Genomic DNA, 115,343 nt, shown 5'->3' with positions numbered 1-115,343 from the left:
ACCTGTGGTCCCAGCTCCTTCGTATTAATCTCATCCATCACGACTTCATAGTCGGGCAACGCGATCATTGTCGAAGTCTTCCGCTGCTCTTCTTTGATATTGAAATCGCCGATACGCTCGACCAGGTCGCTCGTTTTGATCGACGCGCCAAATTCGATTTCGTCCGCACTCAAAACCACTTCATATTTTGGCCGGGTGAAAAAGAAGAGCAGCAATCCGGCGACAAGAAAAACGCCAGCCGCAATCCCGGCAATCCGGGCATATCGTAAAAGGTTTTCCCGTATTTCCTCTCTAAGCTCCATCGCCTTCACTCCTTCCTACTAACGAAAATAGCCCGGGAGAGTAATCTCCTGGGCTATTTTTTCTTCATTTTGTATATTTCTATCTATTTCCTTCTTTTCAGCCGGAACAGCGCTTTGTGGATCTTGTGGGCCTTGTGGCGGCAGCTGGTCGATCCAGGAAACCATCGAAAGAACGCGCAGCGCATCCGCTTTTTCAAATTGCTCAAAGACTTTTTTCTGCACTCCTTCCGGAATCGCATCCATTTCATCAGCCATCATCAATCCGAGTCCGGTCCCGAAAATGACGGCAGCCAGCTCGGTACGAAACGCCGTCTGCGCCACCTTTGGCTTTTTGACCTCCCATAGTCCATGCTCATTTTGATAAATCAGGGCAGCTTCTTTTTTATGCTTCGCATCTGCAAAAAACAGGACAGGATCCAGCTTTTTCTCCGCTACCCTTTTTACAAGCCGCCCATAGATTTCGCATACTGACTTTTTCGTTTCTTCCGATACCTCCACCAGTGCTTCGCTCTTTTTGATCCAGCCGGGAATTTCTTCGACTTCCTGTACCTCGATCAGCTTTTGACAATGGATCCGCACCCCTGATTTTTCGTAAGTAAATCCGGCCCGGTATACCTTCTGATTTTGGATGTAGTACAACCACAAATTCGTTGCTAGGATAAACGGTTTCTCCTCGATGTCTTTTAAAGTAAATTCCGTATCTTCGAAGTTTACAAGGTCATCGGTGAATTTCAATTCAAACATCAGTATTCGTCCGGATCAAAAGCAGCCGGCTGGATCTGCACCGGCGCTTTGATCTCTTCCTGCTGATAATACGGAATCTTTTGCGTTTTTGGCGGCTGGACCTCTACCACTCGATCTTCTCCAACCGGGTCGATCTTTTCAACGTGGAGCGCGGCTGCCTCCTTGCGCAGTTCTTCTATCTTTTGTTCTTTGATTTTTTCTCTCTGCTTCACCTTTTCCTGGAGCTGCTTTTGCTTTTCCTTCTCGATCCGGATCTTTTCCTTCGGATCCGTATTCCAGATTTCGTACAGTTTTGTGTTTTTCGGGAACACATTCTTGAAAGGAATGATCGTCGACCCATATTTGATCAATCCCGTTCCGATACCGGCGCTTAACAGCGATCGTACCTGCTCATCCGATAAATTGAATAGCTGCTGCAAGGCCACGAGATCGGCTTGTCCCTGGGCAAGCATTAAACAGAACTCACTATTCGAGAGTAAGGACGTCGCCTGGGTGCTGGCCAAAAGCTCGGAAACGTTTTGTGTAATACCGGTCACGACGCCGCCGAATTTTCGGCACCATTTCCAGAATTCGTTCAAAAACTGTTCCGAATACGCATCTTTCAAAAGCAGATAAATCTCGTCAATGTACACGTACGTCGGTTTTTTCAGGATGTTATTGACCCGAATCCGCTGCTCGAGCGTTTCGAGGATTACTTTCATACTCAATGTCCGGATCGAGTCCCCCAACTCGGAAATATCAAAAACAATGAAGCGACTGCTCATATCGACATTCGACTCCTGCGCGAAAAGGTCAATCGAGCCATTGACATAGATCCATAAAGATTCCGCAATATCCGCTGCGATTGGATCCTGATGAGCCTGCGCGAACTCGTTCAGTTTAATGTAGAAGTCTTTCAAGGTTGGCTGCCGCACGTGTGGATCCATCTCATATGCTTGCGTATATTCCAGATAAACCGTCGAAATGATCCGGTCAATGCGAGATTTTTGCGCCGCCGACAAATCGCCCTGGCCAATCATTTCTGCGATCACAAATAGCAAAAACTCGGCCTTGCGCTTCCGCCACTCCTGATCCGTCATATCGACTTCGAAAGGATTAAAATGCATGTTCGAAGTCGTATCAACTTTCAGGACTGTGAATTTTTCGCGCGCGGAAATCTTATTCAGCTCTTCCGCCATGTGGCGATACTCGCCCTGCGGATCAATAAAAAAGACGTCCGCATCCGGATCCTGCAAAAGCACGGCCATCGCCTCCTGTTTGGCCGTCATGGACTTACCAAATCCTGGCTTACCAAGAATCCATCCTGAAGGGTTGGCCAGCTCGCGCCGGTTGGCCAAAATCATGTTCCGGCTGATCGGATTCGACCCGTAATAAATCGGCTTATCCTTTGCCCGAATCTCCTTTGTCGTGAAAGGAACCATGATTGCGCATACTTTAGATACGGTTTTCCGGCCAAGATTCTTCTTAGGCTGGCCAATCGGTAGCACCGCACTGAATCCGTCCTCCTGCTCATAAGTCATCGGTAGGAACTCGAATCCTCGTTTTGACGCCTCGGACTGCACATCTTTTGTAATGAACTCCATTTCGTCTTTTGTCGGCGCGTTTACGAATACGAGGAGCTGCACCGTGAAAAGACGTTGATTTCGTTGCTGCACATCCTGTAGCAATTCCATCGCCTGCTCGTATTCAAACTCGATCTGATCGGGCACGTCACCATCGCCGCCTTCGCGTCGATCCCGGCGGATGATCTTGCTTCGATTGGCCCGCATGTCGTCGATCTGACGCTGGATATGCTTAATGTCTTCACCGCGCGGCACGACCGACATGTGCAAAGTCACCATGACATTGTGCTCGAGCGAAATCAAGTTTTCAAAGAAGGCCTCTGTCATTTCCGTCGCCCAGCTCGATAAATAGAGCACCCGGCAATACCGATCATCCATCCGAAAATACGATGCATCCTCCCCGAAATCCATCGCATATGGAGCGATGAAATCTTTGGTGGAATCCCCTACGCTCAAATTCGCGTAGTCGAAGTTTAATTCCTTGCCGGGCTTTACAACTGAATAAATCGTTTCCAAGCGCTTTTTCCCATTTAAGACTTCACAATCCGCCCCCAGCGCACGAAAGCTGCCGTCCAGGTCATAGGCCGCTTTATCCAGCTCACGCTTGGCGTCCAGGATATTGTCCGCTTTGACCGTGATCGTCATCATTTTATCCGTGACGATCTTGTTGTTGCCGCGCGCCAGATCGTCAAGACGTTGCTGGTTCAGCTCCTGGCGCAAGTCATCCAGACCATCGCCACAGTACGGCATGATCATTTTTTTCTTAAACATTTGCTCGTCGGACAATCTGTTGTTGATCGTCAATGAGATACCGGCTTTGTCCGTAGCCAGGGCATTCAGAATCTCCATATAATGCGTGAAGATTTCGACCTTCCCATCTTTTGGAGCCATCGCGAAATTCGTATCTGTAAATTGGATCGTCGATGAATACAAATCATCATCTAAAACGCAAATCCCGTTTTTCAGCATTTGCTCATATCCGAAAGCGTTCTGGACGCTCCGGATTCTTACCAACTCTTTTTTCTTTTCTTTTCGAGTGAGCTTCTTATTCGCTCCACTCGCTACATTCTCTGGCATATTGTCGGTTGATTTTTCGATCACTTCTTTTTTTCTTTGTCTGAACATTTTTTTCTCCTTTCTCAAATTCGGTTTTATAAAAGAATATTTTTTGCTTTGTCCGATGGTATCGAATCACGGCTTTTACAAATTCAGGATACGGACGACCATGCCACTTTTGGAAGCCGCCAATCGAAAAAACCCCCAGTCCGCATAAGAAGCAGAGGAGGAATCCAAAGTCATAAAGATGGGCCAAAGCGCACAGCGCATAAATCAAAAGACTCACGATTGCGGCGACCACGATCCACTTTAGCTGACGAACAGTGATCCCAAGATAATTTTTCTTTTCATACTCGTCGATGTCCTTCGGGACGGCGATATACAGGTATTCCATTTTTTCTCCTTTCTTTCCCGGTAGCAATATTGCTACCAAATATGTGATTTTTGTGTTAACGCGCTCTCTCTGCGCTTTTCTTCTCCGGCGCTTTTTCAACTTTCTCTTTCTGCTGATCTTGCACAAGGTCTTTTTCGCGGCGCACGAAGCACTTTTTCAAGTCATCCAATCCAATCTTTATTGGCTTCGGGGTAATGAATTTCCCTGTCTCATCCCGCATACCTTGGAAGTAAACCGTGAACCGTGTGTACTCGGATGGATTGGTTACAATCAAAAAAGATTGGAGGGTTTTCTTTCCATCCCGTTTGATATTAAAAACGCTATCATAAGGCGCCTGGATGTAGCAGGAGCACCCATTTCTTTCCACGCCAAAGTCATCCGGCGGAAAAGAAAAGTCCCGGTGATCTTTATCCGGGACTCGAATACGGCAGTACCTTTTCGGGCTTCCATCCTTGTTTTTACGAGTGGAGTGATACATCGGGACGTACTCCGTTTTTCCTGTCGCACGATCAATATGACGTACACGCCGCACGACCTGCCGTTCAGAAAAATAAATCTTATCTTCTTCCATGTTTCACCTCTAATTGACTTGCAGAAGCGATTTCGCCCAACCACCCGTTTGGAAAATCGCGATAATCAACAGCAACGCAAATCCCGCCTTCGTCCATACTATATCCATCGGATTTGTAATGGATTGCAAATCTATACCTCCCACGATCGTAACAAAGAAATACACCGCCACCATGATGAAGACTCCTTGCAAGGCTAAAGCCAGCATTCGCTTCACAAAGGAAACACCGATTTGCTTATATTCTGACGAGAAAAAAGTGCAGAATGGCACAGGTGCCAACGCAACAAATATATAGATTTCAATAAATCGTAATTGACAGACTAATTCAGCTAATACAAACGCTACACTTGAAAGCATATTAGCAATCCATGACGTAATTAACGGCAATATCAAATCCCAAAATTGACCGTTTTCATCATAAAAATCTTTAATAAGTTCCTTTGCTTCAAATTGTTCTGCTGTTGTGAATTGAAGCAAATCTTTTGAATTGGCAACAATTCCCGATGAGATAGAAAAGCATAGCGCAATGATTCCACTCATGTTTTTTATCAACACAATACAGCCAGCCATCTTGATTGTCGTCATTACCAATGAGAACATGAAATCGACACCGTTTGCGGTTTGATTTCGCTCTAATAACCGGAAAAGCTCAATCGCAAAAAAGATCCCGCAAAACGTCACCGCGATAGGCGCGACGGCGTTTTCCGAAAAACTTTTCGCCGCTTGCCAAAGAGTCGCAGCCGGAAAATTAATCGTATCCGTCGCATTGCTTCCATCAGGACTTAAACTGGCCAAATCAAAAATGCCTTGAATTTGGTCATAGTTTATTGTCAAAAAATCAGCAATTAAATCTATAACCCCTTTCAATAAGTCTTTCACGAGATATTCTCCTTTCTAAAAATCAACCGAAATTCATGTTGATTCCACCAATAATTCCAGCAATCGCATAGGCGGCAACACCTCCCACGATCAATCCAATATTGCTGGACATTTGATTCGTATCGTGGCTCATCAAGGAAAACACAAGTTTATAGCCACCAATGCATGCAATCAAAATTGCCCCTGCCTTTGCTAAAAGTTCCAAAATATTCATAATCCTTACAATTTCTGCCATAGTTTTTTCCTCCTGTTTTTAATCCGAGAACAGGGCAACCTGTTCTCCTTCTTTCTTGTCAATATTCGTTAAATAATCCGCAACCGCATCTTCCAGCTGGTCGCTGAATGCGTAAAAAGTAGAAGCCGACATAAAAAGGGATCCATCAATGAATCCCTCTTCGTACCGCGATGGATCCTTGATCCATTGCTCTGTATTCGTATTTCGTTTTTCTTTGATGTCGTCCATCCACTTTTTATATTCGCCAATATCAAACCGGTTCGATTCATCGGCGTGCACGGTATTCTTCAAGTTGGGATGATCGAAAAGATTGTACTTTTCGTCTTCGTAAATTTGATGACCACGAATGTGAATCAAGCAATGATTTGTCGGGATCCGGTTGATCTCGTCGGGACCATATAAAGGGCGCTGATAGATTTGATCCGTCGTGGAATAGCCGCCACCTTTGCCTTTTGAAATCGTCGCCGATTTGTAAATGACCGTTTCGTTTCCAATCAGCTTTGAAAGCACGTCGGTCGTTGTCGGTCCTTTCCCGCCCAAAAACAGCGTGGTCGAACAGTTTTCGAAAATGGCCTCCCACTTCTTGTCATACACTTCCTGAAGCTGCGATAAGCCCTGGATGATAAAGGACGCGGAGATATTTCGCGATCGAATCGTCGCCGCTTTGATGTCAATATCCATCTGCTTTCCGGTCGTCGTGAACTCGTCATTGATGATCCGGGCGTGGATCGGCAGCGCTTTGTCTGCTCGTGCATCGGCCGCTCGATACAGCTGGTCATACACCTGCTGCAAAATGATCGACGCGAGAAAGCTGAACGTTCGATCCGAGTCTGAGATAATGACAAAAAGCGCGGTTTTTCTCAACTGCGCCTGATCCAACTCTTCATACTTTCTTCCGGTCAACTTTTCCCACGATTCCCGAGATAAATCTTTCGTCCGATCTTCCGGACTTTTTTTCGATTTCACCAATGGCGTCCCGAGCCTTTCCAAATGCAGCTCGTCTTTGGCCAGAATCGCTTTCAAGGCCGGCAAATTAAATACTGATAAGCGGACACCGACGGACACGAGAATCGACTTAGCGGTCTTCCCGGCCGATAGTTTAAAGAGCTTATAGTTTGTGATGGCCAGCTGGCCAAATTGATATTGTTCCCAGGACTCATCCTTTTTTCGAATCTGAATTTCTTCCGCTAATGCGTCAAAAAGCTGATCCAGCATACTTTTAAATGTATCCGCTCCTTCTTCCTCTTTGGCTTCTGCCAGAAGCAATAGATCCATTACCGTATTGAAATTGCGTTCTTTCATACCGGCAAACGTATGCTGTACAAAGAAGCAAAGCGCCGTAATCAGCGTCATTTCCGCTTTTTCAAAAAATGGATCGCCGCCAGTCTTTTCCGAGCCAGTGGTATTCGAAATCAAGTTATTTACAAAAACCTGGATGTCCTCCGGCTTTTCAAAATAATGAAATGGGTTATAGCCCATCGACTTTTCCATGTTGACCAGGTTGAGATAGCGAATGTCATATCCACCCTCATGGAGCGCTGTACCGACCTCTTCTATGACGCCACCTTTCGGGTCGATCGTCATGTAGTTGCTGTGCATTTGCAACAGATTCGGCTTTACGTAACTCATCGTTTTCCAGGATCCCGAGTCACCAATGACAAGCACGTTGTCATTTAGATTGGTATTTCGGGTATTCATATCCAGCCGGATATTTTTTGACAGGATGATGTCGCGCATTGGCTCTGTACTGGCGATCTTTTGCGCATCGGCAATCTCACCTTTTTTGGCTGATCCATGTTCGACCTTTGGGCGCACATTCTTTTGCTGGTTTTCCAGTTCGATCCAGACAAAATAGCCCAGACATCCTACAATTAGGAAAGCAATCATAAAAGCATTGCTGTCCCATTGCGAAAGCGTAAATAAAGGGGCAAGGCCTGGCCAAAATTTCATTTGACCGGTTGCTTTATAAATGTCCAGGATTGCCGCAATGTAGCGATAGACAATAAAGAAACCAAACAAAAGTACCGGTCCCAAAAGTATTTTTGAATAGCTTTTCTTTTCGCCCTTGGAAACCGTGGACTGCGTAGACTCCGATTTAGAAAGTGGTGTATACTCTTTTTGATTTCTTTGTGCTTCATCCTGACTCATAGACTCACCTCTTTCTCTTTCTTCGAGTGTGATCGTTCCGGAGTCTTCTCTTTTGGTTTTTCCTGACCTTTTTCCTGGCGTCTCAACGCGGCTACTTTTAAATTTTGTAGCTTCGTTTTTAAAGGCTGGTGCGCACGTCCTCGGGCTTCAAGCTTCCGGCAAATATACTCCCATTTCGGAATATCCGATTCGGAAATTTGCAAAATGTAATCGCCTTCGATTTTTTGCGGCTTACCGTCGCGACCCATTTTATACGCCATCTTTTCGATTCCTCTCTGATCGCGTACGGGCTGCCCTTTTTCGTCCAAAATCGGCTCTCTCCGGAGAAACATATCCAGAATTTGTTCTTCTTTTTTTGTTAGTTCTTCGCCCAGATTGAATTTCCGATCATATAGCTTGTCAAAGTTTTTCGGCTTTTTGGCCAAACAATAATTGACATCCATGCGCTTGCATTCCTCGGCGATAAAATCACGATCCTTCTTTTCCATCGCGAAGGATCCGGTTCGCGCATTTTTTTCTAAGAGATTGTACTCCTCGAATTTTTCCGCGCTTTTAAATTCCTTGCCGTAGTGGCGTTTACTGTTGACCACGTTGTCGTAAACTTTATCGCCATGCGATAAATGCGCTAAATAATAGGCATTCAGGAAATCACGCAGCGCGGCCAATACCGAGGTGCCTGTGCGCACAACGATGGAAATCGTAGGGCCAATGGCCTGCTTCGCTTCATTTTCGATTGCCATTTTGCTCCTCCTTCTTTTGCTGCTCCTGGAATCGAATCTTATCCAGGACATTTGCCACAAAAAGCAAGACTGCAATGAACACGATCCAGAAGCTGTTAGCCACGATAATCGACGTCAAAAGATTGATCTGGTAAATGTCAATCGCATCAGTCAATCGCAGCAGGATCGCAACCCCCAAAGTCACAAGCATCACACTGGCAATCTTGGCGTACCGGCTGTTATAGCGCGCGATAATGGTTGTAGTTTTCTTGGTCATATTCGCCTCCCACATTTTTCACATAATCAGTAGCAATATTGCTACCGGCATCCATTTCCTTTTCTGGATCCTCCGGATCCTTGGAAAAAAGCTGATCCTGCTCTGCGTAAAGCGCGTCGATTTTCTTCTGGATCTTCTCATACGACCGGATTTTCCCATCCATCTCTTTGATCTCTTCATCCAGTTTCAGGATTCTTTCCGCACACTTCACTCGCTCTTTGCAAAGCGCGTCATGGCGTTTTCGAAAATCGTTAATCGTTTTCAAAACTGTTTTTTGCTTTGGCATTTCACCCCTCCTTTCTTTGCGAACACATCCGATTGGATCTGTTCTTTGGAAAGACAAAATCTCTTCGTCTTCCCAAAGAAAAAAGAGAGCCAATTCGACTCTCTGTGTTCATTACGATTTTTTCTTTTTCCACTTCATCATCAACAGCACCGATCCGCCGGCTACTCCCAGCAATGACAAATACAAGACCGCATTCGTCCGTGCACTGGTCGGCACCTTTTTCATGAATGTCGGCATCATGCTGTTTTCATAGACAATGCTATAAAGTAGTTTATCCTCTTCCGTGATTTCCTCGTCATTGACAAAAACGCCCTGATCATTGACCTCAATCTTAACCACTTCATCAGACAAAACGTACCCTTCCGGGGCCGCCGTTTCCTTAATGTAGGTAACGCCGTAGTCGACCATAAAAAGGGCTGTTCCTTCGGCGGTATCACCTTTGACCGTCTCGATTTTTTCTCTGCATTCCGGATCTGCGTAGGAGGTAAATTCGAAATCTTTCGACGTGATGTTTTTATTCGTCGCCTTGTCGACCTTGTTTACCTCGATCTTTGGCAACTGGTTGTGCTTCGGAAACACATCCAAATCGTACAAGAAAAGTTCATCGGTTTCGTCCCACGTCGGGATGGCCAGCATAAAAGGCTCGATAAACTCATACTCATTTACATCAATCACATAGAAAAGATAAACGCCAACAGGAACATCGGCGTACATGGCTTTTCCTTCTGCATCGGTCACCAACTCTGTGACTTCTAGATCATCTGGAATGAGCTTCGAAAGCTCGTTTGCTTTTTTCTCCATCTCATTTGCCGTTTTAATGGCGTTGAGATCAATTCCGGATTCTGCGAACACATCATTTAGGATATATTCACCATTCTCGATCGACGCGATCGGCACGACGCCGAGCTTCACCCCTTCTTTTGAGCGGCCGTCGGCCGAATCCTCTAAAGTGATGGCGATCGACCCCAACCCGTTTTCCGGCACTTTGGTCAAGTCTTTTTCCGGTACAATCGTGACGGAACTTGTCGCTCCGCCCGCCGGATCCTCGACCTCTTGTGCAAAAATCGAAGCTGTCGGCATCGTCAAAAGGATGCCGGTTGCAAGTGCAACTTTTTGTAAATTACTTCGCATTAAATTCATTCTCCTCTCTTATTTCTCGTGTTCGTGCAATGAAATATAAAACCATATACTTCACGATCCCGCTTATCATGAACGCTACGATAGTACAATTCATCGCCGTTTCTTTATCAAAGAATAAAAAGAAAAATGGTGCCACTATGGCAGTGATTAAAATATCACTCAAAAAATCTTTCATTTTATTTCTTTCTCCTTATAAATTTTTTTAAATTTGGCCAGGCCGCGACGCCGATAAACGCGAACGGCAGGACTGCAAAGACGATCTCGCGCAAGCTCATCGTACCAGGGACAATCGCATCCTTTTCCAATGCCTGATACGGTACACGCTCCCCGGTGACAAGCAAGCGATGGGTATTGAGTCCATACGGCGTGCACGTAATTAGGGTTACTAAATCCTTGCCGGCTTGCGTGTCCAGCGTATCCATCTCTTCCGGCTCGATGACTTCGATCTTACTTACTTTGTAAGCAAGCGTTTCATCGCCAGTCGTGATATAAAAGAGATCACCTTTTACCAGCTCGTCCAGCCGTGTAAACAGCTTACTGTTCGGCAACCCTCGGTGGCCAGTCAGAATCGACCTGGAAGACTCGCCGCCCACTGGCAAGGATGTCCCCTGCAGATGACCAACGCCGATTTTCAAAATCTCTTCGGACGTGCCATGATAGATTGGTAAATCGACATTGATCTTTGGAATTTCGATCCTGGCCATGACGTCCGAATCGCCAAACTTAAGTTGATCATTGTAATTTTGGTCACTGTAAAAGTCCGCATCGACGCGCCCTACAATGGCTCCTCGAGCTTGCCAGAGCAGATCATTGTATTCTCTGGCTTCCTTCATGATCGTATCGACGTCGACCGGGTCTGCGGATTCGACCGCCCGCGAAAAAGTCGAAATCGTGTCCTTTTGGATGTACGATTCATAGATCGACGCCACGAGCGGATACGAGCAGCAAATGATCCCTACGATCCATACGACCGTCCAGAAGTGGTTCTTCTTTCCAGATTTCTTCATCGTTTAAAGGGAAACGCTATTTAATCAGCGTTTTCATCCTTTCTGTTTTTTCTCGATTTAATAAATCCGAGGCCCGCTAATCCGGCGCCAGTGCCAATCAGCATGATCGTCGCGCTCGATCCGGTCACCGGCAGGCGCGATCCAACCTGGTTCACGACTGTTAGCTGCGCGGAGCCGGAAGTCACGTCTGTCGCCAATGCGTCCGTCGACTCATTTGCGCTACCATTCAAGAACGTCTTCACGTGTGCGGCTGCTTTGAGATCTTTCAAAATCTTATCCGTCGCACCCTCTCCGGCAACGTAGCTGTCGCGGTCCGTCGTAAAACTCGGCGTGACCGTGATTTCGATTGGATCGAGCAGCGGCCGGTATCCGTCCGGCGCCTGCGTCTCTTTCAGCCAGTACGTGCCCTGGTCAAGCCCCAAGATGTTAAATACGCCATCGGTGTTAGAAACCATTTCCACGGCTTCATCCGGCGCCGTACCGCCTGTATGATCATCGCCGCCCACCGCATCACGGTTGATGACGATGTATCCGTCTTTCGACTCTTTCAAATAAACTTCGTTTTTACATTCTGCGTCCGAATAAAGGCGGAAATGTGCACCCTCGAGCGTCTTGTCGTAGTTATTGACTTTTAATCCCTCTACCTTGTACGTAAAGCATACAGTCGGATCCCACGGCGTGAAGCCGGTTTCGCCGGTACCGTTGCTGTCCGGGTTGTTCGAGAACTCAAGACGGACCTGGTTTTCGAATCCAGGACGGCCCGTCTGCGTCGCTGCGTTGTCATTCAGTTTGGCATCGTAGCGCACAAGGATGTCCTGGCCATATACGTTGTGGCCATTTCCATCCAAGCCTTCCGGGAACTCGCGGTCGACGATTGCCTTTAGATCAGCAATATTGATCTGGAACGTGTTGCCGTTCAGGCCTTCCTGGATCACAAACTCACCCGATTTCAGCGTGTACGTCTTTTTGCCACTTGTAATTTGAATCTGCACGCTTTCCGGTTTGAAAGTCAATGCCGAATCCATCTTGTCATGGAAAGCGAAGAAGTACGAGTGGTAGCCGTTCATGTTTGGCACGCGCGTTTCATACTTATATGGTACTGTTTGGCCTATTTCGAAATCGCCGATGTCGTTCCATCCGGTTTGATTGTCGTCCTCGTCAATCTTTTTCGTGATCTCCGGATAGTCGGATTTGATGTTTACAGCTGCACCCGGATTAGCTGTCGTTACCATGATCAGCGACGCTGCGGAGTGGCCGTTGTTGTTTGGTACGTTGTGTTCGTCGATGATGTAGTAGCCATAGTCGAGGCCATCAATGGTGATCCCGCCATCGCTCCGGGTGTCCGTCACGCTTACAACGGTTCCCGTCATGGTTTGTTTTTCCATCTCGTTCCGCAGCTCTTCAATAAAATACCGGAAGTCCGAATAATGGCCTTCGATCACTTGGTCGGCATCTGCTCCCTCTACAACGTTGTTGTTGAGAGACTGGATATAGTCGATGACCTGGTACTCTTTCACGTCAGCTGCTGCCACGTTGATTTTCGGCCCTACAACGGCTTGCAATGCGGCCTTGTAAGCCGGATTCCACTTGTAGTCGATTGATTCCCCACCGGCCGCGTTTTGCGCGTCAAAGAGCTTGTAAACACTGAATTCTTTTCCTTTCAGCGTTTGGCCAGAATTGGCATTGATCTGGATCGACGCCGATCCGGATCCAAGACGGGCCACACCAGCAGGAGTAGGTGTCTTGGTTGCAGCCAGCTGGACTTCCTGGGCCATGACAGGCGATGAGGCGACGATACCACTGCCAAGCAGTGCAGATAGAGTTAAGCTCGACATTGCAAACGTTCGATAAATTCTTTTTCTGATATTCATGTTTTTCCTTTCAATATATGTAAAAAAGCCAAAGAGCTATTTCTCCTTGGCTTTCATTAAAAATGTTTAGTCAGTATTCTTTGCGAAACGTTTCCGCAGCGCAAAGAGGCAAAGCAACGATGCTCCAACAAGCATCAAGATAAGCGTTGTGTTCGATCCGGTCTCCGGAAGTTTTCCGGAAATATAGTTGATCACCGTGATCGCCACGACTTTCGTTCCATTCTCGTCTTCGAGGTGGACCGATCCCTCCGTGTTGGTCACCGTGTATTTTTGACCATCTACAAAGAAATCATAAATCCCTTCGGTTGGCGTAAACTCGGTGCGCAGCTCGTACACGTGCACGTTCCCTTTCGAATCGACCGGGATTCGGTATCCAGCTGGCGCTTTTGTTTCTTTGAAGTAGTACGTTTGTCTATCTTTCAAATTATCGAAAACCAGGATACCCGTTTCGTTTGTCGTCAGTGTTTCGATTGCTTTCGTGCATTCTTTATCCTCATAAATCGTAAATTCCGCACCCGGCAAAATAGCGTCTTTGTCGTTGATCTTAATCAATTTCAGTTTGTAGTCGTCCAATTCTTCATTCACCTGCAAAGTAAAGGACGGGCTTTTGCTGCGGCCAGGCTTCCACTCGATGTTTTTGTCCGCGAGGTCCGTATTCATTTCGATACCATTTTCAAAAACGGTAAAAGTGATCTCATGCGGGTTTTCAATGTATCCATCGCTGGCCACTTTTTCTTTGATCTTGTGCGTACCATGCGCCAATCCGACAAATTTAATGTTTCCGTCTTTGTCCGTCGTCACGTCCTCTGTCGATCCATCCGGCAAAGTATGAGTAAAGATCGTTCCCTCGATTGGCTTATCTGTACCAATTTGGACTTTATTCAAGATCAGCTCGTTTGGCTGCTCTTTAACCGTTGGCTCGTTGTAAGTATGCACATCTTCCACGCCCCCACTAGCCGTAATGGTCCTTACAAAAATTTCATTGTTGATATAGTATCCATGCGGAGCTTTCGTCTCCTGGATGGTTAAAGTTCCGAGTGGTAAAGTAGGAACATCTTTACTATTAAGATAGAATGGATCTCCTGATACTTTATAAGCATCAGTCAATCGAATTTTTCCGCTTTTATCAGTTCTCATAACCCATGTCCGAGTTGCTTTTCCTGATGTGTTTGGATTGGATCCAGCAAAGAATTTAATAGTAAATTCTGCTCCTTCTAATGTTCCTGATCCTTGTGGCTTATTTTGGTTAGTCAAACGATCGACTTTTCCAAGTAAAATGTTGATTGGATCCGATTGCGGAATATCAACCAATTCATTTTTAGAGCCGTAGGTTGTCGTCTCCCCAGCTTTGATTTGAATCGTATGCACTTTCGGATCTAGCGCGTATCCCTTCGGCGCTTTCAGCTCTTTGAGGTAGTACGTCCCCGCGTCAAATCCGTCTTTATCAGCCCAGCCATTGTCGTCCGTGCTGAATTTGTATACGAGGTTCGTGCATTTTGCATCGCTATATAGACCGTACTCGGCACCTTCCAAGCTATAACAATCATTACCGTTTGTGATTGTCGTATTCGCCGATTTTTTGCGCAAATGCAGGTTTCCTTGCGGCTTCCAATTTCCATATACAAGCGGCTGCTTATCTGTCCATTGCCCAGCCCAGTTCGTTCCCTGCCCAGGAACATCAACCATATAGGCAACATACCCTTGAGGGTCTGGTTTGGATTGAACTTCATTGTAAAGATTCCCGATCCATCCATTCCAATGATAGCCACCAACGGCTGCTTTACCGACTGAATTACCAGTTAAAGCTACCGAAACAAAATCGTTTGTCGCTACGATTTGTTGTTCCAACGTCAATCCTTTGGAGTCTAAGATATTTTGCGGACCACCATAGGCATAATAAAGCGCCTTTCTTAGAGCGGCATTATCCACAATTCTTGGATCCGATGTACCGTTTCCAACTGCTGGCGATGCTAGCATACCATTTCCACAGAATGCTAGATGATTATTGGATAATCGCCATAACCCGTTATCAATGTATCCGACACCCCATTTTGCCGAGAAAAGTGCATAGTCGATTACCGACATAGCTTTCGGGTTTATGGACTCCACTTCAACTGTGGCCATTTCTTGAGATTTTAACTTGTATTCTTTTGTCTTCGTACGATCTACAAGCCACCCTCGATCAAAGTTCAGCATTTGAGATGAATGATTCGCATAGAAATCTTCATTCATAAAATAATCGCCAGTTGCGTAAGCCCCTAGCCCTAATTTCTCAACGATTTCTTTACGCAGTTCTTTGTAAGGATCTACGATTCCTTTTGCATAATCATCAAGGATTTTTTCATCCTCTTCAGATACTTTCCAATTCTCATAATTGATTGTAATTTCTTTGCTGATTACAACTTCTTCCGTCGATGCATTTTCACCATCAATCTGTTCTTGTTTTGGTTGTTCTACGGGTTTTTCTTCTCCCTGATCTGGTGATTCATCTTTGGAATCTTGCGTTTCCGCATCACGTTTTGCGATTTCTTCATTGGCCGCTTTGTCAAAAGTTACTTTGATTTCTGTATCTTCTTCGAGTTTGATTTCAAAATCGAATTCTGCCTTTGCTTCTTCAATCTTTTTGTCTTCATCATTGATTTGCACACTCGATACCACCGTATCAGTACCTACGCAGTCAATAACCAGTTTTTTGCCCTTAGTGTATGTCGCTTCTAATGGCTCTTCTTGCAAAGCAAATTCGATTTTTTCACCTTCGATATCTTTTACCGCGACCGATCCGTCTCCCACTACCGATACTTTTAATGTTGTATTCGATTCTTCATTGGCGAGCAGTGGCAAGGTCGATGTCGGCATGATCGTGCCGAGTACGACGGCAAAAGTCATTGCGACCGATGATACTTTTTTTAATAATGAATTCATCCTTTTCTCCTTTCAAAAAAAGCGGATCAGTTTGATCCGCAAATGGTTATTCAATTTTTAGTTTATCCCTCCTTCAGCACGGACTTACATGAACTGTTTTAGCTCAATGCCATGAGATAGAAAAAAGAGCGAAAATCATAGATTTATTTGATTTTCGCTCTTTGTGGTTTTTGATTTATTATTTACGCAAAAGTTAGTTTCGATAACCTTAACTACACTTTCGCAAGTATGAGAATATCACACCCCCAAAAGGGGGCGCAAGTTTTTATTTATCTTTGGTAGCGCCGCAGCTGCACTTATATCCAGTTAGAACCTTTTCGGTCCATGCAGGTTTATCAATGACATAACGTGTTCCGTACTCGGCTGGATGCTGAATGGTTTGAGTCCCAACTTGTACTTGAACTGGAGAATCAGTATAACTTCCTTTTCCTCCATTTTCCATTTCTTCAAAAATATGATCCCAAATCATTTCATAAGGAAATTCTTGGTGACAATCATTACAGATATATTTTGTCTGCCACTCATAAATCGGTACATACTCCGTCCAGGCTTCACGGATCACGTACTGCTCATTATGGCCAATCTCCGCGTGCTGGACTGTCTTGTACTGTGCTTCCCAATTATGCGTGTGGGCTGCTGGTTTGTTCGGTGTTGTATTCGGCTTAGTCGTTGTGCCGGCATTCGTTGTTGGTTTTGAATCGGTAGTACCATTGTTTGTATCCGGTTTTGTGGACGTACTCGGTTTCGATTCCCCTGTATCCGGTTTAGTTTCGGGCTTTTTATCCTCGTCCGCCGGTTTCGACTCTTCCTCTTTTTTGTCTTCTTCCGGTTTGGCCACTTCGCTTTGCTCCGGCTTTTTTGTTTCTTCCTCGGTCTTGTCTTCTTCGAAGTCTTCTTTGCTGATGGCGTCGCCGCCGGCCTTCTTATCTTCCTCGACCTCTTCCGGCGTCATAATTTGTACTGGGACTTTTTCGGTGATCTCAACGCTGGTTTGCTCTTGATCCTTTTTATCTTCTTGTGGAAGGTTTGCCTGGATCGTATAGATTGCCTCATACGTGCCTGGTTTATTCCACTCTACTTTCGAATCGTTTACTTTTACTTCTTTGATAATTTCCTTGTCGTATTCCAGATAGTGCGTAAGGACTTCCGGATCAATTCCCTGCTCGACTTTGAATTTTTCCCTCATGCCTTTGATTGCACTCAAGACGGCCTTTTTTGACGTCTCTGTGCTCTCTTTGACCATCGGAGTAGTATTTATAGCACCCGGCGTATTTTGCGCCGCAGCGCACCCGGAAAAGAGGAGGACGGCCGCCATTGCGGCCATCCAGTAATTTGTTTTCTTCATACAATTTCCCTTTTTCTTCTTTATGGTATTTCTAGACTATCTATTCTTCGTTGCGCCGCAACTGCACTTATATCCAGTTAGAACCTTTTCGGTCCATGCAGGTTTGTCCACAACGTAACGCGTTCCGTATTCGGCTGGATGTTCCACCGAAATCGTTCCAATTTGAATCTGGATAAAATCTGAATACCATCCACTTTTCTCTCCAGCAAATAAATGTTGTTCTGCATGACTATCTCTTTGATCTTCAGACCAATCTGTAATATCCGCCCCACAACCACTACAAATCATTCGTTCATCCAATCCATAGTTTGGTACGTACTCCGTCCAGGCTTCACGGATCACGTACTGCTCATTATGACCAATTTCCGCATGCTGTACTGTCTTGTACTGTGCTTCCCAATTATGCGTGTGGGCTGCTGGTTTATTTGGCGTCGTATTCGGCTTAGTCGTTGTGCCGGCATTCGTTGTTGGTTTTGAATCGGTAGTACCATTGTTTGTATCCGGTTTTGTGGACGTACTCGGTTTCGATTCCCCTGTATCCGGTTTAGTTTCGGGCTTTTTATCCTCGTCCGCCGGTTTCGACTCTTCCTCTTTTTTGTCTTCTTCCGGTTTGGCCACTTCGCTTTGCTCCGGCTTTTTTGTTTCTTCCTCGGTCTTGTCTTCTTCGAAGTCTTCTTTGCTGATGGCGTCGCCGCCGGTCTTCTTATCCTCTTCGACCTCTTCCGGTGTCATGATCTGTACCGGGACTTTTTCGGTGATTTCAACACTGGCTTGTTCTCGATCCTTTTTATCTTCTTGTGGAAAGTTTGCCTGGATCGTATAGATTGCCTCATACGTGCCTGGCTTATCCCACTGCACTTTCGAGTCATCAACTTTTACTTCTTTAATGATTTCCTTATCGTACTCTAGATAATGCGTAAGGACTTCCGGATCAATTCCCTGCTCGACTTTGAATTTTTCCTTCATTCCTTTGATTGCGCTCAAGACGGCCTTTTTAGACGTCTCTGCGCTCTCTTTGACCATCGGAGTAGTCTTTATAGCACCCGGCGTATTTTGCGCCGCAGCGCATCCGGAAAAGAGGAGGACGGCTGCCATTGCGGCCGTCCAGTAATTTGTTTTCTTCATACAATTTCCCTTTCTTCTTTATGAATTGATTATATATTTTATATAACATTTTGTCATTACAAAAGTTTAGATGTGCGGGAGATTATCTCCGGCATAGTATAGATCTTGTGGGGCTTGCGACTTTTTATCTTCCTGTTGCGGCGTGGTGTTACTGCGAGCTGGTACAAATTCGAATTTTTCCACATTCAAATTCATCGTCTGGATTTTCTTTTCGCGAATTTCACCCGTCTTTGGATCGACGGCTTTGATTGGATATTGGGATGACGCCATCCATCCGGATAAGATCAATGGATCGCCCTTTTTAACGTATTTGGCCAGCTGCTCCGCCGCAGCGCCGTACACGGTGAACGGGATATAATCGTATCCGTATTTCCCGTCTGTTCCCTTGAACGTTCGGCGAACGTTCAAAGAATTTTGCAAATACACTTTCCCGTACTGGGTTTGCTTTACTTCCATTTCGAAGGCTACATAGCCTAAATATGTTGCTTGATTCATGTCTTTTCCCTCCCTATTTCTGATTCAAAACTTCATACACAAATCTTTGATAATCCTGCGCGACCGGCGTGTTTGGATAACGATCCAGAACGGTCTGTTGATTCAAACTGGCGTCGGCGATCGGCTTCGCCTGGTACCGGATCACGGTATCGAATACGGCGTCCTGGAACGTATCTTTGAGCGCCTGTACCCATGCGCAGTCGATCCCGTTCCGGTTCTTCATCGTCACGAGCAGCTTCACGTCAAAATCCAGTTCTTCCTCATTCAGGATCGAGTAGCAACTGTTCAATGTGCTGTACGTTCCTTCCAGTCCGCCACGGTCAATCTTCGTCGGAATGATGACCAAATCCCCTTCTTTATAGCAAGCTGTCAAGCTATTGAGCGTGAGGCTGTTTTCAAAAGGCTGGTTGTCGATAATGATGTAGTCGTATTCGTTTTCGATTTGTTTGAATGCTTTTCTTAAGACGCTTAGCGCGCCGGCCAGCTTGCTTTTCAGCTTCAAATCGGATGTGGCCAGCTTGTGGGATGCCGGCAGAAGATCCAAGTTTTCATATTTCGTCGACCGGATTGCTTCTTTGATTCCCGTCGTACCCTCGATCACGTCGTGCACATCCGCTTCAAAATCGTTTTTATTCACGTATTCCTCAAGCGCTTTAAAAGCGGCCAGGAAAGAGTCGATCCCTTCGTCTAAGTAGCGGGCATAGGCCTCTTTATATTGTTCGGCGCTTTTGGCCGTCAAATCTTTCGAAAGACCCATTAAAATCGAAGTGCTGTTGGACTGCGGGTCCATGTCGGCGAGTAAAACTTTTTTGCCGGCGACTGCTAATCCGTAGGCTAAATTCAAGCAAGACGTGGTCTTGCCGTCTCCGCCCTTATTGGAGACCATCGCGATAATCTTTGCCATAGTTATTCATTCCCTTTCTCATTTTCATTCAAATACTCTTGGATTTGTTGCACTTGTTGGGTAAAGCCGAGCTGGTCGAAAGCGGTCATCACTTCTTGGAGCGATCCGCACTTGATGGAGATCGTCATCTTTTTGTTGATCGAGATCATGCCACCGCTTTGCTCTTTTACCTCACGACTCAAATCTTTCAGGAAGGCTTGCAGCTGCTCGTCGTCTTTGGACTCGACCGGCGCCGCTTCGGGATCTTGACCTTTCGCTTCTTCGGCCTTGACCATATCCATCTGCGCCAATGTGAGATAATTTTGAATCTGCCGAGCGCTGACACCGATATTTTTTCCGGCCCATTCGACGAATCGGCCTTGCGCCGTCCCGTTGCGTTTCATCTCTTCCCAAACCTTTTGCAAAGCTTTGACTTCCAGGCAGCGAATCTCTTTGGATTTGGTCCGCTGCGCGTTTCCTCGAATCAGTCGAAGCATTTCATCCTCTGGCGATTCCGGCGCCTCTTCGATTTTCGCCTGGATCATCCCGTCCGATTTGCCAAGATCAAGGAGCTTTTTCATCGCTTTAAAACGACGTTCGCCCGAAAGAAGTGTATACTCTTTTCCATCTTCTTCGCGAGGATCGAGATACACCAGGATGTTGGCATCCTGACCGTTTTCTTCCAGCAAATCAGCCATTTGGTCAATGGCTTCCTCTTCAAAATCGGTTTGCGCGTAAAAGTTGTTCGCGTTGATCCGGATTTTTTCGATTGGAATTTTCCGGAACCCCCGGCTCATCGCGTCCTGTACTGAATTTCTAAATCCCATATCTTCTTTTCCTCCTGCTCTTCTTTCATGGCGTCCAAGAATTTAATCAATTCCTGATCGTTTGCATTGATGAATACGCCTGATTCTTCATCTTCGCAATTCTTTCTTTTTATCATATCATTCTCCCTTTTCTTTTGCCCTCGGCTCACTTTCTTCAAGGCACAGCTTGCTGTGCAACATAAACCATAAAATCAAAAATTACCATAGCCCCTGCTTTTGCAGGGGCCGGGCCTCCCAATTTTGGCTAAAAACCTGTCAAGCACTTTCTTCATTTTTTTCGTCAATTTGGTGAATTTCCTGCATCAAAATTTGACGAAGCATTTCCAGTTCTTCGATCTCTTTTTTCAATTTTTTGCTTTTCGAATTACGTCCCATCGAATATCCCAGCAATACAGCCACAATCACCATGACTAGAATCATCGTACCACTTCCTTTCTTTCTGCTTTTCTTTTTTCATATTTTTCAAATCGGTCCAAATCCATAAGCGACTTATTGATGTATCCCATTTCCTGGATCAAATGATTTCTCGTCTGGATCAATGGATCTAAATTTTCTTTGATGTATCTCTCGACAAATTCCGGTTCAGTTCCTTCGGTATGTTCGATTAAATCGACTTCCATTTTGGCCACTTTCTTTTCTAGCTGCTCGATCAAATCTGAAACTGTTTTGATTTCCTTTTGCAATTTCTCCTTGCTTTCCATCAATCCTGGACGGCTCTTCATTTCTTTGCGCATCGCTCTTTCCCATTCGATCATTTGCCAGGACGTTTCCGCGCGATCTCGAATATAGCTTAAATACCAGTCGCGATCCTGCCACGGATCCCGATGCCATTTTGCAAATTTGACATCCGCGTTTTTATAGATTGCTTTACGGCCGTTCTCGATTTTTTCCAAATCATCCGTCTGCAAAAAATCCAGCATTTCCGGATCCGTTTCCTGGTTTTCCTCGATTCTTTTTTTCACATTTTCCAGACTGCATTCGCCCCCTATGACATCAGAGCGTATATACTGTGTTTTCAAAAACCGCCGTCCATACGGCAGTTTCATACGCAGTCCTTGTCTTGTCCTTTTTTGATAATTGTTTTCCTGGAAATGTTCCTGGATCTCTTTGATACCGACCGTCCCCTTTACAATGGATCCGTCTTTTTCAAATCGCAGAGTCTGAAACTCTTGTTCGATTGGAAGCGTGATTGCCGCTACCTGGTCATGATAGATCCAGCGAATGCATTCCTTCGGAATCTGGATATAATTTTGGGTCCTCGGCATCCTGATCGAGTAACAACCAACCACTTTTTCCGGGCCAAATAAGACACGATTCGCCGTAAAAGAAAAAGCCGACAAATGCTCATTGGCTTCTGCCGGCAAAGTGCCATCTTCGATTCGAATGTTCATTCTTGCGAAGACTTCTTTAAATTGTTCATAGGTTGTTACCCTAGGTGCCACATAATCAATCAATTTACGGATACGCGTCTGCTGTCCATCGCCCGCATCCTCGAGCCACTCGTTATACGTGCGTGCCTTGGATTTTGGTTGAATCACTGTCAATCCATTTTCTTTACAGATCCGATCGGATACAGCTCGAAATTTTCCTAAATCGTTGCGCCAAAAAATATCCCACATCTTTCCCGTTCCCTTCTCAAAAGGATGGACGACGATATGGGCGTGTAAATGTTTCTTGTCGGTATGAACCGCTAGGACATAGGGATATTTTCCCTGGGTGATTTCATCCGCCCATTGTTTGGAGATGTCAAAAACCTGTTCTGGTACAACCGTTCCTGGTTCGAATGATTGAATGAAATGGTAAGCCTGGATCTTTGGATCTTGACCGGTTTGCGAAATACGATCTTCTCGCCATCGCTTCCAGGTTTCCGATGCGAACTCAGGCGGTCCAGATCTAGGATCACTTGAATGCGTAAGATAGCCACCTGTTGTTTTTTCCAAATCATGTTTTAGATCGAGCACATAAGCGATGGCTGTCGTCGCACTCGCCCGGATTGCCCATCCCTTTACGGTTGCCATTGATTCATTACCTGCCTTTTTAAATCCGGATCCTGATCCATCATGGCTTTGACATCCGGATAATATTCTTTTTTAGGCATTGCGCGCAGCATATCATTGAGCCGCGGGATGTATTCCTTTGAAAAGTTTTTAAATTCATTTAAGATATTGGCCGCCGTCATCGCAAGCTCTGCGTACTGCGGATTGTTTACATATAAGTTGATATCATGATGTCGTTTTGACTCCAAATTGATCTCATTCATTGCTTTGACCAGCTGGTTTAAGTTAACGCCGATCCGAGTCAACTCCATTTGCATGTCCTCGGCACTTCCCGGCACTTCATATTTGATGAAGTACGGACACAAAAGAGCGTCCTGGATCAAGGACGTCATGGGTATTCCAAAAAATTCGGCGCGCCGCCGAATCAAATTTTTCAGTTCACTTGTGCAGCGTACTTGAAAATAATCGTCTTTCATTCCATTCCCTCCTTTACACGAAAAAAGAGCGAATCTTTTCGGAATCGCTCTTACGTTTACACTTTCTGGATGATAGCATTTTAGCACGTTTCAAAAAACGACACAATACCTTTATAACATTTTTGAGATTTTTTTATTGGGGGATCGGGGTGAAACCCCGAAAATATATCGTGTCATGTAATGACACGACCCGGTCTTAAATGTAATGACACGACCCTTGCTTGCGTTTTTTAATTGGGTCTGATTGTGGGGAAATATGTGAGGCGCGTAGCGCCTCCTAAAAAAAATCATATGAACAATCAGACCCGCGCAAATTTGGGCCATTGTCAACCCGAAATGCAGACTTCTTCCCTTCCTCCTACCACCTCTTTCAAAAACAAAAAAGAAACGGCATTTTCAACTTTCTGCCGTTCCTTTTTTACATCATTTCTTTTTTTACTTTTTCAACTTCTTCGATGGGGACCTCTGCTATCTGCGCAATCGTGTCCGTTGTAAAATTTTTATTTAGCATTCTCCGGATCGTTTCCATCTTTTCTTCTTGTCGCCCCTCTTGTCGTCCTTCTTGTCGTCCTTCTTGACGTCCAGCCATCTTTTGCTCATAGCTTAATCTTTGCAAGTCCGCATTCAGATACATAAGTCCTTCCTCCTTTTCCTTTAAAAATTTTGTTCGGTTTTTTAATACATCATACTTTATTTTATTCGGGTCCTTGGCTTTAAAATCATTCATCAAGTCTTTTAATCTCCAATCCCCCTTATAATTTGCGTTGATAAAAACGATATGATGTCCGTCATCGAGTGGGATACCATCCTCATCTCTCATCATGAAATGCTGGATTGGTTTTCCATCTCCTGTCGCATCTCCTTCGCAAATAAAGATGACATAAGCCTCGACCAGTTTTTCATAATCCTCTCCACGATTTAACATGTCCGTGTCCATATTGCTCAAATAATAACGACTTCTTTTCCGAAGGTTTTCTTCTGGAACGACTTGAAATTCGATATCGTATTTGTTTCCTTCCAAATCCGTCGCTACGACATCCATTCGGGTAGTTTTCGAAACTACGTGAAATCTGATAACTTTTTGCACATCTACTTCTTCAACAATCAAGTCAGGAATGTCTAAAATCATCCGTAAAACGAATTGAGCGCCTTCCGTAAAATGCTGGAAAAAGCAGTTCATATAAAGGTCGTCAAACAAATTATAATTCTCAATGATCCGTAAGTTTTTTTCTGATATGTTTAGCATTTTTACCCCTTTTTCTAATTTCAGTATACTCAAATAGCAATCATAATTCCAATCATAAAGAAGAGAATCCGGACGCTTTTGCGTCCGGATCGCGTCGATCAAACGCGAAGTTCTACAAACTCGTATGGGAGCCGATGATTAAACCAGAAAATCGCGTTCCGTAAATCTTCACATTTCTTTGTCGCCTCTTCTTCGTCAAACGCCTCCAGGATTTCAATTCTTTTATCTAGATCGTCGATTTTTTTTTGAATCGCTTTTTTGACACTCGCAATATCAATGCACTTTCCGGATTCATCCAAAAACCCAAGGCATCCCAAATCATTTCCATGCATGGTATAAAGCGAAACGGTGGTATACCTTGCCATTGGTCCTTCGAGTATCAATAATACTTGTTTGATTTCTTTCCATGCGCGAACCTGTGTTGTGAAAGTGTAATGCTGTGGCGCCTCAAACGATTCTTCCATGAATTTTGGAAAGCGTTTATTGTAAACTTTTCCATCCCACGCATCCAATCGACTATCGTTTTTCATCGCTGTCCAGAAATCCCGCATTTCTTTGTATGCCTGTAAATAAGATTCTTTTTTTGTTGCCATTTCTATGTCCTCCCGCCGGTTTGTCGCCGGCCTCACTTTCTTCACGGACGTGGAGACTTCTTTTGTCAATGGCGGCCGCTTTTGCCGTACACTTTACCATTGATAAAAGAAGGAGCCGCGTCAAACCATAAAACATAAAAATTTTTTCTTGCCATTTTTCTTCGCGCACTTCATTTCATTTTTAACCGCCCTCTCCATAAGCCATAAAGATTATTTTTTTCCGTTTTTCATTTTCACCCATCAAAAAAGCGTGGCATCATTGCCACGTCTTCGCCATCCGTTTTGCGGTTTGATAGAGCTGATAAAATGCAGGATTTGCCTGATAAAATTCGTTTTCCGTCCCAAAAAGATTCACTAAATCGGGCAATTCATCTTCCATTTCATCAAGGAAATTTTCCACCTCTTCCTGCTCCCACTCTTCGGGTTCGATATTGAAAATCGTTTCATGATAACAATCCATCAAGCTGTTTAAATCCTCGGTCTCCAGGTCGATACGATTTGCCCATGTCCAATCAAATCCTTCCTGATACTCAATCTGAAATCTCGTATCTTCCAATCCTGTTCCGGCTCGGTGTGTAAGCGTATCTTCTTCTTTATAAAGAACCATATACCCATTTTCCGCATCCGTATAGTTTATGGTTATGCAGAACTCTTCTTGCTCTAAAGCTACTACCAAAGCGTTCTCTTTTTTCAAATAACGCTTTAAGTTAGCCATCAAGAATTCAACCGTATCCGAAAAAGTATTTCTTCCGCATCCTGAAAAATCTGCCCTTGCAATGCAGTCTTTTTCATCCTGGCGAATAGAAATATCATCATCTAAAATCAAACCATAATCCCCATAATTCCAATCTCCGGATGCATTAAACAAAGAAATTAAATTGTCGATTGTCTCTTTTTTTTCGGCTTGCATTATCACGCTTCCGAATGCATTTGATAGATTTGCCATTGTTATTTCCTCCTATGCCGGTTTATCGCCGACCCCACTTTCTTCACGGTCACAGGGACAATCAATGTCAATGGCGGCCGCTTTAGCCGTACACTTTACCATTGACATTGATTGTCCCTGTGGCAACCCATAAGGCATAAAAAAAGAGAATCAACTATATTTCGTCAACCCTCTTCTTGTTCGGTGCATACGCAGATTTTCTTACTTTTCAAGTTCCATTTCTTGCTCGGCAATCAATTCCATAAGCTGATCCAAATCTTTTTTGGATGAGATAGACCGAATGAGTTTGGTAGCCAGTGAAATAACTTGCTTATCTGTAACAAGCGATGCCATATAATCGGTTTCATTGATACACATGGTGTATGTCCGTGTACCGTTTTTCCCATTATCCTCCAGACCAAACCGCTTGATAAACCCTGTGTTTTTCAACTTTCTCAATACAACCTGCATCGTGGTGAACTACCCATTGTCTAAAGCCAATGGGCTTCCTGCTTCGCAGACCTCGCAACCTACTATCTCCACAGGCGTTAATTCGGGCTGAACCGTCCCTATTTGTATTTTATTACCTTATGCTATTTGTCTTAATCCTTCTGCTAAAATATTCTTTGCAGCATTAATATCTCTGTCATGTTTTGCTCTGCAAACAGGACATACCCATTCCCTTACTGATAAATCTTTTGTATTAGTATTTTGATATCCACAACTGGAACATATCTGGCTGCTTGCATAGAAGGTATCTATCCTGACATATTCCCTGCCATTCCATTTTGCCTTATACTCCAGCTGCCTTGTTAATTCGTACCACGACACATCTGATATTGATTTTGCCAAATGATGGTTCTTTACCATATTTCTTATCTGTAAATTTTCCGAAACTATCACTTGGTTTTCGCTGATAATTTTATGGGAAATCTTATGCAGATAATTTTTTCTGGTATTTGTTATTTTTTCATGGCATAATGCTATCTTTTTCCTGGTTTTGTAGTAATTTTGGCTTCGCTTTTCTTTATGTGCCAGCTTCCTTTGCAGCTTTGCCAGTTTCTTCTCATATTTCCTGATAATTTTTGGATTTTCGTATTTCTTCCCATCAGATGTAATACATAAATCCTTTATGCCTAAATCCAGCCCTGTATTATGACTGGTATGCTGTAGTTTCTCATGTTCCGTTTCCACAAGGATGGAAACATAATATTTTCCACTTGGAACTTGCGAAACTGTCGCTGACTTTATCTGTCCCTCAAATTCCCTATGGAGTTTTGCCTTTACTTGCTTTAACTTTGGAAGTTTTATTTTCCCATGCCCAAAATCTGCCTTTATATTTCCATTTGTGAAATTTGTAGTATAAGACTTATGGTTATCATGTTTGCTCTTGAATTTCGGATATCCTGCATGTTCCTTAAAAAATTTCTGGTATGCTGCATCCATATTGTAAATGGCATTTGTAAGGGCGAATTTGTCCACTTCCTTCAGCCACTCATATTCCTTCTTTAACTCTCTGTTGCAGAAATTATTGCAGTCTGTTTTGCTGACAGTTTTTTTCTCTTTTTCGTAAGCTTCTTTCCGGTATGACAGTGTCTGATTATAGACAAAACGGCAGCAGCCAAATGTTTTTGCTATCTGTATTTTCTGCTCATTACTCGGATAAATTCTGTATTTATATGCTTTTAACACCGGCTTTCACCGCCTTTCTAACCTTGGTTTTCTATATATGTTCTAAGCATTTCTTCTGAAACATTACCTACGCTGCATGCAAAATATCCATCAGTCCAAAAAGTATGCTCCTTCCAGAATTGTTTTCGTAAATAATTTGGATACCTTTCCCATATATGATATGTTGTGTAGCTTTTTACCAGATTTACTATTTTGCTAACAGACATCGTTGGCTCTGTTTCTATCATATAATGAATATGGTCTTTGTCTGTTTCCATATATCTGATAGTTACATTGTGTTTTTGGCATATCTCATACGAAAACTGTTTTATATCATCTGATATTTGACTTTGGCTACCTTAACCCACCGTCTAAAGCCAGTGGGATTGCGGTAGCCTTTCTTTCAAATTGTATTCTGGAAGAATTTCCGATAAGCAGTCTAGCCCTAACGGCCTAGACTGCTCCCAGAATACTCGCATAATTTCTTCTTCTTTTTTCGTCAAAGGTTTCATTTTCATGACTGTTTTTCTCCCATTTTTTTCTGATTTTAATCCTCAAATATCTTAAATTCACTAAATTCAACCGGGATAGTTTTATCCCATATTTTAATTTCATTTTGAATCTGCGCATAAATTTCAGCCACTTTTTTCGGATCAAAGTTTTTTAAAATTCCAATCCTTTTATCGAGATAGTCAATCTTTTTCTGGATCTCTTTTTTTATGCTTACAACGTCAATTCTCCCCTTTTCGTTTAAAATACATGGCCAATTCGAATCATTTTCTGTGAAAGAAAATGAAATCGAAGACGAAATATCTAAACCATCCTCCAATGATTTATCATGGCTAATACTCAAAAAAATGTGCTCGCTCTCGTAAATCGAAGTCCTAAATCTGCACCCCTCCGGCACCGAATTTTCAAAATATTTTTCAATGTATGTTAGAAAATGGTCACTATAAGGCGATTCATTCCATTCACTGAAAAATTTACTTCTTTCCATTTTTTCCCAAAAGTATCTCATATCCTCATAGGCATTTATATACGCTTCTCGTTTTGTCATTTTCTCTCTCCTCAACTCTCTTTACTCGTTGCTTTCTTCATCAACATGTTTCAAATAATATTCTTTCGAAATTTTCTGGACATCCTCTTTTGATGCACAAAACATTTTTGCGATGCGCTTTTTAAAAGTTTCAATCACTTCCGGCTCAACGTGGTCAACTACAATTTCTTCGCCGGCCTCGTCTTGCGGAACAACGGAAATATACATGCTGCCTTCTACCTCAAAATATAAAGCCATCTTTTATCCCTCCTTCTAGATTCCTTTATATATATATGCAACGAATGATATATCTCTATTCATCGCTTTTCGACCACCTGGCCCTAAATAAGGGGTTGGATCTTCCATTCCACCATTGAATATCGGGAGAATTTGAACCTTTTTATCGTACTTCAAAAATTCTTTTTCAATAGCGGAAATACCGAAGTCCTTGATCCTGGCATTGCCGATCAAGCAATTACCATTTCGATTCAAGCATTGCAACATCCAAAGCTCAACTATAGTCTTAAAACGCTTACTCTTCATAAGATTCTTGCTCATTTTTCACTCTCCAAACTACACTCTCATACAACTCCAGCGCATACTCTTCATCAATCGACTTCTTTCTTTCTTCATAATCCCGAACAATTTCTCCAATGAGCCTTGGCGTAAATCCATACGCTTCCAAACTCGCGATAAAAGCACCCATTTCTTTTCTATTTTTCAAAATCATATAAGTCTTCCTCTCTTTCTTCTATCAAATAAACGACATTACCAGTCGGACTAAACCACACTCTTCCAAACGCAAAATCGACCTCAAAAATCTCCGGCTTCTCTTCTGCCACCATGTATTTCCAAAGCTCGTTTTGTAATTTTAAAAGCTCGATCGGTTCCCGCCGAAAACAATGTTCCAAAAAATCACTCATTACGACTTCCATCTTTTGCTGCCCTCCTGCTTTCTACACAGCAAAAAAGACAGGAACTGTCAAAAAGCATATTTGACAGGGCATGGATTTTTTGGAACATAAGACATTAAAAACATTTTTTCGCCCGTGGCCGGGACATAGATAACATTAGTGTGACAAAAAATTTCCCGAGGCTCCGTCTAGGTCAGAAAACCCCAAATCGGCTGCCTCACCCCCTTTGTTCCCTCATCCCGGCTATCATTTTGATTTTGGCCAAAACGATTGGCCAGACTCCTTTTCAGTGTCTCAATCAAATGTATAAACTCCTGGATATGCGTTGAGATATACTTGCAGTCAGCCAATATCGTCTTTTTAGTGACTCCTAACTCTTTGGCCAGCGCGGCGGCTGTCATACCCTGGGCAAATCCGATCAGTATCGACTTACGGCGCTCATGGCGTGCCTGGGCGGCCTTTGTACGTCCCCGTACCAGTCCTTTCTTCCTACTCTTCTTTTTCCGCATCGACGCGCTGCGCTGCGCGCCTACCAAAAAAGATAGGTGAGCTTGTTCCTCTGCTGTAATCTCGAGCTTTTGCAGCGCTTTGGATCGGCTCGTAACGAATTGATATACCCTCGCCGGTCGACACCTTTTCAAGGCTTCTTTCTGACGCAAAGGTACACTGAAAAGACTATTCAGCCACAGTATTTTTTTGCGAATAGCTTCTTCGTCTATTTCGATTTTCTGCGCACGTTCCCAATACAGATAAAGTAAAGTTTCCCGGTACCCGGACTGGATCCCGACCTCATTGCGCAGCTGAATCAATGCAATCAGGTCTTTTTCGAAAGTGGCCAAATTCGATTTCAGTCTATTTCCTTTTCTGGCCACTTTTACTTTTTTCACACTCTGAAGCTTTTTACGCTTGTGCTCGAGCACTTGTGATCGCGTATATGGCAAAAAGATCGACGCCAAATACGGAATCGTATAGCGTACGTCTTTATGCTCAATCACCTTTACAATCCGACCGCTACGGCTATTTAAAGAACCAGGCACGCGAATCACTTGCGTCGATAGACTTGCCTTGGCATCGGCGCCAAATTCCTTTTGGGACTCTACCATGTAGCTGTAAATGGCTTTGTAAACGTCGGTACACTGATACGGCGTGTGCTCAATACAAAAAACGCAATACAGCCCCCGACCGGAGTCAATCACAAATGTTGGCTCGATCGGCAACGATGGTTGAATATGTTGCACGTACATCTCGGCCGGCGTCAAATCCGCGTACTTTTTGATCTTGTAAAAGTCGTAATCAATCGCAAAGGCGTTGAGGTGGCGAATATCCTCTTCCGTACGCTTTACAGACCAAAAACTATTGAGCGAAAAATAGACGTCTTCCTCTTCGTCTTGCTCTGCTTTTTCTACGTAATCCAGGAACCGGCTTTCGATAAAGTTCAAATCATGGAATCCGCCCATCGTGTCATCGTATTTAAGCCGCAGCACATCGACTTCATGCGTCGGTAAAAGGGCATCATTTCTTGACCACTCCTTTAAAATGGAGGCATGGCATTCCACCGTATCTTCCGGCCGGAAGGTCAGCTGCATGTTTTGGTGAATATAGCTGACAATTTCTCTAGCCTTCATGGTTAAAGCCTCCCTTCTCAATAAAGGCTTTAACCTTTTTCATGAAATTCTGGCCAAAATCAAATTTGGCCAAAAACCGCTCGATCACCTCTGCCGGCGTATCCGGATTTTGGATGCAATAGAGAGCAAAGGCAAGTAAGGACCGTCGTTTATAATCGCGTCGATCCGATCCAGGACGTTGCTGAAAAAAGTGCTCATTCGGGACATCATTGGAAAGAAGAGGAATTTTTTTCAAATGATGGTGATGGTACCCATCGACTAGTTGACGTTTCAACCGATCGACATCTTCAAGAATAACATTCAGCTTCTCATCGACTCTTTTTTGATGCCGTTTACACTTGTCCTCAAAGATTGCGGACTCCTTTCTGGAAAAATCCAGATCCGGATCCAAAGTGGCCAGATCAAGCAGCGAAAAATACAAGGCGCCCTTCACATCCTTGATTTTATATTTTCTGACCAAAAAGGACTTCGACTTTTTCAGCACGAAAAAATCATAGAGTAATTTTCTTTTTTCTTCCGGCAAAGCATTCAGCATCGCCATAGTTTCGATCAGAAAAAGTTTTTCCTGTTGCTCTCTTGTGATTCTTTCACAAATCTTACTGCCTGGATTTGTGAAAGAACGCGTGCTTTTATCATTCTCCACGCAAATAAAAGAGCTGCTATTCATTTTATGAGATAAATTATTATTCGATTCTTGTAAGATAGCGGACATTCTAGTCATCCTCCGATCCATTTTCCACACAAGCCGGTGGATCTCAAGATTTTCCATAAGAAAAGACCTCCCGGCGAACCTTTGTTTAAAGTTCGTTGGAAGGCCTTCCTTATGGAGTAGAAAATAACCGAAGTTCTTTATCTATCCAATTTTATTTTCAAATCGTATGTTATCTTTACGATTGACCTATCAATGGCGCAGTCGGTGGGATTCGAACCCACGTGCCGGTTAAGGCAACTCGATTTCGAGTCGAGCTCGTTATGGCCACTTCGATACGACTGCACTGAATTATAAGCTCATTCATTTTAGCAGATATCAAAGATCCACGCAACAAAAAAAAGAAAAACCGTAAAAGTTTTCCTCTTCCCGCCTTCAATCGCTTTTCTTTTCCAGCAAAAAGATCGGTTCGATGTGCTTCCGGTTGCGCACCAGCAAGAGTGCATACACCCCGACCAGGCCGACCGACGTCCCCGCGATCAGCAGCCGGATCGGCACGATTTCCCCCAGCGCCCCAATCGCAAGCTGGAACACCATCGTCGCCAGCGCGTATACGAACGCCACAAACGCGTTGAGCTTCGCCCGCATCGAATCAGGAATGTACGTCTGCACGCTGCTCGAACGAATCGTAATCGACGTGATCCCCAGCATCCCCACAACAAACCGGTTGACGCACATGAGCGCGAACGGCAGCCACAACAAGCAGCCGTCAAACAGGGCGTACGTCATCATGACAAAAATATAGATCGCGAACCGATAGCGCTTTTGCGGCGGAAACTTGTAGTTAAGAAGCCCGCTCAACGTCCTTCCCGCAAACTCGATTCCCGAAAACAACGAATACTTCACCATGCCAAGTCCCGGCGTTTTTGAAAAGTAGGCGATCATCAGGTTTTGCTCCCCTGACCCCGTTCCTTGCGAAATCGCGATCGACACATACATCGCCAGCAATCCTTTTTCCTGTCGCAAATAAGAAAAGCCGTTTTTTAAATCCTGCACATACGCCTTGAAATCGAACCGGCCTTCGCCGCGCCGCTCCTCCAGCCGGATCTTTTGCTCGAACATCGCCGCAATCGTCAACAAAACCGCGTACACAATGGCGATCCAGCCCACCCCAAAGCGCGTATACAACAACGAGGCGATAGGCGTCATAACCATCGTGATCGTCGGATAAATCATGGACGACACCGTATAGCCCTGCTCGTAAAAACCCTCCGGAATCAAATTCGGATACACGCTCTCGTACGCGACCTCGTACACCGACCCCGTCGTCGCGATCAGCAAGGAAAAGACGGCGTACACGCCAAACGAGAACGAAAACGACAGGCAGTACAAGCCAAACAAGGCGTACAGCGCGCCATTGAGAAAGTCGAGCCCGACGATCCACGGCATCCGCGGAAACCGGTCGAGCACGCTCGATAAAAAGACAGGCAGCACGAAGCGCGGCACAAACGAGATCGCCGCGAACAGGCCTGCCAGAAACGTCGACTGCGTCTGGTCGAACACGACAAAGGAAAGCACAAAGTTCATCGCCACCGAGCCGATGCTCGAAATGATCGTCCCCAGCGTGATAATCGTAAAATTTTTCGTCCAAAGCGTTTGTTTTTGCATGGTAATGGTCCCCCTTTTTGTCTTGGTTTTCACACCTACAGCATAAAAAATCCCAAACAAAAAGCCAATCTTTCGTCCGTGATAAAAAAAGCCCGGAAAATCGGCTTAAAGAAACCTTAATCCCATTGTTTGATAAAATGCCGTTTCAGCAGCCCGTACGCCTCCTTGTACTGCCGGTTGGCTTCAAGCACATCCAAATAGTACGGCAAATGAAAGAGAAAGTAGCCGTAATGGTAGTTCTCGCTCGCCTCGTCCAGACACCGTTTCATCATGCGCGCGTACGCTTCCTCGCGCAAATAGTTTGGATGCTCCAAACGATACCGGACGACATCGAAAAACACCGACGACGCGCGTTGTTGTTCTTTCACGATCCACGCTTTCGCCAGCTCGTATTCGCCAAGTCCTTCGTAGCACAGCGCGATCTTATGCGCCGCCAGCGGACGATGGGCACAACCAAGCAGCAGTTCCAACGCTTTCGCGTACTCGCGACGCTCCAGCCGCGACGCCCCGACATTGTAGCGGGCGTTGTCCAGCATTTGCCTGGCCGAATCCGTCGCCGTCATCGTCGCCACCTTCTCGATTTGCGCGAACACCCGCTCCATCGACGGAATGTCCGAAAGAATGCTGAAAGCGACCAGCCGCCCGAGCAGGGCGTCCAAAATGCGCTCGACATCCATCTCCTTTTGCGCGATCGACAACGCCTCGCTCCAGTACGCCAGACAATCGAGCATCCGCTCGTGACGGCAGCTCGTCTCCGCCGCGAACGCGTACGCGAAAAAGTCATGATACGTCGCCAGAAACGCCTCCTCGCTCCACGCTCCCTGCAAAAGACGGAGCTCGTCGTACTTGCGACGCTGCCGCGCGTCGAAAAACGGCTCGTAGCTTCGCAATGTTTCGACCGCCTCCCTGTTTTGACAGCGAATGAGCATCGCGTCCAGCGCGAAGACGGAACCAAGCATGCGTTCAAGCTCTTCGGCTTCAAAGACCGGCGCCCCGTCCTCCTGCTCGTAGTGGCTGGCGTAAAACGCGTCCAGCTTCGCCTCGATGGGCGTCAGACTGGCATCCTCCAGCGTCAAGCCAAGCCGTTTGGCGAGCGCTTCGACAATGTCGGGCGCCGGCACGATCTTCCCGTTTTCGATTTTGGACAAATACGACACCGCGCAAATCCCGTTGGCCACGCTCTCCTGCGACCAGTCGCGTGCAAGGCGCGCCTGGCGCAGCAACACCGGCAAATACAAGCTATCGTACTTCACAAAAATCCTCGACAGCCGCCCGGTCCAAATATGGCTCGGTCTCCGTTTTCATCCCGATCCCCGTGATACCCAGCCTATCGGCCGTTTCCAGCGCGTAGCGGCTGTCCTCAAAGTAGAGCGTTCGTTGGGCAGAGATCCCCAGCGCGTCTAGCGTCCGCGTAAAAATTTCCGGTTCGCGCTTGCTCAGCTTTTGATCCTCGGCGCTCGCGATTCCGTCAAAGTCATCCCATATTCCTAACCGCTTCAAGACCGGCTCGACCAAAACCATCGGACTCGACGTGACGACGGCCAGTTTCTTTCCTTTTTCCCGACACGTTTTCACAAACGAGATCGCGCCAGGCACCGGCTGGATATGATACGTGTACTGCTCCAGCAAAATCGAGTCGGCGATTTTCTGCATCGCGTCTTCGTCCATTGCGGTTTGCCAGCGCTTTCGAATGTACGTGAACACTTCCGACACCTTCATCGCGTGATAGCGTTTCATGTCTTCCGGTACGGACGAGTCGATGCCGCTGGCTTCGTAGATCGCGCGCACGACTTGCTCCCACACGTGCATGGAGTCGACGAGCGTGCCATCCAAATCAAAAAGGACGCCATCATATTTCGTCCAGTCGATCCCCATCATACGTTCCAGCTCCACACATCGCCTGCGGCGAGTTGTTCCTTCAGCGCTGGCGTCTCGACCAGATCCGCCAGCAAGCCAAGAGCCGGTTCGGTTTCCCCGTGGAAATCGTCGAGCGCGAACTCGTTTTCCGCGACGACAAACACGTTTTCCGGTTTGATCCGGTCGTGGCCACATTCCGCCTTTTTGCCTTCACGCAGCGCCTGGCACAGCTGGTCGACGAGCGTTTTCTCCTCCGCCTCCGTCAACGTGTGCACTTTTTTCAGTTCCGCCAGCGACATCCGATACGGCTTCAGGATCTCGATTTGCCAGCCGGTGCCGCCCGGGATCTTTTTCACCTCGTATTCCTCGAACACGGCGATATGGGCTTTGGGATCCGCCTTGGCCAGCAAGTCGAGCCGGCGCTGGGCGTCCTTGCACTGTCTCAAGTATTCGTCCTCCGCCTCTTTCATCGTCATTCCCCGCGTCAGCAAGTCGAACACGTCGCCCTGCCGTTCGGGAAAACGCAGCACCTGCACGATTTTGCGGGTGTTGTTGTGGACAACCTCCATCGTCTTACCGCTGCGATCGAGCACTTTCGTATATTTCATAAACTTCTCGCTCCATTTCTTTTCGTCCATTGTATCACGAAAAAGGAGGAGCTTTATCCTCCTCCTGTTATCGTTTTATCTTTCATTTTTTCGAATCTTCTCGATTTCCTCTACTGTCATGTCCAGCAGCTCGGCGATTTTCTTTGCCGGCATGTGGTCGGCCAGCATTTTTTGCGCGATCTTCGCTTGTTTTTCATATTGTTCCCGCTGTGCTGTCTCATAGGCCATTTCGTAGCCCGCAAGCTGCGCCGCCTGCTCCCTTTTGCTCACCAGATCGCGTAAACTCTCGTTCATATACATGATGCCAACCTCCTCCTTTTTTAAGCGTTCGGCTCTTTTCTTAAGTATATCATACCGCATTTTGTCCGGATCCGCTTCCTTGAAGTCCTCCATCAAGTCTTTCAGACGCCAGTCGCCCGCATAATCCGCGTTGATGAAAATCAAGTGTTGTCCATCGCCCAGTTCCAGCCCGTTTTCGTCTTTCATCGTAAAGTGGTGCATCGGCGCGCCATCCCCGATCACGTCGCCACGACAAATGAAAATCACATACGAGTCCGCCAGGGTGTCATAGTTTTCTCCACGTGGAAGCATGTCCATATCCTCGTTGCTCAAGTAAAACCGGCCCCGCTTTTTCAAATCCGGATACAAAACGGTTTGAAACTCGGTGTCGTAGTGATTCGCTTTTTTATCCGTCGCCGCAATGTCGAACCGCGATGTTTTCGACGTCAAATTCAACACGACTTCCTGCACGCGCACCGATTCGATCTCGATTTGCGGATCGTCTAAAATGAGCCGCAGCATCCATTGCGCGCCTTCCTCGAAATCCTTGAAAAACACGTTCATATACAAATCGTCAAACAACGTGAATTCCTGAATGAGTCGCAGGTTTTCTTCCGGAATCTTCTTCATTCTTTCTCTTTGGCCGAAAACGAAAGCTTCTCCAGCACCGTACGCACGGCTTGTTCCTCGGCGCGGGAGCTCAAAATCATGCCTACCCGTCCTGGATCAATAGGAAACAACAGCGTGACCTCGCCATCGCGCACCATCCAGTCCAGCGAAAACGGTGTCGTTTCATGGGTGAATTCGTATTCTTCCTTCAGCCGTTCGACAAAGCGTTCGTACCCGTCGCCACTGAGCAAAACGCCTTCCATCACCTTCGTGTCCCGGAAGCCAATCGTCAAAACGTTGTCCCGGTACGCCCAATCGTGTCCATCGGTCGTATCCAGCGTGAGCTTCACCAAATCGCCGCTATCCGTCAGCAGCGTGAGGCTTTTCGCCGTCGTGCAGCCGCAAAACAAAACCGTCAGCGCAAGCAAGCCAATACCAGCCAGCCGTTTCATCGCCGGGTGCTCCATTTCAGCAGTAGCGCGATCGCTCCCGCGCTACACACCGCCAGCGAGGCGTACAACCCCGGATTCGTCATCAAACCCGTCGGAACGAACAAGCGGACCTTCTCGTTTTCATAGTCGATCTCGACTCGTTTGTCCTGCACGTTGGCCATGCGGCCATTGATCGTCACGACCCCGTTGCGCTCCTCCACCTTCACTACTTCGTCGCTCAGCCGATAGCCTTGGGGCGCCTTCGTTTCCTTTATATACATGACATCGTAAGCGAGCCAAAACGAAGCCGTTCCGGTTTTTGAATCGCCCGCCACGGTTTCGATGCGCCGCGTGCACGCCGCGTCCTCGTAGCTCGTAAACGCGAACTCGCTTCCCAAAACCGGCTCTTTCGTCTGCGCGTCGATCTTGCGGATCCGCAACTCGTCCAACTCGTTTCGCTTCGGCTCGACAACTACCGAAAACACCATCGTCTTCGCCTCCTCGTCCCAAACCGGAATCGAAACGATCAGCGGCGCCATCGTCCGGTCGTCGCTCCACATCAAATACGCGCCCGGCTCCATTTCACGAAACTCGATTTGGTTGCGCGCGTCGGCGACTCCCTCGATCAAGTCCGGACGATATCCGTCCAAATGATCAACCACCTCTTTTTTCAACACGGCCGCCAGCTCGTCCAGCTCGCGCGCCGATTTGATCTCGTTCAAATCGCAAGGCGTCCAGGGCGGACGCATCACGAACCGTCCCTGGTCGTAATCCGCGATCGGCAGCGCCGACACCTTCGTGCTTTCTTTCACCAGCACCGTCATCTCCCCTTTCTTCTCACTGGCATACGCCGGCCTGCACATGCCAAGCAAAGCCAGACCGACACAAAGCGCCATCAATAGTTTTTTCCACATATCCTTTTTTCCTTTCCTCGTCTGCATACCGCCCCAAGCAGCGCGAACGGAAGCAAGCCAAACGCCAGTTCCCGCCACGAAGGCAGCTTTCTTTTTTGCGGCGGCTCCTCCACGGAAGCCGATCCGTCGCGCTCGCCCGTCACCACAAGCCGGTGCGTGTTCAATCCATACGGCGTGCACGTCACAAGCGACAACAAGTCTTTCCCTTCCCGGGGCGCCAGCCGTTCCAGCGCCGAGGGCTCGATCACCTCGATCGTTTCCACCCGATACGCCAGCGACTCGTCATACACATCCAGCCAAATGCGGTCGCCCGGCTTCAACTCGTCCAGCCGGGTAAAGAGCCGGTGGCTCGACAAGCCCCGATGCCCCGTTAAAACCATCCGGGCCCCCGGTCCGCCAGGCGGCACATCCGAAGACGGCCAGTGTCCGACGCCTTTTTGCAGCGTTTCCTCCCCGGTTCCGGCATAAACCGGCAAATCCACGTCAATGATTGGAATGCGAACCCGGGCGATGATGCCCTCGGCTTCGATCGACGCGTACAGCGCCTCTCGCTCTTCGCCTTCGCTTTCGTTCAGCAACGCGCGCCGTTCTTTTTTTCGCGCCAGACTGCGGGCGTCCAGCGTCGCGTTCGCGCTTTGAAACGTCGACAACGCCTGACGCATCCGCCAGCTGCTCGCGCATCCCGCCGCCAGCGGATAAAACGCGCACAGCAAGCCGAGCCCAATCAACACGCCGCTTTTACTTCGCTTCTTCATCGCGGTCTTTGCGGCGCGCCTTACGCCCCGCCCAAATAAGCAGCGAGCCAGCCGAAAGCAGCACGATCGTCAACGCGGAGCCCGTTTTCGGCAGCGCGGCCTCGGTCTGGTTGACGACCTCCAGCAAAGCCGACCCAGCCGCCGAATCAGTATCCAGCTCGGTTTTCCCGTTCCAGTCCTGCGGAAACGACACCTCGGCTTCCAGCTTCGTCAAAATCCGGTCGGTCGCTCCTTCCCCTTGGCGGTACGCATCGCGCTCAGCCGGAAAGGTTGGTGTCAGCGTCAGACGGATCGGGCCGGGCAGCGGGCGGTATCCGTCCGGCGCTTTCGTTTCCTTCAAATAGTACGTGCCTTGATCCAGCCCGAAAACCGAAAACCGGCCCTCGGCGTCGGACACCATTTCCTCGCCCTCTTGCGACGTCGCCACATAGCCGTTTTCTATCTTTTTCAAGCGCACTTCATCCGCGCATGCCTCGTCACGATACAAACGGAACCGCGCGCCTTCCAGACGCGTGCCCGCCTCGTTGACTTTGGCGCCCTCCAGCCGGTACGTAAAACACACGACCGTGTCCCACGGCGTGAACCCGGTTTCACCTTTGCCATCGGAATCCGGATTGTTCGAAAATTCGAGCCGCACCGCGTTCTCGAAACCGGGCCGGCCGGTTTGATCGGCCGCCGTCTCGTTCAGGCGCGCGTCATAGCGCACCACGATCGTTTGCCCGCGCGCGTCCTGGCCAAACACCTCGTCCACGAACGCTTTCAAATCCGGCACGACGACTTGAAACGTTTCCCCTTCGACGCCGGTTTCGACCCGAAACGCGCTTTCCGGCATCGGCACGCTTCGCTCCCCGTCCATCACGGCGATCCGCACCGAATCCAAATCGGCATCCAGCGCGGGATCCATCTTGTCGTGGAACACGAGCGAGTACGTATCGTAGCCCGCCATCGCCGGCACCTTCGTTTCATAGCGAAACGGAATCGTCTGCCCGATCTCGAAGTCGCCTATATCGTTCCAGCCGATTCCCTGGTCGTCCTCTTCGATTTTTTTAATCAAATCCGGATAGTCGGACTTGATTTGAATACGAATGTCCGCGTTCGCGCTTGCCGCCAGGCAAAGCGAGGCCGCCGAATGCATGTCGTTGTTGTAGACATTGTGCTCGTCCACCAAATACCAGCCCGGCGCCAGATCCCGAATGACGACGCTGCCATCCGGCTCCAGCTCGTCCACCTCGATCCGGGTGCCGCTCTCGCTTTCCAGCTGGTCGCGCAGCGCCTCCACAAAAAAGCGCAAGGAAGAATCGGGCCCCTGGGCGTCCAGACCGGCAATGTAGTCGACCGCCTCCCATTCGCGCACCGTGTCGGGGGACTGGTTTTTGGCCGCGCCGACGGCGGCTTGAATCGCGGGCCGGTACGCCTCGTTCCACGTATAGTGGACCGAGCTTTGATCCGCGGACGTCACGACATCAAACAGCCGATGCGCGACAAATGTCTTGCCACGCAGCGTCTGGCCGGCGTTAGGCACCAAGGTAATCGAAACCGGCTCGGCCGTTTCCTGGGCCAGAGCGGGCGAAAGCACGCACGCCAGCGTGATCGTGCCGGCCGCAATCGCTTTAAAAAGTGGGAGAATGCTTGTTTTCTTTCGTTTCATATGTTGTTCCTTTTCTATTGTTTTTGACGCCGCAAGGCGATCCAAACCGTCATCGCGCCCAACGCGCTCATCCAACCATGCATGGCGCTACCCGTGACCGGAAGCGCGGTCTGGGTGTGGTTGACAAGCGCAATCGTAATGGTCGGCGCGCCATCCTCCTGTTCGATGGCGACCGCGTCATGACTCGTTTCCCCGTCAAAATGGACAAGCAGCTTGTCCTGGGCGGGAACGGCTTCGATTTTCAACGTGTGGGCTTCGGTTTGCGGAAGCCGGTAGCCATCCGGCGCCTTCGTTTCCTTCAGGAAATACGTCGTATCCACCTCGATGGGCGCAAACGCGGCCTCGCCGTTTTCATCGGTTTCGATCGTCTCGACTACGGTTTGGCACGCGGCGTCGGCATACAGTGTAAATTCGGCGCCAGCCAGCGGCGTGCCGTGCTCGTTGCGCTTCAAAAGCCGGATTGGAAACGGCTGGACATCGTTGTAGACCGTTAACGTGCCGGTTTCCGGATCGTAAGGGAACGTCTCGGCGTCGTGCACGACAAGACCGTTTTCATCGACTTCCACCCGGATCGGCTGCTGGATTTTCCCGTAGCCAAAAGACGGCTCGATTTCCTCAAGGGTGTGGACGCCAAACGCCAGACCGCGCCACACGATGACGCCGTTTTCATCGGTTCGCACTTGGTTCTGGGTTCCATCGGGCGCGGTATGCAAAAACGTGGTGCCCGGAATCGGGGTGTTTGTGCCGGTTTGCCGTTTTTCCAGCCGCAGCTCGATGGCGCGGTTTGGGATGGTCGTCGTTTGAACGAGGGAGAGCGCCGGTTCGGTCGTGCCGGTGTCGGCAATCGTCACCGTGTGGATCGTCGGGTCGATTTGGTAGCCGGATGGCGCTTTCGTTTCCTGGATCGTCAGCTGGCCAAGCGGTACGACCGGCCGGTTTTGATGGTCTTTGTACAACGGATCACCGTCGATTTGATACGCTTCGTCGAACCGCACCCGGCCTTGGGCGTCGGTGCGAAACACCCATGTCCGCGCGGGTTCCTTGGCGTCCTTTGGAAAATGACGGACAGTGAATTGCGCGTTTTCCAGGGTGGCGCCGGCAACCGGCTCGCCTAACTGCGTATCGGCGTCCACTTTTTGAATGAGAAGGTCGACGGGCGCCGCTTTTGGCGTGTCGGCGCATGTGACGACCGCGCGTTCATTGGCAGAAACGGAAACCGGATGGATGGCCGGATCCAGGGCGTAGCCTTGCGGGGCTTTCGTTTCCCGAATGTAGTATGTGCCCGGTGCCAAATCCGTGATGCGGTTGGAGGAGAGATCTTCTTGAATGGTGAAGGTTCCGATTTGCGTCGTGGCTTGCGCGTCCTGGTACAGCCCGTATTGCGCGCCGGTCAAATCGTAGGCGGGATTTTGGAAGGAAAGATCGGTGTTGGAGGATGTCTTTCGAATTTGCAGCTCGCCTTTGGGCGCGTATTGCCCGTAGGCAAGCGGCTGGAACGGCGCGGTTTGGCCGGCCCAGTTGACGCCTTCCCCCTTTGTGTCGACCATGTAGACGACGTACCCTTTTTCTTTGGGGTCGGGGCGGCTTTGCACTTCGTCGTAAAGCGGGCCGATCCAGTTGTTCCAGTGGTAGCCGTTGGCTGCATTCGTGCCAACGCTGGCGCCCGTATGGGCGAAGGAGACAAAGTCGTTGGTCGCCACGATCATTTGCTCGAGCGAATAGCCTTTGGCTTCCAATATGTTTTCCGGTCCGTTGTATCCATAGTAGAGCGCTTTGCGCAAGGCGGGGTTGTCGACTTCAAACGGGTCGCTTGTCGACTGGCCAATCGTCGGCGAGGCGTGCATGCCGTTGGCGCAAAACGCGAGCTGCTGATTGGACAGCCGCCACAGGCCGTTGACAATGTACCCGGCGCCCCATGACGCGCTCACTTGCGTGAAATCCGCGACTTGCATCGCTTTGGGCGTTTTCCATGTTTGATCGGCGCCCACCATCGCTTGCAGCTTGTTTTGGTAGGCCGGCGTTTGATACCGGTCTAAAAGCGGCAGGCGCCCGCGCATGACGGAAAACGGCGGAAACGTCGTGTAAAACGCGTCGCTGAGAAAATAGTCGGCGTCCACGTAGTCTTCAAGTCCGTACAACGCGCATACTTCTTTGCGCACATCGAGGTGCGCGGCAAAATTTCCATTTCGCTGATCGGCGAGAACTTCCTGGTCGGCGGTCGTCAGCAGCGCGTCTTCTTGCGCCTGGACCGGCGATTGAAGCAGGGCGAACGCCATCACGAGGATGGACGCGAAAATGGAAAAACAATAAATCGTTCGTTTCATACTGGTTTTTTTCCTTTCTGAAGGGCATCTGTGTGCCATTGGTGGATAAAAAGATTTAGAATAGAAAATACAAAAGGAGTTGAATTGTTATGGATATAATGAAACAAATGGAAGACCGTCACTCCGTCCGCAAATACCAGGATCTTCCGATTTCGAAGCCGGTTTTGGAGCGGCTGCAAGAGGAAATCGCAGCCTGCAACAAAGAAAGCGGACTGGATATCCAGCTGGTGCTGGACGAGCCCAAGGCGTTCGATCCAAAATACGGACATTTTGAAGGGGTGGAAAACTATATCGCGCTCATTGGTCGAAAAGGAGAAGATCTGGATGAGAAATGCGGATACTATGGCGAAAAAATCGTTCTGTTCGCGCAATCGCTCGGACTGAATACTTGCTGGGTTGGTGTCACATACAAACAAATCGAGGGAACGCTGCAAATCGGAAAAGACGAACGTCTGGTGGCGATGATCACGATTGGATACGGTGTCAACCACGGGCAGCCTCATGAATTGAAGGAAGTGTCGAAATTTAGCAATGAAAATCCAAATTCGCCGGAATGGTTCAAACGCGGCCTGCAAGGTGTCCGTCTGGCGCCATCGGCCTACAACGAGCAAAAATGGCATTTTTTCTACGACGAGGAAAACGGTGAAGGAAAAGTGGACGCGCGTCCGGGAGTCGGCGAATTCGCCAAAGTGGATCTTGGAATCGCGAAATACCAGTTTGAACAAGCATCCGGAAAGGATTCTTCAATCTGGATCAAATAAATTCAATAACGGAAAAGCCCGGAGGGGCTTTTTTTTACTCCTCCGTTATTCTTACACGACAAGACAGGATTTGAACAGCCTTTTTTCCATTTCAACAAGATTTCACATGTTTTTCCTCTTTTCGCAATCAAAAAAAGACCCGATCGGGTCAAAAAAGCAGAACGGCGGCTTCTCGTTTCCAATATGCGTAAAAACACGCGTAAATTCAATCGCAAAAAAAGACCATAGCGACATGGCCATCGTCTTTTGATGAATTGGCTTGCTTATCCGACGATTTCCTCAGCGGATTTAAGCGCCTTTGTGAGCAGCTTTTTCAGCGCTTCCTTGTCGTGTTTTTCCATGTTGTAGAAGAGGCGGTCGTTGATGATGTCGTCTTCTTTCGCGTCGTGGATCTTATGCGCGATCTGCATGAAATATCCCGTGATGCTGTCCTTATCCACTTTGTCCCGTAAGCACTTGCATTGTTTTTCTGCCATATTCCTATACCTCCCATATGTGGTTTTATTATAAGTCATTAAAAAAACGGAACAAACTCATGTGCTCCGTTTCATTTTTTTCGAACGAGAAGAATCCAGTATCCTTTGTCGCGTGTCACGCGCTCCACCCGACATCCGGCTTCTTCGAAGTGCTTCACGGCGCTTGGCGCGCCATGTTGTTTGCGCATCACCAGCCACAGCCGTCCGTGCTCGCTCAAATGCTCGACACACGAATCCAGCAGCGCGTACATCGCGGGCTTGCCGATTCGAATGGGCGGATTGAATACGATGCAGTCGAACACGCCGGTTTGGATGCCGTCCTGCGCCTCGACGCGCGCCTTGAGTCCGTACTTCTCCATGTTCGCCTTCGCGAGCTGTACGGCCCGCGCGTTGATGTCGATCATCGTCATGTCCGTATGGTAGCGGCTCTGCAAAACGACACCGACCACGCCGATCCCGCAGCCAAGATCCAAAATCGACCGGGGATCCGTTTCATGGTCCAGCACGGTTTCCAGCAGCAGACGCGTGCCTTCATCCAGCTTGTCCTTGGAAAATACGCCCTGGTTGGAATGCAAAGTGAACGATCGTCCGTCGATCTCGAATCCGATATCGAACGGCCGGTCTTTGACGTCGTCGTTGGTGAAATAGTGGGCCATCAGGCGTTTTCCACCGCGTTTTTAATGGCTTCGGCGTCAAATCCGAATTTATGATACAGCTCGTCCGGCTTTCCGCTTTCGCCAAAAACGTTTGGCACGCCCAAACGAACAAGTCTGGCGCCGCCTTCGGCGCTGGCCATGACTTCCGCCACCGCCGAGCCTAAACCGCCGGTAATTAAATGGTCTTCCACCGTGATGATCGTATCGCAGGTTTTCTTCAGCTCCTCGATCATTCCGGCGTCGATTGGAGAAATCGTATGCATGTTGACGACTTTCGGCTTCACATCGAGCATGTCGTACGCTTTCAGGCACTCCTGCACCGAGCTGCCCGAGCCAATGAGCGCGATCCGGCTGTTTGGGTCGCCTTCCTTGAGCACGACGCCCTTGCCAAACGTGAACACGTAGTTTTCGTCGTTGACCTGCTCGACGCCGCTGCGCCCGAGCCGCACGTAAAACGGCCCGTCCTGGTAGGCGATATATTTAATGGCCTGCAGCGCCTCGTTGTAGTCGCACGGAACGATGACGCGCATGCCCGGAATCGTGCGCATCAAGGAAACGTCCTCGATGCACTGGTGGCTCGCTCCGTCCTCGCCCACGCTCACACCCGCGTGCGAGGCGCACACTTTGACATTCAGCGCCGGATACACGATCGAGTTGCGGATTTGCTCGTACGCCCGTCCGGTCGCGAACATCGCGAACGTGCTGGCGAAAGCGATCTTTCCGCTGGCGGCCAGACCGGCGGCCACAGCCATCATGTTTCCTTCCGCGATTCCCATATCAAAATGGCGTTCCGGCGCGATTTTTTTCGCTTCCGCGCCTTTCGTGCTGCCGGCCAGATCGGCATCCAGCGCCACGATGTTGCGGTCCTCGGCCATCAGTTGTTTCAATGCGTCGCCATAAGCGACCCGTGTTGCGATTTTTGCCATGGATTATTTCGCCTCCAGTTCTTTGAGTGCGGCTTCTTTTTCGTCACTGTTTGGCGCCACACCGTGCCAGTTGACTTTGTTTTCCATAAACGACACGCCTTTTCCTTTGACTGTCTTGGCGATAATGACCGTCGGCTTGCCTTTGTTTTGGCGCGCTTTGGCGAACGCGTCGCGAATCTGATCGAAGTCGTGGCCGTCGATGCACTCCACATAGCATCCGAACGCCTTGAATTTCTCATCGAGCGGATACACGCTCATGACGTCGTGCACATGGCCGTCGATCTGCAAATCGTTGTTGTCGACGATCATGCACAAGTTGTCCAGTCCATAATGGGAGGCCGACATCGTCGCTTCCCACACTTCGCCCTCCTGGCACTCGCCATCGCCTAACAGCGCGTAGACGCGGTGCCCGTTTTGATCGAGCTTGTTGGCCAGCGCCATGCCGACCGCCGTCGAGATGCCCTGTCCCAGCGAACCCGTGGACATGTCCACGCCTTTCAGGTAGCGCATGCTTGGATGGCCCTGGAGCGGGGAACCAAGATGACGGAACGTGGGGAGCAGTTCCTTATCGAGAAAACCTTTTTCGGCAAGTACGCCGTATAACGCCGGGCTGGCGTGCCCTTTACTTAAAACGAATCGGTCGCGATCAGTCGTGTCCAGATTATCCTTTGTGATATCCATTTCTTCAAAGTAGAGACTTGTGATCAGGTCTGTGGCACCGAGACTCCCTCCCGGATGTCCACTCTGGGCAGAATGCGTTTCAATAATAATATCCTGACGGATATTGTTTGCATGCTTTTCCAGTTGTGCGTTTTGCATAGTCATATTTCTCCTTTTAGCCCATACATTATATCAAACTTCTTTCTCGTTTGTGAGGAATTCACCAAAAAATAGAAAAAGAAGCGCAATTTCCGAAAGGTTTGCACTTCTTTGTTTTTGTGGAATCGTTTACTTTTTCGCGGCTTCCGGCTCGTTGTCCACTTCGAAGATCTGCGCGCCAAGCGCCGGCACGTCGACCTCGATCATAAACGGCTGGTTGTTGCGTTTGAGCCGCACCGCCTTCACGCGCTGCGCCGTGTCGGTATTCAGCGATCCGTTGTATTTGGCCCACTGCGTGTTCATGACTTCCGTGTAAACCCCTTTGTGCGGCGCGCCAAACTGCGCCCGGTACGGGTTGGTCGAGAAGTTGAGAATCGTGATAAACGTCTTGTCCGTCGCCTTGCGCATGAAAACATACAAGTTGCGTCCCGCGTCGTCCGCGTCGATCCATTGGAAGTTGAGCGGATCATAGCCGTAGTAGTAGGCGTCGTTGTCCGCGTACAGCGCCGTCAAATCCGCGAAGAACTTGGCGAACGCGTCGTGCATCGGGTACTCGAGCAGGAACCAGTCCGTGCTCTTTTGCTCGTCCCATTCCCGCAGCATGCCGATCTCGTTACCCATGAAGTTGAGCTTCTTGCCCGGATGCGTGAACATGTACGTGTACAACGCCCGGCACTGGGCGAACTTGTCCTCGTAGCTTCCCCACATCTTGTCGACGATCGTTGCCTTGCCATGCACGACCTCGTCGTGCGAGAACGGCAGGATAAAGCGTTCCGAATAGAAATACGCCATCGAGAACGTGATGTCATTGTGGTGGTACTGGCGGTAGATCGGATCGCGCTTCAAATACTTGAGCGTGTCGTTCATCCAGCCCAGATCCCACTTGTAGTCGAAGCCCAGACCGCCATCCAGCGTCGATTTCGTCACGTTTGGAAAATCGGTCGAGTCCTCCGCGATGAGCATGACTTTGCCATGGTATTTCTCGTTGATCATGAAGTTGGCGCGCTTCATGAAGTCGCAGGCGCCCTCGTTGACGCCGCGCTCTTTGTTTCCCTTCCAGAAAATCGCGTTCGAGATCGCGTCCCAGCGCAATCCATCCATGTGGTAGACATCGAGCCAGTAGTTGGCGGCCGACATCAAAAAGGAACGGACTTCCTCTTTCCACAAGTCAAAGTTCGCGGTTCCCCACTCGGAATTGGCGTCGTCCGGATTTTGATATTCGTAAAGCGGCGTGCCGTCAAAGCGCGCCAGCGCGAAGTTGTCCTTCACAAAATGCACCGGCACGAAATCCATAATGATGCCGATGCCCGCGTCGTGCAGCTTGTTGACAAATTCCATCAGCTCGACGTTCGTGCCATAGCGCGATGTCGTCGAGAAATAGCCCGTGTCCTGATAACCCCACGAACCGTCGAACGGATGCTCGCAAAGCGGCATGACTTCGACGTGTGTGAAGTGGTATTTTTTGCAGTGGGCGATCAAATCGTCGACGATATCCAAATATTTCGGGAAATCGTTGGGTCCCATGTCCTCGGTGCGCTTCCACGATCCCAGATGCACCTCGTAAATACTAATTGGATCGTCGTATCCCTTCGTTCTTTCCTTCATCCACTTTTGGTCGGTCCAGCCGTCGAAGCTTAGATCCGCGATAATGGACGCCGTCTGCGGACGCAGCTCGGAATAAAACGCGAACGGGTCGATCTTGTCGACGATGTCCCCGCCCGCCTGAACCACGTGGTATTTATACGAGTGGCCCGGTTTCGCTCCTTTGATGCGGGCCGTCCAGATTCCCTGGTCGTCTTTTGTCATCGGCGCGTCTTCAACGTCCCAATCGTTGAAGGTTCCGATCACGGACACGCTTTGGGCATGCGGCGCCCACACAGCGAAATCCGTGTATGTTTTTTTCGGATGCGCGCCGAATAAGTTATATGCTTCAAGCTCCCGGCCTTCAAAAAAGGCTTGCGTCTTTTTCTTCTCCATAAAAGTTCCTCCTAAAACCATTTTATACTTTATGGTACAAAATAAAAAGCGCAAAAAGTGAAAAACTGTATGCGCTTAATTTCTTTGCGTTTTGCGAAAATCTTCTAAGATTTTCTCTAAATCCGCCAGCGTTTCCATGCGCGAAAACGCGTCCTTCGTGCCATGGGAGTTGGGCAGTCCCTTCAAATACCACGAAGCGATTCCCCGCATTTCGCGAATGCCGGCCAACTCGCCCTTCATGGCGCACAAGTCGCGGGCGTGCGCTAGACATACGCCGATCCGGTCCTCGATCGTCACCTCGTGGGTTTGGCCGTGCAGCGAATCCACGATGTCCCGAATCAAAAACGGATTGCCGATGATGCCGCGGCCGATCATGACAGCGTCGCAGCCGGTTTGCTCGCGCATCGCGTAAAAATCCTCGACGGTTTTGACGTCGCCGTTGCCAATGACGGGAATCGAAACGGCGTCCTTGACTTTTTTGATCCACGTCCAGTCGGCTTTCCCGTCGTACATTTGCGTTTTCGTGCGGCCATGGACGCAAATCGCGGCCGCCCCGGCTTCTTCCATCGCCTTGGCCATTTCCACGCAGTTGATGTGCTCGCAATCGTAGCCGATTCGCATCTTGACGGTGACCGGCTTGTTGACGGCGTCCACGATCGCCTTGACGATTTTTTTGGCGTACTCCACGTCCTTCATCAAATAGCTACCCGCCTTCGCTTTGATGACCTTCGTCACCGGACAGCCCATGTTGAAGTCGATGATGTCGCAATCCGTCTGCTGGTCCAAAAAGCGGGCCGCGTACACCAAGGTATCCTCGTCGTGACCGAACAGCTGAAAGCTGACCGGATGGTCGCCCGGCTCGCTTTGGCACATTTTCAGCGTTTTGTCCGAGTCGTAGTACAGCGCCTTGTCGGACACCATTTCGTTGCACATCAAACCTGCCCCGAACTGGCGGGCGATCTTGCGGAACGCGAGATTGCTCACGCCAGCCAGCGGGGCGGTGATGACCGGTTCGGCAATTTCCACAGAACCGATTTTAAGCATTCATCTCCTCCAGGATGGCTTCCAGCTCGTCTTTGGTGAACTGGTAGTGCTCGTTGCAGAAGTTGCACGTCACTTCGCAGCCGGCATCATCGTCGATCATTTGCTGGATCTCGTCTTTGGACAGCGTCATCAAAATGCCTTTGGTGCGCTCTTTGGAGCACGGGCACGAGAAATGAATATCGGTTGTTTCCAGAACTTGCGCGTCCTCGAACAGGTCCCTGGCCAGCTGGCTCATGTCGGTATCGCCATACTCCTTGATGATGGTCGACATTGGCTTGAGGCCTTCCACGACGTGTTCGACGATCCGGATGTCGGTGTCGGTGGCGTCAGGCATCATTTGCAGCACGAGGGCACCGGCCGCTTCCACTTTGCCGTTGGCGTCCGTGGACACCCCGACGGAAACCGCGCTTGGCGTCTGTTCGGAAAGCGTGAAGTAATACGTGAAGTCCTCTCCGATTTGACCGGACTGGAGCTCCACCGTTCCGGTAAAGTTTTCCACCATGTTCAAATCCTTGATGACGGTCAGCGTGCCCTCCGTGCCGACGGCTTGCGCCACGCTTGGCGCGTCGACGTGCGGATCCGAGACAAAGCCACGGACGTTGCCGTTGGAGTAGGCGTCCACCGTGATGCTGCCAATCGGCCCGTGGCCGTTGATAGAGATCGTGAGCATCTCCTTGTCGGATTTAAGCATGCCGCCCATGATGGAGGCGACAGAGAGCGTCCGGCCTAAAGCGTCCGTGGCGATCGGCCCCATATCGAACCGGTCCCGGGCTTCCTGCACCATGTCGGTGGTGCGGGCGATATAAATGCGCACATGCCCGTCCAGGGCGAGTGCTTTTACGAGTTCATCTTTCATCGTTTGAACCTCCTTGTTTCCATTATCCTCTTTTCTTTTCCATTTTACCTATTTATATGCTTTTGGCAAAGAAAAGGAGCGATGGCTTTTCGTTTCGCTCCTTTGGCTTCTTAGTCTTTTTTCTTGGTGAGTTCGCTCAAAGCCTGGTCGAGATCTTCCTCGCTGGCTTTTTTCGGTACCGGCGGCACGTCTTCCTTGACTTCGACGGTTTCCGTTTCCACGATGGTCGCCTCGATTGGCGCGTTCGGATCTTTGAGCTGTCCGTATTTCATAAGATTCGTGATTTCCTCGTTGGTGAGCGTCTCGTTTTCATACAGGTTTTTCGCGATCAAATCGAGCAGGTCGCGGTTTTCCGTCAGGATGCGGCGGCATGCCGTATGGCACTCGTCCACGATCTTGCGCACTTCCTTGTCGATTTCCTCGGCGACACCCACAGAGTAGTTTCCGCCTTGCGTGTAGTCGCGGCCCAGGAACACGTTGCCTTGCGGATTGGCGTACTGGATCGGTCCAAGCGACGACATACCGAAGACACGCACCATGTTTTTGGCGATGTCGGTTAGTTTTTCAATGTCGTTGACCGCGCCGGCACTGATTTCGCCAAACACGATTTCCTCGGCGGTACGTCCGCCCAGCAATCCGGTGATTTGCGCCAAATATTCCGAGCGGCGGTGGAAGTATTTTTCCTCGCGCGGCGTCATCAGGTTGTATCCGCCCGCTTCCCCGCGTGGAATGATTGTGACTTTTTGCACCATGTCGGCGTCTTCGACTTTGAGTCCGATCACGGCGTGTCCCGCTTCATGGTACGAAACGAGCCACTTGTCCTTATCGCCGTATTTCTTGCTTTTTTTCGCCGGTCCCATCATGACACGGTCGATGGCTTCGTCCAGGTCGTCCATCGTGATGACGGTTTCCTTGTTGCGCACGGCCAGGATCGCGCCTTCGTTGAGCACGTTGGCCAGATCCGCGCCGGAGAAGCCCGGCGTGCGCTTGGCGAGGTTTTCCAGTTCGACGCCTGGCGCCAAATGCTTGTTACGGGCGTGCACTTTCAAGATTTCCTGACGGCCTTTGATGTCCGGCAGGTTGACCGTGACCTGACGGTCGAACCGTCCGCTTCGCAGCAGGGCCGGGTCGAGGACGTCAGGCCGGTTGGTGGCCGCGATGATGACGATGCCGTTGTTGTCGATCATACCGTCCATTTCCACGAGCAGCTGGTTGAGTGTCTGCTCGCGCTCGTCGTTTCCGCCGCCCATGCCGGCGCCGCGCTGGCGTCCGACGGCGTCGATTTCGTCGATAAAGATAATGCAGGGCGCCGCTTTGGCTGCCGTTTTAAACATGTCGCGCACGCGGCTCGCGCCGGTTCCGACAAACATTTCCACGAAGTCGGAGCCGGAAATCGAGAAGAACGGCACACCCGCCTCGCCGGCGACGGCTTTAGCGAGCAACGTCTTTCCGGTGCCCGGAGGACCGACCATCAGGATACCCTTTGGAATGTGGGCGCCCATGTCGGTGAATTTTTTCGGCGCGCGCAAGTAGTCGATGATTTCCTTGACTTCCTCTTTTTCCTCCTCGCAGCCGGCGACGTCCTTGAACCGCGTTTTCACGTTGGATTCGATGCGGGCTTTCGATTTGGAAAATTCGAAGGCTTTGTTGTTGCCTCCGCCGCCCATGCGGGCGAACATGAAATAAAAGAACACGCCGACCAGGATGAATGGAATGAGCTGTCCAAGCACATTGAGCCAGACGCTTCCCTGGTTTGGATCGACGATGGAAATTTGTCCGCCGTCGCCGGTCAGCGTTTTGTTGAGCCATTCCAGATTGGCTTCGGTGTTGGGAACGAGGACGTTGAAGCTTGTCGCGTTCGCGCCCGGTTTGGAAGGATCGGTGTACGTTCCTTCCACATCAATGACCGTGGACGAGATGGTCATTGAGGAGTTTCCGAATTTCGCGTCCTGCGCGAGCTTCTGGAATTCGGTATAGTTCATATGGCGCATCGTGCCCTGGGCGCTGTACGCGATCAAGGAAACGATGATACAAACTATGAAAATCGTGGGAAGATAGTTGAGCCACTTCTTCATTAATTGATCCCCCTATTCGTAGATTTCAGGTTTGAGAACGCCGATGAATGGCAGATTTCGGTATTTCTGGTTGTAGTCGAGTCCATAGCCCACCACAAATTCATTCGGCACGGTAAATCCGACATAATCCGCTTCGATATCGACAACGCGTCGTTCCGGCTTGTCAAGCAGCGAAACGATTTTGACGTTGGTCGCGCCTTTGTTCAGGAACATCTTGCGTACTTCCGAAAGCGTGCGGCCGGTATCGACGATGTCCTCGACCACAAGAATCGCCCGGTCCTTGCTGGAAAGATCCATGTCTTTTTCGATGCGCACGTCGCCGATCGACTCGGTTCCATCGTACGAGCTGACCGACATGAAGTCGATTTCGCAAGGGAACGTGAATCGCTTGATCAGTTCCGCCATGAATGGAACGCTTCCGCGCAGCAGGCCGACGATGATCGGCACGGTGTTTTCCTGTTCGTAATCGTGTTCGATCTGCGCCGCCAGCTCTTTGCAGCGTTGTTCTATTTGTTCTTCTGTAAGCAATACTTTTTCAATATCTTTGCTGATCATTTTTGATTTCTCCTCTAGTAAACCTATCGCGCTAATTGTAACATAAAGGCCGTGGGTTGGATAGAAAAATGTGTGCGGTCGCAGCCGATTCCAGGCACGAAAACGACGTGTCCCTGGCTGTTTTCGAGCACGTACCACTGCTCGCGCCACAGGCGCGGAATCTTGCGGTCGATCCAAAACCGGCGCAGCGTCTTGGTGCCGCAGCGCAAGGCGATTCGGTCCGTTCCTCTGGCGGGACGGAGCGTGAGAGGAAAATCCTGGTCGGTCAAAGTCACGCCTTCCTTGACTTCCCCTTTATTATTAAACGAATATGTAAAATTTCCCAACTCTAATGATTGAAAATTTTTCACGCTTTCCCTATCGCCCAGTAAAAAGGTAGGATATTGCGTTTTTTGCGCCAGCAAAACCTTGTCGTCGTGGCGTTCCAGCTTGTAGTCGCGCAAGTCGACTACGCAATTCGTTTGCAGCTGCCGGCACAACGATTCAAGATGGCTTTGCGACAAATGGCGTTTCATGGATTCCGCCAAAAACAAGTCGAGATAAAACGGGGCGTCCGGATCGGCGAGCAGGGCCGCCATGCCTTGCCTGGCCAAACGCTGCCGGCCCGCTTTTTTTTCGGCCTCCCACGCCGCGTTTTTTTGGTCGATTTCCTGCTGAAGCGCAAGTTTTTGCGCGCGGGTCATCGCGTCGATGGTTTCATGCCGGATCTGATTGCGGGTGTAGTAGTCGGCAAGATTCGTTTCGTCGACGCCGTAAGGCACATCGTGACCGACACAATACGCTTCGAGCTCTTTTTTCTCGTAAGCGAGCAAAGGGCGGTGGACGCGCAACCCATGGTATGTCGTTTCAAGGACAAGACCGTAGTGGTCGCAGCGCATATGGCGCCGCATTTGGAACAAATACGTTTCAAGGCTGTCGTCGAGATGGTGGGCGACGTACAAGTCGTCGATGCCTTCTTGATGGGCGATCTGAATGAAAAACGCGTACCGCGCGTCCCGGGCCCACGCCTGAAAGTTGCCTTCGCCGGGATATTTTGGATAGAGCACGTGGCATGGAATGGAGCGCTCTTGGCAATACGAGCGGACGATTCGCTCATCGCGGTTGGCGCTGGGGCGCTTGGCGTAGTTGACGTGGGCGACGACCAGGGAATGGCCCTGCCGATAAAGCTGGTCGAGCAAGGCCATCGAGTCGGGCCCGCCCGAACAGGCGATCAAAGCTTTCATTCTTTCCACTCTCCTTTCTGTTTTTTCCTCCACAAGCATACCATACCCCATCCGGATGAAAACGATTTATAATCGAAATATGAACGGAACTCCTTATTTTGGCATCGCGCTTCTTATCCCGCTGTTGATCACGGGCATTGGCGTCTGGTGCTCGCATTACCCGCCAAAAACGCGGCAGGCGTTGTTTGGCTACCGGTCCCCGCTTTCGATGCGGTCCGAGCGCAACTGGATAGCGGCGCAAAAGGCGCTAGGTCATTTGTGGTCGTGGCTTGGGCTGGCGGATCTGGCGGTCGTCTTTTTCGTGGAACTCGCGTTGACGGCGTCCAAAAACGTCGTGTGGATGGTGTATGGGTCGCTCGGCATGGTGGCGGCGCAAGTGTTCGTGCTTGTCGCCACCTATCTCATCATAGAAAGGAAACTGAAAAAACTGGATGCCTCTAATGAAAACACCTGAATCGAATACGCGTATTTCCAACGCCCGCATGGCAAGCGAGCTGAAACGTTTGCCGGTTTTGCTTATGCAGTCGGCCAGGCAAAAGATCGTTCTGGAAGGCAAGCGCGTGTACATCGTCGCGGCTACCCTGTCCAGAGAGATCACGGAGCCCTGGCGCAATCGAAGAGGATAGCTTCCTCTTTTTTTCATGGCGTCCGGTTCCGTTCTTATCCCATTCGTCAAAAGAGCCTGTCCGCAAGAAAAGCCCGCTAATTCAAACGGGCTCTCATGACTTATTTTAAGTTTTGTCTTCCATCAAGCCAAGGCGTTTTCCCACCTGGCGCGCTTCGCTGATTGTCAGATCCTTACGCTGGATTTCATATACCTTTTCGATCGGGACTCCAAATTCTTTGGAAAAGCGTCGAATGGCGTCAACCGACGCTTTCACAGCGCCTTCTTTTCGCCCTTGCGCTCGTCCTTGCACACGTCCTTCATTTCGTCCTTTCTCTCTTCCTTTCTCGATAAACCCCTGGCTCAAGTTGCACATTTTCCTCACCCTCCTTTGGTCTTCTTCCATTGTGAATCCATACGCTCTCAACTTCTCGTTGGCTTTCTTTTCCTCTTCGCACTTAAACAAATAATGTAGCACTTTCAATGAATCCTTGTCGTCTTCCCGGATCTCGTTTCCGATTTTGAACGTCGCCAGGTTCATCATGCCCTCCTTTGGCTCGTTTCTTGTCACCTGGCTTCCTTCTGTTTTCTCGATCCATTCCTTTTTGATTTCCAGCTCGCTTTTTTTGATCCGGAAATCGTTGACGACCCACATCGAATACACCGGCCGCAACGCGTTGTAGTCCACTTTCTTTCCCACCTGGTTACATACCATCGCGGCCACATACAAATTCTTTCGTGATTCCAAATCGTACGCTTTGGGCATGTCCTTTTGGAAATCCGCGTTGCCGTACGCCTGCCATGATTTCTTTTTCATGCCAAACAACAGGTCGGGCTCGACGTAGGCGCCCGAGCTAAACGCGATCTCGCCCGACGCGTACGGGATTTGATCGGTGTCGGTTTCGATATAGCCGCGAATGGCTTCGATGGGGTCCGAAGCCAGAGGCGGCACGCCGTCTTTGATCAAATACGACAAAAGCCGGGTGTCCCGAAGCCATTGTTTCGCCATACGGTCGTACGCCCGTTGCTGCCGGCGCAGGCTTTTCCGTTCTTTTTTATTTTTATCTTTCATATCTATTATATACGACAAAGAGAGGACAAAAGGGACAATTTTTCTTTAATAATTTTTTTGCTTCCAAAATATCCGTTTTCCGGATCAAAAAAGGAACGGGCGTGTCTTTCCCGTTTCCGTTCCTTTTTCTTTCTTTATTGCGTCTTTTTTCTCTTCACCCACAAGCCGGCGAGTACGAGCATCGCGCTCATAAGCAAACTAATCCACAACGACTGGTTCGTTTGGGTCGCGGTTTTTGGCGATGTTGGCTTTCCGTTTTTGGAAGAGGCCGGCGTTCCCGGCTCGACCGTCACCGTGACTTCGTTGGATGGAGTTTGACCGTTTTCGTCCACGAGGACGCCGACATTGATCCAGGCGCTGTTGCGGGTTACGACTGGCACTTTGACTTGGAACGTCAAGTCGATCGTCTCGTCTGGTTTCAGCTCGTCGATCTTCCACGTGATCGTCTTGTTTTCAATCGTGCCGCCCCTCGTGATGGAGCCTTCAACGAATCGCAGTCCGTCCGGGATCGCGTCTTTGACTTGGATTTGCCGGGCGCTTTCCGTTCCGTGGTTTTGGATTCGCAAAATGTATGTGATCGTATCGCCCATATTGGCTTTGAGGCGCGTCTTGACTGGCTGGCCATCGTTTTTGGCTTGCAGCTTCTCGATCGTCACCCGAGGTCCTTCGTTTGGCGTCTTGATTTCCACTTCGTTGGACGGGGTTGGCTCGTCCGGGCGCGTCGATTCGACGACTTCGGCGATGTTGCGCCATACGCCTTCGGCTTCCGGTACATCGACCGCGAACGAAACCGTTCTCGATGTGCCGGTTTTCAGCGTGCCCAGATGCCATGTGATTTGGCCGTTTTCCACGAGGCCCTCGTCGCTTACGCTGCCTTCCAACAGCGTCAATCCTTCCGGGATCGCGTCGGTTACGACGACATCGGTCGCGTCGGCTTCGCCATCGCTTGTCACTTTGATGAAATACGTGACGCGGTCGTTGCCCACAACGGCGAGCACGTCTTTTGTCCGGTTGCCTTCGTTGCGTTTTTGCGATTTTTCAATCGTCAAATGCGGCGCGAAGGTTTCCACTTCGACTGGCGGCGTCGTTTTCGGATCCGGATCGTCCTCGCTGTATGTGCTGGCCACATTCGTCCAGCGCGTATGCGTTTTGACGGATGGCACTTGCACCTGGAACGTCACCGTCCTGGTTTGTCCCGCTTCCAGCTTGGCCAGCTTCCACGTAATGCGGCCGTCTTTCTCCACGCCGTTGTCGCTGATCGAGCCTTTTACGAGTTCAAGGCCTTCCGGCACGATGTCTTCGATCACGACCTGGCTGGCCGGTCCGACACCGTCGTTTGTCACGTCGATAGCGTAGGTGATCTTGTCGCCCGCTTTGGCCTGAAGCAAGGTTTGCGTGAGCGCGCCGTCGTTTTTCGCCTGTCTTTTCACCACGCGCAAAGACGGAACGTTCGTTTCCACTTCGACTGGCGGCGTTTCGATTTCCTCGCGCGGCTCGTCTGGATTTTCCGGGTTGTTCGGATTGTCTTCGTGGCTGACCGTCGCCACGTTGGTCCATTTCGTCTTTTCCTTGACGGATGGCACTTGCACGCGGAACCACACTTCCTTGGATTCACCCGGCTGTAAATCGCCGATTTTCCAAAGCATCGTTCCTGTCTGCTCGTCGTAAACCGGTTCGACAAGCGAGTTGTCCATCGCCTGCATCACAAGGCGGATGCCATTCGTTTCCGGAATCGTGTCTTTGATCCAGACGTCGTGGGCCGTTTCCAAACTTGTGTTGGTCGCTTTCAAATAATACGTCACCGTATCGTTCGCTTTGGCGTTCAATATCGTTTGCACCCGGTCGCCGTCGTTGAGCTTGTGCTCCTTTTCCAAAATGACAGCTGGCACGAGCGTGTCGACTTCCACCTCTTCGGATGGAATGTCCACCCGGCCCCCCTCTTCCGGATTGTTCGGGTTGTTTTCATAGTTCGTCACTGCCTGATTCGTCCACAAGGTGTTTTGCGTGACAGCCGGAATACGGACTTTGAACGTCACCGTTTTGGATTCGCCGGCGGCCAGGTCGCCAAGATTCCATGTGATTGTCTGGGTGTTTGGATCGTATCGACCGTTTTCGCCCGCTTCCACGAAAGTCAGGAACAATGGCGTCGTTTGGTTTTCGGCGGTCGGGATCGTGTCGCGCACGATGACATCTTTCGCCGTCGCGTTGCCCGGGTTGTTCACCGTCAGGCGGTACGTCAGCACCCAGCCCGCTTTTCCGGTCAGTTTTTCAAAGGTATACTCGGCGTCGTTTTCGAATTTCTGGTCTTTGACGATCGTCAACTGCGGCAAATCGGTACCGACTTCCACTTCATTCGATGGTTTCGGATCCTCGTCTTCGTAAACGAGCGTCGCGATGTTTTTCCATGTCGTTTTCTTGTCGACTGTCGGAACAGTGACAGAGAACGTCAGTTCCTTCCTTTCATTGGCCGGCATCGTGCCCACGTTCCAGGTAATCGTTCGGGATGCGGCATCGTACTGGCCATTTTCACTGGCACTGTTTTTCACATACGTCAACCCTTCCGGCACCACGTCGCGTACGAATACGTTTTCCACATCGTGTTCGGTTGGATTGGTCACATGAAGCATGTAGGTCACGGTGTCGTTGGCGTTGACCGCGAGAATCTCTTTTTGCATCGCGTCGCCATTGACAGACTGCCATTTTTCAATGTCGAGATTTTTCACGATCGTGTCGATTTCCACCGTATTGGATGGCGTCGGCTCCGGATCTTCTTTGTATGTCAAGGTCGCGGTGTTTTTCCATGCCGTGTCTTTGTCGACAACCGGCACTTTGACCTGGAACGAGACGATGGCGGTTCCGCCGTTGGCGGCCAGCGTGCCCACGTTCCATGTGATCTTCCTTGTGTTCTCGTCGTATTGTCCGCCATCAAAGGCTTGCACAAATTCCAGACCTTTCGGTACGATATCGGTCACGACAACCTCGGTCGCCGCTTCGTTTCCTTCGTTGGTGACAACGAGATCGTAGGTGACGAGCTCTCCGGCTTCGACGCGCAATGGCGGCGTTTCGCCATCGTACATTGGCGTCGTCGGCGTGGATTCGTATTTATGGATCGTCACTTCTGGTTTTCCAGGTTCGGACTGATCCGATACCGGATTGGACGGTTTTTCCGGCTGGTCGTCTCCTTGCACATGCGCAACATTCGTCCACGTCGTCGCGATATCCACTTTTGGTACCCGCACCTGGAAAGTGACGGAGCGGCTGGCTCCTACGCCCAGGTCGCCCAGTTCCCACGTAATCAAACCCTTCTCGTCCACTGTCGCGTCCACGAGCGAGTTTTCGAGCAAAATCAAACCTGCCGGTACCACGTCCGTGATCACAACGTTTTTCGCGATCGCGGTTCCGGAATTTGTGACTGTGAGTTTATACGTAATCACATCGTCGGCGTCGACAGAGATGGCATTCACAGTATCCGTAAACTCGCCAAAGTTTACCGACTGCTCTTTATGAATCGTCAATTTTGGTTCGTTTTCTTTATCCTCATATTGATTCGTAAACAGCATCGTGTTGTTTGGCAATGCGTTGCCATCCGAATCGGTGTATTGAATAGATTTGACTTTCAACGTGCTGTTGTTCCATTCTTCCACGGTCACAATCGCTTTAAAGACGATTCGATCGTACGTCATTCCCGAAATTCCCGTATTTTGTTCCAAAATCTCGTAAACATAGGTTCCAGGTTTGGTGTACGTGATTTCTCCGAACTCAAAGCGTCCGAACGCGTTGTTTCCAACGACTGTTTTCGCCGGCAGCGGCGTTTCGCTAGCTGGCATGATTTCCGCTTCGCGTTCTGTCAGCTTCAGCTTTCGCTTCAACTGAGCGTCGATTGGCGCCGGCGTTTCCTCGTTGTCGGCCGGTTCGGTTTCCGGTTGTTCCTCTGGTTCTTCTTCTGGTTGTTCCGGCTCTTCCGGTTCAAATGCCGGCAGCGTCGAACGATGCACTTCATACGATTCGTCGAGCGGTTCTTCTTCAACATCGTTTGGTTGCTCCGACCGGGTCGCGGTTTGACTTGATGAACCAGCCGGACGAATCTCAAACTGGAATGTTCCTTCTTTCATCTCAAACGGATCGCCGTCCGGACTCATCGTTTTAAAGCCATGGATGACCGCGTTGTCCGTGCTTGGTTTCAAGTTTCTAAACGTGACGGACGCGTCCACACCGCTGGACATCGTTCCGCTTGCGGATCCGATCGTGTCGATTTGCAAGTAGTTGTCGATCCAGTTGTTTTGCGTCAACTCGGTCACGACGTATGGGGTGCCCGCTTCCAAACCATAGACAATGAGCGTTTCGTCTGATTTCAAATTGAATTTCGCTTTGCCTTGCTCGTCAAAACCAAGGCTCTCGTCTTTCTTTGTACCGTCGGCCTGGATTCGTTTCGCTTCCAATGTCTGTTTTGCGAAAGCCGCGCCCAAATCGAGTTCGAACGGGAATGGGTAATTTTTATCCGCGTCTTCCAGAGTCTGTCCTGTTCCGGCAATCAGCTGTTTCGAGATCCGTAAGCCAGCGTCGTTGACAAACGCGTCACGGCCGCTTCTTGTCAGTTCGTTTACGACCAGCTTGCCGTTATCGTCCGTAACATCGAGCGTGTACGTCAGCTCGTTTGGATCATATTCTATATCGCCGGAATTTTGCGGTTTTACTTCCTGGATAACCGCGGTATAGCGTCCCGCTTTCGCAAAAGTGACGAGTTTGAAGTTGATTGTTCCATCTTGATTATTTTGCGCAGACTCGTTATAAATCACGGTTCCATCGCTGTCTGTCACCGTCATATTAAATGCAAATGCATCGGCTTCCAGTTGCGTGCCCAGCAGTTGTTTGGTCAGCATCGGCCGCCAGCTTCCGCTCGGCTGGTACTTGTTTGTAAACAAGACGGATCCTTGATCGACATCTCCTTTGAAATATGTCGGTTTCACTGTTAATTGACCCTTTTCGTCTTTTTCCACTTTTACATTGACCGTATACACATCGCCCGAATATTCAATGTTGTTGATCGAGCCGCGATGTTCTGTCACCTGATACTCGTACGATTTTCCTGCATGTTTGCTTTCAAAAACGATTGGATCAAACTGTGTATTTGCTGTGCTGTCTTGTCCATTGCCTTGAATCGTCACTTGCTGATGCTCCGGCATTGGCGCGTCCTGGGTGATGGCTTCCAGATTAAACACAAACTTGTCCTCTGGCGTCATCGCTCGTCCAGTCAATACCTTGGTAACCGGAATGGCCAGAGTAGCTTCCGGTTCATAGTCGTTCGTAAATTCAATTTTATCTTTCGAAGTGCTGCCAATCGTGTAAGTCGCCGTCGCAACAATCTCTTTATCAGCTTTTGATACCTCCACATTAACTGTATAGGCGGTCGTGTCGTATTTCATTCCCGAAAGGCCTGTCGAAATTTCCTGCACTTGATATACATACTTCTGACCGACATTCGCCTCGGTGTATAGAATTGGCGCAAATTCGGCGGTCACTTGTTCACCTGCTGTTGGCATCATGGAAAGAATCGTTTGTGCTGGCATTGGCGCGCCGTTCTCACCCGTGATTTCAAAGAGGAAGCGGTCGCCGTTTACAAATTGTCTTCCTTTCAATGTCTTGGTGACTGGAATTAAAAGCTGACCCGTCGCCTGATATGTATTAGTGAAAGAGAGTGGTTTATCTTCCGATAGATCAACCGAATTTGCGTTTTCATCTGTTGTATATACATGGGCATTAAGCGCTTTTCCACCATCTTTATTATCTATCAACTCAACATCCATATTCACAAGCCATACATTGGTGTCGTAGGCAAGCTGTTTAACCGAACCAGCTACCTCGCTGATTTTAAACTTGTATTGACCGGTCATCGTACGATCTAAATGCTTAAATTCAAAACTTCCGGCATCCTGTCCGGTTGTCGATTGAATCGAGACAATGTCCTTGTCAACGAGATCTTTTACTGGTCTTGGATTATTATTGTCCGCATCTTCGATTTTAAAGAAGAACTCGTCGCCAGTTTGCGGATCTCTTCCTTCCAGATTTTTTTGAATCGGTATTTCCACATTAATCGGCTGAATGTAATCGTTAATAAATCGAGGATTATCGACTGCATTGTCTGCTGCGTCAGTTATTGTCGATTCCGCTTTCAACTTTCCAGTCGTTACGTCTTGACTTACTGTTACATTTACCGTGTACGCCGCCTTCGAATACTCGACATGTTCTACATTCCCGGTCTTTTCGGTAACCGTATACTGATAACGTGTACCGACATGGCTCTGATTAAATTCGATTGGCCCGAACTCACCCCTCAACGTATCGGACGCGATTGGTGTTGCTGTGCCGCTCTCGCTCACATTTTGAAGCGTAATCGTAGAATTTTCCGGCATTGGTGCGTTTGGATCTACGCTTTCAATCGTAAACTGATATTGTTCGTTTCCGTTAAAATCTCTTCCTGTCATCGTTTTTGTGACCGGAATCTTGACTAACGCAACCTCTTTTGCATTATTCACAAAACTGATTTCGATTTTTTTGTTCGCTGCACCCGTAGCTGCAATCGTTCCGGAGGATTCTTTCTTCGTCGGATCTCCGTTTACACTATCCACATCGAACCGGTAATCTCCATTCTCCGTAATTAACGTGTCTTCCGTTACTTCATATTTTGTTCCCGCCGGAATGTTGTACAAAATCAATTCATCGTCTTTTTGGATGTCAAATGTAAATGTTCCATCTTTTCCGATTGCTTTTTCACCCAGCTCCTGCTTTCTCGGTGAAGCGGGGTCATTCGATTTCGATCCCTTTTTTAAAATGTATGGAACATTCTTCATCTGTTCTTTTCCTGCCGGCGGCGTCAGTGTGACGTGGAATCGGAATGCCTCCTCCGTCGGAACAGAACCAGTTACCAGTTCCTTTGTAAGAACTAAAATACCCGGGTCTTCCGCGTTGATAAATTTAACGTAGTTTTCCCCTTTGATTAAATTCTCAAACCGCTTTCCTTCTTGATACTCATTTTGTTTTAAACCTTCTTCAATGGTTCCACTAACAAAAGTAGTGGAAATATCCGCCGCATTTTCTAGATCAATTTGTGTTCCATCTTTTAAAATTCTTTTTGTCTCTTTAACAAAATATTTATATCCTCCATTTGTTGTTCCCACTTCATTCGGTCCAGTTCGCGGAAGTCCTGTAATCAACGCTTTTTGTGAATCTTTAAGTTTAAATGTATCTCCTGAAGAAATGTATTTTGGAAGACTTGAATCATTTTCTATTTTTATATCTTCTGTCGTTCCATCCGATTTCTTTGTTACATTATAAAATTCAATCGCATATTTATTATTTAACTCGTTCCCATTTGGATCTTGCAAATAAAGCTGAAATTCATATTGATCATCCGAAGGTGTCGTAGCTTCCGCCACTTCCGAACGTTTCACTTCTTTTTCCACCATGATCTGTCCATTCATCGCGGTTTCTTCCATATCCAATTCCTGGAAAGGCACGGAAAAACGCATGTAGCAAGACGATCCCGAAGCGCCACGCTCCAAGTAATATACGGCCAGTTCATAATGGTCGGCATTGACTTTTTGTGTTGTGTCCGACTCCGCCAGAGTCTGGATTTCCTGCTCTTCAGAAGCTTTCCCTGCATTCTTCTGATTTTCTGGGATTGTATAGGCATAAACGGTTTCATCTTCTCCGTTTACATCTTTTCGCTGTTCTACAAAAGTTTTGTTTTCACCATCAATAAAATCCCACAAATTGACAAAGGTTCCCATGGAAGTATGGACGCCACCTAAGTCGGCGATCTTCGTGGATTTTACAATTTTTTTATTTTCCCCTTCTCCTTCGACTTTATTCAAAAAGACAAACATGTCGTCATCTCCATAAAAGAAATAACGGAGTGGCGCGCAATACCCTTCTTGCAGAACAAACGGGATCGTTGTTGTCATACCGAAATAAACATTGTGATCTTCCCCTCCATCGCTTGCTGGAAGTAAAAGGTTATTTTCATTTGTTATAGCTGGATCTCCCGCAAGAATGTACTGTCTTCTTGCATTCGATCCAAATTTTACATCGTATCCTTCCTTGCCCCATGAAGAGACTAAATCCATTGGCCAAAATTCATTGGAACGAATACCAGCAACCCTAACCGGTAATTTAGTTAAATCATGATTTATCGAAGTGGTAGTATCTTTGCTTTTTACTGTAACCGACTCTAAAGTATAAGTTCCACCTAATCTTTCAAATTGAAGTTGAAACTTTTCATCTTGTTCCCCATCATGGGCATACACTGTTCTTCCTGTTGAGTTAACTCTTGGATCTGTTGAAAATAAAGCGGGCGCATTCACTCCCGGAGCCCATTGAAGGGTTCCATTTTCATTCATGCCAGTCGCCAATCCAAATGTCGCTCCTTGCAAATTTGATCCATCATAAGTTCCATAAGAAGTATTGGGAGCAAACCGATTACGATCATTCGACTTATTCAGTGTATTTTCGTTCCATGTCATTGAATCCCCTAAACCAGTATGTCCGCTTGTCTCCCCATTTCCAAAGGCTAAAAAGCTTTCTTTATTTGTACCATCCTCATTCTTAACATAGGAGTTAATTCCTTGAGATTTCGTATTGACCCATACTTTCTCACCTTTCGCAATTCTCTCCTCCGCTTCCTCTCTTGAAAGTACTTTATCCTCGGCTAAAGTTTCTGCTCCCCCTTTATCTGCATAAACCTTTCCATTAGTAATATCATAATCAAAAAAATCAACATCATTAACAGCTTGTTCGCCTTCTGTTGGTTCAAACACAAGCCGAATTACCATATCATTTGTCACCAAAACCGTTGCTTGAGTTGGATTGTTCGAACTATCGGTCTCTACTTTATACCTTATTTCATGATTATCAGGAGTAACACCTTTCAAATTCGCATTCTCCTCATTATTTGTAAAAATAAATTTAGAAGGATCATGACGACTCGGATCTGCGCTCAATCTTGGCGCTTTAATAATCGTAAAATCTTCTCTCTTAATACTATCTTTGTTATTTTTACCCGACTTCAACCATACTTCGGAAAGTGTATAATTTGAATTATAGCCATTTTCATTCGCACTATTATACAATTTGTTCATATAACGCATTTGTGGCTTCAATAAAAATGGCACCGTTTCATCGGCAAACATTTTATATAAAATGCTTTCTGTTTTTACGATTCCCTGAACTGGATCTGAAAAAACAATTCTTGATTTTGGATCTAAGTTTCTTTTTGTCCCATAGGAAAAATTAGGATCAACATTGCTTGGTAGTTGTCCTTTTCTTAAATTCGTATTCCATACAACAAGCGGCTTCTGATTCTGGTAGCTACCTTTACCCGACAAATAATTCTTTAAATCCGTTTCGTTCACTTGTTTATTATAGGCATCCGTCCCAGTACCAGTACCTAGATATTCTTCATTCGTATAATTTATTTTTTCTTTATTATACTCATCCTCCATATTCCCAAGCACCATCGCCGGGAAGTTGTAGTAATGCTGGATGGTAATATCTGGGTTGATGGTCTTATCGGTTGGCAAATTGTACGTTTCCCGCGCTGTGGGTTCCTCTGCCTGTACCGGCATCCCCGACAACAACTGGCTGCCCACCATGCCCGCGCAAAGACTAAGACTTACGAGTTTTTTGAATAGTTTTTTGTGCGTTAAAAATTTTTCCCAATTCATTTTTCTTTCCTCTCTTCTTAAAACTTCCTAAAAAACAAAAAACGCCCTTTTCGGTATGAAAAGAGGCGTAATACCACCGTGATTGCTTTTTGATTCTCCCTATCTTCCCATACTTTCTTTTTCGGTGAAATCAAAACCCAATTTAAAAGACGAAACATTGTCACAAATCATGACGACAACGATTTTTATTTTCTTTGGATCTCTCTTTCCAAAGCAATCAATTTATCGAATTCCGTAACCTTATCATACAAGAAAATATGTTCTATTGTCAAAATTATTTATTATGTCATGTTTTTTATAATACATTTAAAAGATAGGGAATGGAATCAGAGAAAATTGGAAAATAGAGAAAGGAATTTGAATAAAGTTGTGATAAAATAAAACCGAACTCGTGTTTCTTTCGTGGCTGGTTCGGTCGGCTGAGCCGGAGAACCGTAACTCCGTTCACATAGATGCGCAAATTCATTTTGCGCTGGAATCGGAGGTTTATTATGACTGATTTTGAAATAATTTCAATTTTTCTAATGATTCTTGCCATCGTAGTCAATCTACTCGTGGCATTGATGAAGGAGCATAATAAAAACAGCCACGGCAATAGTTTGGAAGACTAAGCGGCTGTTTTTATTGCCTCGATAAATCCGAACCATTCATTGAATGAAGCACTGGTTCTTTTTACATCTTCATTATACGGCGCCCTTTTTCAAAACGCAACATCCGGCTCGGTTTTGTGTTCTTTTGGACAAAATAAAAACAGCCACATAAATAGTTTTGTTTGGACGACTAGTTGGCTGTTTTTATTCCCAATTAAAATCCGAACCATTCATTGAATGAGTTCATGGCTGTTTTTACATACCCATTATACCGCGCCATTTCTTCATACACAATGAAAAAAGCCTAGACGCGCTAGGCTTTTGGAACCACCGGCAAATTGCGGTTGTCGTTGTCGTCATCCGGCTTGTTTCGTTCCTCTTCTTCTTTCTTTTTCTTTTGAATCAGGAAATACACAAGGCCTCCAATGAGCACGAGCGCCAGCGCGCCAAGACCCACGATCCACGGCCAGGAAACGGTCGATTTTTTCGTTTGCTGTCCGTTGTCGCTGTTTTCCGGTCCGGCCAATGGCACATCCGGATCATCCAAGTCGATGATTTCCTGCGGCGGTGTCGGCGTAGTCTGCTCCTGCTGTCCTTCGTCGCCGCCTGGAGTCGTCGTTTGCTCGTTAGCCGGCAATGTTTGCGTTTGGGTTTCCTCCTCCGGTGTGGTTTGTGGTGTCGTCGTTTGTGGCGGCGTCGCTTGCGGTGTCGTTTGCGCCGGCTCTTCCTCATTCGTTGTTGGCGTTGTTGTCTGCGTCGTCGCGACCGGTGTGTACACGAACGTGAACTCGTTGTCGGCCGCGTTGCTCGACAGCGTGCGCACCAAATTATACGCCTGCGGCTGGTAGCCCTCGATATAGCGGAACCCCACGACCGGACGATCGCCCACGTTGCCAAAATACTCCACGCTGTCGGCCAGCGTGTTGCCCGCCTGGTCCACATAGCTGACGCGGTACGTCGTGCCGTTGCCCTTCACGCCATACACGACGACATAGTCCATGTCCCGGTCGGCGATGGCAGGAAGCGGTTGTACGGACGTCGCGTTATCCTTGCCACTCTCCTTAAAGCCTTTCACATAGTATTTCTCGTTGTCCAGACGCACGTTGTTCATATCAAAATAGTCCGAAACCGGCTGTCCGGCCCGCACCGTCTTTTCCACGATCAATTCGTCGCCATTGAGGGCGCTGCCCTGCATGCCCGAGTAAATGCGGATCGTGTACGTGTATTCCTCCTGCGCCTGCACCGGAAGACCCAGCAGGAAAACCAGGCCAAGCATCCAAATCGCTTTCAATCCTCGCATGCTATTTCGCCTCCCTGTTCTTCTTCCAGCCAAACAGCGCCAGACAAAGCAGGATCACGCCGCTCGCGCCACTCAACACGAGCCACGGCACTTTGGCCGCGTACGCCGACGTGTCCACCGAACGCGTCGTGCGACCAGTCGAAGAGCTTGGCCGCGCGTCGTTCAGCTCCACCGCGAAGCGCATTTCCAAATCGGCCAGCGTCGACTGGTAGTCGTTGCCTTGCGTCTCGCCATCGAGCGCCACTTCCAAATCCACCGTACCCCACTGGTTTTGTTTGAGCGTATCCAAAAAGAAATACTCGTCAAGCGCGTCCGTGGCCGCGTTCAAGCCGACGCCCGCCTTGTTTTCCCCTTCGCCGCCGACGTTTTGCGAGTCGAACAGCACCTGCTCGCGTCCGTTGGCGCCTGTGTATGTCAGCCGGTACGTGTACGCGCCGCCCGAAGCCACGTCCACCGTGTCTTCCAGAGAACGTAGCACATCGTTGCTCATATACCAGTCGGTCGTTTCCTTGTTTTCATTGCGAATGGCGACGTGGATGATCGCGTTGTCGCCAGGCTGCATTTCGTACAGCACGTCGTCGATCGACGCCGTCGAGAAATTGCTCGCCATCTTCTCGTCTTTCGTAAACGAGACGGCCCAGTTGTCCTTGCCCTGCATCGTTTCGGCAAAGACCGGCTCGATCCACAACGAGCCCGCCAGCAAAAGAGAAAGGATCCATTTGCTTTTTTTCATCGTCTTCCTCCCCTTTCTTACGCGCCAAGCGACAGCTGGTCGCCTTGCACTTGCACGCGTTTTCCCCACGAGCTGTGGATCGCGTCCTGCGCGTTGTGTTCCTGCACCGCGTCCACGTTGGCCTCGATACAAAAGCGCAGTTTATCGTACGTGTACGTAATCGTCGTTTTCTTTTTGCCATCCACAACTTCCTCTTTCACGCTCTTGTGCGCCTGGAGTTTGGCATCCACCTTGAACGAGTCGGTCAACGGCTTCGTGTCGCGGTTGTTTGCGTCCGTCCTGAGCAAGTCGCGGTAGTAGTACACTTCGCGCTCCGCGCTCGACGCTTCCGTATCGTGCAGCCACACGTCCTCGTTGATAAAGCGCAAGTCGATGAGCGCCGGCGAAACGGTCGTGATCTTTTTCCCGTTTTCATCCATCCAGTAGCGGGTGACGACGACGCGGACAAACTCGTTGATGTCGCCCGAGTTGCGCACCGTCAGCACTTCCGGATAGCGTTTTCCAATGACGAAAGTTTCGTTTTCCTCCAACAGGCTTTCGAGCAGCTTGCCGTCGTTTTGGTCGTTGTTGTTGGTTTGATCCCATTTTCCGTTGGCGTCGTAGTCGCGATACGAAACGACTTCCCCGTTTTCGAGCAGGGACACGCCGATGCGCGACAACTGCAAACGCGACTGGTACGTGGGCGAGTAGTAGGTGAGGGCGGCTCGCGTGCCCGACACGCCCGTGCCCAGCAACAGGCCGACGGCCATCACGAAAAGCAAGCCGATCACGATGGGTTTGGAAAGAAATGCCGTGATTTTCTTCATCATCCTTCACCTCGCTCGATTTCAATGGTTTTATTCCAGTCGGCTGGCAGCGGTTGGCCTTCCTCGTCAAATTCGACCGGTACCGATTCAGACACGACGATGACGTTGAAGTCCTGAACGACATCGGATGGCGCGTCCTCGATGCCAAACACGATTGGATCGGTCATGTTTTGCCCTTCTTCCGGATAAAGAGGGATAGCGTATTCCCAATACTCCCCGACCTGGTTCCAGTGGTTGGAGCCCGGTCTTGCGTCAATGGCGTACTGGCTGCCACTAAAGACGCGTACGCGCACGTAGACGGGCCGGGAGTCCATGGACAGCTGCACTTGCACGCGTTTGCTGCGCGAGTCGGGCAGCTCTTCGACGATTTCCGTCTCGGCTTGCAAGGTGATTTCCACCGTGCCCGAAGCGGAAGCGTATGTTGTAAAGTAGGCGATGGCGGCGGGCACCGATGCCGTAAGCACGAGTGCGAGCAACGCCGTCAGGCCGATGGTTTTTGTTTTTTTCATCCGTTATCGCCCTCCAAAGTCTTGTTGCGGCTCGTTCGGGCTTTGCCGCTCGTCGTACGTGTAGCGGTTGTTGACCGAACTGCCGTGATGGTCGGTATCGTTGGAATCGTTTTCGAACGCGACGCTGGCCGCAGGCTGGTCGAGCGGGGCGATCGTGACCGTTCGCGTGTCGGTGCCGACGATTTGGTACGAGGCGCCCGAGTACACTTCCCGTACGACGACGGTGGCGCCAATCGGGATACAGTTTTCCAAAACGACCCGTTCCTGTCCGGCGCCGTTCATGACGATCGACTCGACGTTGGAGTACACGAGCGTTTCGCGCGATTCGTCCTCGTACGCCTCGATGGAGAACACGAACGTGGCGGGGCCGTTGTCGTCAAAACGGTCGAGTGTCTTGACGATTTCGAGCGAGCCTTTGCGCGGCTCCTCCTCCACTTTGAGAGTGATCGTGGAATCGTAAATCCATTCGCCGTTGCCGGTCGAGATTTCCCCGTTGATGTTCTCTTTCGTTGGCAGGGAGAACAAGATGGGCGAGAAGTGGTATTCTTTCGTTGGCGACTGGGCGATCGTGTACGTTTCGCCACGCATGTTTTGTTTCGTGTAGTCGGTCAAGTCGTTCCCGTGCGGCACGGCCAAATACAAGCCGTTTGTCAAGTCGAGCTTTTCGTCCATGCCAATGCCGGCGACCGGCTCGATCGCTTCGTTTTCCAAAACGATGTTCATCGCGTTGGAGGCGGCGCGAGTGTATGTCTCGTCGTCGAGTGTGGACAGGTCGAGGGCCGAGAAAGCCGGATCGACTTCGAACGAGTACGTGTCGTACGAAGGATCGGGCACGACGTTTCCTACTTCGTACACGTCGATGACGACATTCGCGTTGACCAGATCGGGAAGCGTGCCGTTTTCAAACGTGACCGCGCATGGCTGGTCGGCTTCCCACGCTTGTATCGTTCCGTGGAGCAGGAGGCTTAGGCCTAAAAGGCCTGCCAGCAAACTTATATTTCGTTTTTTCTTTTTCATTTCGACACCCTTTCCAACTTTCTATTTCACAAACCGGTCTTTCAAGAAGATCCAAGCCATCAGGCCAATGAGCACGACGACCGCGATGCCAATGGCGACCAGATTGCGGTCGAACAAGGACGCGTCCTGCGTCGTCATGTCGTCCGGCAAATTCGCGATGCGATGCCCGCGGATGAGCATGCGGTGCGAGTTGATACCATATGGCGTGCATGTGACAAGCGTCACGAGATCCTCGCCGGGAACGATTTCGAGGTCGTTCACTTCGGCGGGTAAAACCGTGCGGATTTGATCGACCTCGTAGGTGAGCGTTTTTCCGAGCACCCGCAGCATGAACACGTCGCCCTCTTTGAGCTTGACGATGTCGGTAAACAGCTTGGCGGATGGCAGTCCGCGGTGACCGGAAATGACGCAGTGCGTACTGGGCCCTCCGACAGGGAGGGACGACCCTTCGATGTGGCCGATGTTCTTTTGCAGCAAATCCTCGTTGGTTCCGTGGAAGATCGGCAGGTTGATGCTGACGGAAGGAATCACGACCGTGCCCATCAGTCCGTCCTGATTGACATTGAGAGTGCTTTCGTAGCGCTCGTGCATCGCAGCAGTCGGAAAGTACCGGTTGCCTTCTTTCAGCAAATCCTCGTTGTATTTTTGCGCGTCGGCGAACATCAGCTCCAAATCGAGCTCGTTCATCTTCGCGACCGCCTCGTCATACGTCGCCACGGCGCGGGCCGCGTACATATTGTTCCACCAGTTCGCCACCGTCGGATACAACAGCAAGGACAACCCTACCGTGAAAGCCACAATAAGCAGAACTGTCGACCAATTCTTTTTTAAGTAATTTTTCATGTAAGGCTCTCCTCGCCATTGCGAGAGGAGAGGAAATCCTCTCCTCACAATGGCAATTCAATATTGAATTTTCAATTCACATATTGCGTACAGAAGGAAACAATCAACGATTATCCTTCATGTCCCATTCTTTTCTTTGTCACAAGCAGAACTGCCGATCCAACGAGCAGAATACCGCCTGCCACATAGAGCATTGTCGTACCCATACCACCGGTTTCAGGGAGGGTGGTACCTTTCGTATTTTCTACCGTCGTATTTACGGTTCCAGTTGATACAGTACCATCGACAGTTTTTTCGCCAATTTTAATTGAAACACTCTTTAATTCTTTATTTTCTTGAGTCGATGTAATTTCAAATTGAATAGGCGATGTCATTAAGTTGTATCCAGCTGGAGCTTTCGTTTCTTGTAAGGAATAAGTGCCATCTCCAAGACCTTGAATACCAAATGCTCCCTTCTCACCAGAGATCAACAAATATTTATTTCTATCTGTTGCTTCATCAGCAATTTTTCCATTTAAATCTTCATCTGTTAAGACTTCCCAATCAGTTATTTTTTTGTTCGTATCCATTACTGCGTACTCTTTTTGATTATTATTATTCATTCGATAAACAACAAATTCCGCACCAGTTAACGTAGTTGAAGAATCTTCTTTTGCGACTTTTGTTCCATCTAATTCAAAAGAGAATACAATGGCTTTATCTTCAGGCGTTGTTCCTGTCGGAGGCGTTCCTTCACCATCCCAATTTGGATTATTTGAGTAGTTCACAACAACCTTATTTGGATTTCCTGTACTTCCAATAACCGCGTTATTATTTAAAGTTGCTTCGTATGTGATAAAAATATGTTTTCCAGCCGCGTAATTCGGATCCTCGGCTTTGCTATTTTTAATATTTTCATCTGTAAAAGTAAATGTTCTATCTGCGGTTCCAGTTCCTGTTACAATCGAGGCGGTGAACCAATTTGTGATGTCCTCATCGGCGTTTTCACCTTCTGTAACTAAAGTATCATCCTCTGACAAATAAGCCTTAAACACTACTTTCTTATCCGCATCAACAACTGGATCCAGTGCATTAGATGCAGTATCGGAGAATTGCAAGAAATAGGATTCATAGTTCGCTAAAGCGACTTCATCAATCACTTTAGTATGAAGTTTAAATGTGACTTTCTTACCAATGCTAGAATCTGTGGCTTCAGCAAAATCAGTATCCGTTTCGTTTTTAACTGTTTTATCCACAGTCACCTTATCTTTTTTCTCTTTCACTGTAACATTGCCATTTACCGCTAGAATTGCAGGGTTTAAAGAATCTCCACTTTCAACTTTCTTTGTTGTATCGACTATTAAATAGTACCCTTGGCGGACAGTCGTCTTCCCTGGATTAGTAAGCGAAATTGGAGTCCCAGTTTTATTGTCAAAAGCAATTTGAGCTACTTTATTCGCATCTTCCACAGACAAACCATTGAACTTATTCGCCACATCTGCTGCCGTAGAACTTGCGGTTAATCCCCATGCTGGAAACGCTGTGTTCAAATCAGTTATAAAAGCGCTTGAATTGATTCCATTACCCCATTCGATATTACTTAAAACGCCTGTATTCTCAGTTTTTGCAGTTTCTCCTTCACCGGTAGTAACGTCTTCGCGAATCGCATCACCTTTAAAAATCTGGTAAGCCACTAACTCGTGATCCTTAATATCCGCGAATATCTTTGACGTTGGATCTTTTGGAGCTGAAGTTATTTCTTCCGCAAACGCTGGCACCACGGTAAACATCGTCATAACCAATGCGACCAATAGCGCACTCATCTTTTTCAAAGTTTTCATAAATAATTTTCCTTTCTATTTTCTTTTTAAGAAACTTTATATTATGGTAAAACGCAATAACAACATATTGTTTAAACTATCACTCCTTCTCTCCCCTACACTCAATCTGTAAGTTTTGAATCCGTCCCCTTATTTTTTTCTTTTTTTCCACCTTCCCTTTCTTTGTAGTGCCAACGCGTAGAACGACGTTGTCATTACGCTGGCACCTCCTGCTATAAGTGGTGGATCTATACCTGGACTTCCTGTTTCTGGAAGTTGGTAGGTTTTGTTGTTGTACACATATACAAATTTTGCATAATTGCTGCCACTTTCTGGAATCTCTCCGCTTACCGTATATATACCATTAGGAGGATTATCACCAATTGGGAAATTACATCCTGTATAGTTACACGAAGAGACTAATGTGCTAGATTTATCTGCTTCACTAAGTAATTCACGAATAGTAAATCTAGTTCCTAACGGCAAATACTTCACCACGGCATATTGGCCATTTTTTAATTTAATTTCACCTTTACTATGGTACGTGACATTTGATCTTTCTAAATCGACAGTAACTTGTCCTTGATCATCTTTCTCATAGACAGTTAAAGCATAATCGTCATTTAAACCATTTCCTTCTTTATCAGAAAGTTCTACTTCAAAAGTGTATTCTTTTTCTGGATCTGGATCATTTGACTGTTTTTCTATTGTTAATTCTCCGGTTTTATTTTCTGGAATATCAAATGATACTTCCGGCAGCGTATACTCAATATAACAAGTCGATCCTGACTGCCCTCTTTCTAAATAATAGACAGTCAAAGTATGTTTTCCTGTTGGAAGTTCTTTTCCTGCTGCCACTGAATAGGCTTTTCGAATATCTAATTCTGCTCCAAGAGTCTGGTGAACACCACCTAAATCGCAAAGTAAATAACCATCAAGAAAAACCCACATATCATCATCGCCAAAAAAGAAATATTCTAAAGGACCTTTATAATTTTCATCTAAATTAAAATTAACATCATACCTCATTCCAAAAACCATATTGTGGTCTTGGCCATCATCAGTATCGTAAAGTGAAACATTATTTCGATTCTTTCCATCAGCATCTGCTGTATACATTTTTTTTGTAGTAGGCCCTCCATGATTTTTACTGATGTCATATTTATCTAAAGGCCAGAAACTATTATATTGAAAATACACTTTATGATCCCACGATTCGGTTGAATTAAATGTGTCTAAAGTATCTTTAGTATATTGATTTGGTCCCGTAACTCCATATAACCGATAAGTATCTCCTGTACGATGGAACTTTAAACTACCTTTCAAAGGGTCAGTTTTACCTTCTGCATCTCCATCAAAAAATAAATTAGGAGCATTTACGTTATAATGTATTTTACGCGTTACTGTTTTCTCTCCAGTTTCGGGGTTAATACTTTCTATTTCATCTTGTTTATTCCCTACTATCCCAAAAACAGGATGAGACTTTACTACTCTATCTATCTCTTGAGTAATTTCTGTTCCATCAGTTTTTTTATAGGTCTTATAAATTTTTTCGCTATAGTCTCCCGCTGATTGATTGATGTTTTTTCCATTCTTATTTAAATCATTAGCATGTCCTAACGGTTCACTAATATGTTTGTTTCCAAAAATTAAGGTTGAGTTGGACGTGTTAGAATAATTGCCTTGATTATTAATCCCTATATTTTTATTTCCAAGTTTTATATTCCCGTCTTTATCAAAGAAATCATAATCCCAAAAAGTAGTAGGTGAACTAGTATCAGTCTTTACTTCTGTAAAAATCAATCGAATCACTGTATTATCAGTAATCAGCACATACTTACCTTGCGGATTTGAATTTTCATCATACAAATCATCATGATTACTATAATTTGTAAAATGCACATCATTCCAATTAGTAAATTCATACCAATCATTTTTATCTACACTTTCCGCATTCTTTCCATCTTTCAATATCCAGATTTTTTCAGGTGTATAGCTGGAGATACCATCTAACTTATTAAAATATTTCAAACTTGGTGCTTGATGATAATGATATTCAGTAGATGAATATAAAATCTCTGGTTCCGGACTTAAATACTGAATGAATTTATTTAAATATTCACCATCTTTCCCTTTTTTATAATCATTAAATTTTATGTTTTTTCCAGAAAATGCACTTGGAATCCCATCCGACATATCAATTACTTGAAAAGTGTTCTTTTGCCTATCCAATACTGGTTGCGCATAATCTGTCTCATCAGCCTCTTTGTTTTTATATAATCTTCCATAAATCTGCACCTTAAACTCTGGGTTTGGCGTTTTATTGACAATCGTTCCCAATGGTTCATCCGCATTCAAAACCGTAATAATCGACTCCCCATCGTACGCGTCATTGATCAACAACGAGTCGTTGGTCTGCACTGTCGCCATCGGCATTGACATGGTCTGGATCGTTGCCTGTTCCGGTTGTTGTACTTCTTCCTCCGGGTTTGTTTCTTCTTTTGTTGTGTTTGTTCCCTCCACCAGATTGGCCGGGACTTCCGTGCCTGGTTGTACGACTTGCAAATAGTAGCCAACTTCCGCTTCCGGGGCGGCGTCCGGGAACTCCTGATCGACATCGCAGTTGTCCACAAACTTTTTCGTCGGCGTCAGCTCCGCATCGAACTTCTGGTCGCCCAGGTCGATTTCCTGATCGTCCACAAAGAAACGTAGTTTATAGAACGAGAGGTCCAGCAGGTTTTCCTCGTCCATCTGCTCTTTGAGCTGTTCGATCTCCTCCTGATCTTCCTCGGTCGTCTGTTCCTCGATCTTCTCGAGTTTTACGGTTGGAATCGGTTTCTCCCTTTGTTCTTCCTGTTGTTTTTCGTTGTCCTGCGCGATTTGGTCGAGCTCTTCTTTCGTCCGCTCGTTTTCCTCGTCGATTTTGTCCTGCACGTTTTCCTGTTCCAGCAGCGAGTACTGTTTGATGTGCAAGCCTTGTTCCTCGTCTTCTTCGACTGGTTCGTTTGTTTTTTCTTCCTCTTTTGGCTGTTCCTCTTCCTTTTCATCGTCAAAGACGCGTGGTTTCAGCACGAGAGTGAAATCCTCGGTTTCAATGTCGAACTGTTCGGGAAGCTGGTAGTCGATGACCGGCTTGTCTTCTTTCTCTTCCTTGTTTTCGTCGTCTTTTGGTTGTTCTTCCTCTTGGTCGACTGGTTTTTGTTCCTCTTCCTCACTGTTTGGTTCGTCGTCCTCGACCGGCGGTTGCTGTTCCCCGATTTCGTTTTTGATTTCGACATACGCGTTCGTTTCGTAGTCTTTTTCATCGAGGGTGATTTCCTTCACCTGCCCGTTCAGATCGCCGACGATGACTTTCTTGTATTCGAGGTCGGTGATAATGCCGACATAATTTTTGATTTCCTTGTCGGGAATGTTTTCATCTTTCTGGTCTTTGATAAAGATGAGATCGCCGTTTTTTGGCTCGTAGTCTTCCGAAGCGAACAGTTTCTTTTCGGTCAAATCCTTGATCCACTCGTTCCAGTCGTGGCCGTACGGAATTTGCTCGTTTTTGATGCCGGCGTATTTGAGAACGAACGACGTGAACATGACGTTCCAGTCCTCGTATGGTTTGCCATACCAGTCACCGTAGCGGGTGTAGTAGTGTTCCGCGCCATCCTCGTCGATTTCAAAGTTGTCTTTGACTTCCTTGTAGTCTTTTTGAGACTTGGCGATTTGCGCGACGCGGTCGGCCGTTTTTTCTTCCAGTTTGGCCGGAATGGAATGTTCCCACTCCTCTTTCGTCTCCTTGTCGTCCTTGTTGGACTCGCACTGTCTAGTGTGGGTGTGGGCTTCTTTGCCGCAAACGAGCTCGGTCGTCCAGAAGCATTTCTCGCTGTGGGTATGGCCTTCCACCGCTTCTTTTTCCTCTTTCTGGCAGACGAGTTTCTTTTGTTCCTCATAGCACTCGTCGGTGTGCTCGTGGTCCTGGTCGCATGTCAAAACAGTTTCGACTTCGTAGCAGTCGTCCGTGTGCGTGTGGCCTTCGACGGCTTCAGTTTCTTCCAGACCGCACTGGGGCTCGTCCTGGCTTTCGTAGCATTCGTCGATGTGCTCGTGCTCTTCCTTGCCGCAATAGTACACGATGTCGTCACGTTCCATCGTGACGGCGGGCAGGATGAGGGCGTATGTCGTGCAGAAGACGACGACGCAGCTCAAAATGGATACGAAACGATGCCATACGCGTTTTTGTTGTCGTTTGTTGTTCATGGTCTGGTTTCCCCTTTCTTGTGGTTTATACGCCGCCGATGGACGTGAGCGGCCAAAGCTTCATCGTCAGCTTGCCGATGATTTGCTCTTCGGCGATCGGTCCAATCGACTTCTTTCTTGAATCCATGGAAACGCTGCGGTGGTCGCCCATGACGAACCAGCGGTCTTCGGGTACCTGGTATGGATACTCGATGTCCGTTTCGCCGAGCGCTTTTTCCTGCAAATATGGTTCCTGCAATTCCTCCCCGTTGACGTACACGGTGCCATCGTCTTCGATGTACACCCAGTCGCCCGGGCCGGCGATAACCCTTTTTACTAAAACTTTGTTGTTATAGTAGAACGCAATAACATCTCCTGTTTTGAAGCCGCTTCCCTTGAGCGACAAAACGATTTCCCCTTCGTTAAGGGTGGGTGTCATGCTGTTGCCGTAAATTTGAAGGACCGGCATCCACATTGTCGCGGCCAGGACCGCGAAAGCGGCGACAACGATGAGCACGGCAATCGTGCTGCGTAAAGTCGCTTTGTATTTTTGATTGTGGCGAACCCGATCCCTCTCCTGGATTAAAAGCGCAAGTGACGGCATGGAAACCTCGACCCCCTGTTTCCGCGTCCTCATCGCTTTGGTCCTCTCGTCTTGCTTTCTTTTACTTTCCTGTTTCCCATTTTTGTCATAGATACCCTTTCTTATAAGTATATATAACTTTCAAAATCTTCTGTAATTTAGTACAATTATAATACTCTCTTTTGAAACAAGATGTCAACGTTTAGTTTCACGATTATATTGTATTAATAATTATAGTACATTTCATTTTTCCTCTCTTTATGTCGCCTTTTCTTTTCATCTTTAACGGTTTCTCAAGCGAAAAAAAATTTCTTCAAAAAAAGCTTGCGTTTTGTCTTCTCTTCGTGTAAATTAATAGAGGATTTAGTGATGATAGCGAAGAGGAAATACCTGTTCTCGTACCGAACACAGAAGTCAAGCTCTTCTGCGCCGACGATAGTTGGCTTCGCGCCTGCGAAAATAGGACGTTGCTAAGTCCTTTTTTTTATGCTTGGAGCCGATGCCTTCGGGCATCTTTTTTTCGGCCTTGAATTTACACTTTAAGTGCAACACTAAAAAAAGTGGAACATAGAAGCACCCATGATACACTAATGGTGACCAAACCAAATGAATCAGGAGGGCATATCTATGAACCACTACACTCATCTTACTATAGAAGAGCGAGAAGAGATACTAAAATATTCATTCTTAGGTTTCTCGATCTGTAAGATTGCGAAAATACTCCACCGAAATAAATCAACGATTTCCAGAGAATTGAAAAGAAATGCTTCCCAAGGCAAATACAGTCCTTCGATGGCCCAATCAGAGTATTCGAAAAGACGAACACATTGTGGAAGAAAGAAAATATTGAATGACCCTGTTCGCTATGAATGGGTACGTAACTGCTTCTTGGATCATCAATGGTCCCCTGAAGAAATCGCTGAAGATTAGAGTACGAAAAAGCGGATTGGTCAATCAGTCATAATACGATCTATAGAGCGATCTATGCCGGCTTGTTTGATGAAAAGAATCTCTCTCATGGCAATCGAGGAGCTATTCGAAAGCTAAGACATAGAGGAAAATCAAGGCATACGAAGGACTATATCGAAAAACGAGGAAAGATCCAGATCAGCAATGAATTAAAAGATCGTCCTGAAGAAGCCAATAATCGCTCACGACTTGGCGATTGGGAGGGAGATACAGTAGCTGGAGCGACCGGAAAAGCCTGTCTTGTGACATATGTTGATAGAAAGAGCAGATTTCTAAAATGCATGAAGATAGCCAAGAAGAAAAGCGACCTGGTAAAAGAAGCGACCATTCAACTTCTAAAAGAGGAGCCACTCTGCACGATTACCCCGGATCGAGGAAAAGAGTTTACTGCGCATCCGGATATAACGGAAGAACTGAATCAAGTCCAATTTTATTTTCCGCTTCCACGACATCCATGGGATAGAGGAACAAACGAAAATACAAATGGTCTTTTGAGAGAATACTTTCCGAAAGGAAAAGATCTCACCGATATACCAGAAGAGTACATCCAAGAAAAAGTAGATGAACTGAACAAACGGCCTAGAAAATGTTTAGGCTACAAAACACCATATGAAGTGTATTATTCGGAAACGTTGCACTTAATTTGACAATTCAAGGCATAAAAAGCCACCTTCCATCGTCACAAGTAGCGCGACAGACTGATTGCCAAGATAGAGGGCCACTTCCATCTGCTCCTGCAAATCGAGGCTCGTTTCGACGATTTTCCCCATTCGTGCCATGCGCGATTGAATGTGCAAGCCAATGACGCTTGCAAACTCAAGGCCGAACACCGCGATCCGGTCCGCCTCTTTCATCCACGTGCAAATCCGGTCCATCTGCTCAACGTCCACCGTCTCGAACGCGTTTTGGATATTTTGAATGGATTGCTCGGTAAAACGGGAATAAATCGGTAGCAAGTCCTCTTTTTTCGCCCGTTTCACTTCCAAAGAATAATCGGTTTCAATGCCAAGCGATTTTTCGCAAGACCTTTTAAACTCTGTAAATCCCGAATACCCTAAAAGACGTACAAAACGGGAGATAGAGGCACAGGATACAAAGCATATATCTGCCACGTCCTGAATTGTCATCGCCGGAAGCTCATCAAAGTGATTGAGCATCGTTTTCGCAATCATATAATTCGCGTCTTTTTGATAATTTTCGTTCATTAGATGCAATAGCTGATTCAATACAAATGGATTATTCATTCTGATTCCTTTCCCAAATTAAAAAGACATTTATTGTGACATTTATTGTGACATTTATTGTGACATTTTCGTTCACCTTATCATGATCCGGGCCGTTTCTAAATTTTATCCATATGAATTTCCCAATATCCATTTTTCTTACTGCCCACACGATGGATGATTCCTTTTTCTCGCAGTTGTTTTACGTGTCGTGCAATCGTCCTATCCGTCATATTCAATTTTTCCCTTAACACTTCTCTTGTATATCCCGGATCTTCTATTAATAAATCCAGTATAGCTTGTTGTGTTTTACTTAGAGACTTTGGCAATTCCATTCGATTGATTGGCTTCCGCACCACTTGCTCCTCCGATGCGGTAAATTCAATCATAATATCCTGCGGCTTCACAAAATATTTAGGGGCCGGCGCTTCGTTTTGAGCGCATGCCAACTGGATTTTTTCCACGCCGCGTCCCCAGCTTTCAATAAATCCGGCAATATGAAATACATTCGCAAGTTTCGGGTTATATGGCCTGGAAGCGTGTTTTCCCAACAAATCATCCATTGTCCAATGTTCCGGAAGACAACCTACGTTGGCGATATACACCCGGTCCTCGTACACGCTGACCTGAATCGGGATGCATGACTGATATTGTTTATGGACAATCGCGTTTAACAACGCTTCTCGCAGCGCTTCTTTCGGTACAAAATACCGTTCGATGCGCTGTATGCCTTCATACGTGATTTTCGCCCGCATGTACTTGAGATAGACGAGCTCCATGATCCGGTCGACAATCGTGATCAGCGGGCCGTGCACCTCGTCCTGATACAGCAAGTCCGCGTCCGTTTCGAAATAGCCGATTTTCACATACGCACCCGCCATCCATTGTTCGGGCTTTTTGGCGAACAAAAGCATCGCAGCGTTTGTCAAATAGCTGCCATGAGTCAAATGGAGCTTTTCCAGCAAAACCGCTTTCGGCTCATCCAAAAGTTTTGGCTCGATCCGGCCGCTTTTGGAAGCGAGTTCCTTGAAACAGGCAATCGCCTCGTCGTCGACATCGTCCATCGTGAACACCGGAAACGCCATGTTGTCCCAAGTGATGCCTCGCTTTCGCAAAAGAAATGCTTCCAGAGCTGGGCCAGTCAACACCTGCTTCGTGCTTCCGCTTCGAATGTAGTAGATGCCTTTGCACGAAATCCCGACCGGATAAGGCGGAACGACGATTTCAATATATTCCAATCCGTTTTCTTCATACACATTGACATCAACGAGGATCCCCATCGCATCCCGTACTTTGTTTGGAATGTCCTCCAGCAGCTTTTTCACGTCGCGTACGCCAACCACGTTTCCCGCATCGTCGCGGCCAATCACCAGCCTGCCGCCCTCCGCATTCGCGAAGCCGCAAATCCACTCCAAATATTTATCGTGCCATTTTTCTTTCCATTCTATGTTTTGTGTTTCCATCATTCCAACCCCTTGTCTTTTCAATGATTTTAACATATTTCTGAACCAGAAAATAAAAAAGCCCGATTTCTCGAGCTTTTCGCTAGTCACCAAAGCTAATGCCAATTAATTTCGCCTCGCCAATGATGCTGGAGTTTGGATCCACGAGCTTTAGCTTTCCGGCCGCTTCCTTCAATGGCACTTTCACCATTTCCCGGTTTTTATAGGCGACCATGTAGCCGTATTCGCCTTTGACGATCATCCGGCCGCCCGCCGCGCCAACACGGCTGGCAAACACCCGGTCGTAAGCGTCCGGCGCGCCGCCACGCTGCGTATGGCCAGGCACTGTGACCCGCACTTCCCGACCGGTTCGCTCTTCGATTTGAGCCGCCAGCTCGTAGGAAACCGAAGGATACGGGGAGTTTTTCAGTTTTTCCTTGTATTCTTTTTTCGTCAGCTTGGCGTCCTCTTTCGAGATCGCGCCTTCCGCGACCGCCAAAATCATAAACCGGCCGCCATTTAAGTTCGTCGTTTTTTTGTTTTCGATGACGTCGATGATCTTATCCAAATCGTACGGGATTTCCGGCAGCAAAATGATATCCGCGCCGCCCGCGATGCCCGCGTTCAACGGCAGCCAGCCGGTTTTGTGACCCATGATCTCCACGATAAACACGCGGCCGTGGCTGCTGGCCGTCGTGTGGATCTCGTCAATGGCGCGCGTCGCGATATCGACCGCCGACTGGAATCCGAACGTCATGTCCGTTCCCCACAAGTCGTTGTCGATTGTTTTCGGCATCGCCACCACGTTGAGTCCTTCTTCCGACAACAAGTTGGCCGTCTTGATCGAGCCGTTGCCGCCCAGCACGACAAGGCAATCCAAATCGAGCTGCTTGTACGTGTGCTTCATCGCCTTGACTTTGTCAATGCCGTTTTCATCCGGTTTGTGAATTTTTTTGAACGGCACGCGGCTCGTTCCTAAAATCGTCCCGCCAATCGTCAGGATCCCATTAAAATCCGACTGCTGCAAGACGCGGTATTTTCCATACATCAATCCTTTGTATCCATCCTCGAATCCATAAAATTCCACCGGCTCGTCGGCCGCGTGGCGCACAGACTTGTAGATGGCGCGCATCGTGGCGTTGAGCGCCTGACAGTCGCCGCCACTTGTGAGCATTCCTATTTTTAACATACGTCTGTTCCTCCTTCTTTTCATTATAGTCTTCTCCTGCCGTAAAACGAATCTTTTTGACATTTTTAAAAATTTCTATATATTTTTCGTTTATATATAGATTTTCTATATATCATGCGTTATACTAGGATCATCAAAGAAAGGAGGCGACTGGATATGCGCTTTCCGCTTCCCGCGCCTTTGCTTGAGTTTTTGATCCTCGCCTCGCTGGAAAACGAGGACTCGTACGGCTATGAAATTTGCCAGACGATCAAAACCATTCAAGCCATTAAAGAACCTGTGCTGTATCCGATTTTAAAAAAGCTTCAAAACGAAAACCAAATCGACAGCTATGAAAAAATCATTCGCAACCGCCGCCGCAAATACTACGCCCTGACCGAAGCCGGCCGAAACGAGCTGGCCGCCATGCGCCAGGACTGGCAGCTCTACGTCGACGGCATCGACAAAATCATTCAGCCAAAAGGAGAAACCCATGCGTAACGACTATTACGAACAACTCAAATCCCGTCTGCTTCTTCGCCACAGCGCAGAAGAGGTCGAGGACATGATCGCCTATTTACAGGAAGCCGCCGAAGACTCCGGCCTGTCCGAGGAAGACTATCTCGCCTCGCTTGGCCCGATCGAGGAAGTGGCCGCCTACTTCGAAGGCGAAGAACCGAAAGAAACCAAAACGCCTCCGATTCCAAATCCAGACAAAGCCGCGGCTAGCACCGGCTTTGAAACGCTGAAAAACGTGCTCGTCTCGATTCCAAACGGATCGCTCAAGCTTTCGTGCTCAGAGAATCCAGGCATCGTCTGCACCGAAGGGGAAAACGCCATCAACATCCGGTTTGAAGAAACAAAACTTGTCGTTTCGGCCAAACCGCAAGCAAAACTCGGCTTGTTCAACCGCAAATATCCAAATATCGCCCTGGAGATCGTGCTGCCCGACAAGTGCGTGCTCGAAACGCTGGAAGTCCACACCGTCAACGCCAACGCCCACCTTCACCACATGCTGGCAAACCGGGCCGCGTTTGAAACCGTCAACGGCGACTTCACGATTGGCGAATCGTCGTTTGGCACGACCCGCGCCTCCGCCGTCAACGGCGACATCCGTTTCGCCAACGCCAATCTTGGACGCGTCAAAATCGACACCGTCAATGGTGATCTCGCTCTCAAAGCCTGCGCGGTGACGGAAGGAAAAATCGACACGGTCAACGGCAAGCTCTCTCTCGATATGGAAACGGACGCCACGATCAAGGCCGAAACCGTGTGCGCGAAAATCGTTTCCGACACGGGGTTCGTTTATTCCGGCGTGCCGGGCACCAAGCTGAAACAGCCCGGCAGCCATCCCGACCATATGCTGAAAATTTCCTCGGTGGGTGGAAAGATCCACTTCGCCCGTTAACCAAAAAAGGAACGATCCTTCTCCTTCGATCGTTCCTTTTCTCTTATTCCATGAACTCGACGATTCCTCGATGCCCATGCACATCGAGGGTGTCTAACGCGGCATCGAGCGTCTCGAACTCCTCGTCCGTCAACGCCACATCGGCCGCGCCCAGATTTTCCAAAATTCGTTCCTGATTTTTCGATCCCGGGATTGGCACGATGTGAGGGGCTTTTTTCAGCATCCACGCCATTGAAATTTGCGCCGGCGTCGCGTCCTTTTTCGCGGCAAGCGCCTCGATCAGCGCGAGCACCGGCCGGTTACCGTCCAGATTTTCCTGACGCATTTGCGGAACCCAGCTGCGCACGTCGTCCACCGTTTCGAACTGCGATTCCGATTGTACCTTTCCTGAAAGATACCCGCTGGCGACCGGTGAAAACGGCACGAGCCCGATCCCGTGCGCCAGACAATACGGAATGACTCTTTTTTCGCAATCGCGCTCCAGCATGTTGTACAGGTTTTGCACGGCGCTCAGCGGACAAACGCGATGGGCACGCTCAATCGTATCCACCTCGACTTGCGACAATCCCCAGCCACGAATCAAACCTTCGTCGATAAGCTTCTTCATCACCGCGGCTACTTTTTCAACCGGCACATGGCGGTTGACGCGATGCCAGTAATACAAGTCCACATAACGGGTGCGCAGTCGTTTCAGGGAAGCGGCCAAATGCCGGCGGATTATCGCTTCCACGTCCCCTTCCTGTTCAAGTTCCTCGTTCGTAATCGTGATCTTGGTGGCGATGACGACTTGCCCGCGCACCGGCTCGAGCGCCTCGCCGACTAGCTCCTCGTTGTGCCCCGGATACCGCTGCTGATGGCCATACACTTCGGCGGTGTCAAAAAAGGTACAGCCATTGGCAAACGCTTTTCGAATCGCCTCCACGCTGTATTCGTGTTCCGGAATGACGCCATAGCCATGCGACAGTCCCATGCATCCCATTCCGATAGCGGAAACCTCGATTTGTCCCAGCTTTCTTTTTTCCATTTTTCATCCCTCTTTTCCTGCTTTTATTGTGCAGAAAGCCGAAAATTTTGTACAATGCATATAAACAAAGCCACTATGCGCGCCATGAATAGCGAAAAGAAGGAGGGGTCTTCCATGTTTACATTGGAACAACTGGAGCAGTTGCTTGCTGTCGAACGCGATCAAACGCTGTCGCGCGCCGCCCGCAGCCTGGCCGTCTCCCAGCCTACTTTGACCCGGTCGATGCAGGCGCTGGAGCGCGCGCTGGGCGTCCCGTTGTTTTCGCGCACGAAAAACCAAATCATCCTCAACGAAGCCGGAAAAAAGACGGCCGCGTTCGCGCGGGATGTGCTCAAACAATGCGAACAGTTTCAAAACGAGCTGGCCGACACGCCGATTCGAATCGGATCCCTGGCTCCCATGCCGCTGGAACACTTGCGTAACCAAATCCGGCAAGCCAATCCGCGCCGCGCCGTGGAAGCAAAGATGGCGGACGGCAACACCTTGCTTCGCGGACTCGAGGAAGGTAGTTTCGATCAAATCATTTTGGACGCCTGGCCGCGAACCAAACGCTTTTCATGCAAAGTGTTCGAAACCGAAACGTTGTTCATCCTCGTAAAACAAGGCCATCGTTTCTGGAACCGGCAAACAATCGACTTTGAAACATTGAACGGGGAAACGATGCTGCTGAACACGCAAATTGGAAGCTGGGAATCTTTGGTACGTGAAAAAATGCCCGACTCCACCTTTTTGATGCAGACGGACTTGCAGGCGCTCAATGTCGTGCGTCGCCACTCCAGCCTGCCCAGCTTCGTTTCCAACTTCACCCCGTATACACTGGCGTCAAACGAGCGGATGATCCCGCTTGTCGATTCCGAAGCGACGAAAACCTTCCTCCTCGTTACACGCTAAAAAAAAGGGGGGGAGTAGAAGCATCTTTCTAAAAAGACTGATTTTCTATTTCAAACGCATGAAAGTGGAAGAGTCGAATCCCTTCCACTTTCACAAAATGCATACCCGTTTTTTGGAAGAAGCAAACTTTGAACGCTTCATTTTATAGTTGGATGATCAACTCACAAGATATGGAAGCACAATCGCGCGTAATTCCCCGTCGTATCCGAGCAGGTCGCACGCTTGTTCGGCGGTAAGCCCTTGTTTGGCCATAAGCCGTTGGGCCGAGATCACAAATTGGGAAATCATAGAGTTTCGTTCTTTGTTCCACTCTTTTTCCTTTTTCTCAAATTTCAAATAAGCTTTTTCTTCAATATAGTCGATCACACTCCGCATCGTGATCCCTCCTTTCTTTCGCTCGTATAAATCAAATTGTTCCAAATACACATACAGCGCCTCGGTCAGCTTCCTGTCATTGGAAAAAGCCGCCAGCGTCATCAGCGTCTCCTCCACATGCTCGATTTTCCATTGTTTTGGAGGTTCGTACATCGGATGGTCCGGATCCTTCTTCCGGCTGCGCCGGATTTGCGCGCAATAGTCCGCGATGATCCGAAAATCACTTCGAATCGACGCGATTTTCTCCTCGCTCCACCACGCGATGTTTTCTAAATTCATTGTATAACCGGAAACGAAGGGTTTCAAGAAGGGCGTCTTCTCAAGCCGGGTCAAATCATCCAGGGATTTGGCGTTCCAGGCATCGTCGCCATAATGCAGAACAAATATGACACACGGAATAAAACGGGAAAGAGGGATCTCGAATGGAGCTTTCGATTTGTGAAGGATCTGGCTTCGCTGCCAAAAGTAGAGGGTGTCGCCATAGCCTAAGGCGCGTATAGGCATCGTCCAGTCGCGCCAAATCTGGTTTTCAAAGCAGACGATAAAAAGCGGGTTTCCTTGTTTGTCGAGAATCATGGCGCAAACGTCGCGGTACAAGTCATGAAGGGAGTCGTCGAATACAAAATGGCTGGGGATGTCAAGATAGCGGATCTGATTCGAAGAAATGATGGGCGCGTTGTGAAACAAAAGCAGGTTCACAAGAGAGGCGAACACATCGGGGACGCGAAGAAGCGCCTTTTGGGTGATGTCTTTGTTGGACATGAATAAGAAATTCCTTTCTATTTAGGATTTCCATGGAAAGATCGTTTTGGGATGACCCGTCGAAAGACGGGGTTGAAATATTTCATCCCGATTATAACAATTTCCCCCTAAAACGCAAACAAAAGATGATTTTTCTGTTTCACAAAAAAGCGGAAGGATTCGATTCCTTCCACTCGTTTCATTTCTTATGGCCGGCATCTTGCCTTGCCGCTCCATTGCCGGATTGTCAGTTTGAACACCGCCGTGTCTTTCCAGGCGCGCTCCACGTACGCCTGTCCTTCCTCAAGCCGCTGCGGAGCGAATCGTTCAATCAGCGCAAGCAATCCTTTTTTCCTCTCGCGCTCGTCTTTCACGATTTCAATCGGCCCGTTGACAAGGATGCTCGCGTAGTCGGTGCTAAACAAGTCCGGCCGGTTGCGCGCGTGGTCGACCACGCAAAAGCACGCCTCGTTGTTGAAAAGGATATACTCGTAACGCAGCCCTTCCATGGCGCCATGCAAATACAGCGCGTCTTCCACCAGCACATAATTCATCGGCACGGCGTACGGCTTGTCGTTTCCGCTCAACGCGAGCACGCCATACGATCCCTTCGCCAAAATGTCCCGCGTTTGTTCCTGGGACAACGCGCATTTTTGTTTTCTCATGCTTCTTCCTCCAGTCCAGAAAAGTCATGGTTGACGGCTTGCACAAACGAAAACGCCTTCGTATCCGTGTCGTAGTCGTATTCGAACACCGCGCAGTTGTCGCAGTCCTGCTCGTCGCGCATTTTTGCGCCCATCAGCCACGCGTAAAAGATCCGCATGACCCCGCCATGCGTGACGCAAAGCACCGACGTGTGCTCCTCTTCCATCACCTCTTTGATTTTGGCCACGACGCGCGCTTCCACCTGCTCCAGCGTTTCCCCGCCATAGCGGGCAAAGTACGCTGGAAACAACTCGACCGGCGGCATCAGGCATTCAGGCTGGCCCTCAAATTCGCCAAAATCCATTTCCTTGAGCGCGTGGTGGCGCGTATACGGCAAATCCGTCACCAGTTCGAGCGTGTCCGAGCAGCGCTCGCTCGTCGAGCAGACGACCCGGTCGAACGCGATGCCGTTTTTCGCGAAGTATCGTTTCGCGATCTTCGCCTGCCTTTTTCCCTGTTCCGTTAGCGGCGCGTCGCACCACCCCTGGATACGGTGCCGCTCATTGAAGCGCGTCTGTCCGTGCCGCAGCATGTACAGTTTTTTCCTCATCCATTCCCCTCCTCGATTCGCTTCCAGTATACAACGATTCAAGGACTTCGTTCAAATCCGCGCGCAAAGCGAGCGTTCTCGATTCGATGGAGGCGGGAACGAGGATCTCAGCAGCGTCGATTGTCGCCAGCCTGGCGTTCGGGTTTTCCAGCACCCGGTTCCAAAACGGGTACTTGATGATGCCCGGTGTGTTGAAGCCGACCCCGAGCTCCAAAAACAACACCCTTTCCCCCTCGTGCGCGTCCAAAAACCGTCGATAGCGTTTCGCGGCCGCGCGCCAGCCATCGTCTTCGACAAACGTCGAATCGGATCGAAGGTTCATCGCCATCGGTTTTCCACACACCGGACAATGCGGAACGAGAACGTCGGGCACGGACATCGACACCGGACCGTTTGAAAAAAGACCGCCTTCCTCGTCGATCGCAAAGCCCTGGGCTTGCACCATCGCCCACATCGTTTTCTCGTTATCGTACGTCTTGTCGTGGCAAGGTGTCGAGCATTGAAACAAGCCGTAGTCGCCTTGCGTGTAAAACAGACGGTTCCTGTCGAACCCGGCCTTCTGAAAGCAGTGGTCGACGTTGGTCGTCAGCACGAAGTAGTCTTTGTCCTTGACGAGCTCGTACAACGCCTCGTATACGGGCTTGGGCGCGTCCATATACCGGTTGATGTAGACGTAGCGCGACCAGTACGCCCAAAACTCGTTCGGGCTGGCGAACGGATAAAAACCACCCGAATACATGTCGGTCAACCCGTAGCGCGCCATAAAATCAAAAAACGTCTGCTCAAAGCGGGTGCCCGCGTACGTGAAGCCGGCCGCCGTCGAAAGGCCCGACCCGGCGCCGATCACGATCGTGTCCGCCTCATCGAGCCACGCTTTGAGTCGCGCCAAGTTTTTGGCGGTAGCGCGCTTCGTCTTCCGCAGTAAACGCATCGAAAATCACCTCCAGTTTCGTTCCCGTTTCCCTTTGATACGCTTTGACCGTCTGGATCGCGATGTCGGCCGCCTCGTCAGGCGGAAAATGAAACTCGCCCGTCGAGATGGAGCAAAACGCGACCGAGCCTAAACCTTGCCGTTCGGCCAGCGCAAGGCATTGGCGATAGCACGAGGCAAGCTGTTCGCGATCAAGAGGGCTCAGCGCTCCGCGCACGATGGGTCCGACGGTGTGCAGGACATAGCGGGCGGGCAAGTTGAATCCGGGTGTGAGTTTCGCCTGCCCGGCCGGTTCCGGACGCCCTTGCTTTTCCATGATGGCCTGACACGTCAGCCGCAGCTGTACGCCCGCCTTCGAATGGATGGCGTTGTCGATGCAGCCATGGCACGGAACGAAGCAGCCGAGCAGCGCGCTGTTGGCCGCGTTGACGATCGCGTCCACCGCCAGCCGGGTGATGTCTCCGCGCCATACATACAATCCCGGTTCGACTGGTGTCAGATCGGCGATGGACACGACGCCGCCCTCTTCCTTCTCGTATTGAAGATAGGCGTCCTGGAGCGCTAAAAATTCGTCCGTTACCGGATAGGGCGGGCGCACGTTCATGAGCGCGCGAAACAGCCGTTTCTTTTCCGGCAGGGACGCCGGGATCGCGATGGATTCGTCGCATTCGGCCAGCCGCATCGCGATCAGCCGGTCGAGTCGTTGTTCCTGATTCATGAACTTGCCTCCTTTGTTTAAAATTTTCCGTTTGCATTGGCGGACCGCGATGGAATGGAAGCCATCACGTCCCAGTGTTCGGCGATCTTTCCGTTTTCGTCAAAGCGGAACACGTCAAAGGCGACTTGCTTGCCGGCGCCGGCAAAGTCATACACCGTATGCAAAAACACGTTGTCCCCATCCTCGAAGGCGCGGATGTTTTCCACCGTGGTTGGCGCGGGGGCCTTGGCAAGCGCTTTGACGCTGTCCACAAAAGCCGAACGCCCGGTAGCGTAAGACGGATTGTGCTGAATATACGAAGACGCGAGCAAATCGTATGCCTGTTTGGCGTCTCCGGTTTGGAATGTCGCGATGAGCGCGAGCGCTTTTTGAATCTTTGTCATGGGAACCCTCCTTTAATGTGTATATTCTTATTACATCGATAATATACGCCTTCTAAGATGTAATTTCAATAGTTACATTAACAAAAAAAGAAAAACTCACGATTGTGAGCTCTCTTTGGCGATCCATTGTTTCGTGTCGGCGACGACGTCTTGCAGCGTCGTCTTTTTCAATTCGGTTTCCAGCGCCGTCTGCGCCGCGTCCAGCTTGGGGTCGAGCACAAAATGAATGTTGCGTCCGACCGGGCATTGCCGGGACGGATCCTCGTGGAAGTGGAACAGGCCGTTTTCATCGACGGATTCGACGGTTTCGTACACGTCGTACAGCGTGATGGAATCCAGCGGTTTGGCGATCGTGGCCCCGCCGCTGCCGCGCTGGACATCGATCAGGCCCGCCTTTTTCATTTTAGACAGCAGGCGCCGGATGACGACCGGGTTGACGTGGATGCTTTGGGATAAAAAATCACTCGTCACTTTCCTGTCGTTTTGAAACACGTCCATAGCAATCAGCATGTGGACGGCGATGGTGAATCGGCTCGATATTTGCATAGGTTCCTCCTGTCTTTTTCGTTCCTATTCATTATACAACCCCATCGCTCTTTTCCTTAAAAAAAATGAGCTTTCGCCCACTTTGATCCGTTTTCAAAAGACGATTCCCCTTTTCCCAGGTTCGGCTTATAATGATGAAAAAGGAGAATCTTATGAAGAAAAAACTTTTATGGCTTGGTTTCACGATACTTCTGGCTGGATGCTCCAGCGCGCCCGCTCCAAAAGTGCCAACACCCGCCCCTTCCGCGATGAATGAACCGGTTGAATCCGAAGAGCCATCCGAGCCGGTTTTTGAACCCGAGTCTTTAGCTCCGGCGACTTCCACGATCTCCATCCAGCCATTCATGCAGGAAAATAGCTATTATTGCGTCCCGGCCTGCGTACAAAGCGTTTTGGCGCTCCATGGCGTTTCTCTTTCTCAAAGCGAGCTGGCCAGCGAGATGCGTACCGATCCGGTCACCGGCACCGAGTATGTCGATTTGGCGCGCGTCGTCAACCGCTACGCCTTTGGTGTCGAACAGCCCGGAACCGGCGAGCCTGGCTATCGGGTGCAAACGGTCGCCATTCACGAATCCGATCCAAACGCCAAAGCGCTCTTTTTCGAGCGGATCCAAAACGACTTGAAAACGAACGATCCTGTGTTTTGCGCCATCGACCGCCAAGGTGTTTTTTCTGAATTGTCCTCTGCCAATCACATGATTTTGGTGATTGGATGCCAAACCAGTCCCGATACGAACGAAATCGAGTCGTTCACGCTGTTCGACCCCTATCCGTATGAAACGCATCCTGAAGCCATATTTACCGTTTCCCCCGATTTGTTGTGGAAAAGTCTCGTTCAAAACGTGGAACCGGCGTATATTTGGTAGGAAAACATCATGTCAAACCGTCTGAAAGTCCCTTTCTTATGGATTGGGGCTTGTTCTATTTTTATTTGGATAAGCGACAAAAAAGCGTCTTTCGTCTTTTTTAACCTGTTTTAAAAACAAAAAAATTATTCCTATATATTTTCAATAAAAATGGAAGTATAATAAAAAGGTATTGAGAAAGGAAGAGAGTAAAATGCTGAAACGTATGATCCATCATGGCGTACCCGCGCTGCTTTTTTTCTTGGCGATCGGTGTGATCGCGTTTGGACTCAGCATGTCAAAATCCCATCCGCCTGATTTGATTGGCTCCTTCCAGCCTTCCGAAGCTAATTCGGACTTTCTCACTTTCGAAAAGGACACGTACATCTTTTACGAGTATAAGTCCCTTCGCGCGACCGAGGGCCGCTATGTGCTTGTCGGCCACACGATCACGTTTAAAACCGGCCCGCTGAAAAACATCCAGGCCACCATTCATAAAGACACGATCACGCTTCGCTATCCAAACGACCAAACTCAAACGTACCAAAAGGTTTCCGAGCTTCCGATACGGCTCCAGCCCGACGACATGAATCCCTGGACGTGGAATGAAGAATTGTGAAATGGCAGCCGGCTTCGACCGGCTTTTTTCTTTCCAACCCGATCAAGCGGTTTCCGCTTCCTTTCTCTCTTCTTCCGGAACGCGCTCGTAGTGCGACCAAAGCGACAAAATCTTGATTTGACGGCTTTTTTCCTCCACAGCGTAGACGAGTCGATGCTTGCGGTTGATGCGGCGCGAATACAAACCCGCCAAATCCCCTTGCAGCTTTTCATACGCCGGCGGCCGCTGGTATGGATTGGCGCGAAGGATATCAATGAGCGCCTTCGCCTTTTGATCCAAAAACGCCGCTTTCAGTTTTTTCGCGTCTTTCGCCGCCTCTTTCGCGTAGAAAATCGTGTACACGCCTACCACTCCACTTCCGATTCTTCCAAAAATTCAGCGTCTTCCAACGCGGCCAAAATCTTGTCTTTCAAGCCCGATTCCTGCGTGATTTCCACACTCGCCAGCAGTCCCCGGTACATTTCCTCGCTCAGCAGCACCGCGTTTCCTTCCGGACAGGCAATTTTAACCGCCTGGTCTTGCGCGATCGTCTGTTTGACTTGTTTTAGGCACTCGGTTTGAAACTTCTCCACATCCATCGTCAACATGGCTTTCACCTCGATTTCTTTTTCTTTCTTCCACCATAGCAAGCTTTCCCCCTTATGCCAAACCATTCGCCAACCAAAAAGAGAAAACCCGTTTCGATCCAACAAAGTTTCCTCTCTCTTTCCTATACAACGCCAGCCCATTCAACATCTTGTCAAAAACGCGATGTAATCCTCTTGGATTTCCATTCGTTTCGCATCCAAACCCGTTTCCTTACAGAAATGGATTAGGAACTGGTACACGATTTCCTCGGATTCCCGTTCGCGCTTTCTTTGATCTTCCTTAAGAACTTCCAAAGCCATTTTTAAAACCGTTTCGATTTCTTGTGAAAAGACTGCGTGAATCATTTTACACAACAGGATTTCCTCTTTTGTTTTGGCATATGGCTTTATATCCACCAAAGCTGATTTTGCGCGTTCCTGCTCATTCAGCATGTATAGACACAAAGGCGCGTAAACAAAATTAGAAAGCCCATGTTGAAACGTTTCTCTTTCCTTCCTCATTTGATCCAGCGCTTTTCTATACTCCCCCATCACACATAAAACCAGAACTTCGTTTTGCACGACGCAAAACCGCAAGTACGGATCATCCACGTATTCCATATTGGAAAGCAAGGCTTCAAAGCGGGCATATGCGCTACTATAGGCTCGTAAAGAAATTATTCCTACCGCTTCCAAATTATCAAGATACAACGCCCGAATATAATTGTGTGAAGCGTAAAACTTTTTACGTACCTGTACGCAATGTTCATATACCGCAAATGAAGCTCCGCTTCTCATCCACTCCATAATTTGATAATACTCAATCAACGCTTCCAGCCCGAACAGCTCTTTCTCGTCGACAAATTCCAGCGCTTTTTCAAAGAACCGCTCCATATTACCAAGACGTAGATTCCATCTCCCCTCCATTCCCCGTATCATATACAAAAGCGCCTTCTCGTCGTTGGATAAACAATTTTCAATCAAAACCAGTGAGCGAAATAAATCATCGCTTTTTTGATGGTCCATCACAACCTGAATAAAGTATTGAATCAGTTCCCCGACAAAGCAACCGTATGTGTTTTTCCAGCTTCCTTCTAGCGCCTCAAAACGTTCTCGAACTTTTTCCTGTTTCTTTTTATCAAAACGTAAAAAACAATCCACGATTTGAGCGAGAATTTCTTTCATTTCGAAAAACCGATTCAAATCCGTGTCAAATTGAATGTCATATTGATGTAAAAACCGGTCAAATACATCTTTTTTCATCATGCGAATGCCATTTTCCATTTCACTCAAATTCCCTTTGGACATAAACAAGTCTTTGGATACGTTTTCCAGTGAATATCCCAGCTCTTTTCGCTTCCGCTTTTCAAAAAAGCCAAAAAAGAGAGGAGAAATATCATCTTTTAGTTCTCGAAATTTAATATATTGTTTATTTTTATTCATATTTCTATAATACAGTTAGAACCCGGGAAAAAGAAAGGGGAAACTTTATGAGGCTGTTAAAAAAGGGTATTTTACTCTTGGCTGTCCTGCTTCTATCGTTCGGAGGAGTCGATGTACAGCCAAAACCATGCCTAAAACACAACACCAAGGACTTCTGTTGGCTTGAAAAATCAAGTCGAGGAAAAGAACTTGGTCAATAACATCCAATCTTTATAAAAGAGCTCTTTGTAGCTTTGTTAAATTTCAAAGCTTATATTTGCTACAAAACTAATTAGAAAGAGAATATCATGAAAAAAATCTTATTATCACTTTTGTGCATGTCTTTACTATCTTTTAGTAATCCACAGTCCATCAAAGCTCACCATTCAAACATCGAGAATGCGCAAACATATGTATTAAAAAGCAATGATGAAATCATTGAAACAGATTCATCAGCAGTTTCATTTGGCGAAAAGCTAAATTACGATGTAATCACTATAAAAACCATTCAAGAAAATAGTGGAAAGAAAGATTTATCGCAATCTCAAGCCATTACTGTATCCCACTATTTTCTTAATGAAGAGCAGTCTAGAATGGCACAATCTGCTACATTATCGGAAGGTGTTCTATACTATTCTGCAGTCGCAAGAGCCACAATAAATTATGATACGATTGTTAGTGATTTCGGTATCAAATATGGAGTTTTAAAAAGCGCATCTGGTTATATTTCCAATCTTGATTCTGGGGTTCAAATTCTTAGACAAAGTATTGTACTAGGAACTTGCGGATCATGCGATGGAAATCCATGGCTTGACCAGTCAACAAGTCCAATGAATGTTGTGGGACTAAATTGGGGCACCTATTATGGAGGGGCTAATTGGAAATATGTAAGCATGATTAGTTCTCATCTGATCGGAGTAACCAATACAATCACTCTCAAACATGGATCAACCACCTATACCGACACTATTCAATTTTCTGTATAAAATTTCAACCAATAGATTATAAACAAAAAAAGATAAAGTTTAGAATATATTCTAAACTTTATCTTTATTAAATTATCTAAAAATTAAAAAGGAGATAAAAATGAAAAAATAATTATATTCTTAATTCCTATTCTAGCCTTTTTTGTCCTATTATTGCTAGTCCCTTCTTCACAACTCTATTCTCCAAACAACCGTGTTTTTTTTCATACACTTTTTTGTGATTTATTCATTTCTTTAACGTTATTTATACTTATTGATATTTGGAAACAGCAAATAAAATCTTTCTTTTTACCAAAATCTGTCGCTTATGCATATCAAATAGGATTATCTCTCTTTTTTATTGGTGCTTGGATTTTTTGTTTTTTTTCAACAGTTCCTTATGCTTTATTTGCTAAAAATTATATATATATGTATTTGTTTATTTAATATATAGCACTCTATCAATACGTTTTTCTAATTTCTCTAAACAATAATCTCCTCATTCCTCCCAAAAAAGCCAAAAACGGGGAAAGAAAAGCCATTTTTGGCTTCTTACAATTAAATCTTTATCTTCTTTTTCTTATATATTTTATAATAAAATTGAAATTATAAAAGGCGTTAGAATAAACGCATAAATTCATTGTTTTCATAAAATAATTCTTTCAGAAAGGAGCTGAGCTTATGAAAAAGTACATATGGATCTTCGTTTTGATCGGAGCGATCGTGCTTGGAATGATCGTGTTCAGCTTCTTTGGCGGCGCCCCTCGCCCGATTGAAGTGGAACCGGTCGGCGAGCAAACGGATCGTGTTTCCGATATGATGGAAGATATGGATCTCTTTTCCTCGGAAAAGAAAGCGACAAACGAAATGATCGAAGGAACGGTGGGATACTGATGAAAAAACTAGGAATGCTTTTACTCATGGCTGTGTTCTTGAGCGCGTGCGGCAATGTTTCGCCTTCCAAAAGCCTCGTCGTCTACTATTCGAACAACGACGAGATCGAAGCGCTCGCCACGCAAATCGCCAAGGACTCCGATTCGGAGCTATTCCAAATCGTGCCAAAGAAAGACTACTCCTCCCTGAACGAGAAAATCGAAAACGACGAGGAACTGTCCGTTTCCGAAATCGAGGATTTGCAGTCGACCAACGTTTTGCTCGAACAAAGCGTTCCCGACCAGTGGAGCCAATGCGACACGGTGTACATCGGATTTCCGGTCCAGTCAATCACAGCCGCCCCGGCTCCCGTATCCGTGTTTTTGAGCCAGAACAACCTCAAAAATAAAACGTTCATTCCGTTCACGATCGGAACGCAGGACGCGCTCGACCACGCGAAAGATTCGCTCACGTTTGACGGCGCCCGCAAAGGATGGGAAAGCGGAAAAGCCTTCTCGCCAACGTACACCGACGCCGAAGTCAAGAAATGGGTCGAAACTGTCAACCAGCAATAAAACACCGCTTGACCGCAAGCCGTTGTTCCGGTTTGCGGTTTTCCGCTCCAAAAAGAAAGGGGACTCCTATTGATGAAAACCTGGAAAAAAGTGCTCGTACTCGCCATGCCGCTCGCGCCGCTCCCCGTCGCGTGGCTCTTATTTCCACTGCCTTCGATTGAAATGGACCACACGCTTTTCTTCCAGTCCATCGGGCTGGAAGCTCTGACCTGCCTGTTCACGTTCGGCCTCGTCAGCGTGTGGAAAAAAAGCGCGGCACGCCTCGTATTGCCTTCCCGGCTCGTTTGGGCGTACCGCCTCGCTCTTGCCACGCTGTTTATTGCCCTCTGGCTTGGGTGCCTGTACGGTTCCACATACGCCATGCTGTTCGCCACAAGACGCTTGTACGTGTTCTTCTACATGGCGTACGCGACCCTCACCATTTCCATTCCCACAACCGGCTGACGGCCGGTTTTCTCTTGCCTACAAACCAAGCTCTTTGGCCGTATACGTAACCGGATCAGCCTCGTATTGCCGTTTCGCCTCTTCGTATACACGCAAGTCGTACTCGTCCTCCATCTTTTCCTGAATGAGTCGACACACATACTCGGAAACACACATGCCCTTCTCTTTGGCGGCTTCTTTCACTTGTTCTTCCAAAACCGGATCCAACGCGATCGAAAACATCGGATTTCTCCTTTCCCTCTGCCTCCATTGTATGCCCTTCTCTTCTTTTTCCAAACAAAAACTCCCGGATTTTCCGGAAGCCGTTTGTTTGATTCTCGTTTTGTTTACGCCGCGTTGAAATGCTCCAGCAGCATCTTTTCCGCCTGCGCCGACCACAAGCCCTTGTTCGCCTTGCACACCGCGTCCAGTTCCTTAAAGAACGGATCGGTCTCGCCCAGCTTGCCAAAGTCCTCGATCGCCGTCATCGGCATGTCGATATGCGTGTACACAAGCTTTTTGCCACCCGGCACGTTTGGCAAATCCTTCGTCGTCTCCACGACCGAATCCAAGCCACCCACATGCGTGATCATAACCGCCGAGTTGATGAGGCCCGCGCTGTTTTTGTCGATCGCCTCTTTCATGTCGTCGATCGTTCCCCCCGTGCTGCCAATGATCTTGCTGCGCGAGTAGTGGCAGTCATACAAGTTCACATCCGCCGAGAATTTCGGATCCGTCGGCCCCGCGAACAAGTTCATGCACCCGTCGTACGCCATGATCTGGTTGCCAATCTCGCACACCGCCTTGTTCGGGATGTACACAAACACGTCGTCGTAGCCTTTGCCATCCGTCAAGTCCATCAGTTCCTTGACCTGGTCCTCCATTTTCGCCGTGTTGACATAAATGAGCTCCACGCCATGTTCCTTCGCCTCTTCCTCGCTAATGACTTCGCGCGCTCTGGCGATCCGGTCGTCGTTCACCTCTGTTACGACGATGCGTTTCGGCTTGTTTTCAAACGTCAAGCCATACGAAATCGCGCCCAGACCCATCGGACCGCAGCCACCCAAAATAATGAGGTTGCCGCCTTCCTTCGTCCCCATGATATGCTTGTAGCCGCCCGGCTCCGTATGGTAGTTCGTGTGGTAGCCACCAATACAGCACGACACCGGCTCCGCCACCGAGCTGGCAAAATACGCGTCACCATCAAACGTCCACAAGCAGCCCGCCTCGATAATGTCATTCGGGAAAATGCAGTATTCCGTGTCGCCCCCGCACCACTGGTACGAGTAGCCCGGCGACTCCATCTGGCCCGGAATGGCCGGCTGCTGGGCGAATTTCTGTCCCGGCTTGAACTTGTCCTGCCATTTTTTTCCTACCTTCACGATGTCGCCCGCGAACTCGTGCCCGATAATGATCGGGTTGTCAAACACGTCGTTTGGCACGCGCTTGTGCTTCTCGCCCTGCTTCACCGTCTTCCACGTCGACATGCAAATCGAATCCGAAACGACCTTTACCAAAATCTCATCGTCCTTGATTTCCGGCAGCTCAAACGTGTCCAGCCGGATATCGTCCACTCCATACAATCTCACCGCTCTTGTTTTCATCGTTCTATCCCTCCAAGTTCTCGATTTTCACTTTTGTCTTCAATGTTTCCACCACGCCGAGGCCGGCCGGCTGCGTTCCCGCCGTCGTGCACGCCCCCGCGCTTGTCGCCATCGCCAGCACCGCCAGCTCTTCCAGCGCGTCGCCACGCTCCAGACTAATCGCCAAAGCGGCCACCATCGCGTCGCCCGCGCCCACGCTCGAGTTCAACTCGATTGGCAGCACCGGACAATACAACGTGTCGGTTTCCGTCAAAAAGATCGCGCCCTCGCCACCCATCGAAATGGCCACCAGCTTCGTATCCTCGTTCAACAGCTTTCTTCCAAGCCGCGCCGTATCCAACGCGTTGTCCGGTTCTTCGACGCCAAAATACTGCGCCAGCTCGAAGCGGTTTGGCTTCACCGCGAACGGACCCGCCTTGATGCCTTCCCGGAACAAGTCGCCGTCCGCGTCCAGCAGCACCCGGATGTCCGTTTGCTTCAAATCGTCGATCATCCGCCGGTAAATGTCGCTTTCCACTCCCGGCGACACGTTGCCCGACAACACGACGATCGAGCCCGGCTTGGCCGTCTTCTCGATCAACGCGATCAACGCGTCCACATCTTCCGGTTCGATGCGCGGCCCCGCCTCGTTGAGCTCGGTGAGCACCATGTCCTTGTTAAGCACCTTCAGGTTCGTGCGCGTGTTTCCCTCCACCCACACGAATTGATTGGCGATTCGCAGTTCGTCCAGCGCGTCCTCGATCATCCGGCCGCCCGCGCCCGCCAGAAAGCCGGTGCATACGCTCTCGAAGCCAAGCGCCCGAATCGTTTTCGACACGTTGACGCCTTTGCCGCCCGCGTCCTGCCGCACATTTTGCAACCGGTTCAAGCCGCCCACGATCAATTCGTCGACTTGCGCCGTCTTGTCGATCGCCGGATTGAATGTCACCGTCAAAATCATGCCGCGTCCCCCGCCAGCACGGAATGAATGTATTCCGGCGTGCCGTTCACGACTTTTTCCACGACATCCATGTCGCCCAGCTTTTCCGCGATGTTTTGCAGGATGCCCACATGCTCGTCGGTCGTCGCCGCGATGCCGATAACAATCCGCACCGTGCCACCGCCCCACGCGATGCCTTCCGGGTAAATATCAACCGCAAGACCCGTCTTTTTCACAAAGTCCTTCACTTCGTACTCGCCATGCGGAATGGCGATGTCGTTGCCGATGTACGTCGTCAGGGCGTGGTCGCGGTTGAGCATGCCTTGAATGTATGGCTCGTCGATATAGCCCGCTTCTTTCAAACGGCCGCCGACGCTTAAGATCGCCTCGTCGCTTGTCGCCGCCTTTTGGTTGACGCGAATGTTTTGCACCTCGAGAATTTGCGGCTTTTCATTTTTTTCTTTTTTCTTTCTTTTAAACAATGCCATGATGATATTCCTTTCTTAAGCCATGTCGGCTCGAATCAATTCCAAGTAAATCGCGGACAGCGCCTGTTGAATGCGCCGCTCCTCGCGCTCGAACACCGCCTGCTGCAAGTTCGTCGTCTCCATCATATACGTCGTGACGGAGGAAAGTAGTTTTTGATGATACGATGCATAATCGGCTGGCATGAGCAGGACGACCACGGCCCGAATGCCCGGGTACGCGGCAAACTCTTGCGCCTGCGCCGGCCACAAAAACTGCACCTGGGCGTTTTTCACGCCAGTCGTTTTCGCGTGCAGCAAGCCAAAGCCAAGCTCCGGCACCATGACCGAGCCAATCTTCTCACGCTCAAGCAGGGCGCTGGTCACTTCGCTCGCGCTGCCGTCCGCCAGCAAGCCGGCCTCCGCGACCAGCGCCGGCCAGTCCAGCGCCGGATCGACATTGGCGAACACGAGTCCGTTGACGATCGCGCGCGCCGCGCCCGTCATTTGTTCCACGCGCCGAAGTTTTTCCAGCCCGTCCCGGTCCGGATCGGCGTGCGCGCCATATTCGAGATTTTTCATCACATCCCGCAAATGGTCGATGTCGTTTTGCGTCAGCAGCGGGTTGACCTTGACGACCGGCACCATTCCTTGCGCCAGGTCGAACGTCGAAACGATCAGGTCCAAATCGTCGTACGCGTTGGTTTTGTATTGTTCCAAAGAGAGAGTCACCAAATGAAGCCGCGTACCAAACACATGCTGCAGCCTTGCCGCCAGCAAAGCCGACACCCCGACCCCCGAGGCGCATACGACCGCAGTGTGGATGCGCGCCTGTCTGGCCTCGAAGCGGCGGCGTTCCAGCGACGCTCCCACATGCATCGTCATGAACGCGATTTCCGCTTCCGAAATCGACAAGCCCGTCTTTTCGCCAATCAAGGCCGCCGCGTGCGCGCTTTGAGCGTACAGCTCCCCGTATTGCGCCTGGATCGTTTCCAGCAGCGGATTGTAAATCGGCAGGCCGCGCTGCAAGCGGATGAGCGTCGGCCGCAAATGGGTGATGAATCCTTTGATAAACCGGGGATCCATCCGCAAACTCGACGCGATCCGGGGCGGGAAGTCGTTCATAAAATCGTTGGCGATTTCCACGATCTGGTCGTCGTCGAACGCGTCGATCGGATCGACGTTTTTCGCCCCGCTCAAATGCATCGCGATAAACACCGTTTCCGCCTGCGGGATCTCGATGTCGAAAATGGACTCGAGTCTGCCCGCGATTGCTTTGGCCTGCTCCATAGCCGGCGTGGCGCGCATCGTTTCACACAGCGAAGGATCGCTCTCGATCGCCTCCCCTTTCTGGATGCGCTCGACGGCCACCACCAGATGAATGATCAAGCCGATGTACGAGCTTTGCGCATACTGGTTCAGTCCCAGCTCGTGTCGTTCGAGCGTGAACAAGTCAAGCACCGGATCGAGAATATCCTGGTTGAGCAGCCGCAAAATGCCGTCCTGCGACGCTTCAAACACTTCGTGGCGCAAGGCGTCCGCGTCCAAATAGTCGATCGCCTGCTCCTTTGATCCGATCGTGTCGTGAATGATCGCGCTCATCGCCAGGCGCCGGTCCTCCTCTTTGCCAAGCAGCCGGATGTTGTTTTTGTGGGCGCGATTCAATTCGATATGATAGTGTTCGAACCAGGACGCCAACGCGTCCAGGTCGTTGGAAATCGTCGTTTCCGACACCGAAAACATGTTGCCGTACACGACGAGCTTTTTCACGTCCGGAAAGCGGAGCAGCTCGAACGCGAGCAGTTTGCGGCGCTCCTCTTTCGAAACGTAAGGAATGAGGTCGGTGGCGATATCGGCCGCCAGCCGGCGGCGGTCTTTTTCGTCCCCTTCGATTCGGATTCCCCTGCCTTGCCGGCTGACCATATCCAAATGGTACGGCTTCAAATTGGCGTTTTGGAGTTCTCGAAAAACCGTGCGTCGCGAAATATTCAGTCGTCGCGCCAGCTCGTCGACCGGAATATACGCGTCCCCTTGTTCCAGGACGATTTGGAGAATTTGTTTAAACCGGTTGGTATAAATCATCACGCGCCGACAAGCTCGCTTACGATCTCGTCATATTCGCTGGCGCCCATGAAATTCATGACCGGATACACCGTCGCGTGCGGACAGCGTTCCTTCGCCCGCTCCACAAGCGACTGGTGCGTGATGATGACTTGCGTGTCCGTTGGCACTTCGTTGAGCGCGTAGTGCGGCACCGTCACGTCGCAGCCGGCGGCTTTCAGCTTTTTCGTCAGACTCGCCGCGCCCATCGCGCTGCTTCCCATGCCCGCGTCGCAGGCGAACACGACTTTTTGCATATTGACGCGCGACGGTTCCGGCTTCGCGCCTACCCGGCCGTTTTTCACGTCGTCGACGATTTGATCGTACTCGGCCGACGCCATGAAGTTATTGATAGGGTAGATGGCGGCGTGCGGACACCGTTCCTTCGCCCGCTCCACGAGCGAGGACTGGGTGACGATGACTTGCGTATCGGCTGGCACTTCGTTCAGCGCGTAGTGCGGCACGGTGATGTCGAGCCCTTCAGCTTTCAGCTTTTTCGTCAGGTTCGCGGCGCCCATCGCGCTGCTTCCCATACCCGCGTCGCAGGCGAACACGATTTTTAAAGCGGACAAGGCGGCAGCCGGTGCCGGCGTTCCCTTGGCTTGCGCCTTGGAGGCGCTCACCTGCTGTTTGGCTTCCTCCAGATTGCCTTCCTTGGCGAACGCCTTCAGCAATACCGTGCACACGATGGCCGATACAGCGGTCGCGGCCGCGATCGAAAGCAGGACGCCGACATAGCTGTCTTTGGCGCACATACCCAGGATGGCTATAATGGATCCCGGCGATGCGGCGGATACGAGGCCCGAGCCAAAGATCGTGTTGACAAGCACGCCGGTCATGCCGCCGGCGATGACGCCGATCAGCGTGATCGGGTTCATGAGGACAAACGGGAAGTAAATCTCATGGATGCCCCCGAAAAACTCGATGATCATGGCGGAGAGCGACGATTGCTTCACTTCGCCTTTCGTGCTCAAGTAGTACGCGATCAGCAAGCCAAGGCCCGGTCCCGGGTTGGCTTCGATCATGAAGAAGATCGACTTGCCGACTTCCTGCACCTGATCCATGCCAAGCGGGGTGAAGATGCCGTGGTTGATGGCGTTGTTCAAGAACAGGATCTTGGCCGGCTCGACCAAAATCGAGGTGAGCGGCAGCAGACCGTGGCTGACAAGGAACTCGACGCCGGTTTTCAAGGCGCCGGTGAGCGCGACGCACGCCGGTTCGATGACGAGACAGCCCACGCAGGCCAGGATCGCGGCGAGAATGCCGGCTGAGAAGTTGTTGACGAGCATTTCGAATCCGTTCGGGATGTGCCCGTCGAGCAATTCATCGGTCTTTTTCATCAAATAGCCGCCCAATGGCCCGGCGATCATGGCGCCGATGAACATCGGCGTTTCGGTGCCGGCGATGATGCCGATGGCGAAGCACGCGCCCACGACACCGCCCCGGTGCTCGTAAATCATCTTGCCGCCGGAATAGGCGATCAAGACCGGAAGCAGGAAGCGCTGCATCGGGCCGACGATTTCGTTCAGCGTCGGATTGGGACACCAGCCGGCTGGAATGAACAAGGCGGTGATGAGTCCCCAGGCGATAAAGATCGAGATGTTGGGCATGACCATCGCGGAGAGGGCGCGCCCGAATTTTTGGACTTTTTCTTTCATGATTGTTTTTTCCTTTCTTTTTATTTCGTTTGTTTGACAATTTCAGTATAAGAAAGCGCTTTGTTTTTTTCTATTGTTTCTCGTTTTTGTTTGGCACTTCCAAAAATGCCAAAATCCGGCGAAGGTGGCACAGCGCCGGGTGCCAAAAAAAGCCCCACTTTCGTGGAGCTTTCAAACAGCCTATTCGGCTGCCAGTGCTTGTTTTCGTTCCTGAATCAAGGCTTCGATCTTTTCCAATGTTTCGATATCCTTCGCGTGGCGGATAAAATTCGCCGCGAGCTCGTAGGAAGTATCCCGCACAAGAAAGTTGTCAAAGTACTCGGCCTGAGAGATGCAAGGGCTGAATTCGCGAGTCAAGGCGTTCTTGTTGTAGCCAAGACCGGCGATCTCGATGAATTTCATCGAAAGCAGCTTTCGAATAACGGCCTGTACTGTGTTCTTACTTATGTGTGGGGCTTCCAAGCAGATATCATTGGAAGACAATGGCTTGTTTGACTGCCAAAAGATCTCCATGATTTCATTTTCGCGCTTGGTTAAGTGGGAAACTTTCATTACAATGACCTCTCTTTATTTTTACAAACTCATTATAAATTTTCTGAACGGAAATTACAAGAAACGATATATCATTTCTTCACTTTTTTTGGGCTTTTTTCACAATAAATTTAAAATTTCGAACAAATTTATTCAATCCGTCATCTTTTTTGCAAAAAAGACGGATTTTCTTCCGTTTCAATACCCGTACCGCGCTTTCTCTTTTCGTAAAAAGAACACGACGACAAGCAGCGAAAGCGACTCGGCGACGACGACCGCGCTCCAGATCCCGTCCAGTCCGAACAGTTTGGGCAGGATCAGGATGCACGCGACCTGGAACAAAAACGTGCGCACAAACGAGATGGCCGCCGACACGAGCCCGTTGTTGAGCGCCGTGAAAAACGAGCTGCCAAAAATATTGAAGCCGCACAATAAAAAAGAAACGCTGTAAATGCGAATGGCGTGGACGGTCAGGGCGCCAAGCGATGCCGAGCCGTTCACGAACACCATCGCCAGCCACGGGGCGCTGATTTCGGCGACGAGCGTGAGCACGAGCGCGGTGATCGCGATCAGGGCGAGCGACTTTTTTAGCAGGCTGTCCAGCTCGCCCGTGTTGCCCGCGCCATAGTGGTAGCTGATGATGGGCGCGATGCCGACGCCATAGCCGAGAAACGCGCCGGCGAACACGAATGAGATGTACTGGAGCACGCCGTACGCGACGACGCCGTCGGCTCCGATCATCTTCATGAGCTCGAAATTGTACAGCACGGTGATGACGCTCATGCTTAAATTGGTAACCATCTCGCTTGAGCCGTTAAAACAGCTTTGCAGCAGCGCTTTGCCGTTCCAGCGCGTTTTCGATACGCGCAGCGGCGTGCCGTTGCCGGGCGTCACGAAAAACACGAACGGAATGATGCCGCCCACGATCCAGCTCAACCCGGTGGCGAGCGCCGCGCCAAAGATGCCAAGACCGGCGACCGCGATCAAAAGATAGTCGAGCACCATGTTCATGACGCCGGCGATGATTGTCAGCAGCAGGCCGAGCGTCGGGCGTTCGGCGGTGACAAGAAACGCCTGGAACGCGTTTTGTAAAAAGTAGCCGGTCATCATGAGGGCGAGCGTTCGTCCATAGGCGACGCAGTCGGGGAGCATTTGCTCGGTGGCGCCAAGCAGGCGCGCGAAATCCTCGATCCAGACGGCGCCGACCACGCTCATGACTATCGCCACGACGATGAGGCTGTACACGAGCAGGGAAAACACTTCGTTGGCTTCGCGCTTTTTTTGCTCGCCGAGCAGCTTGGCGACCAGAGCGCTGCCGCCCGTGCCGATCATGAAGCCGAACGTGCCCATGATGGCGATGACGGGCCAAATCAAATTGAGGGCCGCGAACGCCTGGCTGCCGGCGACGTTGGCGACGAAAATGCCGTCGACGATTGTGTACAGCGATGTGAAGATGACCATGACGACGGAAGGGAGCGTGAAGCGCAGCAGCTTGCCAACCGTAAAGTGGTCGCTGAGCCGGATCGTCATGTCGTCTTCTCCTTTCCCTGCTTCAAGTGGTGCACGTACCGTTGTCCAAGCTCGATAAACCGGCCGGCGTTTTCCTCGCCCATTTGCTCGAACGCCTCGTTTTCCCGCTGAATGGCCGGATACACATACATTTTGATGACGTCGCGGCCCCTGTCCATCAAATACACGCCGCACTCGCGTCCTTTTCCTTTGCGTAGCTCGATCCATCCTTTTTTCTCCAGCGCCTTGATAGAGGAGTTGATCGTCTGCTTGCTTAAAAACGACGCCTGGGCAATATGCTTCTGGCAGCATCCATCCTCGAGGGTGCTTAAACAATAGAGCACTTCAAACGCGCTGTCCGAAATGCCGGCCGCGAGCGCCTCCTCGTGGTAAATATGGCTCAATTCCTTATAAAACGCGTTGAACGCGCGTAAATGTTCATTAAATATTTCCTTCATAAAAACCTCCTGTCCAAAATGCGACCCAAGTATAATAGTCCGAAATCGGACTTGTGTCAACCCGGTACAAGAGGAGAATCGTATCAAAAAATCGTTCTTTTCTTCTCCACGTCACAACAAGAAAGTCATATAAGGAGGAATACAGAAAATATCGTCTTTGATCATCAAATTTTTCGGATGAATAATGAAGCACGCGCCAATCCGGTCCTGATATTTTTCTTTAAACCGCAACAGGGATGTGGTCGTGTAACGCTTTCCCGACTTGACTTCGATCGGATACAGTTTATATTTTAGTTTGCGGTTGCTAGAAAGAAGAAAATCAATCTCCATATCATTTCGATGTTTCTCGTCGTTGTAATGCGTGTAAAAGTACAGTTTATGATGATTTATCACAAGCATTTGCGCAATCACATTTTCATACAGCATTCCTTTGTTCATAGATAATTTATCCAGCAAGATCTGCTTGTACACTTCTTCCTCGAGCAATTCATTTTCGTCAAACGCGTGACTGACCAAAAGACCCGTATCCCCCATATAACATTTTACATATGACCTTACCTCGTTGATGGATAAGCCGACATTCGGATCACTGCATAAGAAGCATTCATTACAAATCATGGAATCCGCCAGCCAAAAGAAAGTCTCCTGGTATTCTTCCGCTCTCGACTCGCCTTGAATCGTCTTGAAAACCACTCTTTTTTCATGCTGTGAAAGCAATCCGGGGATCTGATCAAAAATCGCCAGTACCTTACCCCGATACCGCGCATTGATCTTCATAATATCTTCCCGATACAGCCGCAAAATATCCCGTTTTTCCTGGTCTGCCTCATAAAAACTTTTATTATTCTCAACAAACTTTACGACCGGCATAGGCATACCGCCCACCAGCATGTATTGTTTAAAAATCATCATCGCTTTGCGATGCAGCGACTCTTCCAGCGCTTGTTTGGATTCAAAACAATGTTTGATATAATCTATCATCACTTCCTCGCCTAAAGCCCAGCAAAACTCTTCAAAGTCGAATGGATACATTGAAATATGGCGTTCCTCCGAAGGAATGACAATATCTTTCACGTTTTCCTTGATCGAAATAAGCGAACCGGTTTCAATATAATCATATCGTCCATCCGCTACCAGGTATTTGATAGCCGCTCTTGCCTGCGGAAACATCTGCACTTCATCGAAAATCACCACCGACTGACGAGGTTTCAAACGGATCCCGTAATGGACTTGAAGCATCATAAACAACGTATCCAAATCGTTCAAATACTTTTCAAAATACGACTCGACTTCCTTATCCTTCTTGGCAAAATCAATGAGAAGATAGGATTCATATTCATTTTTAGCGAACGCCTGCGCAATCGTACTTTTGCCAATTCGACGCGCCCCCTCAATCAAGATCGCCTTCGTACCCTTCGTTTCATTCTTCCATTCCAAGAGTTTATCGTAAATCTTTCGTTTAAAAAACATATTGTATTCACCTCCTCATGCCGGTTTTCAATCCGATTATATCGCTCGACCCCACTATGCGCAAGATAAGAAACGCCGTATTACCCCATTATGCGCACTATAAACTACCCCCTGTTTCCCCATTATGCGCATCTATATGACCCCGTCAAAACCCCATTATGCGCACCTTAAACAAAGAAAAAGCCTGGGCGAGCCAGACTTTCCTATTTTACTTTTCAAATGTTTCCCAATGGATGCGGGCCGGATCCCATTTTTGTTTGGGTTCCAGATCATGGGCCGGATAGCCAAACGAAAGCACCCAGTACGGCTGGATGGAATCGGGCAAGTCGAAATACCGGCGCAGCCAGTCGACCCGGTCCGTTTCGGGATAGCCACCCAGCCACACGCCGCCTAAACCAAGATCCTTGGCTTCGATCAGCATGTTTTCACTAAGCGCCGACAAATCCTGCACGTCGTAGGCGTCGCCAAAGTGGCGATTCGTGTCGGCGCACACGACGACGGCGAACGCGGCGTCCTGCACGCAGACGGCGTATGGGGAAAATTTCGCGAGTTCGGCAAGGCGGGCCGGATCGGTGACGACGATCAGCTCCCACGGCTGTTTGTTCACGGCGCTTGGCGCGGCGCATCCGGCTTTCAAAATCGTTTCGATCGTCTTTGGATCGGCTTTCTTGTTCGTGTACTGGCGCACGCTCGTGCGTTCAAAAATCGCATTCATCTTTTTTCCTCCTTATTTTAAAAACAGACGGACGACTTTTTCCTTCCACGGCTTTTGCGGGCCGTAGATGAAAGGCAGGTCGACGCGGTCGCTCGACGACAAGATCGACTTGTCGTGGGTGAATGTCTGGAATCCATACCGGCCGTGATAGTGGCCGAGGCCGGAATTTTGCAGACCGCCAAACGGCATGTTCTCATTGGAAAGATGGAGCACGCAGTTGTTGATGCACCCGCCGCCAAACGGCATGTTTTCCTTCACGAAGCGAATGTGGTCGTCGTTGCGGGAAAACAAGTAGAAGGCGAGCGGATGCGGCTTTTGCGCCAGCTGCCGACACAGTGTTTCGAAATTCTCGTACGGCAAAACGGGCAGGACCGGTCCGAAGATTTCCTCGTCCATGACGGGCGTTCCTTCTTTTGGCAGCAAGATCGTCGGCTCGATTTTGAGTGTCGCCTCATCCACATGGCCGCCCCAGACGACTTTTCCGTCGTTCAAATACGCGCGTACGCGTTCGAAATGCTTTTCGTTGATGATCTTGCCAATCGACTCGAGCGTGACGCCTTGCACCGAAAGCTGGTGGATGATTTGCTGGATGAGCGCGGGCATTTTCGACTCGTGCACATAGACGTGGTCGCACGCGACGCACGTCTGGCCGGCGTTGAGAAACTTGCCGAAGACGATGCGGCGGGCCGCCAGCGCGATGTTGGCACTCTCGTCGACGATGGCCGGGGACTTGCCGCCTAGCTCGAGCGTGACGGGCACCAAATGCTCGCTGGCCGCCTGCATGCACAATTTTCCTACGGCGGGCGAGCCGGTAAAGAAGATGTAGTCGAACGGCTGGTGGAACAGCGCCTCGTTTTCCTGGCGTCCGCCGGTCACAACCGCCACATACGCGGGCGCGAACGTTTCCTCGATCAAACGGGCGATGACGGCCGTCGTGTGGGCCGAGTAGTCGCTTGGCTTTAAGATGACGGTGTTTCCGGCCGCCATGGCTTCGATGAGCGGCTGCATCGTGAGCAGGAACGGGTAGTTCCACGGGGAAACGACGAGCACGCAGCCATAGGGGTCGTGGCGAATCTCGCTTTTGGCTTTGAACAAAAACAGCGGTGTGCGCACTTTTTCCGGCGCGCTCAGCTGGTCGATGTGCTTTTCCATGTACGTGAGCGCCTGGTAGACCAGACCGATTTCGCTCATGTACGCCTCGGCCCCGGATTTGTTCAGGTCCGCGTACAGGGCTGCGATGATCCGGCTTTCGTTTTGCCGGATTGCGGTCTTGAGTTTGGCGAGCATTTGCTTGCGAAACATGATGGAGCGGGTGGCGTTGGTCGCGAAGAACACCTTTTGTTCCTGGACAAGCGCCTTGATTTGATTTGCGTCCATATTCAATCCTCCTGCTCCCATGATAAAATCATTGTCCCCTCATCGCAATAAATTTGTTAAGATGATAAGGATGGAGGTAACAAGATGCGTTTACAATTCGAACCATTTTATGAAGAGTATTTGAAAAAACTGGCGGCCTACAACTTGGCGAGCGCCACGATGTACACCGACCAGTGGACGGTCGCGCCATCGGCTGGCATCCCCCACGCCAACGAGATGATGGCTATTCTCGCCCAGGAGCTGTTTCAAATCGAAAACGATCCGGCTATGATTGAAAAGATCGAAGCCTACCACAAGACGCTGCCGGAGGGCTCGCTCGAGCAAAAGGAAGTGAAGATGCGTCTGGACGATTTGGGGCATACCCGCAACGTTCCGGCCGACGTGTACCGGGATTTCGTGAAGGCGCGCAACGACGCTGGCTACTACTGGCACCAGGCGAAGGAGAAAAACGACTACGCGCTGTTCAAGCCGTATTTGGTCGATCTCATGAACAAGTCGATCGAGTACATGAAATATTCCCCGAAATACACCGGCGACAATTTGTACGATGTGTTTTTGGACGCGTACGAGCCGGGGATGAATGAGGAAAAGTACGACGCCTTTTTCGACGTCGTCAAAACCGAGCTCGTGCCTTTTATTGCCAAGCTGCGCGCCGAAGGCCGGACGATCGACGACTCGATGCTGTCGAAATCGTTCGACATCGAGCGGCAGGAACGGTTCATGGACACGATCATGCGCTATTTGCGGGTGGACCCGACGCGCGTCTCGCTAGGCACGACGGAACATCCGTTCACGAACTTTTTGTCGCACAACGACATGCGCATCACGACGCATTACTATCCGGACCGCTTTTTGAGCGCGATCCTGTCGACCGTGCACGAGTACGGCCACGCGCTGTACGGGCTGCAGATGGATGAAATGTTCGAAGGTACGAAGCTGAACGAGAACGTCGGCTCGGCCGCCCACGAGTCGCAATCCCGCTTTTTGGAAAACCACATCGGTCGTTCCAAAGCGTTTTGGCAAGCCAACTACGACGAGCTCGTCAAGCAGTTTCCGGAGTTCGAGGCCGTCGGTTTGGACGCGCTGGTCGATATGATCAACGTGAGCGAGCCCGGCCTGATCCGTACCGAAGCCGACGAGCTGACGTACCCGCTGCACATTCTCATCCGCTACGAGCTGGAAAAGGACATGGCCGAAGGAAAGATGGACTACGACCAGCTGCCAACACTGTGGGCAGACAAGTACGAGCAATATCTGGGCGTGCGTCCGCAAACGGACAGCGAGGGCGTTTTGCAGGATGTGCACTGGTCTGACGGCTATTTGGGCTACTTCCCGACGTACGCGCTGGGCAGTGCCTACGCCGCCCAGCTGTACCACACGATGGCAAAGCAAATCGACGTGGACAAGGCGCTGCGCGAAGGCCGTATGGAGGAAATCACCAACTGGCTCAAGGACAACGTCCACCACTACGCCGGTTCGAAAACAATGGCCGAAATCGTCGAGATCGTATCGGGCGAGCCGTTCGATCCGCATTACTATGTCGACTATTTGAAGGACAAATACTCGAAGCTGTATGGCTTGAAATAAGCGTACCAAAGACGATCCAAGCGGATTCTTCCGTAGCGGTCGTCTTTTTTAAACCCGAGGGGTTTCAGTTCCCTCCAAAACCAACTCGAAATTCTCGATGGAATCACCTTCCACAAGCACATGGAGCGGGTGGCTCTTTCCCCAGACGGGATCCGCTTTCGCTTTTTCTTTCCACTCGTCAAAATACCGGACAAAGCCGTCGTGGAGCAGCGTTTCCGCCTGCTTGCGCACCCGGATGGCCGCTTCTATCGTGTCGAACGAACCGAGGTAGTACTTTACTTTTTGAAAGCTGATTTGCGCGATCCACTTCCCTTTTTGTTTTTGAACTCCCGGACACCCGCTCGTGTTGTCTTTCCGGACGGCTTTGGAGCGAATCGCCTCCACGCAGGTCGAGTCGATGTAGTTCATGTACTGTCCCGGTCCGTCCTTTTCCCTTTGCAGACAGCCGCAGCTTTGCGTGTTCCCGCACATCAGCTGGTTGGCCGCCACTTCCACGACTTGTCCGCAGTCGCATTGGCATATCCATAAAACACTGCCGTTTTTCCGCTTGTCCGTCGGATGCAGCGCTGTCAGTTTTCCAAAGCGTTGATTCGTCAAGTCGATTCCTTTGCGAACGCACCCGCAGCTTTCGGTTGGGTGTTTTCCGGTCAGCCGGTTCGTCGGCACCATCATGACGTTTCCGCAGTCGCAGCGGCATTTCCACACGTAGCACGAGCCTTGTTTTTCGGGCAGACGTTCCAGCACCGTCAAACGGCCAACTTTCTTTCCTTTCAAGTCTTTCGTGTTTTTTCCCTTTCTGGCGCATCCGCAGCTTTTGACCAGTCCCCGCCGGATTTTGTACGCTTCCAGCCAAATCGTGTTCCCGCAATCACAATGGCATTCCCACAAAAAGCTTCCCTTCCGTTTTTTTGTGGTTTTTTGTATAACCGTTAATTTTCCTACCCGGTGTCCCGTCCAGTTTTCATTCCACATCCCTTTGCCTCGCTTTCCCTTTTTCGCAGAGTTGTTTACTTTGCGAAAAAGAGGACAAAAAGCGCGGTAAATCCGCCAGAATTGACGGTTCCTTGCTTCCGTTGACGGGAATTTTGACGGCGCATTGTATGGAAAAGAAAGAAAGAAAAAGACAAAAAAGACTTTATATGTCGGGAAATTTGAATTTTTTGATGACGAGAATCATGACGGTTTAAACAAAGCGAAAAGCAAGGAGATCAAAGAAAGAAGGAAAACTCCCCACTCGTTCTTCTTCCTTTTTTGGACTTTTATCATGAGAATCCTGAATATTGATTATTTTTTTATGTTTTTTATGTTAAAATGGATTCGCATAGTAAACAACTCTGCGAATAAAAAAATATTTATCTTTTTTAGAGCCAGATGGCTCAACACACACAAAAGACGACCCCCTTAAAGGAGCGGTCGCCTTTTTTTCAGTTCTCTATTTTATTTTCCTTTCTTCCTTTTCTTGAACACGTATAGAACGCCCAGGCTGGACAAGGCCATGCCGGCGGTGCTCATCCAAAGACGCGAACGAGTCGAGACTGCCGTGTTGGCGCTGGACGCATACCGGGCGATCGAATATATTCAGTATTTGCACAACGAAGGAGTACCTCTTGTTAAAAAAGGAGAACAGACTTATTCGGTGCCTACGTTGGAAGAGCTCAAAAACGTTCTTCCAGACAAGGTGTTTTCCTCGTTTCATAAAAATTAAAAAAAGCCAGAAGAGTGGGCAATGTCATTTAGTTAAAAGCTTCCGTGACATGATGGACTCTGATCTGCGTTTAGTTAAGCTCTGGATTCTCAGGATTCGGAGCTTTTCTTTTTTCATGTCGTATCTTCAATATATGATTCGTATTTTTCCGTCACGACGAAAAGACAATTTTTGTTTTCAAAAAAAATTGCCTTCTTCCTTTTGTTTCGGTTAAAATGTTCTTGGGATATTGCCGTTACGCTGGTCTATATTGAAATGGGTGGACCCGCTGGGCTTTCATATTCCGCTTGTTACTGCGATCTGGTCGTACTGGGATCAGATCCTTTTTTATTCGTTCCTCGAGTTTTCCAGCGCTGATCTTCCTTTTCAGAAACAGTCGAACATTTGTGACTCCGGTCGTAAAGTTTGGTTTGTATTTATATTTCCATCCGTCTTTTTGTTCGATCTTGACACGCTGTACTATCAAAGAGGCCACATTGTGAAGGATCAAATTGGCATAGATCTCCTGCTGGATGTATTTTCTTTTTCTCGAATGAAAATCGAGCATGCCTACAGTATACTTCAAAGCCCGGAACCCTACTTCTTCGTTCCATCGCATATGGTACAGTTCTTTAAGGTCTTCCATCGTAAATTCAGGTCCCAGGTTCGTAATCAGGCATTCATATTTTCCTTTTTCGACTTCGATCCGAACCACGCGGAGTTTCAATTTGTATTCCTGAGCGCCTCCTTTTGGCATATATTGAAATTCAGTACTCCACGGCAGATAACGATACAGATCCCGGTTCTCTTTCACTTCGTTTGTTTGTTTTCGAGTCAAGATGATCTCTACATCTTTATCAAATGTTTCTTCTGAAAAGTCAAAGGTGGATAAGATCCCGTTGGATTCGATATCTTTGACTCGAATGATGAATTTTTGGTTGTTTTCAATACAATATGCGAATGTATCGTATTTCTCGAAGCCTCGATCTGCGCAGAGGATGGATTTCTGTGGATAAAAATGATTCTTGACCATTTCCTTGAGCGCGTTGCATTCACCACTTTTTCTAGGCGAGTCGATACGAACATCTAAGAACGTCCCGTTGAGACAGTCATAGAGCGCGTTGAGATGCAGCTGTGAATAAGGTTTGCCCGACTTCACTCCACATAATGTTTCCTGATCGGACGGATCGAAAGGGATATTGACATCGGATCCATCCATCGCGATCACGTGATAGCCACGGTACAAGGATGGCGAGGGAGTATAAGACATAAGATGAAGGATACGAAGGAAGGCTTGTGAATCGAGCTTTTCACGCTGCTGGCTAAAAGCGGAACGTGTCACTTCGGTCGTAGTCCCTTCAAAGAAAGTCGTAAGTTCGGTATTCAAAGAATGAGACCCCATTTGAATGATCAAAGGAATCAGTGTTTCTGGCGGAAGTTTACGATTTCGGGAAAAATCCGAAAGCGGATTTGAACAATAACAGGTAATACTGTCGACAACAGATTGTACGGCGAAGTCGAATTGACGACGGACTTCAAGCAAAGAATCATAAGACTGGTTCATAAAAAATACCTCCTACAATTCCTACGGATTATGGAGTAAATGCTCCAAAAATTTTGTCAAGTGATATTTGCAAAATTTTAAAAATGCGAAAAAAAAAGCACTCTCCATTGAATGGAGAATGCTTTCTAGAACCTCGATATCATTTAACTAAATGACATTGG

The 115,343-nt window shown here is 48.8% G+C and carries 110 protein-coding genes, 1 tRNA gene, 1 rRNA gene and 1 pseudogene (1 of these 113 running past the window's edge); 16 read left to right on the top strand and 97 right to left on the bottom strand.

What is annotated here, in order from left to right:
* The 48 genes from ABNS49_RS06755 to ABNS49_RS06520 all read right to left on the bottom strand — a co-directional run.
* Positions 1-311 carry the 5' end (the start) of a hypothetical protein gene (locus ABNS49_RS06755; protein WP_290147780.1) on the bottom strand. It extends 670 nt beyond the left edge of the window, so only the first 311 of its 981 coding nucleotides appear in the window; it begins with the start codon at positions 309-311; its stop codon lies off the left edge, out of view.
* 9 nt (positions 312-320) lie between these two features.
* A complete protein-coding gene (locus ABNS49_RS06750; protein WP_302607867.1) occupies positions 321-1,046 on the bottom strand; it encodes a hypothetical protein in 726 nt (241 codons plus the stop codon).
* Complete coding sequence (locus ABNS49_RS06745; protein WP_348688106.1) at positions 1,046-3,685, bottom strand: VirB4-like conjugal transfer ATPase, CD1110 family; 2,640 nt, start codon at positions 3,683-3,685, stop codon at positions 1,046-1,048. The genes ABNS49_RS06750 and ABNS49_RS06745 overlap by 1 nt, the downstream gene beginning before the upstream one ends.
* A complete protein-coding gene (locus ABNS49_RS06740) occupies positions 3,654-4,058 on the bottom strand; it encodes a PrgI family protein (RefSeq protein WP_290148283.1) in 405 nt (134 codons plus the stop codon). Before ABNS49_RS06740 ends, ABNS49_RS06745 begins: the two co-directional genes overlap by 32 nt.
* A 55-nt stretch (positions 4,059-4,113) precedes the next feature.
* Positions 4,114-4,629 carry a hypothetical protein gene (locus ABNS49_RS06735; protein ID WP_290148282.1) on the bottom strand — a complete coding sequence of 172 codons (516 nt, stop codon included), beginning with the start codon at positions 4,627-4,629 and terminating at the stop codon, positions 4,114-4,116.
* Positions 4,630-4,638: 9 nt separating this feature from the next.
* Positions 4,639-5,508 (bottom strand): hypothetical protein, encoded by an 870-nt coding sequence (locus tag ABNS49_RS06730; RefSeq protein WP_290148280.1) that lies wholly within the window; start codon positions 5,506-5,508, stop codon positions 4,639-4,641.
* 22 nt (positions 5,509-5,530) lie between these two features.
* Positions 5,531-5,743 (bottom strand): hypothetical protein, encoded by a 213-nt coding sequence (locus ABNS49_RS06725; protein ID WP_290148278.1) that lies wholly within the window; start codon positions 5,741-5,743, stop codon positions 5,531-5,533.
* A gap of 18 nt (positions 5,744-5,761) precedes the next feature.
* Positions 5,762-7,630, bottom strand: coding sequence for a VirD4-like conjugal transfer protein, CD1115 family (locus ABNS49_RS06720; protein WP_290148276.1), 1,869 nt, complete (start codon positions 7,628-7,630; stop codon positions 5,762-5,764).
* Between the two features lie 257 nt (positions 7,631-7,887).
* Positions 7,888-8,631: a hypothetical protein gene (locus tag ABNS49_RS06715; protein ID WP_290148275.1), complete on the bottom strand. Its 744-nt coding sequence runs from the start codon at positions 8,629-8,631 to the stop codon at positions 7,888-7,890.
* On the bottom strand, positions 8,615-8,887 hold the full coding sequence (locus ABNS49_RS06710; RefSeq protein WP_290148273.1) for a hypothetical protein: 273 nt from the start codon (positions 8,885-8,887) through the stop codon (positions 8,615-8,617). Before ABNS49_RS06710 ends, ABNS49_RS06715 begins: the two co-directional genes overlap by 17 nt.
* A complete protein-coding gene (locus tag ABNS49_RS06705) occupies positions 8,850-9,173 on the bottom strand; it encodes a hypothetical protein (RefSeq protein ID WP_290148271.1) in 324 nt (107 codons plus the stop codon). The genes ABNS49_RS06710 and ABNS49_RS06705 overlap by 38 nt, the downstream gene beginning before the upstream one ends.
* Before the next feature lie 111 nt (positions 9,174-9,284).
* Positions 9,285-10,304, bottom strand: a complete 1,020-nt coding sequence (locus tag ABNS49_RS06700) for a prealbumin-like fold domain-containing protein (RefSeq protein ID WP_304749250.1) — start codon at positions 10,302-10,304, stop codon at positions 9,285-9,287.
* Positions 10,294-10,488, bottom strand: a complete 195-nt coding sequence (locus ABNS49_RS06695; protein ID WP_290148268.1) for a hypothetical protein — start codon at positions 10,486-10,488, stop codon at positions 10,294-10,296. The genes ABNS49_RS06700 and ABNS49_RS06695 overlap by 11 nt, the downstream gene beginning before the upstream one ends.
* Before the next feature lies 1 nt (position 10,489).
* Positions 10,490-11,320, bottom strand: coding sequence for a class C sortase (locus ABNS49_RS06690; RefSeq protein ID WP_290148266.1), 831 nt, complete (start codon positions 11,318-11,320; stop codon positions 10,490-10,492).
* Between the two features lie 20 nt (positions 11,321-11,340).
* A complete protein-coding gene (locus tag ABNS49_RS06685; protein WP_290148265.1) occupies positions 11,341-13,191 on the bottom strand; it encodes an isopeptide-forming domain-containing fimbrial protein in 1,851 nt (616 codons plus the stop codon).
* 66 nt (positions 13,192-13,257) lie between these two features.
* The gene (locus ABNS49_RS06680) at positions 13,258-16,113 is read right to left on the bottom strand and encodes a SpaA isopeptide-forming pilin-related protein (protein ID WP_290148263.1); all 2,856 of its coding nucleotides are present in this window, start codon (positions 16,111-16,113) and stop codon (positions 13,258-13,260) included.
* 265 nt (positions 16,114-16,378) lie between these two features.
* Positions 16,379-17,458 carry a hypothetical protein gene (locus tag ABNS49_RS06675; RefSeq protein ID WP_290148261.1) on the bottom strand — a complete coding sequence of 360 codons (1,080 nt, stop codon included), beginning with the start codon at positions 17,456-17,458 and terminating at the stop codon, positions 16,379-16,381.
* Positions 17,459-17,494: 36 nt separating this feature from the next.
* Entirely contained in the window at positions 17,495-18,583 is a 1,089-nt protein-coding gene (locus ABNS49_RS06670) for a hypothetical protein (RefSeq protein WP_348688102.1), read from the bottom strand.
* A gap of 66 nt (positions 18,584-18,649) precedes the next feature.
* Positions 18,650-19,078, bottom strand: coding sequence for a single-stranded DNA-binding protein (locus ABNS49_RS06665; protein ID WP_290148259.1), 429 nt, complete (start codon positions 19,076-19,078; stop codon positions 18,650-18,652).
* A gap of 13 nt (positions 19,079-19,091) precedes the next feature.
* Positions 19,092-19,982: an AAA family ATPase gene (locus tag ABNS49_RS06660; RefSeq protein ID WP_290148257.1), complete on the bottom strand. Its 891-nt coding sequence runs from the start codon at positions 19,980-19,982 to the stop codon at positions 19,092-19,094.
* A gap of 2 nt (positions 19,983-19,984) precedes the next feature.
* A complete protein-coding gene (locus ABNS49_RS06655; RefSeq protein ID WP_290148256.1) occupies positions 19,985-20,788 on the bottom strand; it encodes a ParB N-terminal domain-containing protein in 804 nt (267 codons plus the stop codon).
* Positions 20,755-20,904: a hypothetical protein gene (locus ABNS49_RS06650; protein WP_290148254.1), complete on the bottom strand. Its 150-nt coding sequence runs from the start codon at positions 20,902-20,904 to the stop codon at positions 20,755-20,757. Before ABNS49_RS06650 ends, ABNS49_RS06655 begins: the two co-directional genes overlap by 34 nt.
* Before the next feature lie 139 nt (positions 20,905-21,043).
* A complete protein-coding gene (locus ABNS49_RS06645; protein ID WP_290148252.1) occupies positions 21,044-21,208 on the bottom strand; it encodes a hypothetical protein in 165 nt (54 codons plus the stop codon).
* Positions 21,205-22,806 carry a relaxase/mobilization nuclease domain-containing protein gene (locus ABNS49_RS06640; RefSeq protein WP_290148249.1) on the bottom strand — a complete coding sequence of 534 codons (1,602 nt, stop codon included), beginning with the start codon at positions 22,804-22,806 and terminating at the stop codon, positions 21,205-21,207. The genes ABNS49_RS06645 and ABNS49_RS06640 overlap by 4 nt, the downstream gene beginning before the upstream one ends.
* Complete coding sequence (locus tag ABNS49_RS06635; protein ID WP_290148248.1) at positions 22,794-23,261, bottom strand: hypothetical protein; 468 nt, start codon at positions 23,259-23,261, stop codon at positions 22,794-22,796. The genes ABNS49_RS06640 and ABNS49_RS06635 overlap by 13 nt, the downstream gene beginning before the upstream one ends.
* 418 nt (positions 23,262-23,679) lie before the next feature.
* Positions 23,680-24,540: an Rpn family recombination-promoting nuclease/putative transposase gene (locus ABNS49_RS06630; RefSeq protein WP_289183917.1), complete on the bottom strand. Its 861-nt coding sequence runs from the start codon at positions 24,538-24,540 to the stop codon at positions 23,680-23,682.
* A gap of 65 nt (positions 24,541-24,605) precedes the next feature.
* Complete coding sequence (locus ABNS49_RS06625) at positions 24,606-25,100, bottom strand: hypothetical protein (protein ID WP_289183918.1); 495 nt, start codon at positions 25,098-25,100, stop codon at positions 24,606-24,608.
* A 256-nt stretch (positions 25,101-25,356) separates the two neighbouring features.
* Positions 25,357-26,046, bottom strand: coding sequence for a hypothetical protein (locus tag ABNS49_RS06620; protein ID WP_289183919.1), 690 nt, complete (start codon positions 26,044-26,046; stop codon positions 25,357-25,359).
* A 201-nt stretch (positions 26,047-26,247) separates the two neighbouring features.
* Positions 26,248-26,496, bottom strand: coding sequence for a hypothetical protein (locus ABNS49_RS06615; RefSeq protein WP_348688098.1), 249 nt, complete (start codon positions 26,494-26,496; stop codon positions 26,248-26,250).
* Between the two features lie 117 nt (positions 26,497-26,613).
* Positions 26,614-27,717 carry an IS200/IS605 family element RNA-guided endonuclease TnpB gene (tnpB, locus tag ABNS49_RS06610; protein ID WP_348688096.1) on the bottom strand — a complete coding sequence of 368 codons (1,104 nt, stop codon included), beginning with the start codon at positions 27,715-27,717 and terminating at the stop codon, positions 26,614-26,616.
* A gap of 526 nt (positions 27,718-28,243) precedes the next feature.
* On the bottom strand, positions 28,244-28,753 hold the full coding sequence (locus tag ABNS49_RS06605; protein WP_289183921.1) for a hypothetical protein: 510 nt from the start codon (positions 28,751-28,753) through the stop codon (positions 28,244-28,246).
* A gap of 21 nt (positions 28,754-28,774) precedes the next feature.
* Positions 28,775-28,990, bottom strand: a complete 216-nt coding sequence (locus ABNS49_RS06600; RefSeq protein WP_289183922.1) for a hypothetical protein — start codon at positions 28,988-28,990, stop codon at positions 28,775-28,777.
* 15 nt (positions 28,991-29,005) lie between these two features.
* Positions 29,006-29,290: a hypothetical protein gene (locus tag ABNS49_RS06595; protein WP_289183923.1), complete on the bottom strand. Its 285-nt coding sequence runs from the start codon at positions 29,288-29,290 to the stop codon at positions 29,006-29,008.
* Positions 29,265-29,462, bottom strand: coding sequence for a hypothetical protein (locus ABNS49_RS06590; protein ID WP_289183924.1), 198 nt, complete (start codon positions 29,460-29,462; stop codon positions 29,265-29,267). The genes ABNS49_RS06595 and ABNS49_RS06590 overlap by 26 nt, the downstream gene beginning before the upstream one ends.
* Positions 29,446-29,667 (bottom strand): hypothetical protein, encoded by a 222-nt coding sequence (locus tag ABNS49_RS06585; protein WP_289183925.1) that lies wholly within the window; start codon positions 29,665-29,667, stop codon positions 29,446-29,448. Before ABNS49_RS06585 ends, ABNS49_RS06590 begins: the two co-directional genes overlap by 17 nt.
* A gap of 167 nt (positions 29,668-29,834) precedes the next feature.
* The gene (locus tag ABNS49_RS06580) at positions 29,835-31,271 is read right to left on the bottom strand and encodes a hypothetical protein (protein ID WP_289183926.1); all 1,437 of its coding nucleotides are present in this window, start codon (positions 31,269-31,271) and stop codon (positions 29,835-29,837) included.
* On the bottom strand, positions 31,261-32,040 hold the full coding sequence (locus tag ABNS49_RS06575) for a hypothetical protein (RefSeq protein ID WP_289183927.1): 780 nt from the start codon (positions 32,038-32,040) through the stop codon (positions 31,261-31,263). The genes ABNS49_RS06580 and ABNS49_RS06575 overlap by 11 nt, the downstream gene beginning before the upstream one ends.
* 136 nt (positions 32,041-32,176) lie before the next feature.
* Positions 32,177-32,265: transfer RNA gene (locus ABNS49_RS06570), tRNA-Ser, on the bottom strand.
* A 90-nt stretch (positions 32,266-32,355) separates the two neighbouring features.
* Positions 32,356-33,588: an MFS transporter gene (locus tag ABNS49_RS06565; protein ID WP_135979135.1), complete on the bottom strand. Its 1,233-nt coding sequence runs from the start codon at positions 33,586-33,588 to the stop codon at positions 32,356-32,358.
* 116 nt (positions 33,589-33,704) lie between these two features.
* Positions 33,705-34,841 carry a helix-turn-helix transcriptional regulator gene (locus ABNS49_RS06560; RefSeq protein WP_168353482.1) on the bottom strand — a complete coding sequence of 379 codons (1,137 nt, stop codon included), beginning with the start codon at positions 34,839-34,841 and terminating at the stop codon, positions 33,705-33,707.
* Positions 34,828-35,466: an HAD family phosphatase gene (locus tag ABNS49_RS06555; RefSeq protein WP_168353483.1), complete on the bottom strand. Its 639-nt coding sequence runs from the start codon at positions 35,464-35,466 to the stop codon at positions 34,828-34,830. The genes ABNS49_RS06560 and ABNS49_RS06555 overlap by 14 nt, the downstream gene beginning before the upstream one ends.
* Complete coding sequence (locus ABNS49_RS06550; RefSeq protein ID WP_168353484.1) at positions 35,463-36,053, bottom strand: hypothetical protein; 591 nt, start codon at positions 36,051-36,053, stop codon at positions 35,463-35,465. Before ABNS49_RS06550 ends, ABNS49_RS06555 begins: the two co-directional genes overlap by 4 nt.
* A gap of 75 nt (positions 36,054-36,128) precedes the next feature.
* Positions 36,129-36,962, bottom strand: a complete 834-nt coding sequence (locus ABNS49_RS06545) for an Rpn family recombination-promoting nuclease/putative transposase (protein ID WP_135979138.1) — start codon at positions 36,960-36,962, stop codon at positions 36,129-36,131.
* On the bottom strand, positions 36,959-37,408 hold the full coding sequence (locus ABNS49_RS06540; RefSeq protein WP_289116464.1) for a hypothetical protein: 450 nt from the start codon (positions 37,406-37,408) through the stop codon (positions 36,959-36,961). Before ABNS49_RS06540 ends, ABNS49_RS06545 begins: the two co-directional genes overlap by 4 nt.
* The gene (locus ABNS49_RS06535; RefSeq protein ID WP_135979140.1) at positions 37,390-38,286 is read right to left on the bottom strand and encodes a prealbumin-like fold domain-containing protein; all 897 of its coding nucleotides are present in this window, start codon (positions 38,284-38,286) and stop codon (positions 37,390-37,392) included. Before ABNS49_RS06535 ends, ABNS49_RS06540 begins: the two co-directional genes overlap by 19 nt.
* Positions 38,268-39,041 (bottom strand): class C sortase, encoded by a 774-nt coding sequence (locus ABNS49_RS06530; RefSeq protein ID WP_135979141.1) that lies wholly within the window; start codon positions 39,039-39,041, stop codon positions 38,268-38,270. The genes ABNS49_RS06535 and ABNS49_RS06530 overlap by 19 nt, the downstream gene beginning before the upstream one ends.
* Complete coding sequence (locus ABNS49_RS06525; RefSeq protein ID WP_135979142.1) at positions 39,025-40,689, bottom strand: SpaA isopeptide-forming pilin-related protein; 1,665 nt, start codon at positions 40,687-40,689, stop codon at positions 39,025-39,027. The genes ABNS49_RS06530 and ABNS49_RS06525 overlap by 17 nt, the downstream gene beginning before the upstream one ends.
* A 14-nt stretch (positions 40,690-40,703) precedes the next feature.
* Positions 40,704-43,013: a SpaA isopeptide-forming pilin-related protein gene (locus tag ABNS49_RS06520; RefSeq protein WP_135979143.1), complete on the bottom strand. Its 2,310-nt coding sequence runs from the start codon at positions 43,011-43,013 to the stop codon at positions 40,704-40,706.
* 89 nt (positions 43,014-43,102) lie between these two features.
* On the opposite strand from ABNS49_RS06520, the gene ABNS49_RS06515 reads away from it, so the two are divergent.
* Positions 43,103-43,774, top strand: a complete 672-nt coding sequence (locus ABNS49_RS06515) for a nitroreductase family protein (protein ID WP_135979144.1) — start codon at positions 43,103-43,105, stop codon at positions 43,772-43,774.
* 263 nt (positions 43,775-44,037) lie between these two features.
* Here ABNS49_RS06515 and ABNS49_RS06510 read toward each other — a convergent pair whose 3' ends face one another.
* The 10 genes from ABNS49_RS06510 to tilS all read right to left on the bottom strand — a co-directional run bounded on the left by ABNS49_RS06510 (position 44,038) and on the right by tilS (position 54,381).
* Entirely contained in the window at positions 44,038-44,250 is a 213-nt protein-coding gene (locus tag ABNS49_RS06510) for a hypothetical protein (protein ID WP_135979145.1), read from the bottom strand.
* 71 nt (positions 44,251-44,321) lie between these two features.
* On the bottom strand, positions 44,322-44,906 hold the full coding sequence (locus ABNS49_RS06505; protein WP_135979146.1) for a methyltransferase: 585 nt from the start codon (positions 44,904-44,906) through the stop codon (positions 44,322-44,324).
* Positions 44,906-45,832, bottom strand: coding sequence for a transketolase C-terminal domain-containing protein (locus ABNS49_RS06500; protein ID WP_135979147.1), 927 nt, complete (start codon positions 45,830-45,832; stop codon positions 44,906-44,908). Before ABNS49_RS06500 ends, ABNS49_RS06505 begins: the two co-directional genes overlap by 1 nt.
* A gap of 3 nt (positions 45,833-45,835) precedes the next feature.
* Positions 45,836-46,651, bottom strand: coding sequence for a transketolase (locus tag ABNS49_RS06495; protein WP_135979148.1), 816 nt, complete (start codon positions 46,649-46,651; stop codon positions 45,836-45,838).
* A gap of 129 nt (positions 46,652-46,780) precedes the next feature.
* Positions 46,781-48,628 (bottom strand): 1,4-alpha-glucan branching protein GlgB, encoded by a 1,848-nt coding sequence (gene glgB / locus ABNS49_RS06490; protein ID WP_135979149.1) that lies wholly within the window; start codon positions 48,626-48,628, stop codon positions 46,781-46,783.
* Positions 48,629-48,703: 75 nt separating this feature from the next.
* On the bottom strand, positions 48,704-49,672 hold the full coding sequence (dusB, locus tag ABNS49_RS06485) for a tRNA dihydrouridine synthase DusB (protein WP_135979150.1): 969 nt from the start codon (positions 49,670-49,672) through the stop codon (positions 48,704-48,706).
* A complete protein-coding gene (gene hslO / locus ABNS49_RS06480) occupies positions 49,665-50,528 on the bottom strand; it encodes an Hsp33 family molecular chaperone HslO (RefSeq protein ID WP_135979151.1) in 864 nt (287 codons plus the stop codon). Before hslO ends, dusB begins: the two co-directional genes overlap by 8 nt.
* Positions 50,529-50,638: 110 nt before the next feature.
* On the bottom strand, positions 50,639-52,603 hold the full coding sequence (ftsH, locus tag ABNS49_RS06475) for an ATP-dependent zinc metalloprotease FtsH (RefSeq protein WP_135979152.1): 1,965 nt from the start codon (positions 52,601-52,603) through the stop codon (positions 50,639-50,641).
* 12 nt (positions 52,604-52,615) lie between these two features.
* Positions 52,616-53,158 (bottom strand): hypoxanthine phosphoribosyltransferase, encoded by a 543-nt coding sequence (gene hpt, locus ABNS49_RS06470; protein ID WP_277820715.1) that lies wholly within the window; start codon positions 53,156-53,158, stop codon positions 52,616-52,618.
* A 23-nt stretch (positions 53,159-53,181) separates the two neighbouring features.
* Positions 53,182-54,381 (bottom strand): tRNA lysidine(34) synthetase TilS, encoded by a 1,200-nt coding sequence (gene tilS / locus ABNS49_RS06465; RefSeq protein WP_348688088.1) that lies wholly within the window; start codon positions 54,379-54,381, stop codon positions 53,182-53,184.
* A 79-nt stretch (positions 54,382-54,460) separates the two neighbouring features.
* Between tilS and ABNS49_RS06460 the strand changes: the two genes are divergently transcribed.
* Together ABNS49_RS06460 and ABNS49_RS06455 are read left to right on the top strand one after the other, a co-directional pair.
* Positions 54,461-54,835 carry an SdpI family protein gene (locus ABNS49_RS06460; RefSeq protein WP_305151504.1) on the top strand — a complete coding sequence of 125 codons (375 nt, stop codon included), beginning with the start codon at positions 54,461-54,463 and terminating at the stop codon, positions 54,833-54,835.
* Positions 54,822-55,007 (top strand): hypothetical protein, encoded by a 186-nt coding sequence (locus tag ABNS49_RS06455; protein WP_290140656.1) that lies wholly within the window; start codon positions 54,822-54,824, stop codon positions 55,005-55,007. The genes ABNS49_RS06460 and ABNS49_RS06455 overlap by 14 nt, the downstream gene beginning before the upstream one ends.
* Positions 55,008-55,112: 105 nt before the next feature.
* Here ABNS49_RS06455 and ABNS49_RS06450 read toward each other — a convergent pair whose 3' ends face one another.
* The 11 genes from ABNS49_RS06450 to lepB form a co-directional block, all read right to left on the bottom strand.
* Positions 55,113-56,057 carry a hypothetical protein gene (locus ABNS49_RS06450; RefSeq protein WP_135979156.1) on the bottom strand — a complete coding sequence of 315 codons (945 nt, stop codon included), beginning with the start codon at positions 56,055-56,057 and terminating at the stop codon, positions 55,113-55,115.
* 134 nt (positions 56,058-56,191) lie between these two features.
* Positions 56,192-64,018: an FctA domain-containing protein gene (locus tag ABNS49_RS06445; protein ID WP_348688085.1), complete on the bottom strand. Its 7,827-nt coding sequence runs from the start codon at positions 64,016-64,018 to the stop codon at positions 56,192-56,194.
* Positions 64,019-66,679: 2,661 nt separating this feature from the next.
* Positions 66,680-67,666 carry a hypothetical protein gene (locus ABNS49_RS06440; RefSeq protein WP_302607856.1) on the bottom strand — a complete coding sequence of 329 codons (987 nt, stop codon included), beginning with the start codon at positions 67,664-67,666 and terminating at the stop codon, positions 66,680-66,682.
* 1 nt (position 67,667) lies between these two features.
* Positions 67,668-68,399 carry a hypothetical protein gene (locus ABNS49_RS06435; protein WP_289108353.1) on the bottom strand — a complete coding sequence of 244 codons (732 nt, stop codon included), beginning with the start codon at positions 68,397-68,399 and terminating at the stop codon, positions 67,668-67,670.
* Between the two features lie 17 nt (positions 68,400-68,416).
* A complete protein-coding gene (locus tag ABNS49_RS06430) occupies positions 68,417-69,208 on the bottom strand; it encodes a hypothetical protein (RefSeq protein WP_288342324.1) in 792 nt (263 codons plus the stop codon).
* Entirely contained in the window at positions 69,205-69,714 is a 510-nt protein-coding gene (locus ABNS49_RS06425) for a hypothetical protein (protein ID WP_135979161.1), read from the bottom strand. Before ABNS49_RS06425 ends, ABNS49_RS06430 begins: the two co-directional genes overlap by 4 nt.
* A gap of 3 nt (positions 69,715-69,717) precedes the next feature.
* Positions 69,718-70,731: a hypothetical protein gene (locus tag ABNS49_RS06420; RefSeq protein ID WP_135979162.1), complete on the bottom strand. Its 1,014-nt coding sequence runs from the start codon at positions 70,729-70,731 to the stop codon at positions 69,718-69,720.
* A gap of 21 nt (positions 70,732-70,752) precedes the next feature.
* Complete coding sequence (locus tag ABNS49_RS06415) at positions 70,753-71,574, bottom strand: class C sortase (RefSeq protein WP_302607850.1); 822 nt, start codon at positions 71,572-71,574, stop codon at positions 70,753-70,755.
* Between the two features lie 110 nt (positions 71,575-71,684).
* The gene (locus ABNS49_RS06410) at positions 71,685-73,394 is read right to left on the bottom strand and encodes a SpaA isopeptide-forming pilin-related protein (RefSeq protein ID WP_302607848.1); all 1,710 of its coding nucleotides are present in this window, start codon (positions 73,392-73,394) and stop codon (positions 71,685-71,687) included.
* Positions 73,395-73,523: 129 nt separating this feature from the next.
* Entirely contained in the window at positions 73,524-77,618 is a 4,095-nt protein-coding gene (locus tag ABNS49_RS06405; protein WP_348688081.1) for a hypothetical protein, read from the bottom strand.
* A gap of 25 nt (positions 77,619-77,643) precedes the next feature.
* Positions 77,644-78,234 carry a signal peptidase I gene (gene lepB / locus ABNS49_RS06400; RefSeq protein WP_135979165.1) on the bottom strand — a complete coding sequence of 197 codons (591 nt, stop codon included), beginning with the start codon at positions 78,232-78,234 and terminating at the stop codon, positions 77,644-77,646.
* A gap of 308 nt (positions 78,235-78,542) precedes the next feature.
* On the opposite strand from lepB, the gene rrf reads away from it, so the two are divergent.
* Both rrf and ABNS49_RS06390 read left to right on the top strand, forming a co-directional pair.
* A 5S ribosomal RNA gene (gene rrf, locus ABNS49_RS06395) occupies positions 78,543-78,656 on the top strand.
* 151 nt (positions 78,657-78,807) lie between these two features.
* Positions 78,808-79,796: pseudogene (locus ABNS49_RS06390) on the top strand (IS30 family transposase).
* On the opposite strand, the gene ABNS49_RS06385 reads toward ABNS49_RS06390, so the two are convergent.
* The 3 genes from ABNS49_RS06385 to ABNS49_RS06375 all read right to left on the bottom strand — a co-directional run bounded on the left by ABNS49_RS06385 (position 79,788) and on the right by ABNS49_RS06375 (position 83,003).
* A complete protein-coding gene (locus tag ABNS49_RS06385) occupies positions 79,788-80,393 on the bottom strand; it encodes a MurR/RpiR family transcriptional regulator (RefSeq protein WP_135979166.1) in 606 nt (201 codons plus the stop codon). The pseudogene ABNS49_RS06390 and the gene ABNS49_RS06385 sit on opposite strands and share 9 nt — an antisense overlap.
* Positions 80,394-80,491: 98 nt before the next feature.
* Positions 80,492-81,838 carry an ATP-binding protein gene (locus ABNS49_RS06380; protein WP_135979167.1) on the bottom strand — a complete coding sequence of 449 codons (1,347 nt, stop codon included), beginning with the start codon at positions 81,836-81,838 and terminating at the stop codon, positions 80,492-80,494.
* A 79-nt stretch (positions 81,839-81,917) separates the two neighbouring features.
* Positions 81,918-83,003, bottom strand: a complete 1,086-nt coding sequence (locus ABNS49_RS06375) for an ATP-dependent 6-phosphofructokinase (protein ID WP_289184025.1) — start codon at positions 83,001-83,003, stop codon at positions 81,918-81,920.
* 156 nt (positions 83,004-83,159) lie between these two features.
* Between ABNS49_RS06375 and ABNS49_RS06370 the strand changes: the two genes are divergently transcribed.
* Entirely contained in the window at positions 83,160-83,483 is a 324-nt protein-coding gene (locus ABNS49_RS06370) for a PadR family transcriptional regulator (RefSeq protein ID WP_289184024.1), read from the top strand.
* Entirely contained in the window at positions 83,476-84,390 is a 915-nt protein-coding gene (locus ABNS49_RS06365) for a DUF4097 family beta strand repeat-containing protein (RefSeq protein WP_305153187.1), read from the top strand. The genes ABNS49_RS06370 and ABNS49_RS06365 overlap by 8 nt, the downstream gene beginning before the upstream one ends.
* 43 nt (positions 84,391-84,433) lie before the next feature.
* Here ABNS49_RS06365 and ABNS49_RS06360 read toward each other — a convergent pair whose 3' ends face one another.
* On the bottom strand, positions 84,434-85,414 hold the full coding sequence (locus tag ABNS49_RS06360; RefSeq protein ID WP_135979170.1) for an aldo/keto reductase: 981 nt from the start codon (positions 85,412-85,414) through the stop codon (positions 84,434-84,436).
* Between the two features lie 114 nt (positions 85,415-85,528).
* Here ABNS49_RS06360 and ABNS49_RS06355 point away from each other — a divergent pair, with 114 nt between their 5' ends.
* Positions 85,529-86,305: a LysR family transcriptional regulator gene (locus tag ABNS49_RS06355; RefSeq protein ID WP_288343407.1), complete on the top strand. Its 777-nt coding sequence runs from the start codon at positions 85,529-85,531 to the stop codon at positions 86,303-86,305.
* Between the two features lie 156 nt (positions 86,306-86,461).
* Here the strand turns inward: ABNS49_RS06355 and ABNS49_RS06350 are convergent, their stop codons facing one another.
* The 7 genes from ABNS49_RS06350 to ABNS49_RS06320 form a co-directional block, all read right to left on the bottom strand.
* On the bottom strand, positions 86,462-87,442 hold the full coding sequence (locus ABNS49_RS06350) for a hypothetical protein (RefSeq protein WP_348688077.1): 981 nt from the start codon (positions 87,440-87,442) through the stop codon (positions 86,462-86,464).
* A gap of 185 nt (positions 87,443-87,627) precedes the next feature.
* Entirely contained in the window at positions 87,628-88,086 is a 459-nt protein-coding gene (locus tag ABNS49_RS06345) for a pyridoxamine 5'-phosphate oxidase family protein (RefSeq protein ID WP_135979173.1), read from the bottom strand.
* Positions 88,083-88,676 carry a histidine phosphatase family protein gene (locus tag ABNS49_RS06340; RefSeq protein WP_135979174.1) on the bottom strand — a complete coding sequence of 198 codons (594 nt, stop codon included), beginning with the start codon at positions 88,674-88,676 and terminating at the stop codon, positions 88,083-88,085. The genes ABNS49_RS06345 and ABNS49_RS06340 overlap by 4 nt, the downstream gene beginning before the upstream one ends.
* Positions 88,627-89,607, bottom strand: a complete 981-nt coding sequence (locus tag ABNS49_RS06335; protein WP_277820717.1) for a Sir2 silent information regulator family NAD-dependent deacetylase — start codon at positions 89,605-89,607, stop codon at positions 88,627-88,629. The genes ABNS49_RS06340 and ABNS49_RS06335 overlap by 50 nt, the downstream gene beginning before the upstream one ends.
* Positions 89,537-90,325 (bottom strand): protein-ADP-ribose hydrolase, encoded by a 789-nt coding sequence (locus ABNS49_RS06330; RefSeq protein WP_135979175.1) that lies wholly within the window; start codon positions 90,323-90,325, stop codon positions 89,537-89,539. Before ABNS49_RS06330 ends, ABNS49_RS06335 begins: the two co-directional genes overlap by 71 nt.
* Before the next feature lie 17 nt (positions 90,326-90,342).
* Positions 90,343-90,708: a nuclear transport factor 2 family protein gene (locus ABNS49_RS06325; protein WP_135979176.1), complete on the bottom strand. Its 366-nt coding sequence runs from the start codon at positions 90,706-90,708 to the stop codon at positions 90,343-90,345.
* Positions 90,709-90,804: 96 nt separating this feature from the next.
* A complete protein-coding gene (locus tag ABNS49_RS06320; protein ID WP_135979177.1) occupies positions 90,805-91,254 on the bottom strand; it encodes an Rrf2 family transcriptional regulator in 450 nt (149 codons plus the stop codon).
* Between the two features lie 152 nt (positions 91,255-91,406).
* Here ABNS49_RS06320 and ABNS49_RS06315 point away from each other — a divergent pair, with 152 nt between their 5' ends.
* Together ABNS49_RS06315 and ABNS49_RS06310 are read left to right on the top strand one after the other, a co-directional pair.
* Positions 91,407-92,120, top strand: a complete 714-nt coding sequence (locus tag ABNS49_RS06315) for a C39 family peptidase (protein WP_168353491.1) — start codon at positions 91,407-91,409, stop codon at positions 92,118-92,120.
* Positions 92,121-92,313: 193 nt separating this feature from the next.
* The gene (locus tag ABNS49_RS06310; RefSeq protein ID WP_135979179.1) at positions 92,314-92,718 is read left to right on the top strand and encodes a hypothetical protein; all 405 of its coding nucleotides are present in this window, start codon (positions 92,314-92,316) and stop codon (positions 92,716-92,718) included.
* 42 nt (positions 92,719-92,760) lie between these two features.
* Here ABNS49_RS06310 and ABNS49_RS06305 read toward each other — a convergent pair whose 3' ends face one another.
* From ABNS49_RS06305 to ABNS49_RS06295, 3 genes are all read right to left on the bottom strand, one after another.
* Positions 92,761-93,069, bottom strand: coding sequence for a Txe/YoeB family addiction module toxin (locus ABNS49_RS06305; RefSeq protein ID WP_289113987.1), 309 nt, complete (start codon positions 93,067-93,069; stop codon positions 92,761-92,763).
* Complete coding sequence (locus ABNS49_RS06300; RefSeq protein WP_135979181.1) at positions 93,063-93,347, bottom strand: hypothetical protein; 285 nt, start codon at positions 93,345-93,347, stop codon at positions 93,063-93,065. The genes ABNS49_RS06305 and ABNS49_RS06300 overlap by 7 nt, the downstream gene beginning before the upstream one ends.
* A gap of 99 nt (positions 93,348-93,446) precedes the next feature.
* A complete protein-coding gene (locus ABNS49_RS06295; RefSeq protein WP_289108519.1) occupies positions 93,447-94,727 on the bottom strand; it encodes a helix-turn-helix transcriptional regulator in 1,281 nt (426 codons plus the stop codon).
* Between the two features lie 287 nt (positions 94,728-95,014).
* On the opposite strand from ABNS49_RS06295, the gene ABNS49_RS06290 reads away from it, so the two are divergent.
* The 4 genes from ABNS49_RS06290 to ABNS49_RS06275 all read left to right on the top strand — a co-directional run bounded on the left by ABNS49_RS06290 (position 95,015) and on the right by ABNS49_RS06275 (position 97,563).
* Entirely contained in the window at positions 95,015-95,692 is a 678-nt protein-coding gene (locus tag ABNS49_RS06290) for a hypothetical protein (protein ID WP_135979183.1), read from the top strand.
* A gap of 660 nt (positions 95,693-96,352) precedes the next feature.
* Positions 96,353-96,565 (top strand): hypothetical protein, encoded by a 213-nt coding sequence (locus ABNS49_RS06285; RefSeq protein WP_135979184.1) that lies wholly within the window; start codon positions 96,353-96,355, stop codon positions 96,563-96,565.
* Complete coding sequence (locus tag ABNS49_RS06280; protein ID WP_135979185.1) at positions 96,565-97,119, top strand: flavodoxin; 555 nt, start codon at positions 96,565-96,567, stop codon at positions 97,117-97,119. The genes ABNS49_RS06285 and ABNS49_RS06280 overlap by 1 nt, the downstream gene beginning before the upstream one ends.
* A 72-nt stretch (positions 97,120-97,191) precedes the next feature.
* Positions 97,192-97,563, top strand: coding sequence for a hypothetical protein (locus ABNS49_RS06275; protein ID WP_135979186.1), 372 nt, complete (start codon positions 97,192-97,194; stop codon positions 97,561-97,563).
* Between the two features lie 18 nt (positions 97,564-97,581).
* On the opposite strand, the gene ABNS49_RS06270 is transcribed toward ABNS49_RS06275, so the two are convergent.
* The 12 genes from ABNS49_RS06270 to ABNS49_RS06215 all read right to left on the bottom strand — a co-directional run bounded on the left by ABNS49_RS06270 (position 97,582) and on the right by ABNS49_RS06215 (position 110,347).
* Complete coding sequence (locus ABNS49_RS06270) at positions 97,582-97,785, bottom strand: DUF6290 family protein (protein ID WP_135979187.1); 204 nt, start codon at positions 97,783-97,785, stop codon at positions 97,582-97,584.
* A gap of 104 nt (positions 97,786-97,889) precedes the next feature.
* A complete protein-coding gene (locus tag ABNS49_RS06265) occupies positions 97,890-99,146 on the bottom strand; it encodes a zinc-binding dehydrogenase (protein ID WP_135979188.1) in 1,257 nt (418 codons plus the stop codon).
* Positions 99,147-99,150: 4 nt separating this feature from the next.
* Positions 99,151-100,086, bottom strand: coding sequence for a 1-phosphofructokinase (gene pfkB, locus ABNS49_RS06260; RefSeq protein ID WP_135979189.1), 936 nt, complete (start codon positions 100,084-100,086; stop codon positions 99,151-99,153).
* Positions 100,083-100,553, bottom strand: coding sequence for a PTS sugar transporter subunit IIA (locus ABNS49_RS06255; protein ID WP_135979190.1), 471 nt, complete (start codon positions 100,551-100,553; stop codon positions 100,083-100,085). Before ABNS49_RS06255 ends, pfkB begins: the two co-directional genes overlap by 4 nt.
* A gap of 15 nt (positions 100,554-100,568) precedes the next feature.
* Positions 100,569-102,611, bottom strand: a complete 2,043-nt coding sequence (locus ABNS49_RS06250; protein WP_135979191.1) for a BglG family transcription antiterminator — start codon at positions 102,609-102,611, stop codon at positions 100,569-100,571.
* A complete protein-coding gene (locus ABNS49_RS06245) occupies positions 102,611-104,287 on the bottom strand; it encodes a PTS mannitol-specific transporter subunit IIBC (RefSeq protein WP_135979192.1) in 1,677 nt (558 codons plus the stop codon). Before ABNS49_RS06245 ends, ABNS49_RS06250 begins: the two co-directional genes overlap by 1 nt.
* A gap of 180 nt (positions 104,288-104,467) precedes the next feature.
* The gene (locus ABNS49_RS06240; protein WP_135979193.1) at positions 104,468-104,839 is read right to left on the bottom strand and encodes a BlaI/MecI/CopY family transcriptional regulator; all 372 of its coding nucleotides are present in this window, start codon (positions 104,837-104,839) and stop codon (positions 104,468-104,470) included.
* 177 nt (positions 104,840-105,016) lie between these two features.
* The gene (locus ABNS49_RS06235; RefSeq protein ID WP_288342308.1) at positions 105,017-106,348 is read right to left on the bottom strand and encodes an MATE family efflux transporter; all 1,332 of its coding nucleotides are present in this window, start codon (positions 106,346-106,348) and stop codon (positions 105,017-105,019) included.
* Entirely contained in the window at positions 106,345-106,785 is a 441-nt protein-coding gene (locus tag ABNS49_RS06230) for a MarR family transcriptional regulator (protein ID WP_288342306.1), read from the bottom strand. Before ABNS49_RS06230 ends, ABNS49_RS06235 begins: the two co-directional genes overlap by 4 nt.
* Before the next feature lie 111 nt (positions 106,786-106,896).
* The gene (locus ABNS49_RS06225) at positions 106,897-108,255 is read right to left on the bottom strand and encodes an AAA family ATPase (protein ID WP_135979196.1); all 1,359 of its coding nucleotides are present in this window, start codon (positions 108,253-108,255) and stop codon (positions 106,897-106,899) included.
* Positions 108,256-108,463: 208 nt separating this feature from the next.
* The gene (locus tag ABNS49_RS06220) at positions 108,464-108,970 is read right to left on the bottom strand and encodes a nitroreductase family protein (RefSeq protein ID WP_135979197.1); all 507 of its coding nucleotides are present in this window, start codon (positions 108,968-108,970) and stop codon (positions 108,464-108,466) included.
* 12 nt (positions 108,971-108,982) lie between these two features.
* A complete protein-coding gene (locus ABNS49_RS06215) occupies positions 108,983-110,347 on the bottom strand; it encodes an aldehyde dehydrogenase (protein WP_288342301.1) in 1,365 nt (454 codons plus the stop codon).
* Positions 110,348-110,431: 84 nt separating this feature from the next.
* Between ABNS49_RS06215 and ABNS49_RS06210 the strand changes: the two genes are divergently transcribed.
* The gene (locus ABNS49_RS06210; protein WP_135979199.1) at positions 110,432-111,934 is read left to right on the top strand and encodes a carboxypeptidase M32; all 1,503 of its coding nucleotides are present in this window, start codon (positions 110,432-110,434) and stop codon (positions 111,932-111,934) included.
* 48 nt (positions 111,935-111,982) lie between these two features.
* Here ABNS49_RS06210 and ABNS49_RS06205 read toward each other — a convergent pair whose 3' ends face one another.
* Positions 111,983-112,906, bottom strand: a complete 924-nt coding sequence (locus tag ABNS49_RS06205; protein WP_135979200.1) for a transcriptional regulator — start codon at positions 112,904-112,906, stop codon at positions 111,983-111,985.
* Positions 112,907-113,393: 487 nt separating this feature from the next.
* Here ABNS49_RS06205 and ABNS49_RS06200 point away from each other — a divergent pair, with 487 nt between their 5' ends.
* Positions 113,394-113,639: a hypothetical protein gene (locus ABNS49_RS06200; protein ID WP_277820718.1), complete on the top strand. Its 246-nt coding sequence runs from the start codon at positions 113,394-113,396 to the stop codon at positions 113,637-113,639.
* Between the two features lie 235 nt (positions 113,640-113,874).
* Here ABNS49_RS06200 and ABNS49_RS06195 read toward each other — a convergent pair whose 3' ends face one another.
* The gene (locus ABNS49_RS06195; RefSeq protein ID WP_348688068.1) at positions 113,875-115,161 is read right to left on the bottom strand and encodes an IS4 family transposase; all 1,287 of its coding nucleotides are present in this window, start codon (positions 115,159-115,161) and stop codon (positions 113,875-113,877) included.
* Positions 115,162-115,343 lie beyond the last annotated feature (182 nt).

It is taken from the genome of uncultured Dubosiella sp. (assembly GCF_964018005.1).
Lineage (GTDB): Bacteria > Bacillota_I > Bacilli_A > Erysipelotrichales > Erysipelotrichaceae > Dubosiella > Dubosiella muris.
This window is presented reverse-complemented; position numbering and strand designations above follow the sequence as displayed.

Bases quoted from the DNA above. Each gene is read 5' to 3' on its own strand.
- ABNS49_RS06555 (WP_168353483.1), bottom strand. From the start codon at position 35,466: ATGATGGGGATCGACTGGACGAAATATGATGGCGTCCTTTTTGATTTG.
- ABNS49_RS06495 (WP_135979148.1), bottom strand. From the start codon at position 46,651: ATGCAAAACGCACAACTGGAAAAGCATGCAAACAATATCCGTCAGGAT.
- ABNS49_RS06320 (WP_135979177.1), bottom strand. From the start codon at position 91,254: ATGCAAATATCGAGCCGATTCACCATCGCCGTCCACATGCTGATTGCT.
- ABNS49_RS06605 (WP_289183921.1), bottom strand. From the start codon at position 28,753: ATGACAAAACGAGAAGCGTATATAAATGCCTATGAGGATATGAGATAC.
- ABNS49_RS06215 (WP_288342301.1), bottom strand. From the start codon at position 110,347: ATGGACGCAAATCAAATCAAGGCGCTTGTCCAGGAACAAAAGGTGTTC.
- pfkB (WP_135979189.1), bottom strand. From the start codon at position 100,086: ATGATTTTGACGGTGACATTCAATCCGGCGATCGACAAGACGGCGCAA.
- ABNS49_RS06535 (WP_135979140.1), bottom strand. From the start codon at position 38,286: ATGTGGAAAAAACTATTGATGGCGCTTTGTGTCGGTCTGGCTTTGCTT.
- ftsH (WP_135979152.1), bottom strand. From the start codon at position 52,603: ATGAAGAAGTGGCTCAACTATCTTCCCACGATTTTCATAGTTTGTATC.
- ABNS49_RS06280 (WP_135979185.1), top strand. From the start codon at position 96,565: ATGAAAAAACTAGGAATGCTTTTACTCATGGCTGTGTTCTTGAGCGCG.
- ABNS49_RS06550 (WP_168353484.1), bottom strand. From the start codon at position 36,053: ATGAAATATACGAAAGTGCTCGATCGCAGCGGTAAGACGATGGAGGTT.
- ABNS49_RS06415 (WP_302607850.1), bottom strand. From the start codon at position 71,574: ATGAAAAATTACTTAAAAAAGAATTGGTCGACAGTTCTGCTTATTGTG.
- ABNS49_RS06220 (WP_135979197.1), bottom strand. From the start codon at position 108,970: ATGAATGCGATTTTTGAACGCACGAGCGTGCGCCAGTACACGAACAAG.
- hpt (WP_277820715.1), bottom strand. From the start codon at position 53,158: ATGATCAGCAAAGATATTGAAAAAGTATTGCTTACAGAAGAACAAATA.
- ABNS49_RS06315 (WP_168353491.1), top strand. From the start codon at position 91,407: ATGAAGAAAAAACTTTTATGGCTTGGTTTCACGATACTTCTGGCTGGA.
- dusB (WP_135979150.1), bottom strand. From the start codon at position 49,672: ATGCTTAAAATCGGTTCTGTGGAAATTGCCGAACCGGTCATCACCGCC.
- ABNS49_RS06635 (WP_290148248.1), bottom strand. From the start codon at position 23,261: ATGAAAGACGATTATTTTCAAGTACGCTGCACAAGTGAACTGAAAAAT.
- ABNS49_RS06230 (WP_288342306.1), bottom strand. From the start codon at position 106,785: ATGAAGGAAATATTTAATGAACATTTACGCGCGTTCAACGCGTTTTAT.
- ABNS49_RS06615 (WP_348688098.1), bottom strand. From the start codon at position 26,496: ATGCAGGTTGTATTGAGAAAGTTGAAAAACACAGGGTTTATCAAGCGG.
- ABNS49_RS06590 (WP_289183924.1), bottom strand. From the start codon at position 29,462: ATGATTTTGAAAAATAGAAAAGAAATGGGTGCTTTTATCGCGAGTTTG.
- ABNS49_RS06710 (WP_290148273.1), bottom strand. From the start codon at position 8,887: ATGACCAAGAAAACTACAACCATTATCGCGCGCTATAACAGCCGGTAC.
- ABNS49_RS06640 (WP_290148249.1), bottom strand. From the start codon at position 22,806: ATGGCAACCGTAAAGGGATGGGCAATCCGGGCGAGTGCGACGACAGCC.
- ABNS49_RS06460 (WP_305151504.1), top strand. From the start codon at position 54,461: ATGAACGGAACTCCTTATTTTGGCATCGCGCTTCTTATCCCGCTGTTG.
- ABNS49_RS06340 (WP_135979174.1), bottom strand. From the start codon at position 88,676: ATGAGGAAAAAACTGTACATGCTGCGGCACGGACAGACGCGCTTCAAT.
- ABNS49_RS06585 (WP_289183925.1), bottom strand. From the start codon at position 29,667: ATGGAAGTCGTAATGAGTGATTTTTTGGAACATTGTTTTCGGCGGGAA.
- ABNS49_RS06695 (WP_290148268.1), bottom strand. From the start codon at position 10,488: ATGAAAGATTTTTTGAGTGATATTTTAATCACTGCCATAGTGGCACCA.
- ABNS49_RS06660 (WP_290148257.1), bottom strand. From the start codon at position 19,982: ATGGCAAAGATTATCGCGATGGTCTCCAATAAGGGCGGAGACGGCAAG.
- ABNS49_RS06210 (WP_135979199.1), top strand. From the start codon at position 110,432: ATGCGTTTACAATTCGAACCATTTTATGAAGAGTATTTGAAAAAACTG.
- ABNS49_RS06565 (WP_135979135.1), bottom strand. From the start codon at position 33,588: ATGCAAAAACAAACGCTTTGGACGAAAAATTTTACGATTATCACGCTG.
- ABNS49_RS06350 (WP_348688077.1), bottom strand. From the start codon at position 87,442: ATGTCCAACAAAGACATCACCCAAAAGGCGCTTCTTCGCGTCCCCGAT.
- ABNS49_RS06205 (WP_135979200.1), bottom strand. From the start codon at position 112,906: ATGTGGAATGAAAACTGGACGGGACACCGGGTAGGAAAATTAACGGTT.
- ABNS49_RS06245 (WP_135979192.1), bottom strand. From the start codon at position 104,287: ATGAAAGAAAAAGTCCAAAAATTCGGGCGCGCCCTCTCCGCGATGGTC.
- ABNS49_RS06450 (WP_135979156.1), bottom strand. From the start codon at position 56,057: ATGAAAGATAAAAATAAAAAAGAACGGAAAAGCCTGCGCCGGCAGCAA.
- ABNS49_RS06690 (WP_290148266.1), bottom strand. From the start codon at position 11,320: ATGAAGAAATCTGGAAAGAAGAACCACTTCTGGACGGTCGTATGGATC.
- ABNS49_RS06225 (WP_135979196.1), bottom strand. From the start codon at position 108,255: ATGTTTTTTAAACGAAAGATTTACGATAAACTCTTGGAATGGAAGAAT.
- ABNS49_RS06310 (WP_135979179.1), top strand. From the start codon at position 92,314: ATGCTGAAACGTATGATCCATCATGGCGTACCCGCGCTGCTTTTTTTC.
- ABNS49_RS06515 (WP_135979144.1), top strand. From the start codon at position 43,103: ATGGATATAATGAAACAAATGGAAGACCGTCACTCCGTCCGCAAATAC.
- ABNS49_RS06455 (WP_290140656.1), top strand. From the start codon at position 54,822: ATGAAAACACCTGAATCGAATACGCGTATTTCCAACGCCCGCATGGCA.
- ABNS49_RS06285 (WP_135979184.1), top strand. From the start codon at position 96,353: ATGAAAAAGTACATATGGATCTTCGTTTTGATCGGAGCGATCGTGCTT.
- ABNS49_RS06355 (WP_288343407.1), top strand. From the start codon at position 85,529: ATGTTTACATTGGAACAACTGGAGCAGTTGCTTGCTGTCGAACGCGAT.
- ABNS49_RS06505 (WP_135979146.1), bottom strand. From the start codon at position 44,906: ATGGCCCACTATTTCACCAACGACGACGTCAAAGACCGGCCGTTCGAT.
- ABNS49_RS06575 (WP_289183927.1), bottom strand. From the start codon at position 32,040: ATGGAAAATCTTGAGATCCACCGGCTTGTGTGGAAAATGGATCGGAGG.
- ABNS49_RS06440 (WP_302607856.1), bottom strand. From the start codon at position 67,666: ATGCGAGGATTGAAAGCGATTTGGATGCTTGGCCTGGTTTTCCTGCTG.
- glgB (WP_135979149.1), bottom strand. From the start codon at position 48,628: ATGGAGAAGAAAAAGACGCAAGCCTTTTTTGAAGGCCGGGAGCTTGAA.
- ABNS49_RS06370 (WP_289184024.1), top strand. From the start codon at position 83,160: ATGCGCTTTCCGCTTCCCGCGCCTTTGCTTGAGTTTTTGATCCTCGCC.
- ABNS49_RS06265 (WP_135979188.1), bottom strand. From the start codon at position 99,146: ATGAAAACAAGAGCGGTGAGATTGTATGGAGTGGACGATATCCGGCTG.
- ABNS49_RS06240 (WP_135979193.1), bottom strand. From the start codon at position 104,839: ATGAAAGTTTCCCACTTAACCAAGCGCGAAAATGAAATCATGGAGATC.
- ABNS49_RS06595 (WP_289183923.1), bottom strand. From the start codon at position 29,290: ATGAGCAAGAATCTTATGAAGAGTAAGCGTTTTAAGACTATAGTTGAG.
- lepB (WP_135979165.1), bottom strand. From the start codon at position 78,234: ATGAGGACGCGGAAACAGGGGGTCGAGGTTTCCATGCCGTCACTTGCG.
- ABNS49_RS06705 (WP_290148271.1), bottom strand. From the start codon at position 9,173: ATGCCAAAGCAAAAAACAGTTTTGAAAACGATTAACGATTTTCGAAAA.
- ABNS49_RS06420 (WP_135979162.1), bottom strand. From the start codon at position 70,731: ATGAAAAAGAAAAAACGAAATATAAGTTTGCTGGCAGGCCTTTTAGGC.
- ABNS49_RS06385 (WP_135979166.1), bottom strand. From the start codon at position 80,393: ATGAATAATCCATTTGTATTGAATCAGCTATTGCATCTAATGAACGAA.
- ABNS49_RS06645 (WP_290148252.1), bottom strand. From the start codon at position 21,208: ATGATTCTAGTCATGGTGATTGTGGCTGTATTGCTGGGATATTCGATG.
- ABNS49_RS06520 (WP_135979143.1), bottom strand. From the start codon at position 43,013: ATGAAACGAACGATTTATTGTTTTTCCATTTTCGCGTCCATCCTCGTG.
- ABNS49_RS06750 (WP_302607867.1), bottom strand. From the start codon at position 1,046: ATGTTTGAATTGAAATTCACCGATGACCTTGTAAACTTCGAAGATACG.
- ABNS49_RS06545 (WP_135979138.1), bottom strand. From the start codon at position 36,962: ATGAAGAAGATTCCGGAAGAAAACCTGCGACTCATTCAGGAATTCACG.
- ABNS49_RS06330 (WP_135979175.1), bottom strand. From the start codon at position 90,325: ATGAATCAGGAACAACGACTCGACCGGCTGATCGCGATGCGGCTGGCC.
- hslO (WP_135979151.1), bottom strand. From the start codon at position 50,528: ATGAAAGATGAACTCGTAAAAGCACTCGCCCTGGACGGGCATGTGCGC.
- ABNS49_RS06670 (WP_348688102.1), bottom strand. From the start codon at position 18,583: ATGAAGAAAACAAATTACTGGACGGCCGCAATGGCAGCCGTCCTCCTC.
- ABNS49_RS06620 (WP_289183919.1), bottom strand. From the start codon at position 26,046: ATGGCAAATCTATCAAATGCATTCGGAAGCGTGATAATGCAAGCCGAA.
- ABNS49_RS06410 (WP_302607848.1), bottom strand. From the start codon at position 73,394: ATGAAAACTTTGAAAAAGATGAGTGCGCTATTGGTCGCATTGGTTATG.
- ABNS49_RS06665 (WP_290148259.1), bottom strand. From the start codon at position 19,078: ATGAATCAAGCAACATATTTAGGCTATGTAGCCTTCGAAATGGAAGTA.
- ABNS49_RS06380 (WP_135979167.1), bottom strand. From the start codon at position 81,838: ATGATGGAAACACAAAACATAGAATGGAAAGAAAAATGGCACGATAAA.
- ABNS49_RS06295 (WP_289108519.1), bottom strand. From the start codon at position 94,727: ATGAATAAAAATAAACAATATATTAAATTTCGAGAACTAAAAGATGAT.
- ABNS49_RS06735 (WP_290148282.1), bottom strand. From the start codon at position 4,629: ATGGAAGAAGATAAGATTTATTTTTCTGAACGGCAGGTCGTGCGGCGT.
- ABNS49_RS06405 (WP_348688081.1), bottom strand. From the start codon at position 77,618: ATGAACAACAAACGACAACAAAAACGCGTATGGCATCGTTTCGTATCC.
- ABNS49_RS06270 (WP_135979187.1), bottom strand. From the start codon at position 97,785: ATGTTTTCGATCGCGTTGGATCCGGTTTTGGAAGAACAAGTGAAAGAA.
- ABNS49_RS06445 (WP_348688085.1), bottom strand. From the start codon at position 64,018: ATGACAACAACGATCCCGTTTGTTCTGCAAGAAGGGTATTGCGCGCCA.
- ABNS49_RS06345 (WP_135979173.1), bottom strand. From the start codon at position 88,086: ATGAGAAAACAAAAATGCGCGTTGTCCCAGGAACAAACGCGGGACATT.
- ABNS49_RS06365 (WP_305153187.1), top strand. From the start codon at position 83,476: ATGCGTAACGACTATTACGAACAACTCAAATCCCGTCTGCTTCTTCGC.
- ABNS49_RS06430 (WP_288342324.1), bottom strand. From the start codon at position 69,208: ATGATGAAGAAAATCACGGCATTTCTTTCCAAACCCATCGTGATCGGC.
- ABNS49_RS06720 (WP_290148276.1), bottom strand. From the start codon at position 7,630: ATGATTGCTTTCCTAATTGTAGGATGTCTGGGCTATTTTGTCTGGATC.
- ABNS49_RS06685 (WP_290148265.1), bottom strand. From the start codon at position 13,191: ATGAATATCAGAAAAAGAATTTATCGAACGTTTGCAATGTCGAGCTTA.
- ABNS49_RS06740 (WP_290148283.1), bottom strand. From the start codon at position 4,058: ATGGAATACCTGTATATCGCCGTCCCGAAGGACATCGACGAGTATGAA.
- ABNS49_RS06625 (WP_289183918.1), bottom strand. From the start codon at position 25,100: ATGGCAACAAAAAAAGAATCTTATTTACAGGCATACAAAGAAATGCGG.
- ABNS49_RS06675 (WP_290148261.1), bottom strand. From the start codon at position 17,458: ATGAAGAAAACAAATTACTGGATGGCCGCAATGGCGGCCGTCCTCCTC.
- ABNS49_RS06500 (WP_135979147.1), bottom strand. From the start codon at position 45,832: ATGGCAAAAATCGCAACACGGGTCGCTTATGGCGACGCATTGAAACAA.
- ABNS49_RS06680 (WP_290148263.1), bottom strand. From the start codon at position 16,113: ATGAATTCATTATTAAAAAAAGTATCATCGGTCGCAATGACTTTTGCC.
- ABNS49_RS06540 (WP_289116464.1), bottom strand. From the start codon at position 37,408: ATGGAGCACCCGGCGATGAAACGGCTGGCTGGTATTGGCTTGCTTGCG.
- ABNS49_RS06725 (WP_290148278.1), bottom strand. From the start codon at position 5,743: ATGGCAGAAATTGTAAGGATTATGAATATTTTGGAACTTTTAGCAAAG.
- ABNS49_RS06335 (WP_277820717.1), bottom strand. From the start codon at position 89,607: ATGCGTTTACTGCGGAAGACGAAGCGCGCTACCGCCAAAAACTTGGCG.
- ABNS49_RS06255 (WP_135979190.1), bottom strand. From the start codon at position 100,553: ATGGCATTGTTTAAAAGAAAGAAAAAAGAAAAAAATGAAAAGCCGCAA.
- ABNS49_RS06290 (WP_135979183.1), top strand. From the start codon at position 95,015: ATGAAAAAAATCTTATTATCACTTTTGTGCATGTCTTTACTATCTTTT.
- ABNS49_RS06435 (WP_289108353.1), bottom strand. From the start codon at position 68,399: ATGAAAAAAAGCAAATGGATCCTTTCTCTTTTGCTGGCGGGCTCGTTG.
- ABNS49_RS06510 (WP_135979145.1), bottom strand. From the start codon at position 44,250: ATGGCAGAAAAACAATGCAAGTGCTTACGGGACAAAGTGGATAAGGAC.
- ABNS49_RS06745 (WP_348688106.1), bottom strand. From the start codon at position 3,685: ATGCCAGAGAATGTAGCGAGTGGAGCGAATAAGAAGCTCACTCGAAAA.
- ABNS49_RS06360 (WP_135979170.1), bottom strand. From the start codon at position 85,414: ATGGAAAAAAGAAAGCTGGGACAAATCGAGGTTTCCGCTATCGGAATG.
- ABNS49_RS06650 (WP_290148254.1), bottom strand. From the start codon at position 20,904: ATGATAAAAAGAAAGAATTGCGAAGATGAAGAATCAGGCGTATTCATC.
- ABNS49_RS06525 (WP_135979142.1), bottom strand. From the start codon at position 40,689: ATGAAACGAAAGAAAACAAGCATTCTCCCACTTTTTAAAGCGATTGCG.
- ABNS49_RS06325 (WP_135979176.1), bottom strand. From the start codon at position 90,708: ATGACAAAGATTCAAAAAGCGCTCGCGCTCATCGCGACATTCCAAACC.
- tilS (WP_348688088.1), bottom strand. From the start codon at position 54,381: ATGAAAGCTTTGATCGCCTGTTCGGGCGGGCCCGACTCGATGGCCTTG.
- ABNS49_RS06530 (WP_135979141.1), bottom strand. From the start codon at position 39,041: ATGAAGAAGCGAAGTAAAAGCGGCGTGTTGATTGGGCTCGGCTTGCTG.
- ABNS49_RS06235 (WP_288342308.1), bottom strand. From the start codon at position 106,348: ATGACGATCCGGCTCAGCGACCACTTTACGGTTGGCAAGCTGCTGCGC.
- ABNS49_RS06375 (WP_289184025.1), bottom strand. From the start codon at position 83,003: ATGTTAAAAATAGGAATGCTCACAAGTGGCGGCGACTGTCAGGCGCTC.
- ABNS49_RS06655 (WP_290148256.1), bottom strand. From the start codon at position 20,788: ATGGGATTTAGAAATTCAGTACAGGACGCGATGAGCCGGGGGTTCCGG.
- ABNS49_RS06275 (WP_135979186.1), top strand. From the start codon at position 97,192: ATGAAAACCTGGAAAAAAGTGCTCGTACTCGCCATGCCGCTCGCGCCG.
- ABNS49_RS06580 (WP_289183926.1), bottom strand. From the start codon at position 31,271: ATGAAGGCTAGAGAAATTGTCAGCTATATTCACCAAAACATGCAGCTG.
- ABNS49_RS06600 (WP_289183922.1), bottom strand. From the start codon at position 28,990: ATGGCTTTATATTTTGAGGTAGAAGGCAGCATGTATATTTCCGTTGTT.
- ABNS49_RS06250 (WP_135979191.1), bottom strand. From the start codon at position 102,611: ATGATTTATACCAACCGGTTTAAACAAATTCTCCAAATCGTCCTGGAA.
- ABNS49_RS06700 (WP_304749250.1), bottom strand. From the start codon at position 10,304: ATGCGAAGTAATTTACAAAAAGTTGCACTTGCAACCGGCATCCTTTTG.
- ABNS49_RS06715 (WP_290148275.1), bottom strand. From the start codon at position 8,631: ATGGCAATCGAAAATGAAGCGAAGCAGGCCATTGGCCCTACGATTTCC.
- ABNS49_RS06425 (WP_135979161.1), bottom strand. From the start codon at position 69,714: ATGAAAAAAACAAAAACCATCGGCCTGACGGCGTTGCTCGCACTCGTG.